Here is a 115343-nt window from a genome sequence, read left to right as displayed (position 1 = left end):
CATGCCGAACGCGGAGTCGCCCACTTCCAGCACCGTCAGCCCGTTGCACTTGCCGATGGCCGCGCCTTCGGTGTCGATCAGGATGATCCCGGCCAGCATGTCGTCCAGCACCCGTTGCGATACACGCCCGGTGCGGGTGGCCTTGGCCTTGAGCGCCCGTTCGATGTGGCCGGAGTCGGTCATTTCGTCACTGGCCAGCTGGCGGATGAAATCGGCCTCGCTGACCAGCTGGAAAAGGTCGCCGATACGCGCCGAAAGGCGCGACTGGTTCTCTGCCAGGCGGGCGCTGTAGGTGGCGAGGCGCGCCACTGCGTCGCTGGTCAGCGGCGCCATGCCCTCTTCGTTGGTACGGGTGCGCAACAGTTGGGCGAACTGCTCCAGGTTCTCGTCGACCATGGGCATGTCCTCGTCGAAGTCCACCAGCACCCGGAACATCTCCTGGAAGTCCGAGTCATGGTCCTGCAACGCGTAGTACAGCTGGCGCGAGCCGATGATGATCAGCTTCACGTTCAGCGGAATCATCTGCGGTGTCAGGCTGACCGAGGCCACGCGGCCCAGTTCGCCAATGGGCGACTCCATTTTCAGCTTGCGCGACTGCAGGGCGCGCTTGAGGGCGTCCCACACGAATGGCTCGCCGAGCATTTTCTCGGCTTCGAGAATCAGGAAGCCGCCATTGGCACGGTGCAATGCGCCCGGGCGCAGTTGGCGGTACGAGGTGTAGAGCGCGCCCTGGTCGGTGCTGTATTCGATGCGGCCGAACAGGTTGTCGTAGGTCGGGTGCGGCTCGAACACCACCGGCGCCCCGCCGTCGGCGTGGTGGCCGACTACCAGGCTTGGGGCGTACTGCTCTTCGAGCAGTTTGCGTGCGACCGCGTCGGTCTTGCTGTCGTCGACCAGTTGCTCAACCACGGTGCGCAGCAGGTTCAGCTGCACCGATTGCAGGTAGGCGCAGACCGCCGCGTTTTCCGCGTACTTTTCCGACAGCGGCGCCAGCAAAGGTTGCAGGGCCAGGGTAATGGTTTCTTCGTTGAGCTGACGCAGCTGGTTGTTCGACTCGCGCTTCCACTGCGGCAGGCTGGCCAGCTCTTCGTTCAGCCGCTCCTCGAGCATGGCGATGTCATCGTGGAACTGCTCGCGCACCTCTTCGGGCAACTGGGCGAACTCGGCCTCATCCAGCGCCTTGCCCTCGGCCATCGGGGTGAAGGCCACGTTGCTGGCATCGCGGTACAAGGCCACGTCCTTCTCCAGCGAAGCGCGCTCGATCACATCCAGGGCGCGGTCGTAACGCTGGTTGAAGGCGCGGTCGATGGCACCCTTCTTCTGCTGGTACGACGGGTGCTCGAACACTGCCGGGAAGGTGGCCAGCAGGTTGTCGATCAGCCCGCTCATGTCGTTGATGAATTCCCCGGCACTGCCGGACGGCAACTCCAGCGCGCGCGGCTCGCGGCTGTCTTCGAAGTGGTTGACATACACCCAGTCCGCCGGGGTGTGCTGGCGCTTGCCTTCGGCCTTCAGGTAGCGCTTGACGAACGAGAAGCGGCCGGTGCCCGGCTCGCCCATCACATACACATTGTAACCAGGGCGGGGCATGGCCACGCCGAACTGCAGGGCCTCGACAGCACGTTCCTGGCCCAGGACTCCACGAAACGGCTCCAGATCGTCGGTATTGGTAAAGGCAAACTGCTCGGGTGAGAAACGCCGGGTCAGGGCTTCAGGCGCGAGACGCAGGCGCGCAGCGACAGGATCGGGCATTGGGTTTCCTTACTTCGGCGGGCAGATACGCAGCATTCTGGCGCTGCCCGCGCGCGCCTTGCAAGGCTCGGCGAGACTTTATGTCGCAGCCGGTGCAAGTCATGTAACAGCAAATTTTTCGCAATCAACAACGCAACCTTTAGATCGTGCCTAAACTCCAAGCTGCGCGGGTGGGTGAAATGCTTTCCCGACCTGGCAACCGAGTTGCCAGAAACCCTGACCCTTGGTTAAGACAAAGAGAACAAATGCTATGAAACGGATTCTTCTGGGTACTCTGTTCACCGTGGTCTCGCTGAACGCCATGGCCGAAGCGCCAGGCGGCCCGAACTGCGGTTGGGGCAACATGCTGTTCGAAGGCCAGCGCGGTACGCCGGCACACTTCCTGGCTTCCACCACCAACGGCACCTCCGGTAACGCCACCTTCGGTATGACCTCCGGCACCAACGGCTGCTCGACCAAGGCTTCGCTGACTTATGGCGGCAAGTCCTGGTTCGCCATGAATGGCATGATGAACGAGCTGTCGGAAGACATGGCCATGGGCCAGGGCGAAGCCTTGACTACCTATGCCGTGGTACTGGGTGTGGCGCCGGAAGACCGCGGCTACTTCGAGTCGGTGGCTCACCAGCATTTCAACCAGATCTTCACCAGCGCCGATGTCACGGCCGAAACCGTGCACAGCAACACCTTGGCTGTCCTGAAAACCGACCCACGTTTGGCCAAATACGCAACAGAGGCCTAAGCGCAGCTGTTCCCGCCCCAGCGCTGGGGCGGGTTTCGCCTTTCTTTCGGCATCGTCAAGAAGTAGTTGCCCGATATGCTCAAACGCCTCGCTTCCCTGGCGCTGATCGCTTGCGCCCCTGTTCATGCTGCACCGGTGCTGGACCAAGGCCGTGTCCAGCAACTGGCCAATACCCCTTACTGGATTGCCCTGGGCCATTATGAAACCGCCAAGCTTGGCGGCTGGCGCAGCTATGTGGACGATGACGCGTTCTTCCTCGCCGAGGATGGCGCGCACCACCCCGACCAGGAGCTGCAAGCCACGGTCCAGGCGCTGTACCAACCGGCCAGCCTGGGCGACAAACACGCCCAGTGCGTGTTCCCGGCGCGCACCCGCTGGCTGCGCGAGCAGCTTGATCTGCAAGACCTGCCGCAGCCGGACTGCCAGGAATTCAAGACCTGGTACCAGTCGATCGATCCGCACAGTGCGGCGCTGATCTTTCCGGCGGCCTACCTGAACAGCCCGTCATCGATGTTCGGCCACACCCTGCTGCGCATCGACCAGTCAAGCACCCGCAGCGACGACACCACGCTGCTCAGCTATGCAATCAACTTTGGCGCGTACATCGAAGGCAGCGACAACAGCATCCTGTATGCCTGGAAAGGCCTGATGGGTGGCTACCCGGGGCTGTTCGCGCTGATGCCCTACCAGGAAAAACTATCCGAATACCGCAGCCTGGAAAACCGCGACCTGTGGGAGTACCAGCTGGACCTTACCCCCGAAGAAACCGGGCGCATGGTCGAACATGTGTGGGAACTGAAGCAGATCCAGTTCGACTACTTCTTCTTCGACGAGAACTGCTCGTATCGTTTGCTGGAGCTGCTGCAGGTGGCCCGCCCCAGCCTGGACCTGACCTCGCAGTTTCCGCTGACTGCCATCCCCACCGACACGGTGAAGGCGGTGAAGCAGTCCGGCCTGGTCGCCAGCGAAACGTATCGCCCGTCACGCGAGCGTGAGCTACTGGCGCGTGCCGAGCCGCTGGACCATGACGAAAAACAGCAGGTACTGGCGGTGAGCGCCGACACCAAGCGCCTGCAAAGCCCTGAGTTCAAGGCCCTGCCCCGCGAGCGCCAAGCCCTGGTACAGGACGCCGCCTACCGCCTGGAGCGCTACCGCGCCAACGGCCAGGAACGCGACCCTGCGCGCGCCGGGCGCAGCTTCGAGTTGCTGCGGGCGATCAACAGCAACCCGCCACCACCGCTGCAGATCGAACGCCCCGGCCTGCCCGAGGATGGCCACGACTCACGCACCTGGCAGCTGGGCGTGGGCACACGTGAGGACCGTGCCTACGCCGAATACGGCCTGCGCATGGCGTACCACGACCTGAATGACAACGCCTATGGCTTCCCGCTGGGTGCGCAGATCGAGATCCTGCAGCTGAAGGTGCGCCAGTACGAAGGCAACGACTGGCAGGTGCAGCGCCTGGACCTGGCCACCATCCGCTCGCTGACACCCCGCAACGAGCTGCTCAAACCCTGGTCATGGCAAGTAGCCGGTGGCCTGGAGCGGGTGCCGGGCAAGCATGATGACGAGGTGCTGGTAAGCCACGTCAACGGTGGGGCTGGCGGTACCTGGCAATTGGCTGACGGGTTGCTGGGCTTTGCCCTGGGTACGGTGCGGGTCGAGCATCACAACGACTTCGCCCAGTTCATCGCCCCGGCGGCGGGCTTCAATGGCGGGCTGTTGTGGCGCAACGGGCTGGGCAACATGACGCTGGAGGCCAAGGGCGATTATTTCACCAATGGCGAGGTGCGGCGCAGTGTGAGCCTGAACCAGCAGTGGGAGATCAGCCAGAACCTGGGGCTGAGGTTGAGCGCTTCGCGGGAATTCAGCCACCTGGCCACGGCGCAGAACGAGGTGATGCTGGAGCTGAAGTGGTATCACTACTGAAAGTTGCCGGTTGCCTGCACGGGCCTCATCGCCGGCAAGCCAGCTCCCACAGGATAACCTGGGCCTGCCGGGCCGGTGCAGTACCTGTGGGAACTGGCCGGCGATAGGGCAGGTACAGGCAACAGTGTGATCCAACCGAGTCTTTGACACTGTTTTGACACCTCCCCGACAACTCGCCACCTAGACTCTCTCTCATCAACTGGAGGGTCTTGTAGTCATGTTGCGGTACTGGTTCGGCGTGTGCATCGCGTTGTTGTTGTCAGGTTGCGAAACCACCCATCAGCAGATGGTCGAGCACGGTTACCCTCCCGCCTATGCCGATGGCTTCCAGGACGGCTGCGGCAGCGGTCGCCAGGCGGCCGGGCTGATGGTGGGCAACTTCCGCAAGGACGTGCCGCGTTACCTGCACGAACGCCAGTACGAAACCGGCTGGGATGACGGCTTCCGCCAGTGCCACGCCATGCAGAACAGCGAAGAGCAGCGCCAGTATCACGAACGCTTCTGGGACCAGCGCGACCGCGAGTGGGAGCAGGAGAAGGACCGTGGCGCCGCCAAGGCCTATCGCCACGACTGAGTCGCAAACGGACATCCGTTGAAACTGCCGGCCTGCGATCATGGTCACCTGCACAAGGAGGCCCGCCATGAGCCGAGCATTCGTCAACGAAGACCAGGCCGCCGCCCAGGCCGACCAACCGGTTGAGCGGCGTGTCAGCGAACAACCCAACTACGTGACCGCCAGCGGCCTGCGCCAGCTGCAGGAACGGGTGGCCGGGCTGAATGCCTTGCGCAGCGAACTGCAGGCGCAGGGCGAGCGTGGCGACAAGCAGCGCCTGGCCGATATCGAGCGCGACCTGCGTTACTTCAATGCGCGGTTGCAGAGCGCCCAGCGAGTGCCGGCTGCGACGTCGGGCAGCAAGGTGCAGATTGGTAGCCGGGTGCGGTTTGTCGATGCCCAGGACCAGGAGCATGTGGTGCAACTGGTGGGCGAGGATGAAGCCGATGCGGGGCGCGGGCTGATCAACTGGGGGTCGCCGCTGGGGCGGGCGTTGCTGGGTGCCGGGCCTGGGGACGAGGTGGTGTGGCGGCGGCCTGTGGGAGAGCAGGTGATAGAAGTGCTTGAGGTTTTGGGTGGAGATTGAGGTCCCAGGGGGCTGCTTTGCAGCCCATCGCGACACAAGGCCGCTCCTACAGCGGACCGCGACAGACTGACTGCTCGCGATCGCTTGTAGGAGCGGCCTTGTGTCGCGAAAGGGCCGCAAAGCGGCCCCAGGAATCGCGAATCAGACCACGCCCTGCGCCAGCATCGCATCGGCCACTTTCACGAAGCCGGCGATGTTCGCGCCTTTCACGTAGTTGATACGGCCATCGGCCTCTTCACCGTAGTGCACGCAGGCATGGTGAATCGACTGCATGATGTTGTGCAGCTTGCTGTCCACTTCACCGGCAGTCCACAGCAGGCGCATGGCGTTCTGGGACATTTCCAGGCCCGACACGGCCACGCCACCGGCGTTGGAAGCCTTGCCCGGCGCATAGAGGATGCCGGCGTCCAGGAAGATATCCACAGCCGCCAGGGTGGTCGGCATGTTGGCACCTTCGGCCACGCAGATGCAGCCATTGCGCAGCAGGGTATGGGCGTCTTCGGCGTCCAGCTCGTTCTGCGTGGCGCACGGCAGGGCGATATCGCAGGGCAGGCTCCACGGCGTCTCGCCTTTGCGGAACTCCAGGCCGAACTGCCCGGCCAGCTCGCTGATACGGCCACGCTTGACGTTTTTCAGGTCCATGACCGCATCCCACTGGGCGTCGGTCAGGCCGGCTTCGGCGTACAGGGTGCCTTCGGAGTCGGACAGCGAAATCACCTTGCCGCCCAGGTCCATGACCTTGCGCGCAGCGTACTGGGCGACATTGCCGGAACCGGAAATCGCCACCCGGCGACCGTCGATGCGCTTGTCCTGGCGCTTGAGCATTTCTTCGGCGAAGTACACGCAACCGTAGCCGGTGGCTTCCGGGCGAATCAGGCTGCCGCCGTAGGTCATGCCCTTGCCGGTCAGCACCGAAGTGAACTGGTTGGCCAGGCGCTTGTACTGGCCGAACATGAAGCCGATTTCGCGGGCACCCACGCCAATGTCACCGGCCGGTACGTCGCAGTCGGCGCCGATGTGGCGGTACAGCTCGCTCATGAACGCCTGGCAGAAGCGCATCACTTCGGCGTCGCTCTTGCCTTTCGGGTCGAAGTCCGAGCCGCCCTTGCCGCCACCCATGGGCAGCGAGGTCAGGGAGTTCTTGAATACCTGCTCGAAGGCCAGGAACTTCAGTACGCTGAGGTTCACCGACGGGTGGAAGCGCAGGCCGCCCTTGTATGGGCCGATGGCGCTGCTCATCTGGATGCGGTAGCCCCGGTTGACCTGCACCTTGCCGTGGTCATCTACCCAGGACACACGGAACAGTACCGCACGCTCGGGCTCGACCATGCGCTCGAGGATGCCCGATTGCAGGTAGTGAGGGTTGGCTTCGAGGAACGGCCACAGGGTGCGCAGCACCTCTTCCACCGCCTGGTGGAATTCGGGTTGGCCTGGGTCACGCTGCTGGAGGCGCGCAAGGAAATTGTCGACAGATTCGATCATGGTAGACATCTCACCGAAGGGTTTGGACTTATTGGTTTTTTCAGGAATGTACCAAGAAGCAATTGCACTGGAATAGGGCGAGATGTCGTTTTTTTGAAATTATTTGGTGCGTTTTATATAAGTGTATACAAAAAGACCCCCTATATAGGCGCAGGCTTGTTTCAGCCAGGCACAAAAATGGGGCCACCGTGGGCCCCATTCCTGTGCACCAGTAAACCGGCTTACTGGGCCAGTTTCTTGTGCCGTACACGGTGCGGCTGGGCAGCAGCATCGCCCAGGCGCTTCTTGCGGTCTGCTTCGTACTCGGTGTAGTTGCCCTCGAAGAACACCACGTTCGAGTCGTCTTCGTAGGCCAGGATGTGGGTAGCCACACGGTCCAGGAACCACCGGTCGTGAGAGATCACGATCGCGGCGCCAGGGAAGTCCAGCAGGGCTTCTTCCAGCGAACGCAGGGTTTCGACGTCGAGGTCGTTGGACGGTTCGTCGAGCAGCAGGACGTTACCGCCCTCCTTCAGGGTCAGCGCCAGGTGCAGGCGGCCACGCTCACCACCGGACAGGTCCTTGACGAACTTCTGCTGGTCGCCACCCTTGAAGTTGAAGCGGCCAACGTACGTACGCGACGGGATCTCGTAGCTGCCGATCTTGATCATGTCGGAACCGTCGGAAACCTGCTGGAACACGGTCTTGCCACCGTCCAGGTCTTCACGGCTCTGGTCGACGCAGGCCAGCTGCACGGTTTCGCCGATCTCGATGCTGCCCGAGTCGGGTTGCTCCTTGCCCATCAGCATGCGGAACAGGGTCGACTTACCGGCACCGTTACCGCCGATAACGCCGACGATCGCGCCTTTAGGCATGGCGAACGACAGGTTGTCGATCAGCACGCGATCGCCATAGCCCTTGGAGACGTTCTTGAACTCGATGACCTTGTCGCCCAGGCGTGGGCCGGCCGGAATGTAGATCTCGTTGGTTTCGCTGCGCTTCTGGAATTCCTGCGACTGCATTTCTTCGAAGCGTTGCAGACGGGCCTTGGATTTGGACTGGCGGGCCTTGGCGCCTTTGCGCACCCATTCCAGTTCTTCCTTCATGGCCTTTTCGTGGGCGCTCTGCTGCTTGGATTCCTGCGCCAGACGGTCCGACTTGGCTTCCAGCCAGCCCGAGTAGTTGCCTTCGTACGGGATACCGGCACCGCGGTCCAGTTCGAGGATCCAGCCGGCGACGTTGTCGAGGAAGTAACGGTCGTGGGTAATGGCTACCACGGTGCCCGGGAAGTCGTGCAGGAAGCGCTCCAGCCAGGCCACCGAGTCGGCGTCCAAGTGGTTGGTCGGTTCGTCGAGCAGCAGCATGTCGGGGGCCGACAGCAGCAGGCGGCACAGGGCCACACGACGCTTCTCGCCACCGGACAGGTGCTCGATTCGCGCATCCCAGGCCGGCAGGCGCAGGGCGTCGGCAGCGACGTCCAGCTGGCGCTCCAGGTTGTGGCCGTCGGCGGCTTGCAGGATGGACTCCAGCTTGGCCTGCTCGGCGGCCAGCTTGTCGAAGTCGGCGTCCGGGTCGGCGTAGGCGGCGTAGACCTCGTCCAGGCGCGCCTGGGCGTCCTTGATCACGCTGACCGCTTCCTCGACCACTTCGCGCACAGTCTTGTTCGGGTCCAGCTGCGGTTCCTGTGGCAGGTAGCCAACGTTGATGTCGGGCATCGGACGGGCTTCGCCGTCGAATTCCTTGTCGACGCCCGCCATGATCCGCAGCAGGGTCGATTTACCGGCGCCGTTCAGGCCGAGCACGCCAATCTTGGCGCCCGCGAAGAACGACAGGGAAATGTTCTTGAGAATTTCCCGCTTCGGCGGCACGACTTTGCTCAGCCGATGCATGGTGTAGACGTATTGAGCCAAAACCAAGCCCTCTAATCAGATAGGTAAAGACATCGACGACCGCCCCGGCGCAGGGGCCAGGGGGATATGTACATGGGATGTCATTGGACAAAGACGACCATTCTACGCCAACGCACGGCGTTGCATAGGAGGTGGCGATGGTGGGCCGGGATCAGTGTGATCCCTGAAAGGAATTTGCTGCCTGTGCCGGCCCTTTCGCGGCTAAAGCCGCTCCCACAGGGCCTGCACAGTGTTCTAAGCCAAAGCTAACCCTGTGGGAGCGGCTTCAGCCGCGAAAGGGCCGGCACAGCAACCGGGATGGCTCAGACGTGACGCTGCCTGGCCTTGCCCCGTGGCAACCGGCAACGGTCGCCCTGCTCGGCCAGGCGCGATGCCCAGGCGGATTTCACGCTGAAGCCGGCGCTGCGCGCAGGTTGCTGCTCGGCCACCTGGGCCGGCCTGGCGGCCGCAGGCGCCGTGCCGACAACCTTGGCAGCCGGCTTGCCAGCAGCCATTGCAACAGCGGGCTCTGCCGCCGCTTGGGCGGTCTTGCGCAGTTCAGCCAGCGAAGGGGTCTTGTTCTTGCCGGCAGCCGCCGACTCGGGCTTGCTCAGCGTGCGCTGGCAGGACTTGCAGGATACGTCCTCGGTCACGGCAGTACTGACAAGGGTCTGACTGCTGCGCCCGCAGGCGGAATCGAGGCCATTGGAGGAAAAGTGAGTAACCAAAAGCGAACATCTCCGGTGCGTGGTCATTGAAGCGGCGGCTATTCTCGCACAGCTTGCAGGGGCTTGCCGAACCACCGGGCAGTCACCATCGGTCAACACGGCTGGCACTTTGCCATAATCCTAGGCATGCTAGCCCGTTTCGGGTGTCCGGCCTTATAGTGCGCCACCACGGTCCGGCAGCCAGACACCGGCACACCCCGTGCATGATCCATCCCTGCCATCGCCAGCCCAATCGCAGGTTCAACGCTTGACCAACCTTACTCATCCGTCGTCACTGCGTTCCGCGCCACAGGCGCCCGCTGCTCCGCTGCGCGGGTCGATCAAGGGTGCCCTGGCGCTGCTGGCCTTGATCCTGCTGGGGTTGCTGCTGTGGCAGCTGTTCGCCCAGTTCAACCACACCCAGGCCGACCTGCGCAAACAGAGCCTGGACGCCAGCGCCGAACTGGCCGATCACCTGAGCCTGAACATGGCGTTCAAGGCGCAACAGGCCGTGAACGTGATGCAGCCCTACGTCGATGCGCCGACGCCTGCTGCCCTGCCCAGCCTGATCCGCACCCTGCGCGAGCGCCTGCCCGCCCTGCAGAGCGTGGCCTGGCTGGACAGCGCCGGGCAGGTGCGCGCCGACAGCCTGGCCGGCAGCCCCGACCGCCAGATGCTTGACGAGTTGCTCGAACTGAAACAGGGCCGTGCGTACTTCTTCACCAATTCGGCGGATAACAGCACCCTTTACCTGCTGCTGCGCCAGTCCGCCGAACAGGGCCGCGGCTACTGGCTGCTGCGCCTGTCCCCCGACTATTACCGCGCCCTCACCGTGCACCTGGATGGCAGTGGCCACCCGCTGTGGCTGCTGGAGAACAGCCGCAGCGGCGAAGTGCTGCAGCGCCATGCGCCGGCCGACACCAGCAACGAACCGCTGCAAAGCGTGATGCTGGCCTTTATCGACAACAGCACCTGGCAGCTGCGTGGCCTGTTCGACGCCACGCTGACCCGGCAGAAGCTGCTGCCGGCATTGATCGGCAAATGTGTCCTGGTGCTGTTTTGCGCCCTGCTGCCGGTGCTGGCCCTGATCAACATGCGCCGCCGCCAGCGGGCCCTGCAGGAGGACCGCCGGCGCTACCAGGAAATTTTCGAAGGTACCGGCGTGGCGTTGTGCGTACTCGACCTGTCCAGCCTGCCCGGCCAGCTCGACCGTTACCACCTGCGCAACCGCGCCGCACTCAAGCACAGCCTGGCCCTGGACCCGAACCTGCGCCGCTCGCTGCTGCTGGAGCTGAAGATCACCGAAGTCAACCAGGTGGCGCGGCAGTTGCTGAATATCCAGTGCCACGAAGGGGCCTGGCAACGGCTGATCGATGGCAGTGGCGATGGCCGCGACAGCGTTGGCATGCAACTGATCGACGCCCTGATCGAACAACGCCCGCTGCTGGAGCTGGAAGTCCGCCTGCCTGCGCCGCTGGGCGGCGAGCTGCACCTGTGGTTGATGGCGCGCCTGCCGGAACAGCGCCGCGATTACCAGGCGGTGATTCTCAGCATCAGCGACATCACCAGCCGCAAACAGGTCGAGCTGTCGCTGCTGGAGCGTGAAAGCTTCTGGTCGGACGTGGTGCGCACCGTGCCCGACCAGCTGTACGTGCAGGACGTCGCCAGCCAGCGGATGATCTTCAGCAACCGCCACCTCGGCCAGACCCTGGGCTACGACCGGACCGAGCTTGCGCAGATGGGCGAGCGCTTCTGGGAGCTGCTGCTGCACCCCGAGGACGCCGCGCACTACCAGGCCCTGCGCCAGCAACAACGCGACAGCGGCCATGACCAGCCGCTGCACTGCCAATTGCGCTTCCGCCACCGCGATGGCGGCTGGCGCTGCTACGACATCCGCGAGCAGGTCCTGACCCGCGACGCCGATGGCCTGGTAACGCGCATCATCGGCGTGGGCAAGGACGTCACGGTGCAGATCGAGGCCAGCCAGTCGCTGCGCGACAGCGAGCAGCGCTACCGCATGCTCGCCGAAAGCATCAGCGACGTGATCTTCTCCACCGACAGCCTGCTCAAGCTCAACTATGTCAGCCCTTCGGTGCAAAACGTGCTCGGCTATCAGGCCGACTGGATCTTTGCCAACGGCTGGCAGTCGATCATTGCCAACCCGGCGCAGCTCACCGGCGTCTACAGCCTGATGGAGCGCGTCAGCACGGCCATGGGCGACCCGGCCCAGCTGGCCCAGCTGCGCAGCCAGCTGCCGACCCAGCTGTTCCTGTTCGACTGCCTGCGTGCCGACGGCCGCAAGATCCCCATCGAGCTGCGCCTGGTGCTGGTATGGGACGATGACCAGCGCTTTGAAGGCGTGCTCGGGGTGGGCCGCGACATCAGCCAGCAACGCCGCGCGGAAAAAGACCTGCGCATGGCCGCAACGGTGTTCGAACACTCCACCTCGGCCATCCTCATCACTGACCCGGCCGGTTATATCGTCCAGGCCAACGAGGCGTTCAGCCGCGTCAGTGGTTATGCGGTCAGCGAGGTGCTCGACCAGCTGCCGGGCATGCTCACCGTCGATCAGCAGCAGGAAGGTCACCTGCGCTATGTGGTCAAGCAACTGCACCAGCGCGGCAGCTGGGAAGGCGAGGTATGGCTCAAGCGCCGCGATGGCGACCACTACCCGGCCTGGGTGGGCATTACTGCGGTACTGGACGACGAAGGCGACCTGGCCAGCTACGTGTGCTTCTTCACCGACATCAGCGAGCGCAAGGCCAGCGAACAGCGCATCCACCGCCTGGCCTACTACGACGCCCTCACCCACCTGCCCAACCGCACCTTGTTCCAGGACCGCCTGTACAACGCCCTGCAGCAAGCCGAGCGGCAGAAGGCCTGGGTGGTGCTGATGTTCCTCGACCTGGACCGTTTCAAGCCGATCAACGACTCCCTGGGCCATGCTGCAGGCGACCGCATGCTCAAGGACATGGCCCTGCGCCTGCTGGCCTGCGTGGACGACGACGACACCGTGGCCCGCATGGGCGGCGACGAGTTCACCCTGCTACTGCAACCGCGCCCCACCCGCGAACTGGCACTGAACCGCGCCATCCACGTGGCCGAGAGCATTCTCGGCAGCCTGGTGCGGCCGTTCGTGCTGGAGAACCGCGAGTTCTTCGTCACCGCCAGTATCGGCATCGCCCTGAGCCCGCAGGATGGCAGCGAGCTGAGCCAGCTGATGAAAAACGCCGACACCGCCATGTACCACGCCAAGGAACGCGGCAAGAACAACTTCCAGTTCTACCAGGCGGAAATGAACGCCAGTGCCCTGGAACGCCTGGAGCTGGAAAGCGACCTGCGCCATGCCATGGAGCAGAACGAGTTCATCCTCTACTACCAGCCGCAGTTCAGCGGCGACGGCAAGCGCCTGACCGGCGCCGAAGCGCTGTTGCGCTGGCGCCACCCGACCCGCGGCCTGGTGCCGCCGGGCGACTTCATCCCGGTGATCGAAGAACTGGGCCTGGTGGTGGACGTAGGCGACTGGGTGCTGCGCGAGGCCAGTCGCCAGCTCAAGGCCTGGCACAAAGCCAAGGTGCGGGTGCCAAAGGTGTCGGTGAACATCTCGGCGCGGCAGTTCTCCGATGGCCAGCTGGGCACGCGTATCGCCAACATCCTCGAGGAAAGCGGCCTGCCGCCGGCCTGCCTGGAACTGGAGCTGACCGAAAGCATCCTGATGCGCGAGGTGAACGAGGCGCTGCAGATTCTGGCCAGCCTGAAAAACCTCGGCCTGAGCATTGCGGTGGACGACTTCGGCACCGGCTACTCGTCGCTCAACTACCTCAAGCAGTTCCCCATCGACGTGCTGAAGATCGACCGCACCTTTGTCGACGGCCTGCCCGAAGGCGAACAGGATGCCCAGATTGCCCGGGCCATCATCGCCATGGCCCACAGCCTCAACCTGGCGGTAATCGCCGAGGGCGTGGAAACCCACGAGCAGCTGGAGTTCTTGCGTGAGCATGGTTGCGACGAGGTGCAGGGCTACCTGTTCGGGCGGCCGATGCCGGCGCATCAGTTCGAGGCGCAGTTCGCCAACGAGACGTTGTTCATGTTCCATTGATGCAGCCTGCACTGGCCTCATCGCCGGCAAGCCAGCTCCCACAGGATTCGCGCTGGCATTGAAGTTGATGCGGTACCTGTGGGAGCTGGCTTGCCGGCGATGGGGCGCAAAGCGCCCCCAAAAAACCGGACTTAAAAGTCAACTCGAATGCCCATCCAGCCCAGACGCGGCGCGGGATGCAACATGAGCCCCATTGGTCCGCGACTTGATGCCACTTCATATGCCAGCCGCGAATCAATCGGTTAGAATGCCCGCCTAACTCACCCCCGATCCTTGAGGACCGCCATGTTCAGCCGTGATTTGACCATTGCCAAGTACGACGCCGAGCTCTTCGAAGCCATGCAGCAAGAAGCTCTGCGCCAGGAAGAGCATATCGAGCTGATCGCTTCGGAAAACTACACCAGCCCGGCAGTCATGGAAGCTCAGGGCTCGGTCCTGACCAACAAGTACGCCGAAGGCTACCCGGGCAAGCGCTACTACGGTGGTTGCGAGTACGTCGACATCGTCGAGCAACTGGCCATCGACCGTGCCAAGGAGCTGTTCGGCGCCGACTACGCCAACGTCCAGCCGCACGCAGGCTCCCAGGCCAACGCTGCCGTCTACCTGGCCCTGCTGTCGGCCGGTGACACCATCCTGGGCATGAGCCTGGCCCACGGTGGCCACCTGACCCACGGTGCTTCCGTAAGCTCCTCGGGCAAGCTGTACAACGCCGTGCAGTACGGCATCGACGGCAACGGCCTGATCGACTACGACGAAGTCGAGCGCCTGGCTGTCGAACACAAGCCGAAGATGATCGTTGCCGGCTTCTCGGCCTACTCGCAGGTGCTGGACTTCGCCCGCTTCCGCGCCATCGCCGACAAGGTTGGTGCCTACCTGTTCGTCGACATGGCTCACGTTGCCGGCCTGGTTGCAGCTGGCGTATACCCGAACCCGGTGCCGTTCGCCGACGTGGTCACCACCACCACCCACAAGACCCTGCGCGGTCCACGTGGCGGCCTGATCCTGGCCCGTGCCAACGCCGACATCGAGAAGAAGCTGAACTCGGCGGTATTCCCGGGCGCCCAGGGCGGCCCGCTGGAGCACGTCATCGCGGCCAAGGCCATCTGCTTCAAGGAAGCCCTGCAGCCTGAGTTCAAGGCTTACCAGCAGCAAGTGGTGAAAAACGCCCAGGCCATGGCCAGCGTGTTCATCGAGCGTGGTTTCGACGTGGTTTCCGGTGGTACTGAAAACCACCTGTTCCTGCTGTCGCTGATCAAGCAGGAAATCTCCGGCAAGGACGCTGACGCCGCGCTGGGCAAAGCCTTCATCACCGTCAACAAGAACTCGGTACCGAACGACCCACGTTCGCCGTTTGTGACCTCGGGCCTGCGTTTCGGCACCCCAGCCGTGACCACCCGTGGTTTCAAGGAAACCGAGTGCAAGGAACTGGCCGGCTGGATCTGCGACATCCTGGCTGACCTGAACAACGACGCGGTGATCGACGCCGTGCGCGAGAAGGTCAAGGCCATCTGCAAGAAGCTGCCGGTTTACGGCAACTGATCGGCGCTCGCCTGATGTGAAAAAGCCCGGCCTAGTGCCGGGCTTTTTCATTGGGCTCAGGTGCAACGACGGCCTTTGTAGGAGCGGCCTTGTGTCGCGAAAGGACCGCAAAGCGGTCCCGGCGATCCCGGCGGCGAAGCTGCAATCAGGGGGCCGCTGCGCGCCCCTTTCGCGACACAAGGCCGCTCCTACAAAATTCGCGACATCCTGCTGGCAGCACGTATTACCCTGTGCCCCTTTCACACTACCGAGCACAGGCCGCACCTTGACCAGAGAGCAACTCGAAACCCGGCAGATCCCCCTCTACTTCGCGGTCGTGCTCGTCGCCATCGCCTTCGGCCTGCTGGCCAGCGACACTGCACGCCATCTTGAGGCCCTGGTCACCCCTGCGATCGCCGTACTGATGTATGCGATGTTCCTGCAAATCCCCTTCCTCGACCTGCGCCAAAACCTGGGCAACCGGCGCTTCATGGCTGCCCTGCTGCTGGTCAACTTCATCCTTGTGCCGCTGTTGGTCTGGGCTATCACCCGCGGGCTGGTCGAGCACCCGGCAATCCTCGTCGGCGCCCTGCTGGTGCTGCTTACGCCATGCATCGACTACGTGGTGGTGTTCACCCACATCGGCAAGGGTGACTCGCGGCTGACCCTGGCTGCCACCCCCGTTCTGCTGTTGGTACAGCTGCTAATGCTGCCGGTCTACCTTGCGTTGATACTCGGTGAAAACAGCAGCGTGAGCATTTCCATCGCACCGTTTGTGGAAGCCTTCGTACTACTGATCGTGCTGCCGATGGCCCTTGCCGTATTCACCAGCGCCGGCGCCCGCCGCTACCGCGCGGTCTCGGCCTGGAACGATGCCTGGGCGTGGCTGCCGGTTCCGGCGATGGCGCTGGTGCTGCTGGTGGTGATCGCTTCGCAGGTTGCCGTGGTACTGCGCGACTTCGAGCGCTTGCTGCCGGTGATTCCGGTGTACATCGGCTTCCTGCTGCTGGCACCTGTGCTGGGCCTCATTTCGGCTCGGCTGCTGCGCCTGCCGGCCACCGAGGCCCGCTCGGTGACCTTCAGTGCCGCCACGCGCAATTCACTGGTGGTGCTGCCGCTGGCGCTGGCGTTGCCAGAGGAGCTGCGCAGTTTGGCGGCGGCGGCCGTGATCACCCAAACGCTGCTGGAGCTGGTGGGCGAGCTGATCTACGTGCGCGCAGTACCACGGCTGGTACGCTGACTCACCTTGCGCCTATCAGCCGGCGCGCCAAGCCTCCCATACCACACGCGTGGCAGCGGCGACGGGTTCGCTGCGCCATGGTGAATCCTTCTTCGCGCCATGGGTAAACACCACCAGAATCCAGGGCGCGCGGCCTTCCGGCCAGATGATCGCCACGTCGTTGGCGACGCCGTAATCACCCGAGCCTGTCTTGTCGCCCACCACCCAGCCCTGCGGCAGGCCCGCACGGATACGGGCATCGCCCGTGGTATTGCCTTTCAACCAGGCCTGCAACTGTTCACGGCCCGCAACGGGCAGCGCGTCGGTCAGCAGCAAGCGCTGCAGGGTCGTACCCATCGCGATGGGTGTCGTGGTGTCACGCAGGTCGCCGGGTATGGCCGTGTTCAGGCCGGGCTCGTTGCGGTCGAGGCGGAAAACCGGGTCGCCCATGCTACGGGCGAAAGCCGTCAGCCCGGCGGGGCCGCCGACCTGCTCAAGCAGCAGGTTGCCTGCGGTGTTGTCGCTGTATTGCACGGTGGCGGCGCACAGTTCGGCAACGGTCATGCCCTTGCCTACGTGCTTCTCGGTGATGGGGGAATACACCACGAGCTGTTCTTTGCCGTACGGGATGCGGCGCTGCAACAGCCCTGGGTCTTTCTGGCTTTGGTGCAGGATTGCGCCTGCCAGTATGGCCTTGAAGGTACTGCAGAAAGCAAAGCGCTGTTCGGCCCGGTAGGCCAGTTGCTTGCCGGTGGCGGTGTCGAGCGCCCACAGGCCGAGAGTGACGCCCTCGGACTGCTCCAGTTGCTGCAACTGTTCAGTGACCGGGTCGGCTGCCCAAGCAGGCAAGGCCATGGCAGCGGCGCAAACAATTGCCCCCTGAAGCAGGTGGCGGCGGTGAATGGGCTGGTTCATGTCAGCTCCCACTGAAAAACGAAGGGGGAGACTAGAAGGTTTCAACCCAGATACAAAGCCACTGAAACACAATTGCCACGATCGAGGGGCTTTGGCCTGATGCCTGTCAGGTGATTCTTACATAGAGCCATTGGGGCTGCCGCGACGGGCCCTCCTTGGCCCGAACTAACGCTTACAACGCCTCCATCTCCGCGATATCCCGCGCCACCTGATCGGCAGAATGGTCGAACATCGCCTGCTCCTGCGCATCCAGCGGCAGCGCTATCACCCGCGCCAGCCCTTCTTCTGTCAGCACACACGGCACGCCCATCGCAATGCCCTTGCGCCCGTACTCACCCTCGAGAATCGCCACCGCGGGCAGAATGCGGTTTCGCCGATTGGCGATGGCATCCACCATCTGCCCAATGGCCACACCCGGCGCATCGCAGGCGCTGCCCATCTTCTTCAGGTTGAGGATCTCGCCGCCACCTTTGCGGGTGCGCTCGACAATCCGCTCGATCTGCTCACTGGACAAGAAGTGGGACAGCGGCACCGAGCCGATCTGGCAGTAGCGCATAAGCGGCACCATGCTGTCGCCATGCCCGCCCAGCACCAGCGCAGTGATATCCCGGGCAGAAAAGCCGGTTTCCTCGGCGATGAAACACTTCATGCGCGCGGTATCGAGCACGCCGGCCTGGCCGAACACCTTGTCGCGGCCCAGCCCGCTGACGCTCCAGGCGCGGTAGGTGAGCACGTCCACCGGGTTGGACACCACCAGCACCGTTGCCGCCGGCGCATGCTGTTTGATATCCGCCATGATGCCATCGAGAATCGGCAGGTTGATGCTGAGCACATCCTGACGCGACTGCCCTGGCTTGCGCGGTACCCCTGCGGTGATCACCACCATTTCAGAGCCCGCCAGCATCTCGGCCTTGGCCCCACCGGATACCCGCGTGTCGGAGCCGGATTCCACTGCAGCCTGCCACACATCCAGCGCCTTGCCCTGCGCGAGCTCGCCCTGCACGTCCATCAACACCAGTTCACGGCACAGCTCTTCGCGGGCGATGACTTGCGCCGCCGCCTCGCCGACCAGGCCGGCACCCACGATTGTTAGCTTGTTCACCTGACACCTCCCAGCGGCGCGCGCCACCAGGAACACGCCTGCGTAGAGAGAAGTATTGCTTGCCGGGGCGAAAAGGCCAGGCGTGCCCACGGGGATCGCATCAGGTGCTTGCCGCCAAAACGCGATCCCTGTAGGAGCTGGCTTGCCTGCGAAGGGCTGCGCAGCAGCCCCAACGGGCTCAAACCAGCCCCTGCCGCCCGGACCGACCTGCGCTCTCACAGCGCAACACAGGGAATACGCCGCCTATTCCGCCGGGTCCTGAGCATGATGCTCCATCACCTTCCCGCACTGCTCACTGGCCAATCGGCTGATGATGCGGATCGCCTGATGGATGCCAGCCGTGTTGCGGAAACTCAGGCGCGGGTTGTGTTCGCATTCCAGCACTTCGTCATGCTGGACCAGGGCTTCGCCTAACAGCTCCAGGGTCCAGGCATAGCTTTGGATGGTGGAAAGGCGTTCGGTGTCAGTCATGGTGTGCCTCCGATCTGTCGGAGACGGAGCGGGATCGGTCGTGAGTGAGCTCAATGAGATTCGGCGAGGCGCGCCGGCGGCGAACGAATGCGTGGATCACGGATGGACTTGAGATAAGCATGCATGAGGCTCCAAGTTTTAGTTGGAGCTGCCACGATCCTTCCTACGGGATTGGGTGGCAGCTGTGTGTGGGGTAGGAATACCGGGAAACTTGGAAACCCGGCCAGGCCGAAGCCTGCCCACACACAGCCGCCATGACACAGCACGGCAGGCACAAAAAAAGCGCCAGCTGAGGTGCAGGGGCGCCTAGTGTGTGCGCCAAGTTTACCAACGGGTTCCTACGCCCGGTCACGGATTTTACGTGACCTGGAAATTTAGCCTCACATCTCGCGGAAGAGCAAGTATGGGATGTGTAGGAATCGTCGCTGAATGCTGCGCGAAAGGGAGTGAACATGCACGATCAGGGCTTGAGGCTACACTTGTTTGCTCAATGTATATAAAAGCTGACTCCACCAGTCAGGCGACTGGAAAGCGGAGCTCAAAATACGCATGCACCAGCCGCCTTAAAGCCGTAGGTCAGAAGGTGAATCCGCCGGACGGAAAATGAAACCCTACGTCACGGCCTGTCGAGCGGCTCCGGAATAAAGCCCTGCTCCCTCAGCGCCTTGATGACCCCGCGCATCAGGTAATTGTTTTAGAAGCCGATGGTGTATTGCCTCGAACCTGGGCTAACCGGCAGAAGCATGCTTTGCCCCACCAGATTTTTGATCTGATAAGTGGGCTGGTTGGCCGTAAGCGTGGGCAGCGCCTGGGCAATGTCACTGGATTTCACGACCTCCATCTTCAACACGCTGCCGAGAATGTGTTCCTCGGTCTGCGTGATCCACTCGCGACTGCGTGCAAAACTCACCGCCGGCAACAGGATGGATTTCGTGAGGTAACCATAGTCAGTGAGCTTGTCCACCTTCTCCAGTTCGTCACGAATACCCTGCAGCACGTAGGTACACCACGCCTCCAACCTTGCTGTAGTACTTGTCTCGGTCGTTGCAGAACGCCGCCGTGGGGTTGAACACCCTGCCACCAGTGTGAAAGTCAGAGGTGCGCAGATCGGAGGCGCAAAAAAGCCCGCACAAGGCGAGCTTTTAAGGGGCAAAATCGCGAGAAATCGCTACTGGCCAATCTGGATGGTGCGGAGACAGGAGTCGTACCAGTACTCAAGCTTCTGAACTCATTGGATATTTTTCGTCAGGCTACAACTCTCTATCTCTAAAACTACCCTCAGCCTATTCCCAGGCTTCCGACCACCGTGAAAAAAGCCATGACAGGATGATGGAAGGCGCTGAAGCATTCTCGCATCATCCGCCAAAGCCAGCTTCAGGCGCTTCTGGCGGATGCCAGCTAATCGACCCAGGCTGTATGAAACCTCAATCTGTTCTTAGAGGGGCGTGTTCCTATAGAAAATCCGAAAACATGGCTATGCAGCCAACCCAGAATTCGCGTAGACGCGTGGAATTTAGGTGTTTTTTTAATCAGTAGGATCGCTTCGGAGGTTTTCACGCACCCTGCCCCCCCTAGCAGCCAGTCGGCGAGCACCCACATCCCATCAGAGCAACGTTGGTGGTGCTCGCTCAATCGCGATGTAGTTGATGGTGTCGGGACGACCGATGAACATTCGGAAGCACTGCAAACCACCATCGACTAATCTACAGCGCAAAGGCATGGTGTACCCCGCCCAACTAGCTGTCGATCCCTATCCAGCTCTCTGTATATAAGTTGGCAAGCCCTTCTTACCCCTTGAAAGGCAAGCCGAAAAATGCGATATGACATTATGCCATTACTGAACAAAGAGGGAAGCAGGATGCCTAGGGACTACACGAAATACGTCGAGGATGTAACGGAGGACATCAAAACCTGTATAGGAGATATGGCGTGCCAGCCTATATTGTTCGTAGGGTCAGGTTTTACGAAGCGCTACCTGAATGGCCCTAACTGGGAGGAACTACTGAAGGAGCTAGCGGCACGCTGCCCAGAGATTGCAAGACAGTTCGCCTACTACAAGCAACGCTACCCCGACTTCGTGGACATTGGCACTGAATTTTCGGAGAGGTACAACGATTGGGCGTGGGGAGCTGGCCAAGACCAGTTTCCACAGGAGCTATATGAAGAAACAAGCTCTCCTCAGGTCTACATTAAGTACACGGTGGCCAAGATCCTCAAAGAGCTTCTGGCAACTGAAAAGACCGGCCTACCGGATGAGATCGAGCTTCTGAAGAAAATTCGACCGCACTCTGTGATTACCACCAACTACGATGAACTGCTGGAGGGCATCTTCCCCGATTATGAAGCTATCGTGGGGCAACGGATCCTTTACGCTAACCATTCGAGTATCGGAGAAATTTTCAAAATTCATGGCTGCGCCTCTCAACCCGAAAGCATCGTGCTAACGCGAACTGACTATGAGGAGTTCGTGAAACGTAAGAAGTATTTGTCCGCCAAGCTTCTCGCTTTTTTCGCTGAACACCCCTTAGTGTTCATTGGTTACAGGGCTGAAGACCCGAACATTAAAGCAATTCTTGCGGATATTGACGAAATTCTGTCGGAGGAAGGTAAACTCATCCCGAACATTTATATTCTGGAGTGGGAAAACCGCGATCTTTCGGAAGAGTACCCTCGTCGTGAGCGCCTTATTCCGGTTTCTGAACATCGTAGTGTGATCATCAAAAGCATCGTCGCCAATGATTTTAGTTGGGTCTATTCAGCTTTCGGAGCAAACGAAGCGCTGAAAAATGTAAACCCCAGATTACTAAGGGCTTTGCTCGCTCGTACCTACCAACTCGTACGGACTGATATTCCCAGAAACCCTATTCAAGTCGATTACAAAGTGTTGGCCAATGTTACGGAAGCCGATGGGGAATTAGCCAAATTATACGGAATCGCCGACGGAGCTGATGGTCTAGCGTTCAACCTTAACTTTCCCTATACGCTTACCACTCTGGGCCAGGCGATGGGATATCAGGCATGGCATGCTTGTGATCGCTTACTGAGGACAATTTCTGAAACCACTGGAATCGATCTCAAGAAATTCGATAACAAGTACCACTGCGCGATCATGAACGGAGCAGAAGTTCAGTCCCACCGTTATTCGGAAGCTTGCAAAGACATCTTGGAAAAAGTGCGATCGGGGGAGGAGTACATTCAAGACGTGGAGAAGGAGGCGGAAGCCAAAGGCCATCGTAATTGAAAATTCTCAACAAGAAAACTTGTATTGGGCAAGTTCTTGCGCTCATTAGGTCAATTGCTAACGAGCTGCGTTGGCAATAAGCAGCCCTCCACGAGTGGTCGCTGTGGGTCGATTGATGCCAGTCGTATCGCTATCGACCCACATCTGCCCCTGGTGTAAGGCAGCAAACGGCCAAGAGTGGATACTCGACATATTCCTTTTTCCCGAATATCGTTAACTAAAAAGCCTATACCAAGCGTCAGTCCCGCGGGTGAGGTAAGTCTGCACAAACACGCCCGCCTCTGGCCTCGTATTCCACTGGTGACGTAAAGGACACCCGACTATGAGGTTTGGCGGCGACCGAGTACACAATGTTGTAGCCCGCCTGTGAAAGGTATAGGAGCTATGGCACCCAGCAGTGGGGGACAAAGATCATCTCCTTGACTCAATCGTACTAGCACAGAGCTGTGTGTCACAACGTGCAGGTCGCATCTGTCTATTCGTAGGTTCGACCATCTTCCAGTATTTATTTGTGACAAACGGACCCAATGCAAAGAAGGCTTGGTCTCCCTGCTCGGTTAGTGCATCCTTCATACTAGAAAGCGCTGATTGCGGCCCCCCCCCCAAACCATCGATAATTCACCTATCTTTGAGGAGTACGCGTTGGACAATTTGCAGGTCCTCTCCGAAGCACAACCCGAAACCAAATGCATGTACTGCTGGACATTGAAACCAGCGAGCGATATCACCTTGGAACATGCTATTCCTCAGAGCTTGGGCGGTGCACAGTCCCCCCAACGCTACAAGGTCCGAGCGGCATGTCGAAGGTGCAACAGCAGTTTGGGGCTGCACGTCGATGCGAGCTTCGAAAAGTCTTGGTTGCCTTCTATCGCCCTAGGTGAGGCCGCTCGACACCTCGCAGAAACAAACGATAAAGTCGTGCCTCCATTGGTGTGCACCGGCCTTATCCATCTCGACATCCCGGGGTTACTCGAAACCGAAGTCTGCGAATGGTGGACTGGATCTCAGGCCGAGCACGTTATCCTGATCCGTCCCATTGATGAAGAACGCTAATGGTACATGGGCGGCAATCCCATCGCTTTAAAGCAGACATCGGCGAATGCGAGAGCCTACTATTTTTTCAATGAAAACGCCGACCCGAATCGTTCATTGTTAGAGTTCAAAGAGTCATTCAAACGCCGGAAGGTGAGAAAAATCTCAGGCACCACTGTAGAGGGGATATCGCTGGCTGATTACGGCTTTTCGGCTCCCGACGAAGCTGACTCTACAGCCATTGAATGGATATGGACAAACGTGTTTTCAGGAGAAAGCAAAAAGGGAGCTATACCGTTTAATTCAGAGTTTGATACCCGTTTTATGTGCAAACTCGCCTTAGCCATCGCGTATTGTGAGTTCGGAGAAAGATATCTCGAAACCGCTCATGCGAAATTGCTGCATACAGGACTGTGGCATCGGGGGGAGGGGGAGGCCCCAGATATTCCTGGGTCACGGCCTTTCAACGCACCAACTGACGAAACTCTCATGAATTTTACCTGTGACCCTGGTGCAGTGTCTTTACTGATCATGCCAGTAGGTGAATATTTGCAATTAACCCTCAACATTCATCAAAAGCACACGTGGACAATCGCAATCGCGTCAAAGTCCGAACTAACTACTGAAGAGTTTGGGCGTTTCACAGATGGCAAGCTACTGATGCTATCCGGTCCAACTCACTCCTCCTATGCAATCGATTTTCCTGATTATCTAGCCCGTCGACTTCATCCTGAAGGGAATAAATAAAAAGCTACAGCCATGTTTTTACATCAACAGATGGTTGGTCCGACGAAAGATCTACGGAAATGAAACCACGCTGCGGGTAAATTTTGCCGAGTACCTGCCAACGCCCGCCCAGCAGATGGAGACGTCTTGGCGAACCCGCAGCCTTGGATTTCTGCGACGGCCAAAGCATTGTCCTCGTTCATCAAACCGACCCGAGCCAAGAAATTTTCGGGTAGATTTTTACTTTACTGAATGGATTGTCTATAGCGAATTTTTTACTGATCTTCCCAGACGCTTGCACTCAAGATGACCACTCATTTGTAAAAGTCTTTCTGGAAAGTTTCAAGATCACAACGTCATCACATCAGCAGTCTACGCACTATATTTTTTTCTGTCTTATTCTCAATAGCGACGAAGTGTTTAAGAACATGCTCGTCCACAGATGCTGTAGTCGGATGATTATATCCTTGGTGTGTCCCAGCAGAGAAGAACGCGGGAGACCCGGGCACACAGTCAACAACAGACTTCGCGCTTGCTAAATCCCCATGATGGGGAACAATTACTGCACTATAGATCTCACTGAGCAGCTCCTGAATCCCCGTATTGGCATCGGTAGCAAACCGATGATAAGCGTAATCACCCGGGGCTAAGGCTAGCTTGCCACCCTTGTAAAACGTAGTAACCAAACATTGACCATTGCTGTCTGAGTGACTCGGATCGCTCCGATAAATGCGAAGAAAAGTGTCTGCGGAAAGTCTTATGAAGGCATCACTTACCTGAACGATTTTTTTCTTTATATTTTTGTCATTAAAAACTGGTGGCCGGCTTCCTGAAGGCACGTAGATATTTTGAATTTTATTTCTCAGCTTAGTATCCCACGCTAAAATCCTCCAATGATCCGAATCAAAGTGCGACATTAGGAGGTTAAGCTCTTTCAGCTTGTCCGTCACAATGTGTAGATCATTACTCAATGTTGGGTATTGAGGCCTAAGGACCGGTTTCCCCGCCCCCATGTCAAGAAGCATTCCCCACGTGCCATCGTGGATTATTGAGCACATTCCCTGACCCACATGAAATGACTCTAGCACGAAGTCACCACCAAAATATTTATCTTCCAACCGCAGATCTAGTAAGGCGCTTTGCGGATTATCCACAATCCATTGTCCAGACGAGATCAGAGATGCCCTCATAGAGCTAAGAGATTGACTTTGCGCCCTGACGTCCAACCCTGGCTCCTCAACGAATCTAAGATCTTTAATTTCAAAATATCTAGGTTGATCCTCCGAGAATGTTGAGTAGAGGTAGTTTCGCGCATAAATAGTTGGTTCAATGCGCAATGCATACCATCGACTTTGTTGATCTGAAACACCTTCGAAAGCATATATAAAATGCCGAGTGTCTCTATTAGGGGATCGGTTGTGAAAAATCTCTGCAAATTTCCAGAGATCGATATCTATAATAAATGTCTGCACACCTTCATCGTGATTAAAATCATTTTTACTCGCGGCCTCGATACCTATGAATCGTACACACAAGCCTCCTTGCAAATAATCTTTGCTTGCACGGAACGTATCGACCTTACAGTAAAAAATATTGTCTTCCGAATACTCTTCCAACGATTCAGACTCCATAGCCGCGATCATAGCTGCTCTGTTCTAAAGTCATAAGAACCATAAGACAGCTTTGTTATTGCGATTTGCCGACACCGCAAACCAAGTTCAGCAAAATCCTAATGGTATCACATAGCCATTGCGGTGCCCCATACTTGAAATCCTTCTCATCAAGGAAGTGTTAGCCTGGCGACTAACGAATGTGAAATGCGGCTTCAGATCGAAAGCGGTCAGTTGCTACTATCAGTCAAATCTTCGCTTGGCACTTGACGCCCGATGGTTTTTTTAAACGACGAACTAGCAGTCGCAGAGTCAGCAGGTAGTAGTACCGAGTAACCATGTCGCGCAGGTACGCCGCATAGTCGCCCAGCACCTTCCGATCAATCAGCTGCGCATCATTGATACCCGGCCCTTGTTCTGAGCGGCACCACTTCACGAATGCCTGTCACCGATCACCGTGCGCCTTCACCGTGCCGTAGTAGCCGCCGCCGAACATGTCTTTTCAACGCCTGCGGCCCTGCATAGCTCAGTTGCCTGCCATAGGCGAAATTGCGGCCATCGCGTCTGCCCACCAAAGCCATGTCGGTCACCTCATCTCTTGCTCTCCAGTCCTCGCCCCACGTCATCCCGCCAAGAATGCTGAGTGTTATCAGGGATCAAGGCCCCTGCGACCTGTAGGGAATGTCCTCTACGCGGGACTGGCGGCTCCTTACAACCGGGAGCAAGGGCATCTCATGATCTGGCCTCCTGAGCACCGTTACCGGTGGGCGGGTGGAGGCTGCATTGGCTGACGAGACCAGTGCCGCGAGATCCTGAGCCAAGTGCAAGCAGCAATGCGATAACCGGGGCACGCCTGACTGTCAGTCAGGTGCAGTCCATTCCTTGGTCTGCGGCACCATCATCTACAGCGCTGTTGCTGGTGACATCGGCGTTTGTCACGCCGATTGTCACGAGGGGGAATGCCGCAAAGCCTTGTGCGATCAGGGCTGCAGCAGTGGTAGAAGTGCCCGTCTCTCTTTCCAGAAGAAAGAGACAGGCACTGGTTGGCGCAATATAAATGCTTGGGCGTTAACACCTTGACCGTGGCAGTGGTACCGCAGTGGATGGCCCAAGCTTCGCTTGTGTTCGCGGGCAAGCCCGCTCCCACAGGGATTGGGCTGGCCATTGGAATTTAACCAAGGCAGCGACTCCCGCAGGCTATGGACGATGCTCATCGCGGGACGCCCTCGATGGATAGGCGAGAAGGAGTATCCAGCGAGGCCGAGCAGAATAATAGCGATGTGCTATTTTTTGATGGTTTTTACCCCAATGCACACTTACAGGAGTTCGTATGTTTACTGATATCAAGCCAGGTCCGAAACCCAAACGCGAGGATGGCAACGACGACCGCAGACGGCATGTGAACCCGCCTAACGATAAGAAGCACCCAACGCTGCCTATCCATAAGCACAAGCCCGGTGATTGAATGCCAGATTGGCGATGGTGCGAAGATCGCAGGGGCCGCTTTGCGGCCCTTTCGCGACGCAAGGCCGCTCCTACTGGGGGTGTCCAGCTTCTTGATGCTTGCTCAGGGCCGGTCGAGAGGTTCTGGGACGAAACCTTGCTCCCTCAGCGCTTTGATAACCCCGCGCATCAGGTAATTGTTTGAGAAGCCGATGGTGTATTGCCTCGAACCTGGGCTAACCGGCAGAAGCATGCCCTGCCCCACCAGATTCTTGATCTGATAAGTGCGCTGGTTGGCCGTAAGCGTGGGCAGCGCCTGGGCAATGTCACTGGATTTCACGACCTTCATCTTCACCACACTGCCGAGAATTTGTTCCTCGGTCTGCGTGATCCACTCGCGACTGCGTGCAAAACTCACCGCCGGCAACAGGATGGATTTCGTGAGGTAACCATAGTCAGTGAGCTTGTCCACCTTCTCCAGTTCGTCACGAATACCCTGCAGCACGTAGGTACACCACGCCTCCAACCCTCCGGTAGTGCCGGTATCGGCAACACTCAGCATGGTGTAGTACTTGTCTCGGTCATTGCAGAACACTGCCGTGGGGTTGAGCACCCTGCCACCGGTGTTCACGTTGAATCCGTACTTCATCAACAGCGCATAGGTAAGCAGCCTGACTACTCGCCCATTGCCGTTGCCGAACGGATGAATCCAACCGAAACGGTGATGCGCCAGGGCAACCTTCATCAGTGCGTATTTAGGAGAGTCGTCGCGGTTGATGAAACTGACCAGCTCCTGCATGTACTGCGGCACTAGCACGCCGTCCGGAGGTAGATGCTCCGCCTGAGCGATCCTGACCGCCCCTTCTCGATAGGCGCCAGGTGTTTTATCGCCTTCGCGCCGCAGCCCAAGCACGGTCATGGCGTGCAGCTCTCGAATCGTATGTTCTGTCAGGTCTGCACCAGGCTTAATCACCTCTTCGATGTAGTCCATTGCCTTCTCGATGTTGGCAATTTCCAGCAGCTGGTCAGTGCTCTCGGCTTTCCCTTCCACCTTGCTGTCGATGTAGTCAGCCAGCGTGGTGTGGTTGCCCTCGATCCGAGCGGACCCCAGGCTCTCCAGAGTGTGAAACAGCACCTTTAGCTGAAAGAACACTTGGGGTGGTGTATCGCCCTCCAGTCTCAACCTACGCAAAAACTCAAGCTCTGCCAGAACGTCCACCAGCGGTGAGTCGAAGGACGGGTTCAGCAGCTGAAGGTCGTGATGAGAAAACGTGGGCATCTGAAAATCATCTCTAAATGGTGAAAAGATTATCTAGAAAAAATTCGGTTTATGCCCAGTAAACGTTGAGAAATACCGAGTAACCAGATAACCATTATCTAGAAACGCACGCAACCTTAAGTGGAAAACCGCGAACCGTTAAGTCAAAGGTGCGCAGATCGGAGGCGCAAAAAAGCCCGCACAAGGCGAGCTTTTAAGGGGCAAAATCGCAAGAAATCGCCACTGGCCAGTCTGGATGGTGCCGGAGACAGGAATCGAACCTGCGACCTTCGCGTTACGAGTGCGCTGCTCTACCGACTGAGCTACACCGGCGTGTAGCGCAACGTACCACTGCTCGCACCCGTTACGCAAACCCCTGTTTCCTCGGGATTATTGCCCTACCCTCAGGCCCCCTTGCACCCGTTCGGTGCCAGGTCTTCCTCGATGTCGGTGGTGCAACTCCAGCCGGCAGGGGTGCGCGTCAGGGTCAGTGCCTTGCCGACCACGGCGGCCGGTGCGTCCACCAGCGTGCAAGCGATGCTGGCAGTGCCGTCCGACGCTTTGCCGCTGGCGGTGATCGCGCAGTGCGCGGTCGCCGGATGGCCGCCGAGCGCGGTCACGCTGGCGACGTCCTTGCCGTCGTTCAAGCGCAAATCCATCGGGGTCTTCAGTGCGCTGATTTCCAGCAAGCCGGCCGCGGCCTTCGAGCGTGACTGGTGGTTGGTGTACATCGGTAAGGCGATGGTCGCCAGAATGCCAATGATCGCGACGACGATCATCAGTTCGATCAGGGTGATACCGCGTTGCCCTTTCATGAACGGTTTCCTTTTTCATACGCATACGTATTGGGGTCAATCGCGCCCCAACCGGCAGCGGCGCAGTAGGCCTGAACAGACACCTTTTGTCACCCCTGCCCGCTTGGGCGTCATCTTCGCTGAACTACTCTAGTGAGCATCACGGACGCGCGCCCTGGCATGGACGCGGCAAGCTGTTTCCAGGCTTGTCGCAGGGGCTATAAAGGGACCTTTGCATGACTTTATCGACACTCCTCTACAGCTGGCACGGCACCGACGCCAATGGCGCGCAGGTCAGTGGCCAGGCGTCCGGGCGCAGCCCGGCTTATGTGCGTGCGGGGCTGATCCGCCAGGGCATTAATGTCGCCAGCCTGCGCCCGGCCGGCGGGTTTGCGTTCAGTTTGCCCAAGCGGCGGGGGAAAGCCGACCCGGCGGGTTTCAGCCGGCAGTTGGCGACATTGCTGAAGGCGGGTGTGCCGTTGTTGCAGGCGTTCGAAGTGATGGGGCGCAGTGGCTGCGATGCAGCACAGGCGGCATTGCTGGGTAGATTGAAACAGGATGTGGCCTCGGGCCTGGGGCTGGCAGATGCGTTGCAGCGCCATCCGGCGTGGTTCGATGCGCTGTATTGCAACCTTGTACGGGTAGGCGAGCAGTCCGGCACGCTGGACCGGCAGCTGGAGCAACTGGCGGGGATGCTTGAACAGCGTGGGGCGCTGCACAAGAAGGTGCGCAAGGCGATGGTCTACCCGCTGCTGCTGTTGCTGACGGGGCTGGGGGTGGCGGCGGTCTTGTTGCTGGAGGTGATCCCGCAGTTTGAAAACATGTTCGCCGGCATGGGCGCGGCTTTGCCGGCATTTACCCAGTGGGTGATCGACTTGTCCACAGGGCTGAGCCGGTCTGCGCCGTTGTTGTTGCTGATGGCTGTGACGGTGGGTGTGACCGTGCGCCAGCTCTACCGGCAGCATGCATCAGCGCGCCTGTGGATATCTCGACGGGTGTTGGCGTTGCCGGTGTTCGGCAAGCTGCTGGGGCAGGCGGCGCTGGCGCGCTTTGCGCGCAGCCTGGCGACGTCTTATGGCGCTGGTGTGCCTTTGCTGGACGCGTTGGGCACGGTGGCCAAGGTGTGCGGCGGCGACTTGCATGAGCAGGCGGTGGTGCGGCTGCGCCAGGGCATGGCCAATGGGCAGGGACTGAACCAGGCGATGGCCGGTGAACCGCTGTTTCCGCCGTTGCTGGTGCAGCTGACGGGCATCGGTGAATCCAGCGGCACGCTGGACCTGATGCTGGAGAAGGCCGCCAGCCATTACGAGGAACAGGTCAGCCAGGCACTGGACCAGTTGACCAGCCTGCTGGAGCCAGCCATCGTGCTGATCCTGGGCGTGCTGGTGGGCGGCCTGGTAGTGGCGATGTACATGCCGATCTTCCAGCTGGGTAGTTTGATCTGAACATGACTTCATGGATTTTTTTGGCTGAGCAGCCGGCGTACTTCCTGACCTTGGCCACGGTGCTGGGGCTGCTGGTGGGCAGTTTTCTCAACGTGTTGGTGTATCGCCTGCCGATCATGCTGGAGCGGCAATGGCAGCGGGAAGCGCAGGAGGTGCTAGGGCTGCCGGTTGCGCAACACGCACGCTTCGACCTGTGCCTGCCCGCGTCGCGCTGCCCGCATTGCGCGCATCAGATTCGCGCGTGGGAGAACATTCCGGTCATCAGCTACCTGGCCTTGCGTGGCCGCTGTTCATCGTGCAAAGCCCGCATCAGCCTGCGCTACCCGTTGGTGGAGGTGGCCAGCGCCCTGCTTTCACTGCTGGTGGCCTGGCGTTTTGGCGCCTCGGCCGAGGCCTTGCTGGCACTGCCGCTGACCTGGTGCCTGCTGGCCTTGAGCCTGGTCGATGCCGAGCATCAGCTGTTGCCGGACGTGCTGGTGTTGCCGATGGTGTGGCTGGGGCTGATCGTGAACGCCTTTGGCATTTATGCACCGCTGACCGATGCGCTGTGGGGCGCGGTGGCCGGCTACCTGAGCCTGTGGACCGTTTACTGGGTGTTCAAGCTGATCACCGGCAAGGAAGGCATGGGCTACGGCGACTTCAAGCTGATGGCGCTGATCGGGGCTTGGGGCGGCTGGCAGGTGTTGCCGTTGACACTGCTGCTGTCGTCAGTGGTCGGGGCGCTGGTTGGCCTGTGCCTGCTGCGTTTGCGCCGGCACCAGATGGGAGCGGCGATGCCGTTCGGGCCTTATCTGGCGATTGCGGGGTGGATTGCTGTGCTCTGGGGTGATGAAATATACGCCTCTTACCTGCAACTGCTTGGATTCTGATGACCACTGCAGCCTTTACCCCCTGGATTCTCGGGCTTACCGGCGGCATCGGCAGCGGCAAAAGCGCTGCTGCCGAGCGCTTCGTCGAGCTTGGCGTGCACCTGGTCGATGCCGACCAGGCCGCGCGCTGGGTGGTCGAACCCGGCCGGCCGGCCCTGGCCAGCATCGTCGAGCGCTTCGGCCCTGGTGTGCTGCAGGCGGACGGCCAGCTTGATCGCGCGGCCCTGCGCCAGCTGATTTTCGCCGACCCGGCGCAGCGCAAATGGCTGGAGCAATTGCTGCACCCGCTGATCGGGCAGGAGATTTTCAGCTACCTGGCCAAGGCCCAGTCGCCTTATGCGGTGTATGTGTCGCCGCTGCTGATCGAGTCGGGGCAATACCAGAAGACCCAGCGGGTGCTGGTGATCGACGCGCCGCAAGAGTTGCAGGTGGCGCGTACACTGGCGCGGGACAACACCAGTGCCGAGCAGGTGCAGGCGATTCTGGGGGCCCAGCTGGCCCGGGAAGAACGCCTGCGCCATGCCGATGATGTGGTGGTCAATGACGGCGACCTGGCCGCGTTGCATCAGCAGATCGACACACTGCATCACTTTTACCTGACTTTACGAGGAGGCCAGCCATGAGCCAGCCATTGACCGTCGACTGCCCGACCTGTGGCGCACCTGTGGAATGGAACGATAACAACACATTCCGGCCGTTTTGCTCGGACCGCTGCAAGCTGATCGACCTGGGGGCCTGGGCGGCGGAAGAGCACAAGATTCCGGGGGCGGAAGAGTCCGAGGATGAGCTGTATTCGGGGGACCTGGAGCCGCGGCACTGATCCGGTAGCAGGTTGGCTGGGCCGGCCTCTTCGCGGCGATCCGATTTACCCGCGAAAGGGGCGGCACAGCCAACACTTATCTATCGCTCATCTTCCTTCCACGGCGCCTGCAAATAACGCGTACGGTTGAAGGTTTCCAGCCACTCCGGGCAAAACACCACCAGCGCGCTGATCACCATGCCGTTGATGAACGCTTCGGGGAACATCATCAGCCACAGGTAGCCGACAAAGTCGCTGAGCCATTCCGGCATGGCGAAACGCCCATCCAGCCACAACACCCCCAGCCCGGCCAGCAGGCAAGCCAGCACCGTCAGCGCAGCGGGGAAAAAGCCTGAACAGAAGATATAGACGAACAGGTTGCGCGGCTGGGCGCGCTCGACCAGCAGGGCACATGCTTCGGTGATCAGTACCGGCAGGCCCACCAGCAACAGCCCGTTCACCCCTAGTGCCGCGAGGTCCTGGCGCCCCAGCGCCAGCAGGCCTAGCTGGGCCATGAACCCACCCAGCACCGCCAGCGGCCAGTCCAGCAGTAGCGTGACTGCTGTCATGCCAATGAAGTGATAGGAAACGCCGGTATCGAAATCGCGCCTGACCAGCCACAGGGCAAACAGGCAGAACACCGTGCCAAACAGCAGATGCTGGCGGCGCCGGTCGGTGAACAATTCCACCCAGCGGGCGCGGCTGGCCGCCCAGACCAGCAAGGGCACGTAGCCAAGCCAGCCAAGGGCAAGGCTGGTGTCGGACAACACCTGTGCGCTGATCACCGGACGCAATGCCCCTTTCAACCCTGTGGATAAAGCTGAGTCTACACCCATTCTCCGTTTCTTCCGGCTGCGGTAGGCTGGCGCATCATTCGATGCAGGGAGCATTGGCAATGCCTGAAGGAATCAACCCTGCGCTGCTGTTGGCCGCAGCGCTCAACGCTTTTATCGGCATTTTGCACCTGGCGATCATCGCCGTGGGGCCACGCTGGTACCGGTTGTTCGGCGCCGGCGAGCACATGGCCGTGGCCGCCGAAAAAGGCCGCTGGTACCCCGCGCTGATCACGGCCGCCATCGCCGCTGTACTGCTGCTCTGGTCGGCGTATGCGTTGTCCGCTGCCGGGGCGATTGCCAGGCTGCCGTTGCTGCTGCCGGCCCTTTGCCTGATTACCCTGGTGTATCTGGCCCGCGGCCTGCTGGGGCCGAAGTTGCTGGCAGGGACTGGCCGCTCACAGCGGTTTATCGTGGTCAGTTCGCTGATCTGCCTGGGCTTTGGCCTGGTGCATCTGTTCGGGCTGGTTCAGCAGTGGTCGGCACTCACCTGAATATTGCGCACAAACAGCATCTTACCGTCATCGATTAGCGACTAAGCTTGTGGGCATGGATGACTCAGACTATTTGCGCCTGCTTACCATCCAGGCGGAACAAGCCAATGCCTTTCTCTCCAACGCCCGCAAGTGGGAGCGGGAGCGTTGGGTGTGCCAGCGCCTGTTGCAAGGGCTGAACATCCCCTACCGCAGCGAGGACTTCACCCCGGCAGGCCAGGAGCCACCCGACGTGCTGTTCCGCGATGCCGCCTTCGAGGTGTTTTTCGTGCTCGACGAGGGCCGCCGGCTGAACGATGAATGGCGCGAAGAGCTGCAGCGCCGGCGCAGCGCGTTCTCGTTGGCGCAACTGGTGCGCCGCGAAGCCCGCCCGCGGCGCATCAGTGCCACCGAACTGCTGGGGCGCCTGGCGCCGACCCTGCGCAAGAAGGCGCACAACTATCGGGAACGCGGGCTGGAGCTGAACGAGCTGGACATCATTGCCTTCTCAAGCCTGAAGCGCGAAGTGCTCGACCTGAACACCCACTTCCCGCCGCCCACCGAATACCTGCGCCAGGGCTGGCGTTCGCTGTCACTGGTCGGGCCAACCTTTGCCCGGGTGCTGTTCGCCCACCCCGATGCCCCGGATTTTCTGCGCGGCAACCTGGGCCGTAGCATCGTGTTCGACGTGGGCATCAGTCTTTGATCCACTGCACCGAATGTTTGCGATGGCGTACACTCGGCGCAAGAGATAGAAAGCATTATCATTTGTTTCAAGCGCTTGCCCGAACGCTGTAGCGTTTGGGCAGTCTCTAACGTCTACCTGACGAGGCCCCACCATGACCAGCCGCCTGAATCCAGAAGATCAGCGTCGCGTCGATGAGTATCTGCGAGCCCCCCAGCACCAAGTCGAGCGCAGGCCCTTCCGGCCGTGGCTGCTCCTTGCGCTGGTGGTGGCCGTGACCATCGGGTTGGGTCTCATCAGCCGCCTGCTCAGTGGACTGGTGCTATGAGCTGCTTCGCGCTCGCCCTCCCCTCGTGCAGTTTGCGGCCGGCCCCTAGGGCCAAGCATTCCGTAAACCTTATGAGATATCCCCATGACTCATCGCATCGTGATTGTCGGCGGCGGCGCCGGCGGCCTGGAACTGGCGACCCGCCTGGGTAAAACCCTGGGCAAGCGCAAGCAGGCCGAAATCACCCTGGTCGACGCCAACCTCACGCACATCTGGAAGCCGCTGCTGCACGAAGTGGCGGCCGGCTCGCTGAACTCCTCGGAAGACGAACTGAACTACGTGGCCCAGGCCAAGTGGAACCACTTCAACTTCCAGCTGGGGCGCATGAGCGGCCTGGACCGTGAAGGCAAGCAGATCCAGCTGGCCGCCACCCTCGATGAGGAAGGCCGCGAGCTGCTGCCTGCGCGCACCCTGGGTTACGACACCCTGGTCATCGCCGTGGGCAGCAACACCAACGACTTCGGCACCTTGGGCGCGGCGCAGCACTGCCTGTTCCTCGACACCCGCAAGCAGGCCGAGCGCTTCCATCAGCAGCTGCTAAATCACTACCTGCGCGCCCACGCCGGCGATGTGGCCAGCGAGCAGATCAGCGTGGCCATCGTTGGCGCCGGCGCCACCGGTGTCGAGCTGGCAGCGGAGCTGCACCATGCGGCCCACGAACTGGCGGCCTATGGCCTGGACCGCATCCAGCCCAAGGACATGCACATCACCATCATCGAAGCGGGCCCGCGTGTGCTGCCCGCGCTGCCAGAGCGCATCAGCGTGCCGGTGCACAAGACCCTGGAAAAACTCGGGGTCAAGGTGCTGACCAACGCTGCGGTCAGCGAAGTGACCGAGGATGGCCTGAAGACCCAAGACGGTCAGCTGATCCAGGCCAGCCTGAAGGTGTGGGCGGCCGGTATCCGGGCGCCGGGCTTTCTCAAGGACATCGATGGCCTGGAAACCAACCGCATCAACCAGCTGGTGGTACGCCCTACCCTGCAGACCACCCGCGATGACAACATCTTCGCTTTCGGTGACTGCGCCGCCTGCCCGCAACCGGGCAGTGATCGTAATGTGCCGCCACGCGCACAGGCAGCGCACCAGCAGGCTTCGATGCTGGCGCAGAGCCTGAAGGCGCGACTGGAGAACAAACCGCTGCCGACTTACGCGTACAAGGACTACGGCTCGCTGGTGTCGCTTTCGCGTTTCTCGGCAGTGGGCAACCTGATGGGTAACCTGATGGGCAGCGTGAAGCTGGAGGGCTGGCTGGCGCGGATGTTCTACGTGTCGCTGTACCGCATGCACCAGATGGCGTTGTACGGGTTCTTCCGCACGGCGTTGATGATGCTGGGCAGCAAGATTGGCCGGGGCACCGAGCCGCGCCTGAAACTGCACTGACAGGTATCGACATGCCCTGTGAAAGCGGGTTTACCCGCGAATACGATGGCAAATCTGCTGACGCATTCGCGGGTGAACCCGCTCCCACAGGTGCTGTGTTGCCATTCGAGACAAGCGAAAGGGCATCTCTTGACGAATGCCCTTTTATCATGCGACCTGATAGGTGCTCTGCACAAACCCGCTCGCATAGCTGGTAGTACGCAGGTGCTGCAACGGCACATCCCGCATCAGTTCGCCAAACAGCGCAATGCCCTGCCCCAGCAGAACGGGGATGCGGGTAATGGTCAGCTCGCTTATCAAGCCCTCGCGCAAAAAGCCCTGAATCAGCTTGCCGCCGTCCACATAGATGCTGGTGGCGCCGCTGGCTTGCAGATGCTCCAGTAATGCCGGGATAGGCCCTGGATGCAGCTCGACCTGGGCCGAGGGAATTGCGGGCAACGCCTGCAACTTGGTGCTGACGACCACCACGCGCGTATCCGGGTATGGCCAGGTATCAAAACTCGAGACCTTGTCGAATGTGCCTCGCCCCATCACCAGCGTATCGATACCGGCCATGAACGCCGCATAGCCATGATCGTCGGTTGACTGGGTAGCACCCAGTAGCCAGTCGATGTTGCCATCTTCCCGGGCGATGAAGCCATCCAGGCTGGTGGCGATGAAGACACTGGCTTTGATAGACATGGGGACGCTCCTTGTGACAAAGCCATAGGCTAACAAGGGCAAAGACGGGCATCTGTAATTTATTGTGCGCAAAGAAAAAGGGCATCTCATACGAGATGCCCTTGTTTCATGGTGGGTCGTGTAGGATTCGAACCTACGACCAATTGGTTAAAAGCCAACTGCTCTACCAACTGAGCTAACGACCCAAAAATGGTCGGGGTGAGGGGATTCGAACTCCTGACATCCTGCTCCCAAAGCAGGCGCGCTACCGGACTGCGCTACACCCCGGGTCTTTCAAAAAAAAGGGCATCTCTTTGAGATGCCCTTTTTAACATGGTGGGTCGTGTAGGATTCGAACCTACGACCAATTGGTTAAAAGCCAACTGCTCTACCAACTGAGCTAACGACCCGGAAAATGGTCGGGGTGAGGGGATTCGAACTCCTGACATCCTGCTCCCAAAGCAGGCGCGCTACCGGACTGCGCTACACCCCGAGATGGCTCCGCGACCTGGACTCGAACCAGGGACCCAATGATTAACAGTCATTTGCTCTACCGACTGAGCTATCGCGGAACTGAACTTCGGTACATCTTTACTGCTTCGAAGTCTGTGTTAGCTTCGAACTCTTCAGCTTCTTAGCTTTCGCTTTGTCGCTGCTGAGGCCGGCTATTCTACATTCTTCGTTTTGCTTGTCAACCCCTTTTTTTCATTCAACTTACTGATTTGTAAGTTGTTTTGCGGTCACCTATGTTGCTGGTGATTCGCTTAGTGGCTGACAACGCGGCGTATATTAGGGGGACCCGTTTTAGGATGCAAGCAGAAATTTCAAAAATTTCAGCGGGTTACCCGGCAAGTCCGCAAAGGCCCGGAATTGCTGGGGCTGTGAGGGCCCTATCGCCGGCAAGCCAGCTGCCACATTGCCCTCCACAGCCTTCGAAAGCGGTGCTGAACCTGTGGGAGCTGGCTTGCCGGCGATAGGGCCAGCACAGAAAAACCGGTAAAAAAAAAGCCCCGCAAACGCGGGGCTCATGATGGAACAACTTATACAAAGACGATTTCGTCGCCTTCCACCTTGGCATCGATCGCCGTACCCGGCACAAACTTGCCTGCCAGGATCAACTGCGCCAGCGGGTTCTCGATCCAGCGCTGAATCGCCCGCTTCAGCGGCCGTGCGCCGTACACCGGGTCGTAACCCACGGCAATCAGCTTGTCCAACGCCTCCGGGGTCAGGCTCAGCGACAGCTCGCGTTCCAGCAAGCGGCTGCGCAGGCGGCCCAGCTGGATTTCGGTAATACCGGCAATCTGCTCGCGACCCAGCGGTTCGAACACCACCACTTCATCGATGCGGTTGATGAACTCTGGCCGGAAGTGCGCGCCCACTGCATCCATTACTGCCGCACGCTGTGCCTCGCGGTCGCCGACCAGCTCCTGGATCTGCGCCGAGCCCAGGTTGGAGGTCATCACGATCACGGTGTTGCGGAAGTCCACCGTGCGCCCGTGGCTGTCGGTCAGGCGGCCGTCTTCCAGCACTTGCAGCAGCACGTTGAACACATCCGGGTGAGCCTTTTCCACCTCGTCCAGCAGCACCACCGAGTAAGGCTTGCGCCGTACCGCTTCGGTCAGGTAACCGCCCTCTTCATACCCTACATACCCTGGTGGGGCGCCGATCAGGCGAGCCACGGAGTGTTTCTCCATGAACTCGGACATGTCGATGCGCACCATGGCCTCTTCGGTGTCGAACAGGAACTCGGCCAGCGCCTTGCACAGCTCGGTCTTGCCCACACCGGTCGGGCCAAGGAACATGAACGAACCACTCGGCCGGTTAGGGTCGGACAGCCCGGCGCGCGAGCGGCGCACGGCGTTGGCCACTGCGGTTACCGCCTCGCCCTGGCCGATCACGCGCTGGTGCAACAGGTCTTCCATCTTCAGCAGCTTCTCGCGCTCGCCTTCGAGCATCTTGGCTACTGGAATGCCGGTCCACTTGGACACCACTTCGGCAATTTCTTCCTCGGTCACCTTGTTGCGCAGCAACTGGTTCTCGGTCTTGCCGTGCTGGTCAACCATCTGCAGGCTGCGCTCCAGGTCCGGGATCACCCCGTACTGCAGCTCGGCCATGCGGCTGAGATCGCCTTTGCGACGAGCGGCTTCCAGCTCCTGGCGGGCTTGCTCGATCTTTTGCTGGATCTGGGCCGAGCCCTGCACTTCGGCCTTCTCGGACGCCCAGATTTCTTCCAGGTCGGAATACTCACGCTCCAAACGCTCGATTTCTTCGGTCAGCTTCTCGAGGCGTTTTTTGGCCGCTTCGTCTTCTTCCTTCTTAAGCGCCTGCGACTCCACCTTCAACTGGATCAGGCGGCGATCAAGGCGGTCGAGCACTTCCGGCTTGGAGTCGATCTCCATGCGGATGCGGCTGGCCGCTTCGTCGATCAGGTCGATCGCCTTGTCCGGCAACTGGCGGTCAGTGATGTAGCGGTGGCTGAGCTTGGCCGCTGCGATGATTGCGCCGTCGGTGATGGCCACCTTGTGGTGCACTTCATAACGCTCTTTAAGGCCGCGCAGGATGGCAATGGTGTCTTCCTCGCTCGGCTCCTCGACCAGCACCTTCTGGAAGCGGCGCTCCAGGGCGGCGTCCTTTTCGATGAACTGGCGATACTCGTTAAGCGTGGTGGCGCCCACACAGTGCAGTTCGCCACGGGCCAGGGCCGGCTTGAGCATGTTGCCGGCGTCCATGGCGCCCTCGCCTTTGCCGGCGCCGACCATGGTGTGCAGCTCGTCGATGAACAGGATGATCTGGCCTTCCTGCTTGGACAGCTCGTTCAGCAGCGATTTAAGGCGCTCTTCGAACTCGCCACGGTACTTGGCACCGGCAATCAGCGCGCCCATGTCCAGCGCCAGCAGGCGCTTGCCCTTGAGGCCGTCGGGCACTTCACCATTGATGATGCGCTGGGCCAGGCCCTCGGCGATGGCAGTCTTGCCCACGCCGGGCTCACCGATCAGCACCGGGTTGTTCTTGGTACGGCGTTGCAGCACCTGCACGGTACGGCGGATTTCGTCGTCACGGCCGATTACCGGGTCCAGCTTGCCTTCTTCGGCACGCTTGGTCAGGTCGACGGTGTACTTGTCCAGCGCCTGGCGCGATTCCTCGGCGTTGGCGTCGTTGACGGCCGCGCCGCCACGCAGGTTGTTGATGGCATTTTCCAGGGCTTTCTTGGTCACGCCCTGGCTCAGCAGAACCTTGCCGAGTTTGCTGTTTTCGTCCATGGCGGCCAGCACCACCAGTTCGCTGGAAATGAACTGGTCACCCTTCTGCTGGGCCAGGCGGTCGGCCTGGTTGAGCAGGCGTGCCAGGTCCTGCGACATGTTCACGTCGCCGGTCGGGTTCTGGATTTTCGGCAGCTGGTCGAGTTCTTTCACCAGCGCCTGGCGCAGGCTGTTGATGTCGAAGCCGACCTGCATCAGCAGCGGCTTGATCGAACCGCCCTGCTGTTCAAGCAGTGCCTGCATCAGGTGCACGGGCTCGATGGCTGGGTGATCCATGCCAACGGCCAGGGACTGGGCATCGGATATGGCTAGTTGAAGCTTGCTGGTCAAACGGTCTATTCGCATGGTGTACCTTCCTTTAAAGGGCAGGTCGGAGCGATGGACAGCGCCTGTTCATGAAGAAACCTGCCTGAGATGACCTTATAGATAAGGCTGATTCTGGAAGATTCAAGCGTAGCGGGGTTGACCGGGGTCAACCTGTTGGATTAGTGCTGGGCCATTCGCGGGTGAACCCGCTCCCACAGGATCATCACTGGCCCCGAGGGCGATGCTGTACCTGTGGGAGCGGGCGTGCCCGCGAAGAGGCCGGTGCAGGCTAGCGCGGTTCCAGCCACACAAGGGAAGCAAACCGCCCACCCTGCGGGGTACGGCGATAGGAAAAGAACCGCTCATCACTGACCGTGCACCAGCCACCACCATAAACAGCCGTCACTCCACGCGCCGCCAGGCGAATACGCGCCAGCTCGTAGATGTCGGCCATCAGCTTGCCCGGCCGCTGTCCGTCGACAAAGGCCCGGGCCGCTTCAGGGTGCACGGCAGTAAAGGCATCCCGCACTTCCAGCCCGACTTCAAATGCCTTGGGGCCAATCGCCGGCCCCAGCCACACCAGCACCTCTTCCGGTGCCAGCGCCAGGCGGTCCAGCGTAGCTTCCAGCACCCCACCAGCCAGCCCGCGCCAGCCCGCATGTGCGGCCGCCACGCGGGTACCGGCCCGGTCGCAGAACAGCACAGGCAGGCAATCGGCAGTCATCACGGTACAGGCAACACCGGGCTGGTCAGTCCAGCTGGCGTCGGCCTCGGCCACCACGGCCGGGTCGGCATCCGCCACCACCAGCCCGTGCACCTGCTTGAGCCAGGCCGGCTGGATGGCGAACTCGTCGCTCAGACGACGGCGGTTCTCGGCAACCGCAGCAGGGTCATCCCCCACATGATCGCCAAGGTTGAACGTTGCGTAAGGCGACTGGCTGATGCCGCCCTGACAGGTGGTGACACAGGCGCGAACCGAGGGCGGGGCTGGCCAGTCGGGCAATAGCAGCGACTGCGCCAGGCCACTCATCCGATAAAGCTCTCGCGGTCTTCGTTCAGCAGCGTCAGCAACCAGAGGAAGTCATCCGGCAGCGGCGACTCCCACTTCATGATCTCGCCGGTGATCGGGTGCGCCAGTGCCAGGAAACGCGCATGCAGCGCCTGACGCGGGAAGGTCTTGACCGCCTCGACCATCGTCGGGCTCGCAGCAGGCGGGATGCGGAAGCGCCCGCCGTAGGTCTGGTCGCCGACCAGCGGGAACCCGACATGCGCCATGTGCACGCGGATCTGGTGGGTACGGCCGGTCTCCAGCTTGACCCGCACATGAGTGTGCGAGCGGAAGCGCTTGAGCACGCGGTAGTGGCTGACCGCCGGCTTGCCGCCATCGGTTACCGCCATGCGCTGGCGCATGCCGCCGTGGCGACCGATCGGGGCGTCGATCTTGCCGCCGGCAGTCACCACGCCAATCACGATGCACTCGTAGATGCGGCTGACCTTGCGGCTTTGCATCTGCTCGACCAGCTTGGTCTGCGCCTGCAGGGTCTTGGCCACAACCATCAGACCGGTGGTGTCCTTGTCCAGGCGGTGGACGATGCCGGCACGCGGCACATTGATGATGTCTGGCACGTGGTGCAGCAGCGCATTGAGCAGGGTACCGCTGGCATGGCCGGCGGCCGGGTGCACAACCAGCCCGGCGGGCTTGTTGATCACCATGATATGGTCGTCTTCGTAGACGATATCCAGCTCGATGTCTTCTGCGATCCACTCGCCCTGGGCCTCTTGCTCGGCCTGCAGGGCAAGTACGGCGCCACCATAGACGGTGTCACGAGGGCGCACGACGGCGCCATCGACCGTCAGGCGGCCCTCTTTGATCCACGTGGTAAGCCGCGAACGCGAGTACTCCGCGAACAATTGGGCGGCGACCTGGTCGAGGCGTTGACCGCCCAGATCGGACGGTACCTCTGCACTAAGTTGAATGATCTCGGACATGCTCGATTCGGCGGGCGCACAGCCTTTGGTTTCGGCTGCGAGCTTGTGGTTAAATACGGCTTCTTTTGTCCCGGGGTTGGCCGGGGCGCTCATCATAACAGGACGGCACCGCCCAAGACAGCGGCCGTCAAAGGGACGCAAGCCGCCATGCGAGTGAAACACCTGCTGCTGATCGCCATCCTCGGGCTTACCGCGGCCTGTTCCTCCAATAAGGAAGTCATCGACGAGAACCTCAGCGAGGCCGAGCTGTACCAGCAGGCCCAGGCTGATCTGGACAACTCCAGCTACACCAGCGCCGTGAACAAGCTCAAGGCCCTGGAGTCGCGCTACCCGTTCGGCCGCTATGCCGACCAGGCGCAGCTCGAGCTGATCTACGCCAACTACAAGAACTCCGAGCCCGAGGCTGCCAAGTCGGCCGCCGAGCGCTTCATCCGCCTGCACCCGCAGCACCCGAACGTCGACTACGCCTACTACCTCAAGGGCCTGACCTCGTTCGACCAGGACCGCGGCCTGCTGGCACGCTTCCTGCCACTGGACATGACCAAGCGTGACCCGGGTGCCGCCCGCGACTCGTACAACGAGTTCGCCCAGCTGACCAGCCGCTTCCCCAACAGCCGCTACGCGCCAGACGCCAAGCAGCGCATGATCTACCTGCGCAACCTGCTGGCTTCCTACGAAATTCACGTGGCCGACTACTACCTGAGCCGCCAGGCTTACGTGGCAGCCGCCAACCGTGGCCGCTACGTGGTAGAGAACTTTCAGGAAACCCCATCGGTCGGCGACGGCCTGGCGGTGATGGTCGAGTCGTACCAGAAGATGCACCTGGACGAACTGGCCGCCACCAGCCTGGAAACCCTCAAGCTCAACTACCCGGACCACCCGAGCCTGGCCGATGGCGAGTTCCAGCCCAAGCAGACCGAGTCTGACGGTCGTGGCTGGTTGTCCAAGGCCACCTTGGGCCTGATCGAGACCGACGCCCCGCTGCCGCCGGGCGAAACCCGCGCCAACCAGGACGTGGTCAAGCAGTTCCAGGATGCCCGCGACGAGATGCCGCAAGAACTGCTGCCCAAAGACGAAGATGGCAACCCGATCGTGCCGGAAGGCCCGAAAGAAGCCGAGAAAGACCGCTCGTGGTTCAGCTACATGACCTTTGGTCTGTTCGACTGACGCACTGCGGTACATGAAAGGGAGGCCTTGGGCCTCCCTTTTTTATTGTCCGCGTCCTAGACTGTCGGCTTCTTCAATCGACAAGCTGGACACCATGGTTCGCCTACTTTTCTGGATCGCCCTGATCGCCGCCGCGTTCTGGCTGTGGCGCAAGTTCAAAGTCAGCCAGCAGTCGCGCCCCGAAGCGAAGCTCGACGCGCCGCTGCAGATGGTGCGCTGTGCCCATTGCGGCGTGCACCTGCCCAATGACCGCGCGCTTCAGCGCGGCGGTGAGTGGTACTGCAGCCCGGCGCACCTGCAGCAAGGCCCTGGCAAGCCGGGCTGAGTCGGCACTGATAAACGGCTGAGTTGTCTACAGGCCCTCAGCCCAACCGACCCGCCGGCGCATACGGCGCCGGGTCGATGATCGGCTCGGCCCCTGTCAGCAGGTCGGTAAACAATTGGCACGATGCCGGCGCCAGCACCAGCCCGTTGCGATAATGCCCGCAGTTCAACCACAGCCCCGCATGCCCAGGCACCGGCCCGATGTAAGGAATCCCCTCCGGCGACCCAGGCCGCAGCCCGGCCCAGTGCGCCACCACCGTGGCCCCTTCTAGCCCAGGCAGCAACTCGGCTGCAGATGCCTTCAGGCTATCCAGGGCATCGTCGGTCGGGGTCTTGTCATACCCGGCATGCTCCAGCGTGCTGCCCACCAGAATGTGCCCGTCACGGCGCGGGATGGCGTAGCGCCCCTTGGCCAGGACCATGCTCGGCAGGAAGTCTTCGGCACACTTGAACAGGATCATCTGGCCCTTCACCGGCTCCACTGGCAGCTCAAGACCAAGCGTGCGCAGCAGGTCACCACTCCAGGCGCCGGCACTGAGCACTACCTCATCCGCCACCAGCACGCCATCGGCAGTCTGCACCCCGGTCACCCGACCATCTTGATGAACGAAACCGGTGACCTGGCAGTGTTCGCGCAAGGTCACGTTCGGCAATGCCAGCAGCGCCGCCTTCAGCGACTTCACCAGGCGCGGGTTGCGCACATTGGCCACGCCAGCCATGTAGATGGCCCGCTTGAACCCCGGCCCCAATACCGGCACCGCGTCATAAGCTGCCGAGATATCCACGGCACTCAGCGGCCGCTGCTCGCGCTCGGCCCAGGCCAGGGCTTCGGCCTCGTCGTCCAGGTCCAGCCAGTACAGGCCGGTAGTGTGCACTTCAGGGTCGAGGCCGGTGCTGGCGAACAAACGTTCGCCCAGCTGTGGATAAAAGTCCTGCGACCAGTGCGCCAGGGCGGTCACCGCCGGGCTGTAGCGCCACGGATACAGCGGCGAGACGATGCCACCGCCGGCCCAGGACGACTCGCGACCGACCTCGCCCTGATCACACACCACCACCTGGCCGACCTTCGCCGCCAGGTTGAATGCCGTCAGCAGACCGATCACCCCGCCGCCGACCACCACTACTTGCTTGCTCATCTGTCGATCCAACACCTGAAGTAAAACCGCGATGCACCGGGCACCATTCAACCTTCAGCTTCCCCAGCAGCGCTCGCTGGCCTCGACGGCACCCGGGTTGCGCTGCACGCCGGCCTGGTCGAGCTGGAAATCACCACAGCGATCCTGCGCCATCAGCCCATGCGGCAGCCGCCGGGCGTGCAGCGTGAAGGTATCGCTGTCGCGCCGGGCCTGCAGGCTGTAGTGGCGGTTACCGTCGGGCAACGCCGGGTTGCCCTCGGCGTATTGGCCGGTGCGCACGCGGTGGCGCTCCAGGCGCAGCGCGGCATCGTGCAACAGGCCAACCACTTCGCTGCGCGCGGCTCGCCGAAGCTGGTCGCTGTAACTGGGGTAGGCAATGGCTGCCAGAATGCCGGTGACGGCCAGCACAATCAACAACTCGATCAGGCTCAAGCCTTGCTGCATGTCAGTCTCCTCTCGCTCTTTGTCGCCAGGTAATGCGCTGGGTCTGGTCGCCGACCACGGCATAGACAGCCTCCAGCACATGCCTTGGCTGAGTGTCGAGGCTCACGGCCGTTACCCGGAACAAGGTGACCTGCTGCCCTGGGGGCATGTGTGCAGCACCGTTGCTGGTACCCAGGTTCTGCAGCTGGAAAAAGCCGGTTGGCGCACGCTGCCATTGCCCGCCCAGATCGTGCGGTCGAGTCGGCGGCAGGCACGCCTTGCAAGAGTCAGGGGGTGCCCGTTGGAGTTCGCCATGCCCAGCTTGCAGGGCCTGCTCGGCCTGCTCCAGCGCCAGCAGGCTGTCGCTCAGGTAACCGGTCATCCGCGTGGCCGTAACTGCGTCGCGCAGGGCTGATGCGGCAAGCAGACCCAGCAACATGCTCAGCACCAAAGCCAGCAACAAGACCACGCCACGCTGCCGGTTCATGGCGTCGATACCGGATTGCGAATCACCACACTGAGCTCGTGGTGTTGCTCCAGGTGCAAAGCCGGCTCGTACAGCGTCAATTGAAGATCGATCCGTGCCCTGCCCGGCAGCCGTACATGCGTCACTTGCAGCGCGCGCACATGGTCGATCAGGGGCTGGGGGCGATCACGGCGGCGCGTGAAGTACAGGGTCTTGCCCTCGAGATGATAACGGTACCGGCTGACCGGGACCGCCAGAAGCCTGTCGATGCCTTGCGCGCGCCCCTGGTACACCTTCGCCTCGTTGGTACAGTTGGTCAGCAAGGTCCAGTCCGGATCGCCAGCGTGGCCCGGCAGCTCGGCAACCACCAGGCTCAGGCTTGACGGGCCGACCTCCAGTGGCCGGGCGAAGACCTGATAATTCGCCGGGTCCGGAAAGTCGCCTGGTTTCAGCCGCAGGCAGCCGAACATCCCCGCCATGCGGATATCCTGCGCCATGCGCAATAGCGCCAGCCGGGCATCCTGCTGCATCCGCACTGCCGTACCTTGCAAGCGCCAGGCCTGGTGAGCGGAGGCAAACAGCTGGCTCGCGGCGGTCAGCAGCGTCAACCCGATGGCCAGCGCCAGCAGCAGTTCAAGCAAGCCGAAACCACCCTCTGCGCGCCTCACGGCAGCCGCCGCTCATGCTCGCTGTACGCCGCCATCGCCGCCTGCCCGTCGCGGCGCGCAGTGTCGGTGGCTTGCAATGCCTGAAGCTGGAGAGCCGCCGCCGCGAACAGCCCCACTGCCAAAACCACCACCGCCAACAGCACCTCCAGTAGCGTCATGCCCCGTTGCCTTGCGTGCATCCCTGCACCTCCTCGGATTTTTCCTGCAATCAACTTGAACCTGAGCGACTAGACCCCCTGCCCAACGATCGTGAAGCTATAGCGAAGCACTTCCACAGGGGAATGCACGGTGAAGCAACGTGGCGTAACACTGATGCAAATGATGACGGCGTTGGCGCTGGCCATCCTGCTGACACAGCTGGGTATGCCGGCCTACGCCAGGTTGAGCGACGACCTGCACAGGGCAGCCGCCGCCCGTGACCTGGCACAGACGCTGCGCAGTGCACGCAGCCATGCGCTGCTGCAAAGCCAGCCTGTGCTGGTGCAGGCGCTGGACGGTAATTGGGGGAATGGCTGGCGGGTAGTGCTGGAGCATAACCAGCAGATGGTGCGCGAGCAGCGGCTAGCGCGGCCCCTCGAAATCACCAGCAATCGTGGCGAGCAATTCAAGTTCAGTGCGCAGGGGGTGCCAATGATGCCGAGCAACAGCTGGCTGGGGGTGACGCTGGAAGTGTGCGAACGCTCATCTGCCAAAAGCCGGCATCAGGTGGTGCTGGGGTCCAGCGGGAGGGTTCGTTTGCTCACGGAAGACCGCGACAACAACTGGTGTAACGGCTAACACGGTCAGTGCAGGGGCGGCCTTGTGTCGCGAAAGGGCCGCCCCTGCAGCGTGAACCGTGGAGCCCGTCAGATCAGCGAGCGAACCCGCAGCTCTTTGGGCATCGAGAAGGTGATGTTCTCTTCACGCCCGTCCAGTTCCTCGGCACCGGTGGCGCCCCAGGCCCTGAGCTGCTCGATCACACCACGCACCAGTACTTCGGGGGCCGAGGCGCCGGCGGTGATGCCGATGCGCAGCTTCTGGTCGAACCAGCCACGTTGCAGGTCCTCGGCACCGTCGATCAGGTAGGCCGGGGTGCCCATGCGCTCGGCCAGCTCGCGCAGGCGGTTGGAGTTGGAGCTGTTGGGGCTGCCGACCACCAGTACCACATCGCACTCGTCCGCCAGTTGCTTCACCGCGTCCTGGCGGTTCTGGGTGGCGTAGCAAATGTCGTCCTTGCGCGGGCCGCCGATGTTCGGGAAGCGCGCACGCAGGGCATCGATGACACGGCTTGTATCGTCCATCGACAACGTGGTCTGGGTGACGAAGGCCAGGTGGTCCGGGTCTCTCACCTGCAGGTTGGCAACGTCCTTCTCGTCCTCGACAAGGTAGATGTCACCGCCATTGCTGGCGTCGTACTGGCCCATGGTGCCTTCGACTTCCGGGTGCCCTTGGTGGCCGATGAGAATGCACTCGCGGCCGTCACGGCTGTACTTGGCCACCTCGATGTGCACCTTGGTGACCAGTGGGCAGGTGGCATCGAACACCTTCAGGCCACGGCCAGCGGCTTCCTGGCGCACGGCCTGGGAAACACCATGGGCACTGAAGATGACGATGACATCATCCGGTACCTGGTCCAGCTCTTCGACAAAGATGGCACCACGGTTGCGCAGGTCTTCCACCACGAACTTGTTGTGCACCACTTCGTGACGCACATAGATCGGCGGGCCGAAGACTTCCAGCGCGCGGTTGACGATCTCGATCGCCCGGTCGACCCCCGCGCAGAAGCCGCGAGGGTTGGCGAGTTTGATTTGCATGCTCGGCTCCAGGCTTACAGGGCCTTCACCTCGAGGATCTCCACCTCGAAGGTCAGGGTCTTGCCAGCCAGTGGGTGATTGAAGTCGATGGTCACTTGGTCATCATCGAATGCTTTGACCACGCCCGGAAGCTCGGCGTTGGCGGCATCGTTGAAGATGATCAGCAGCCCTTCGGACAGCTCCATGCCTTCGAACTGGGACCGCGGCATGGTTTGCATGTTCTGCGGATTGGGCTGGCCGAAGGCATTCTCCGGGGCCACCACTACAGTACGCTTGTCACCAGCCTTGAAGCCGAACAACGCGCTTTCGAAACCAGGCAGCAGGTTGCCGTCACCGACCTTGAAGGTGGCCGGGGCCTTGTCGAACGTGCTGTCGACGGTGTCGCCGTTTTCCAGGTGCAGCGCGAAGTGCAGGGTGACTTCGGTGTTCTGGCCGATACGGGTGTCAGTCATGGACCGGATCCTCGGACTTCTTGCTCTTGAACATATCCAGCGCCAGCATCACCGCACCAACGGTGATGGCACTGTCGGCCACGTTGAAGGCCGGGAAATAATGGCGGTTCTGCCAGTGCACCAGGATGAAATCGACCACATGGCCGAGCACGACCCGGTCATACAGGTTGCCGATCGCACCACCCAGTACCAGCGCCAGCGCCACGGCCAGCCAGGTTTCGTTGCGCCCCAGGCGTTTGAGCCATACCACCAGCACCGCGCTGACCACGACCGCGATCAGCGCAAACAGCCAGCGCTGCCAGCCGGCGCCGTCAGCCAGGAAGCTGAACGCGGCACCGGTGTTGTAGGCCAGGGTCCAGCTGAAGTAGTCAGGGATGACGACAATCTGCTGGTACATGGTCAGGGCGTTGTTGAAGTACAGCTTGGTGGCCTGGTCGAGGACCAGCACCAGCAAGCTCAGCCAAAGCCATGCAAGGCGCCCGAAGCGCCCCTCTGCAGGATTAGGCATAGTGACGCACCTCACCCGAACCGCTCAGGTTGTCGACGCAACGGCTGCAGATTTCCGGGTGCTCCGGGTGGCTGCCGACGTCGGCACGGAAGTGCCAGCAACGGCCGCACTTGGCGTGGCCGGACTTGACCACTTGCAGCTTGAGGCCTTCGACTTCGGTGGCCACGGCTTCGGCCGGTGCCTGCACGAACGGCACCACGCTGGCGGCCGAAGTGATCAGCACGAAGCGCAGCTCGTCGCCCAGCTTGCCCAGGTCGGCGCTCAGGCCTTCGTCGGCGTACAGGGTGACTTCAGCCTGCAGGTTGCCGCCGATGACCTTGGCGGTACGCTGGTTTTCCAGCTCCTTGTTGACCGAAGCTTTCACCGCCATCACGCGGTCCCAGTAGGCGCGGTCCAGCTCGATGCCTTCCGGCAGCTCGCTCAGGCCCTGGTACCAGCCGTTAAGCATGACCGACTCGTTGCGCTCACCCGGCAGGTACTGCCAGATTTCGTCGGCGGTGAACGCCAGGATCGGCGCGATCCAGCGCACCAGCGCCTCGCTGATGTGGTACAGCGCGGTCTGGCACGAACGGCGGGCGACACTGTTGGCGCCGGTGGTGTACTGGCGGTCCTTGATGATGTCGAGGTAGAAGCCGCCCAGCTCCTGCACGCAGAAGTTATGCACCTTGGAGTAGACGTTCCAGAACCGGTACTCGCTGTAGTGCTCTTCCAGCTCGCGCTGCAGCAGCAAGGCGCGGTCCACGGCCCAGCGGTCCAGTGCCAGCATGTCTTGCGGCGCCAGCAGGTCGCGCGCCGGGTCGAAGCCGGACAGGTTGGAAAGCAGGAAGCGCGCGGTGTTGCGGATGCGGCGGTAGGCGTCGGCGCTGCGCTGCAGGATCTGCTCGGAAACCGCCATTTCACCGGAGTAGTCGGTGGCGGAGACCCACAGGCGCAGGATGTCGGCACCCAGGGTGTTGTTGACCTTTTCCGGCTCGATGGTGTTGCCCAGCGACTTGGACATCTTGCGACCGTTCTCGTCCACGGTGAAACCGTGGGTAAGCAGCTCGCGATACGGCGCGTGGTTGTCGATGGCGCAACCGGTCAGCAGGGAAGAATGGAACCAGCCGCGGTGCTGGTCGGAACCTTCCAGGTACAGGTCGGCGCGCGGGCCGGTGGCATGGCCGATATCGTGCGAACCACGCAGCACGTGCCAGTGGGTGGTGCCCGAGTCGAACCACACGTCGAGGGTGTCGCTGATCTTGTCGTACTGGTCCGCTTCAGCGCCCAGCAGCTCGGCGGCGTCCAGCTTGAACCAGGCCTCGATACCTTGCTGCTCGACGCGCTTGGCCACTTCTTCCATCAGCTCGACGGTGCGCGGGTGCAGCTCGCCGGTCTGCTTGTGCAGGAAGAACGGAATCGGCACACCCCAGTTGCGCTGACGCGAGATGCACCAGTCCGGGCGGTTGGCGATCATCGAATGCAGGCGCGCCTGGCCCCAGGCCGGGACGAACCTGGTTTCTTCAATGGCCTTGAGCGCGCGCTCACGCAGCGGCTCACCCGTGCTTGGCTGCTTGTCCATGCCGACGAACCACTGCGCGGTGGCGCGGTAGATCAGCGGGGTCTTGTGGCGCCAGCAGTGCATGTAGCTATGGCTGATGGTTTCGGTGTGCATCAGCGCACCGACTTCGCTCAGCTTCTCGACGATGGCCGGGTTGGCCTTCCAGATGAACTGGCCGCCGAAGAACTCCAGCGATTCGACATACACGCCGTTGCTTTGCACCGGGGTAAGAATGTCGTCGTTGACCATGCCGTAGCGCTTGCAGGTGACGAAGTCGTCTTCACCGTAGGCAGGGGCGGAGTGAACCACGCCGGTACCGGCGCCCAGCTCGACGTAGTCGGCCAGGTACACCGGCGACAGGCGGTCGTAGAACGGATGGCGGAAGTTGATCAGTTCCAGCGCCGAACCCTGAGCGGTGGCGATTACCGAGCCTTCCAGGTTCCAGCGTTCGAGGCAGGCTTCGACCAGCTCTTCGGCCAGCACCAGCAGACGCTCGCCGGTATCGACCAGGGCGTACTTGAATTCCGGATGGATGTTCAGCGCCTGGTTGGCCGGGATGGTCCACGCGGTGGTGGTCCAGATCACGATGGCGGCAGGCTTGGCCAGCGAAGGCAGGCCGAAGGCGGCAGCCAGCTTGGCTTGGTCGGCCACCGGGAAGGCCACGTCGATGGTTTGCGATTTCTTGTCGGCGTACTCGACTTCGGCTTCGGCCAGGGCCGAGCCGCAATCGAAGCACCAGTTCACAGGCTTGAGGCCCTTGAACACGAAGCCTTGCTTGACCATTTCGGCCAGGGCACGGATTTCACCGGCCTCGTTGGCGAAGTTCATGGTCTTGTACGGGTTGTCCCAGTCACCCAGCACGCCCAGGCGGATGAACTCGGTCTTCTGCCCTTCGATCTGCTCGGCGGCGTACTCGCGGCACAGCTCGCGGGTGCGGTCGGCCGACAGGTGCTTGCCGTGGGTGACCTCGACCTTGTGCTCGATCGGCAGGCCGTGGCAGTCCCAGCCCGGCACGTACGGGGCATCGAAGCCGGCCAGGGTCTTGGAGCGGACGATCATGTCCTTGAGAATCTTGTTCAGCGCATGACCGATGTGAATCTTGCCGTTGGCATAGGGCGGGCCGTCGTGCAGCACGAACTTGGGACGATCCTTGCCAATCTCGCGCAGCTTCTGGTACAGGCCAATGCTGTCCCAGCGCTGCAGTATCTGCGGTTCGCGCTGAGGCAGGCCGGCCTTCATGGGGAAGGCGGTGTCCGGAAGGTTAAGCGTGGCTTTGTAGTCGGTCATTTCAGGCTCTTGGTTAGCGGTTGAGCGTGCCAATGTGCACGTGCGGCGGCGATATCCGCATCGATCGCCGACTTCAGCGCCTCCAGGGAGGCGAATCGCTGCTCTTCACGCAGCTTGTGGTGGAACTCCACCGTCAGGCGCCGACCGTAAAGGTCGCCAGCATAGTCCAGCAGATGAATCTCCAGATGCGGGCGCCCGTCACCGGCTACGGTGGGGCGCACGCCAATATTGCCGACACCCGGCCAGGCCTTGCCGTCCATCTCGATGCTGGCCAGGTAGACCCCGGACAGCGGCACGCGGCGGCGCTTGAGCTGGATGTTGGCAGTCGGTGTGCCGAGCTGGCGGGCCAGTTTCTGGCCATGCAGCACGCGGCCGGTGATGCTGTAGGGGCGGCCCAGCAGGTGCTCGGCCAGCTCGAAGTTGCCTTCGGCCAGGGCCTGGCGCACTTCGGTGCTGCTGACCCGCAGGCCATCCTGGATGACCGTGTTGGCCGCCTCGACGGTGAAGCCGTACTGCTTGCCGGCTTCGACCAGGAAGGCGAAATCGCCAGCGCGGTCGCAGCCAAAGCGGAAGTCATCGCCCACTTCAAGGTGGCGCACGCCCAGGCCATCGACCAGGATAGCCTTGACGAAGTCATCGGCGCTGAGGCTGCTCAGGCGCTGGTTGAATGCCAGGCACAGCACCCGGTCGATGCCTTCACCGGCCAGCAGCTCGACCTTGTCGCGCAGGCGAGCCAGGCGCGCAGGGGCAGTCTCGGGGGCGAAGTACTCGCGTGGTTGCGGTTCGAAGATCACCACGCAGGTCGGCAGGCCCAAGGCCTGGCCGCGCTCGCGCAGGCGCGCCAGGATTGCCTGGTGGCCGCGGTGAACCCCGTCGAAGTTGCCAATGGTGGCGACACAGCCCCGGTGCTCGGGGCGCAGGTTGTGAAGACCTCGAACCAGCTGCATAACGCGCTTCTTGCTCATAAAGTGGCCGATTATAACCACACCCGGGCGCCGGTGACAGGCAGCAGCGCCCAAGGGCGGCGTGGAATGCTAAAAACCGACGCCTGACCCGCCCAGCGCCTTAGTGCAAGGCCTTGCGGGCAAAATGCCGGGGCCGGAACCCACAAAGGTACAGGCAACCGAAGTACGTCACCACACCGGCCAGGATCAGTGCGCCCAGGCGCATGAAGCGCTCGAGCATGCTGCCCTGCTCCCAGGCCGGCATATAGTGCATGCCGGCCAGCAATACTGCCGACATCAGCGTCACCGCCAGCACCAGCTTGAACAGGAACATCGCCCAGCCAGGCTGCGGCTCGAACAGCTGCTGGCTGCGCAGCTTCCAGAACAGCAGGCCGGCATTCAGGCAGGCCCCCAGGCTGATGGCCAGGGCCAGGCCGGCATGCGCGAACGGGCCGACCAGGGCCAGGTTGAACAGCTGGGTACAGACCAGGGTGAACACGGCAATCTTCACCGGTGTACGGATATTCTGCTGCGCATAGAAGCCCGGTGCCAGCACCTTGACCAGAATGATTGCCAGCAAACCCACGGAATAGGCAATCAGCGCGCGCTGGGTCATGGCCGCGTCGAAGGCGCTGAACTTGCCGTACTGGAACAGCGCCACGGTCAGCGGCTCGGCCAGGATGCCCAGGGCCAGGGTGCAAGGCAGTACCAGCAGGAAGCACAGCCGCAGGCCCCAGTCGAGGATCCGCGAGTACTCTTCGCGGTCCTTGTTGGCGTAGGTCTTGGCCAGGGTTGGCAGCAGGATGGTACCCAAGGCCACGCCCAGCACGCCTGAAGGAAGCTCCATCAGGCGGTCGGCGTAATACATCCACGACACCGAGCCGGCCACCAGGAAGGAGGCGAAGATGGTGTTGATGATCAGCGATATCTGGCTTACCGATACTCCGAGAATGGCCGGCAGCATCTGCTTGAGCACACGCCAGACGCCGGCATCCTTGAGGTTCAGGCGCGGCAGGACCAGCATGCCGATCTTCTTCAATGCCGGCAGCTGGTACAGCAACTGCGCCAGGCCGCCCGCCAGCACGCCCCAGGCCAGGGCCATGATCGGCGGATTGAAGTACGGTGTCAGCAGCAGGGCAAAGGCGATCATCGCCACGTTCAGCAGGGTCGGGGTGAAGGCCGGTACCGAGAAACGGTTCCAGGTATTGAGGATCGCGCCGGCCAGCGACGACAACGAAATCAGCAATATATAAGGAAATGTCACCCGCAACAGGTCGGTGGTGAGCTCATATTTTTCTGCGCTGTCGACAAAACCTGGGGCGGTTGCCCACACCACCCACGGCGCCGCCAGGATGCCGATGGTGGTCACCAGGGCCAGGACCAGGGTCAGCAGGCCAGTGACATAGGCGATGAAGGTGCGTGTCGCCTCCTCGCCTTGCTGGGTCTTGTACTCGGCCAGAATCGGCACGAACGCCTGCGAGAACGCACCCTCGGCGAATATGCGCCGCAGCAGGTTGGGCAGCTTGAACGCGATGAAGAAGGCGTCGGTGGCAACGCCAGCACCAAAGATGCGCGCCAGGATGGTGTCACGAACGAAGCCTAGCACCCGCGAAATCATGGTGATCGAGCTTACTGCAGCCAGGGATTTGAGCAGGTTCATCGAAAAGATTCACGCCATTGACAGAGGACGCTGCCAGACAGCGTCCGAATGTGCGATACTCCCGCGCCGTTGCAGGGGAGCCAAAAATTCCCGAGTGTACAGGTCGCGCAGCAGAAAGGAATCTTTCCAGGTTGTTGGCGCACCGCTCGGCGGAACCTTGCAGGTGGCCTTGACATCCGGTCGACTCATCGGCATGATTCGCGGCCTATTTTGTTTGCTATTTACCTAAAGTCTTTCGAGGAGCTCGACGGTGGCCAACACACCTTCCGCCAAGAAACGTGCAAAACAGGCTGAGAAGCGTCGCAGCCACAACGCCAGCCTGCGTTCCATGGTCCGCACCTACATCAAGAATGTAGTTAAAGCCATTGACGCAAAAGACGCCGAAAAAGCGCAAGCCGCTTACGTTCTGGCTGTACCTGTAATCGACCGTATGGCCGACAAGGGTATCATCCACAAGAACAAGGCTGCTCGTCACAAAGGCCGTCTGAATGGCCACATCAAGGCGCTGAAAGAAGCTGCAGCTGCCTAAGCGACGCGCTATTCGAAAAACCGACCTTAGGGTCGGTTTTTTGTTGCCTGCAATTCATGGCAATTGTTCACTCCAAACATTTACCTTGAATTGCCAAGGAATCAGCATCAATTGACATACCTGCAGGAGCGGGCTCACCCGCGAACACCGGCAAAGCCGGTGCCATTCACCGCGTCACCGCCCTCGCCGGTGAGCCGCCCCTGCATTTACCTGGCTATCTGGATCTTCGGCGCCCACTGCAGCCATTCATCTTCAGCCTTCTCAAACAGGGCAAACGTCTGCTGAGGCCGTGCCGGGTTGCCCATCTGCTCACCGTCCGGTGTTGCGAAGGCGATACCGCCATCAATCAGGGTTTCCACCGACTCGGTGCGCACCGTAGCCCCCTTGAACAGCCCCCAGTCGAAACCGAAGCCACTGCTGTTCCAGAAGCGGCTGCCGCTGCGCACCAAGGCGGCATAGCGCGGCTCGATGAGAATATGGATCAGCACCCGATCAGCACTCTGGCCCAGCTCGAAACCCGTCACCTTACCCACCGTAACCTCACGATAGGTTACCGGCACACCCGGCTTGATCGAACCACGGCGCGGGGCGCTGAGCGTCAACGGCAGGCCGACCTCCGGCCCTGCCACCTGCGGCGCATCGGCCAAGGCAATGAAGTCGCGCTGCGGGCCACGGTCTTTGGCGGCTGGCTGAACTTCCAGGTACTGCCCGCCCACCAGGGTATCGAGGTTCTCGGTGCGTACCAGACCCAAGGCCGGCTTGACGACCCAGAACTGCGTGCCTGCACGTGCAATGCGGTTCGCCGACTCGGTAATGCGCGCCCGCAGCAGCACAGCCTGCAGGTCATCGGTCAGGTCGACGCTCTCGATACTGCCTACATCCAGGCCGCGGAAGCGGATCGCAGTACCCGGCTTGAGGCCATCGGCACGGTCTACCCGAATGGTGATCAACGTACCCGCACGGTTTACCGCCTCCTGGCTCTCATGCAGGCGGAAACGCGGGATATGGCGTTTAAGTGCTACATCGGGGCGCGGCGTATCGAACGCGATACCACCGGCCATCAGTGTCTGCAGTGATTCACTCTTGATCTTGATGCCCGACAAGCCGCCCGTCAGGGTAATACCGCTGACGTTCCAGAAGCGCGACGAGCCGTTGACCAGCTTCTCGTATTCCTTCTCGATATGCACACCGATCAGGATACGGTTGCTGTTGCGGGCGAACTGATAGCTCTGCACGCTACCTACCTTCACCTGGCGGTACATCACCGGGCTGCCGATCTCGAGCGACCCCAGGGTATCGGCGAATAACACCATGTGCAGGCCAGGCGCCTTGAGGTCGAGCGGCGGCGCCTTGGCGCGCGCCTCGAACTCACGCTCTGGCCGCGCGCCCTTCTCACCTGGACGAATGGCGATGTAGTTACCTTTGACCAGTGCTTCCAGGCCGGTAATACCCGCCAGGGATATGGAGGGTTTCACCACCCAGAACTGCGTGCCCTCGACCAGGTAGTCTTCGGTCAACGGGTCCAGGGTCAGCTCGGCGGATGCGCTGGCCAGGTTGTCTTCCATCTTCAGGGCTTTCAGCGAGCCAACCTGGATGCCCTTGTACATGACCGGCGTACGGCCGGCCTGCAGGCCTTCATAGTCGCTCAGCTTGACCTTGACCCGGATACCGGCCTGGGCTGCATCGAAGTCTTCATACAGGCGGAATGGCAGGCTCGGGTCGGTTGGCGGGCTGTCCTTGCGGTATTCCGGCGTGGCGAAGGCGATACCGCCGGCGACAATGCTCGACAGTGACTCGCTACGCACTTTCACCCCCGACAGCGAAGCATCGATGCTGACGCCGCTGGCATTCCAGAAACGCGTATGTTTACGCACCAGGCTGGCGTATGCCGGCTCGATGAACACCTTGACCTCAACAGTGCTCTGGTCCTCGGACAGCCGATAGCTTTTCACCCGGCCAACCTGGATCTGCTTGTAGAACACCGGGCTATCGCGATTGAGCGAGCCCAGCCTCTCGGCCTTGAGCATCAAATGCAGGCCGGGTTCCGAGTCCGAGAGCGGTGGCGCCACTTTCAACGCGGTAAAGCGCTTGGTGCGCTCGCCCTCCCCCGGGCTGACGGCGATATAGTTGCCCGACACCAGCGTTTCAAGGCCGGAAATACCCGCCAGGGTGACGCTCGGCTTCACCAGCCAGAAGCGGGTGCCTTTAGTGAGATGCGGCTCGGCGGCCTTGTTCATCTCGATGGTGGCGATCACCCCCTGCTTCTCGCCCTGGGCATCGAGCACCAGGCTCTTGACCTTGCCAACCGGCATGCCTTTGTAGATAACCTCGGTCTTGTTGGCGACGATGCCCTCACCCGACTCGAAGCGGACTTCAATTTCCACGCCGGCATCACGGTATGCCTGCCATGCGAGCCAGCCCCCGATCATCAACGCGATCAATGGCAGGATCCAGATAGCCGACCAGTTCGAGGCTGGGCGGGTTTTAGCCGTTGGCAGGTCACTCATGGTCGTCATCCGACTCCGTGTTATCCCAAATCAGTCGGGGATCGAAAGTTAAAGCGGCAAGCATTGTCAGGATCACCACAGTTGCGAAGGCGACAGCGCCCAGGTTGGCTTCGACACTGGCTATCCGGCCGAAATTCACCACCGCCACCAGGATGGCAATGACGAAGATATCCAGCATGGACCAGCGCCCGATGAATTCGATGAAGCGGTACATCAATATGCGCTGCCGCGCCGAAAGCGGCTGACGGCGCTGCACCGAGTACAACAACAGGCCAATCCCCACCAGCTTGAACGTGGGCACCAGGATGCTGGCAATGAACACCACAGCGGCAATGGGCACCATGCCGTGCTTGAGCAGGGTGATGACGCCGGACATGATGGTGTCGGGGCTGCCTTGCCCCAAGGTGCTCACGGTCATGATCGGCAGGACATTGGCCGGGATGTACAGAATCGACGCTGCAATCAGCAACGCCCAGGTACGCACGATGCTGTTCGGCCGGCGCGCATGCACAATCGCACCGCAGCGGGTGCAGGTTTGCGACTTGCTGCCCGGCTCATTTCTGTTCAGTTCGTGACATTCATTGCAGACAAGAATGCCCGCATCAATCGCCCGCATGCAGGTCCTCCCCCGATAGCGCACTCCAGATCTGGTGCGGTGACATCACCACTTCAAGCCAGACCTGGATCAGCAACAGACTGATAAAGCAGAACAACCCCAAACCCACGGTCAATTCGGCCAGGTCCACCAGCTTGACGATGGCCACCAGCACACCCATGAAATAGACCTCGAGCATGCCCCAGTCGCGCAGGTGGTGATAGATGCGGTAGAACAGCAGGCCGAAGTTGCGCCCGATGTTCAGGCGGATACTGAGCAGCACAGCCAGCTGGCAGAGCAGTTTTGCCAGGGGAATGGCCATGCTGCACAAGAACACCACTACCGCCACGCCGCGCATTTCCGAATTGTACAGGCCCACTACGCCGCTCCAGACAGTGTCGTCCGACGTCTGGCCAAGCAGGTGCAACTGCATGATCGGCAGGAAGTTTGCCGGTACGAATAGCAACAGGGCTGTGAGCACCAGGGCCAGGCTGCGATTGACCACATTATGGCGATGGGCATAGAGCTCGTAGCCGCAGCGCGGGCATTGGGCTTTCTCATCATGCTGGAGCACAGGCTTGCGTAGCAGCAGGTCGCATTCGTGGCAGGCGACCAGCTCGTCCAGCGGCAACTGGGCCAGCGTTTGGGGTTCGACAGGGTTGGACATGGAGCCCTTCTGGATAGGTGCGTGAGCCTATTCTAGTGTTCTGGCTCGAATTGTGGGAGCCGACAAATCACAGGCATGCACGATACCTGTGATTTTCGCCCACAAAGACAAAACCCCTACCTGCATGCGCAGATAGGGGTTTTGCGAAATGAATCTTGACGATGACCTACTCTCACATGGGGAGACCCCACACTACCATCGGCGATGCATCGTTTCACTACTGAGTTCGGGATGGGATCAGGTGGTTCCAATGCTCTATGGTCGTCAAGAAATTCTGTAGCCAGAATGTCCAGATGGACAGCCCAGCGAATTCGGATATGTGATAGTTGTGATGCTTTGTGAACAGTGCGAACTTTCGGTTCGTGTCATCTTCACCACCGCAATCTGCATGAGCAAATTGCTTGGGTGTTATATGGTCAAGCCTCACGGGCAATTAGTATTGGTTAGCTCAACGCCTCACAGCGCTTACACACCCAACCTATCAACGTCGTAGTCTTCGACGGCCCTTCAGGGGATTCTGGATCCCAGTGAGATCTCATCTTGAGGCAAGTTTCCCGCTTAGATGCTTTCAGCGGTTATCTCTTCCGAACATAGCTACCCGGCAATGCCACTGGCGTGACAACCGGAACACCAGAGGTTCGTCCACTCCGGTCCTCTCGTACTAGGAGCAGCCCCTCTCAAATCTCAAACGTCCACGGCAGATAGGGACCGAACTGTCTCACGACGTTCTAAACCCAGCTCGCGTACCACTTTAAATGGCGAACAGCCATACCCTTGGGACCGGCTTCAGCCCCAGGATGTGATGAGCCGACATCGAGGTGCCAAACACCGCCGTCGATATGAACTCTTGGGCGGTATCAGCCTGTTATCCCCGGAGTACCTTTTATCCGTTGAGCGATGGCCCTTCCATACAGAACCACCGGATCACTAAGACCTACTTTCGTACCTGCTCGACGTGTGTGTCTCGCAGTCAAGCGCGCTTTTGCCTTTATACTCTACGACCGATTTCCGACCGGTCTGAGCGCACCTTCGTACTCCTCCGTTACTCTTTGGGAGGAGACCGCCCCAGTCAAACTACCCACCATACACTGTCCTCGATCCGGATAACGGACCTGAGTTAGAACCTCAAAGTTGCCAGGGTGGTATTTCAAGGATGGCTCCATGAGAACTGGCGTCCCCACTTCAAAGCCTCCCACCTATCCTACACAAGCAAATTCAAAGTCCAGTGCAAAGCTATAGTAAAGGTTCACGGGGTCTTTCCGTCTAGCCGCGGATACACTGCATCTTCACAGCGATTTCAATTTCACTGAGTCTCGGGTGGAGACAGCGCCGCCATCGTTACGCCATTCGTGCAGGTCGGAACTTACCCGACAAGGAATTTCGCTACCTTAGGACCGTTATAGTTACGGCCGCCGTTTACCGGGGCTTCGATCAAGAGCTTCGCTTGCGCTAACCCCATCAATTAACCTTCCGGCACCGGGCAGGCGTCACACCCTATACGTCCACTTTCGTGTTTGCAGAGTGCTGTGTTTTTAATAAACAGTCGCAGCGGCCTGGTATCTTCGACCGGCATGGGCTTACGGAGCAAGTCCTTGACCCTCGCCGGCGCACCTTCTCCCGAAGTTACGGTGCCATTTTGCCTAGTTCCTTCACCCGAGTTCTCTCAAGCGCCTTGGTATTCTCTACCTAACCACCTGTGTCGGTTTGGGGTACGGTTCCCAGTTATCTGAAGCTTAGGAGCTTTTCTTGGAAGCATGGTATCAACCACTTCGTCGCCTAAAGGCAACTCGTCATCAGCTCTCGGCCTTGAAATCCCGGATTTGCCTAAGATTTCAGCCTACCACCTTAAACCTGGACAACCAACGCCAGGCTGGCCTAACCTTCTCCGTCCCTCCATCGCAATAACTGGAAGTACAGGAATATTAACCTGTTTTCCATCGACTACGCTTTTCAGCCTCGCCTTAGGGACCGACTAACCCTGCGTCGATTAACGTTGCGCAGGAAACCTTGGTCTTTCGGCGTGCGAGTTTTTCACTCGCATTGTCGTTACTCATGTCAGCATTCGCACTTCTGATACCTCCAGCAAGCTTCTCAACTCACCTTCACAGGCTTACAGAACGCTCCTCTACCGCATCATCATAAGATGATACCCGTAGCTTCGGTGCATGGTTTGAGCCCCGTTACATCTTCCGCGCAGGCCGACTCGACTAGTGAGCTATTACGCTTTCTTTAAAGGGTGGCTGCTTCTAAGCCAACCTCCTAGCTGTCTAAGCCTTCCCACATCGTTTCCCACTTAACCATGACTTTGGGACCTTAGCTGACGGTCTGGGTTGTTTCCCTTTTCACGACGGACGTTAGCACCCGCCGTGTGTCTCCCATGCTCGGCACTTGTAGGTATTCGGAGTTTGCATCGGTTTGGTAAGTCGGGATGACCCCCTAGCCGAAACAGTGCTCTACCCCCTACAGTGATACATGAGGCGCTACCTAAATAGCTTTCGAGGAGAACCAGCTATCTCCGAGCTTGATTAGCCTTTCACTCCGATCCACAGGTCATCCGCTAACTTTTCAACGGTAGTCGGTTCGGTCCTCCAGTCAGTGTTACCTAACCTTCAACCTGCCCATGGATAGATCGCCCGGTTTCGGGTCTATACCCAGCGACTAAACGCCCTATTAAGACTCGCTTTCGCTACGCCTCCCCTATTCGGTTAAGCTCGCCACTGAATATAAGTCGCTGACCCATTATACAAAAGGTACGCAGTCACCTAACAAGTAGGCTCCCACTGCTTGTACGCATACGGTTTCAGGATCTATTTCACTCCCCTCTCCGGGGTTCTTTTCGCCTTTCCCTCACGGTACTGGTTCACTATCGGTCAGTCAGTAGTATTTAGCCTTGGAGGATGGTCCCCCCATATTCAGACAAAGTTTCTCGTGCTCCGTCCTACTCGATTTCATTGATAAGAGATTTTCGTGTACGGGGCTATCACCCACTATGGCCGCACTTTCCAGAGCGTTCCACTAATCTCAAACCAACTTAAGGGCTGGTCCCCGTTCGCTCGCCACTACTAAGGGAATCTCGGTTGATTTCTATTCCTCAGGGTACTTAGATGTTTCAGTTCCCCTGGTTCGCCTCTTGCACCTATGTATTCAGTACAAGATACTCAGCTTATGCTGAGTGGGTTCCCCCATTCAGAGATCTCTGGATCACAGTCTGTTTGCCGACTCCCCAAAGCTTATCGCAGGCTACCACGTCTTTCATCGCCTCTGACTGCCAAGGCATCCACCGTATGCGCTTCTTCACTTGACCATATAACCCCAAGCAATCTGGTTATACTGTGAAGACGACATTCGCCGAAAATTCGCACGTCGCTCTTTCGAGCAGAACTCACAAATTTTACCTTAGCCTGATCCACCAGCAGTGAAACTGGTGTTCAGTCTATTTCTATCACATATCCGAATTTTTAAAGAACGATCTGACAAAAGTCAGAAATCAGCATTCAGTCACGAATGTTCATTTCTGAGTTCTGATCAGGAACAACGAGAGACCGGCAAGGGCCTCGATCGCCTTCGACAATGAATCAAGCAATTCGTGTGGGTGCTCATCAGCAGGCTGATGTCGTCGATTAAGGAGGTGATCCAGCCGCAGGTTCCCCTACGGCTACCTTGTTACGACTTCACCCCAGTCATGAATCACACCGTGGTAACCGTCCTCCCGAAGGTTAGACTAGCTACTTCTGGTGCAACCCACTCCCATGGTGTGACGGGCGGTGTGTACAAGGCCCGGGAACGTATTCACCGCGACATTCTGATTCGCGATTACTAGCGATTCCGACTTCACGCAGTCGAGTTGCAGACTGCGATCCGGACTACGATCGGTTTTGTGAGATTAGCTCCACCTCGCGGCTTGGCAACCCTCTGTACCGACCATTGTAGCACGTGTGTAGCCCAGGCCGTAAGGGCCATGATGACTTGACGTCATCCCCACCTTCCTCCGGTTTGTCACCGGCAGTCTCCTTAGAGTGCCCACCATAACGTGCTGGTAACTAAGGACAAGGGTTGCGCTCGTTACGGGACTTAACCCAACATCTCACGACACGAGCTGACGACAGCCATGCAGCACCTGTGTCAGAGTTCCCGAAGGCACCAATCCATCTCTGGAAAGTTCTCTGCATGTCAAGGCCTGGTAAGGTTCTTCGCGTTGCTTCGAATTAAACCACATGCTCCACCGCTTGTGCGGGCCCCCGTCAATTCATTTGAGTTTTAACCTTGCGGCCGTACTCCCCAGGCGGTCAACTTAATGCGTTAGCTGCGCCACTAAAATCTCAAGGATTCCAACGGCTAGTTGACATCGTTTACGGCGTGGACTACCAGGGTATCTAATCCTGTTTGCTCCCCACGCTTTCGCACCTCAGTGTCAGTATCAGTCCAGGTGGTCGCCTTCGCCACTGGTGTTCCTTCCTATATCTACGCATTTCACCGCTACACAGGAAATTCCACCACCCTCTACCGTACTCTAGCTTGCCAGTTTTGGATGCAGTTCCCAGGTTGAGCCCGGGGCTTTCACATCCAACTTAACAAACCACCTACGCGCGCTTTACGCCCAGTAATTCCGATTAACGCTTGCACCCTCTGTATTACCGCGGCTGCTGGCACAGAGTTAGCCGGTGCTTATTCTGTCGGTAACGTCAAAACAGCAAGGTATTCGCTTACTGCCCTTCCTCCCAACTTAAAGTGCTTTACAATCCGAAGACCTTCTTCACACACGCGGCATGGCTGGATCAGGCTTTCGCCCATTGTCCAATATTCCCCACTGCTGCCTCCCGTAGGAGTCTGGACCGTGTCTCAGTTCCAGTGTGACTGATCATCCTCTCAGACCAGTTACGGATCGTCGCCTTGGTGAGCCATTACCCCACCAACTAGCTAATCCGACCTAGGCTCATCTGATAGCGCAAGGCCCGAAGGTCCCCTGCTTTCTCCCGTAGGACGTATGCGGTATTAGCGTTCCTTTCGAAACGTTGTCCCCCACTACCAGGCAGATTCCTAGGCATTACTCACCCGTCCGCCGCTGAATCCAGGAGCAAGCTCCCGTCATCCGCTCGACTTGCATGTGTTAGGCCTGCCGCCAGCGTTCAATCTGAGCCATGATCAAACTCTTCAGTTCAATACTGCTTGGGTTTTTAAGAAACCCTAAACTTGGCTCAGCAATCTCAAATGACTATGTGATTTCTCGCATGGCCACTTGTGATGCTGATAATCTTTCTGACTATCAGTCCGTACTCACAAGCACCCACACGAATTGCTTGATTCAATTTGTTAAAGAGCGTTTGGTTAAGAGCTTTTCGTCTCAACCGAGGCGCGCATTCTACGCTTTCCTCAGAGCCTGTCAAGCGTTTATTTTGAAGTTTTTTCCGAGAAACTCGTTTAGCTTCAAACACTTGGCTCGCTGCGATCTCTCGTAGCGGGAGGCGAATAATACAGCGTTTAAATCCGCTGTCAACTGCCTTTATCACCGCTGCCGATCTTTCGATCGAAGCCCTTACAGCATCTTCTGAACTACCTAACTCGTTGAATATCAAGGAGTTTGTCGTTCCGTTGTCGCTGGAAGTGGGGCGCATTATAAGGGGATTCGAGAGGGCGTCAACCTTTAATTTCAAGAAAGTGAAATATAGGGGCAAAGACCGTATCAAGGCCGACAAAGTGCCTGCCACAACCCTTTCGGCGCCTGCGAGATCGAGCGCCGCCCTGACGACCATCAGCACAGCACAGCAATACCAGACCCAAAATCCAAAACCCCAAAACCCCAAAACAAAGCGAGGAGGCCTATCGGCCTCCCCGCTTCAGTTACCCGCCTTAAAGGCTAGGAAACGCAAACTGCGACGCCTCATGACTAGCCCGCTGCGGCCAACGCTGGGTAATAGCCTTGCGACGGGTATAGAACCGCACCCCATCCGGCCCATAAGCATGCAGGTCACCAAACAACGAACGCTTCCACCCACCAAAGCTGTGATAAGCCACCGGCACCGGAAGCGGTACGTTGACACCCACCATGCCCACTTCAATCTCGTCACAGAACAGACGCGCGGCCTCACCGTCACGGGTGAAGATGCATGTGCCGTTGCCATACTCGTGATCATTGATCAACTGCATGGCCTGCTCCAGGCTGTTCACCCGCACCACGCACAGCACCGGGCCGAAGATCTCTTCTTTATAGATGCGCATCTCCGGGGTCACCTTGTCGAACAGGGTGCCACCAACAAAATAGCCATCTTCATTACCGGTCACACGGAAGCCACGGCCGTCCACCACCAGCTTCGCGCCAGCAGCAACACCGTCATCGATGTAACCGACGACCTTGTCCCGGGCAGCAGCGGTGACCAGCGGGCCCATGTCCAGACCGCACGAGGTACCGGCACCAATCTTCAGTGCCTTGATCTGCGGCTCCAGCTTGGCAATCAGGGCATCGGCCACCTGGTCGCCCACACACACCGCCACCGAAATGGCCATGCAACGCTCGCCGCACGAACCATAGGCTGCGCCCATCAGTGCGCTGACGGCGTTGTCCAGGTCGGCATCCGGCATCAGCACCGCATGGTTCTTGGCACCACCCAGCGCCTGCACGCGCTTGCCGCGCTTGGTGCCTTCAGCATAGATGTATTCGGCAATCGGGGTCGATCCGACGAAACTCAGCGCTTTCACCTCTGGCGCTTCGATCAGCGCATCCACGGCTTCCTTATCGCCGTGCACCACGTTGAGAATGCCCTTCGGCAAACCGGCTTCCAGCAGCAGCTGGGCAATGAACAGCGTCGAGCTCGGATCACGCTCTGAAGGCTTGAGGATAAAAGCGTTACCGCAAGCGATGGCCAGTGGGTACATCCACAGCGGCACCATGGCCGGGAAGTTGAACGGGGTGATGCCGGCAACCACGCCCAGCGGCTGGAAGTCGGACCAGGCGTCGATGTTCGGGCCGACGTTGCGGCTGTACTCGCCTTTCAGTACTTCAGGCGCGGCACAGGCAAACTCTACGTTCTCGATGCCACGCTTCAGTTCACCTGCGGCGTCTTCCAAAGTCTTGCCGTGCTCTTCGCTGATCATCTGCGAGATACGTGCTTCGTTCTGCTCCAACAGTTGCTTGAAGCGGAACATCACCTGGGCGCGCTTGGCCGGCGGGGTATTGCGCCAGGCCGGGAAGGCGGCCTTGGCCGAGTCGATCGCTTCCTGCACGGTCGCGCGGCTGGCCAGCTCGACCTTGCGAACGGCCTGGCCAGTGGACGGGTTGAAGACATCGGCGGTGCGCTCACCCTTGGTAACCAGCTCGCCATGGATCAGGTGCTGAACAATGCTCATGCAAAACTCCAGATAAAGAAGGTAAATGCAGGCGCGGAATACGTGCGCGCGCCTGGCATCAAAATCGGATAGATCAGTCGATCAGGTTCAGGTTTTCGCCAACGGCGTCGAACAGGCGATCCAGTTGCTGCGGCGTGGTGTTGAACGTCGGGCCGAACTGCAGGGTGTCGCCACCGAAGCGCACATAGAAGCCTGCCTTCCACAATTTCATCGCCACTTCGTACGGGCGGACAATGGCATCACCGTCACGGGCGGCGATCTGAATGGCGCCGGCCAAGCCGTAGTTACGGATATCAACAACGTTCTTGGTGCCCTTCACGCCGTGCAGCAGCTTCTCGAAGTGCGGCGCCAGCTCGGCGGCGGACTGCACCAGGTTTTCCTTCTGCAGCAGGTCCAGCGCAGCGATGCCGGCGGCGCAGGCTACCGGGTGTGCCGAATAGGTGTATCCATGCGGGAATTCTACGGCGTATTCCGGCGTCGGCTGGTTCATGAAGGTCTGGTAGATCTCGCTGCTGGCAATCACCGCGCCCATGGGGATGGCACCGTTGGTTACCTGCTTGGCAATGCACATCAGGTCCGGGGTCACGCCGAAGGCTTCGGCGCCGGTCATCGCACCCATGCGGCCGAAGCCGGTGATCACTTCGTCGAAGATCAGCAGGATGTTGTGCTGGGTGCATATTTCACGCAGGCGCTTCAGGTAACCCTTCGGCGGCGGCAGTACACCGGCCGAGCCGGCCAGCGGCTCAACGATCACCGCCGCGATGTTGGAGGCATCGTGCAGCTCGATCAGCTTGAGCATTTCGTCCGCCAGGGCAATACCGCCCTCTTCCGGCATGCCCTTGGAGAAGGCGTTCACCGGCAGTACGGTGTGAGGCAGGTGATCGACATCGAGCAACTGGCCAAACATCTTGCGGTTACCGTTGACGCCACCCAGGCTGGTACCGGCAATGTTCACGCCATGGTAGCCACGGGCACGGCCGATAATCTTGGTCTTGCTCGCCTGGCCTTTGAGGCGCCAGTAGGCGCGCACCATCTTCAGCGCAGTGTCGGCGCACTCGGAACCGGAGTTGGTATAGAAGACGTGGTTCAGATCGCCCGGCACCAGGTCGGCAATCTTTTCCGCCAGCTGGAACGACAGCGGATGGCCGAACTGGAACGCTGGGGAGTAGTCCAGCGTGCTCAGCTGGCGAGTAACCGCTTCGGTGATTTCCTTGCGGGTATGCCCGGCGCCGCAGGTCCACAAGCCAGACAAGGCATCGAAAATCTTGCGCCCCTGGTCATCGACCAGGTAATTGCCTTCGGCCGCCACGATCAGGCGTGGATCACGGTGGAAGTTGCGGTTGGCGGTGTAGGGCATCCAGTGCGCATCCAGCTTGAGCTGGCTGGCGATACCGACGGTTGCGGTTTCGGGCATGTTCATCGGCGGTTCCTCGAAAGACGATTAGGCAACGATGTATGTTGTTGCAGCTAAATTGGCACGACGATAAAGTCGGGAAAAGCCTACATTTCTAATCTTCAGACAGGTCGTGACTAAACTAATGAGCCGACGCCCCGATCCACTCGCCCAAGTCAGCGATTTCGACATCCGCCTGCTGAAGATTTACCGCAGCGTAGTGGAGTGCGGCGGTTTCTCGGCAGCCGAGAACGTACTGGGCATCGGCCGTTCGGCCATCAGCCAGCAGATGAATGACCTTGAGCAACGCCTCGGCCTGCGCCTGTGTCAACGCGGCCGGGCCGGCTTCTCGCTGACCGAGGAGGGCCGCGAGGTCTACCATTCGGCCCTGCAACTGCTCAGTGCCCTGGAAAGCTTCCGCACCGAGGTCAACGGCCTGCATCAGCATTTGCGTGGTGAGTTGAACATTGGCCTGACCGACAACCTGGTTACCCTGCCGCACATGCGCATCACCCATGCCCTGGCCGAGCTGAAGGACCGCGGCCCCGATGTGCGCATCCAGATCCGCATGATTGCCCCGAGCCAGGTCGAACACGGCGTGCTCGACGGCAGCCTGCATGTCGGGGTCGTACCCCAGACCAGCCCGCTGTCGGGGCTTGAGTACCAACCGTTGTATAGCGAACGCTCGCTGCTGTACTGCGCCGTCGGCCACCCGCTGTTCTATGCCGAAGACCAGCAGATCGACGACGAGCGCCTCAACAGCCAGGAAGCCATCACGCCCACCTTTCGCCTGCCGGCCGACATCCAGGCGCATTATCAGGCGCTGAACTGCACGGCCAGCGCGTCGGACCGCGAGGGTATGGCGTTTCTCATCCTCACCGGGCGCTACATCGGCTACCTGCCAGACCACTACGCCTCGTTCTGGGTGCAGCAAGGGCGCTTGCGTGCCCTGAAACCCCAGCAACGCTTCTATGACCTGAGCCTCAGCTGGGTCACCCGCAAGGGCCGACGGCCGAACCTGGTGCTGGAAAGCTTCCTCGAAAGCCTGGCTGCGACACGCTGATGCCAGTACCTGCCGCAAATGCTTGTCAGTTCGTCACAGGCAGGTAATCTTGTCCGACTGCCGCAGCCACTGACCCGTACGGAATCGTCCATGACCCTAGAAGTCCCTGCGCATCGCCTCTCCGCCTCGGGCAAGCCCGCCGGCCGCATCCGCCAGAAGAACGAACAGGCGATCATCCAGGCCGCCGAAGACGAATTTGCCCGCCATGGCTTCAAGGGCACCAGCATGAACACCATCGCCCTCAAGGCGGGGTTGCCCAAGGCCAACCTGCACTACTACTTCACCAACAAGCTGGGCCTTTATATCGCGGTGCTCAGCAACATCATCGAATTGTGGGACAGCACCTTCAACGCCCTGAGCGTGGAGGACGACCCGGGTGAAGCCCTGAGCCAGTACATCCGCACCAAGATGGAGTTTTCGCGGCGCAACCCGCAAGCCTCGCGGATTTTCGCCATGGAAGTGATCAGCGGCGGCACCTGCCTGACCGAATATTTCAGTGCTGACTACCGCGAATGGTTCCGCGGCCGGGCTGCGGTGTTCCAGGCCTGGATGGAAGCGGGCAAGATGGACCCGGTCGACCCGGTACATCTTATCTTCCTGCTGTGGGGCAGCACCCAGCATTATGCCGACTTCGCCACCCAGATCTGCCAGGTTACCGGCCGCAGCCGCCTGACCAAACAGGACATGGAAGACGCGAGCAACAATCTTATCCACATTATCCTGAAGGGCTGCGGCATCAAGCCGGCTGCCTGACCATCATTTATGCCCTCTACCCTGCTCGACCTCTGCGAATACCGCGAGGAAATCCGTAAAAGCCGCTTCATCACCCTCGCCGGGCCGATCAGCAGCGCCGCCGAGGCGATGAGTTTCATCGAACGTCACAGCGACCTGGCAGCCACTCACAATTGCTGGGCCTGGAAACTCGGCGCGCAGTACCGCAGCAGCGATGATGGTGAGCCCGGCGGCACCGCAGGTCGGCCGATCCTGGCGGCCATCGAAGCACAGGACTGCGATCAGGTAGTGGTGCTGGTGATTCGCTGGTACGGCGGTATCCAGCTGGGCACCGGCGGCCTGGCCAGGGCCTATGGCGGCGGCGCCAACAAATGCCTGCAGCAGGCGCCCAAGCGGCTGCTGGTGCAACGCAGCGAGTTTGCCTGCAGCTGCAGTTTCAGCGAGCTGGCACTGGTGAAGTTGCGCCTGGCAGAGGTTGACGGCCTGGTACTGGATGAGCAGTTCACGGCCAATGGCGTGGACATGCTCATCGCCGTAGGCGAAGCCCACCTTGCGCCGCTGCAACAGCAACTGGCTGACCTCAGCCGCGGGCGCATCTTGCTCGAAGCGCGCTGAATATTGCCCACAGCAGCTGTGGGCCTGCCTGTGGATAAGCTTGGGGCACTCTGCTGTACGCTTACGTCCACAAGGCCTGCAAGGCTTTGATCATATTTTGATCACTTTTTGATGACAGCCGCAAACTGCTGAATAGTTTCAAGTTATCCCCAATTCAATCGCGCTTGTAGCGACGCAGGCGTTTTCTGTCTTGCACACAATAACTGTGGACCAGCCTGTGGATAACCCGTGCGCCAACAGGCCAACCGCCCGGCAATACAAGGCTTGCCGGGGCTGAACATTTTTTAACCATTTATCCCTGAGACAGGCTCCGCCCTGCACTATCCTCACTACCCCCTTCTGCAAAACACCAAGGAGCGCTCACATGGCTGACGAAAAAAACGCACTGATCATCGGTGCCTCCCGCGGGCTGGGCCTGGGCCTGGTGCAACGCCTGCAAGAAGACGGCTGGAACATCACCGCCACCGTACGCAACCCGCTGCAGCCCGGTGCCCTGAAGGATGTGCCCGACGTGCATATCGAACAGCTGGAAATGAACGATACAGCCCAGCTTGATGCCCTGCAGCAACGCCTGAAAGGCCAGGTGTTCGACCTGGTGTTCGTCAACGCTGGCGTCATGGGCCCCCTGCCGCAAGACCTCGAGCGCGTTCAGAACAGCGACATCAGCGACCTGTTCATGACCAACGCCGTGGCGCCGATCCGCGTGGCCCGCCGCTTTGTCGGCCAGGTACGCAAAGACAGCGGGGTGCTGGCCTTCATGAGCTCGATCCTGGGTAGCGTGACCATCCCCGACGGCGGCGAAATCTGCCTGTACAAGGCCAGCAAGGCGGCACTGAACTCGATGATCAACAGCTTCGTCGTCGAACAGCAGCGGCCCGACCTGTGCGTCCTGGCCATGCACCCGGGTTGGGTAAAGACCGCCATGGGCGGCGAAAACGCCGAGATCGACGTACCGACCAGTACCCGCGGCATGCTCGAACAGATCAAGGCGCAAAGTGGTAACGGCGGGTTGCGCTTCATCAACTACAAAGGCGAACCCTTGATCTGGTAATGCCTGGTGATTCATCCGGTCGCAGCCTGGTCGGGCGCATTGCCCGGCCAGCCCCTGTAGAATGGCGGCAACAGTACCTGATCGAGATGACCCACTATGTATGACTGGTTGAACGCCCTGCCCAAGGCCGAACTGCACTTGCACCTGGAAGGCTCCCTGGAGCCCGAGCTGCTGTTCGCCCTGGCCGAGCGCAACAAGATCGCCCTGCCCTGGGACGATGTGGAGACCTTGCGGGGCGCTTATGCCTTCAACAACCTGCAGGAATTCCTCGACCTGTATTACCAGGGCGCCGACGTGCTGCGCACCGAGCAGGACTTCTACGACCTGACCTGGGCCTACCTGCAACGCTGCAAGGCCCAGAACGTGATCCACACCGAGCCGTTCTTCGACCCGCAAACCCACACCGACCGCGGCATCCCCTTCGAGGTGGTGCTCAACGGCATCAACCAGGCGCTAAAGGATGGCCGCCAGCAACTGGGCATCAGCAGTGGCCTGATCCTCAGCTTCCTGCGCCACCTCAGCGAAGATGAAGCGCACAAGACCCTCGACCAGGCCCTGCCGTTCCGCGATGCGTTCATCGCCGTTGGCCTGGACAGCTCGGAAATGGGCCACCCGCCAAGCAAGTTCCAGCGCGTATTCGACCGCGCCCGCAGCGAGGGCTTCGTCGCCGTTGCGCATGCTGGCGAAGAAGGCCCGCCCGAATACATCTGGGAGGCCCTGGACCTGCTGAAGATCAAGCGTATCGACCACGGCGTGCGCGCTATCGAGGACGAGCGCCTGATGCAGCGCATCATCGACGAGCAGATCCCGCTCACGGTCTGCCCGCTGTCCAACATCAAGCTCTGCGTGTTCGACCACATGAGCCAGCACAACATCCTCGACATGCTCGAACGCGGCGTGAAGGTGACGGTCAACTCGGACGACCCGGCCTATTTCGGCGGCTACGTCACGGAAAACTTCCACGCCCTGCACACCCACCTGGGCATGACCGAAGACCAGGCGCGCCGCCTGGCCCAGAACAGCCTGGACGCCAGACTGGTCTGATTCGAAACGGCGACGTTGCGGTCAACCGAGCTGCAGCGTCGTCACGCGGGCTATGCAGTTGATCTGCTGGATACCCACCGCCGTGATATGCAATGCCCGCGTGTCCTCGGCCTCACGCATCCAGCCAGACTGCAGGAACAACCTGAACAGAGCCTGGCCCAGCACCCCGCCCAGATGCGGCCCCTGGTCGTTCCACTCGGTGCAGCGGCAAATCACGCAACCACGTTGCTGATGCGGCGCCAAGGCGTCGATGTACACCCCCACCTGAGCAAGCTGCGCCCGCCCCTCGTCACTTACCATCAACTGACGACCGCTGCCTTCCAGCCAACCGGCCACCACCAGGCGATGGTACAACTCACCCGCCAGCTCTCCGCCCAGGTGATCACCACAACGGCGTGCCCGGCGCATCGACATGGGCAACGGTGATACCGGCGCTTTGGGCCGTTCCCCCCTGGCGCTTTCAAGCTGCACGCTGGCCAGGGCCTCTACTGCCGCCCCGACCTGCGGGGTTGCCAGGCGGAAGTAGCGCTTGCGGCCCCTTGCTTCATGCCTGAGCAGACCCGCCGACGACAGCAACGATAGATGAGCGCAGGCCGACGACGAAGTCAGGCCGGTCATTACTGCAAGCTCATTGGCCAGCCGTGGCGTGCCATCGATCAGTGCCCACAACATGGCACTGCGCTTGGGGTCGGCCATCAGGCTGGCGATCTGGCTGATACTGCTGGCTGCGTTCATGTCCCTGTAACTCCCTGCAAGTTCACTGAGTGGATGCGATGGCCAACCCCTGGCAGGGAAGCACCTCTCGCTGGCACTGGCCTGGTTCGCCAGTATAAGCCGCAGCAAACAGCATTCCGGCAGACCGGTTCGGGAACAGACTCGCCGAAAAGCCACTGGGTATGCCTACCCATTGCATTCCGGACAGCGCATTGCAGGACCTTGCCAAAACCGCGTGAACAGGCAGCCCTGCGGGCCAGCGCAGAGGGACAGGGACGTGCTGAGGAGAAAACACCGAACGCAACTTCGGAAGCGGCCGACAAGCAACTTCCGCAAATAGCGCAATATAAAGCGAAAGGTTCCAGCTACTCGCAGGCAGAGAGGGGCAAGCAGCAAACGCGGCGCAAAAAAGGCTTCCGGCGACCGTCAGTCAGGACACTGATGAAGGTCATGGCAGGCAGGGGGCACAGCGCTACACTTGATCCGCTCCCCCCTTCAGGAGGTATGCCACGATGAAAATTGTCGTCAGCACCTCGAGCCGCAACCCCGCCTGCCCTTGGCAGGTGCAGCTCGATCAACACGTGGTGAGTTTCCGTAGCGAGGCCGAAGCGCGTGCTTTCGTGGCCACGCTGGAAACCCGCTTGCAGGCACCTCACCCGCTCATGCGGGACGCCTGGCCTGCAAACGCCGGGTCAGCAGCGCGACACTGACCGCCAGTGCCCCGCACAAGCTGATCACCAGCGCCATCGGCACCGCACTGCCATCATGCAGCAGCCCGACCAGCGCCGCCGCACCCGCGGCCACGCTGAACTGCAGGCAGCCCATCAGTGCCGAGGCGCTGCCAGCCCGCGCGCCCTGCCCGCTCATGGCGCAGGCTGAAGCATTGGGGATGATGCAGCCCAGGCTGGCGATGCAGAGGAACAGCGGCACCAGCAGTGGCCATAGCTGTGCCGGTTGCAGTGCTGCCACGCCCAGCAGCGCCAGGCCCGCAGCCAGGTACATCCACACTGCGCGCGCCAGCAGGAACGCCGGCCCACGTTTGGCCAGCATGCGCGCGTTCACCTGCGCCACCAGGATAAAACCGGCGGCATTGGTGCCGAACAGCCAGCCGTAGTGCTCGGCTGGCACGTCGTAAAGCTTGATGAACACGAAAGGCGAGCCGGCGATATAGGCGAACATACCGGCAATGGCGATACCGCCGGTCAAGGCATGCCCGAGGAAAACCCGGTCGGCGAGCAGACGCAGGTACTGGCTCAAGGCACCCGACAGTGGCTGACGCGGCATGTCCGCAGGCAGGCTTTCTGGCAGACCCAGGCTGACCGCCAGCAGGCAGCCGGCACTGAACAGGCTCAAGGCCAGGAAGATCGACTGCCAGCCGGCCAGGTTCACAAGAACCCCACCCAGCATCGGCGCCAGGATCGGCGCCAGGCCCATGACCAGCATCAGTTGCGAAAAGACCTTGGCCGAAGCCACAGGGTCGCACTTGTCGCTGACGATGGCCCGCGACAGCACCATGCCGGCGCAACCGCCCAGCGCCTGGACGAACCGCGCCAGCACCAGGGTGTCGAGGTTGGGGGCGTAGGCGCACGCCAGTGAAGCCAGGGTGAACAAGGTCACGCCGAACATCAGCGGCTTGCGCCGACCAAAACGGTCCGCCACCGGGCCGTAGGCCAACTGCCCGATGGACAAGCCGAGGAAATAGGCGGCCAAGGTGGCCTGAACGTGTTTTTCGTCGGTGGCGAACGCCTGCGCCATGGCCGGGAAGGCAGGCAGGTAGAAGTCGATCGCCAAGGGCCCGAACGCACTGAGTGCGCCCAGGATGAGCACCATTCGCAGGTTCATCAGGAATCCATAGCAGGCTAAGCAAGTGGCTGATTCTACCTGCTGTGGACCCCATCAGTCTGAAAACATTTGCAACAAACCCGAGGGCGGCTGCGCCCCGCTCCCTCAGGCAATGGTTCAGGCCACTTCGGCCTGATAGCCCTCATCACGAATGGCCACAAGAATTTGCTCCTGTGCCAACTCACTCTGTACCCGCACCTGCCTGGCCGCCAGGTCGACCTCGACCTCGGCCGCACCATCCTGCGCCTGCACCGCTCGGGTCACGGCCTTCACGCAATGGCCACAGGTCATGCCTTGTACATTGAACACTTGCATGGGGTTACCTCCTTGATGGTTTCCGGCAGTCTCAAGCTTGCCATCGGGGCAAGGTCAAGGCCTGCCATGCGACACCTGGGGTGGAAATCCGCGCCCGCGTCGGCCAAGCTGCGCCTTTGGATGTCATGCAATCAGGAGATTTTTCATGTTCAGGGCAGCATTGGGCGTTGTCGGGCTGTTGAGCGCGCTGGCTGCGGTGCCACCGGCTAGCGCCGAAGGCAACTCGGACTACAGCGTGCTGATCATTTCCCGCGAGCGCCTGGAAGTGGCCAGCAGTTGTGAAATCGGCGTGTACCTCAACGACCAGCTCTCCGGCCGGGTGTTCCAGGAGCAGTCCACCTCGTTCAACCTGCCACCGGGCCCAGTGGATGTGCGCCTGCGCCTGCTGCCAGGGCAGATGCCGGGATGCAAAGCGGGTATCGAGGACCAGCGCAGCACGCACTTGAACCTGCAGGCGGGCCAGATCAACAAATACCGCATCGCAATGGGGCACTATGGCCTGGAGTTGAAGCGAGCCAGCCTGGGCTATTGACCTTACCTGCGTGGCAAGGTTGATGCTGATGCTGAAGCCCTGTCCAAGGAGGAGAGCCATGCCCGCATCCACCACATACGACCTGCCGATCTCCGGCATGACCTGCGCCAGCTGTGCTGGCCGGGTCGAGCGCGCCCTGCGCAAGGTCACCGGCGCTGAACAGGTCAGCGTCAACCTCACCACCGAAAAGGCCCGTGTCCAGGCCCCGGCCAACAGCTTGGCGGCCCTGGTCGACGCTGTGCGCGAAGCCGGCTATGGCGTGCCTGTCCGCACCGTCGAACTGCAGATTGGCGGCATGACCTGCGCCAGTTGCGTGGCCCGTGTCGAGCGCGCGCTCGCCAAGTTGCCAGGGGTCGAGCAGGTCAGCGTCAACCTGGCCAGCGAACGCGCACACCTCGAAGTGCTCGCGGCCGTCGACGACAACCTGCTGATCGAAACTGTGCACAAGGCCGGCTACAGCGCCAGCCTGCCGCAAGCGGCCAAGGACGATCAACAGGCTGCCCAACGCCGCCTGCGCAATGAGCGCCTGGCAGTCGGCGCGGCTTTGCTGCTGGCCATGCCACTGGTATTGCCAATGCTGGTGCAGCCGTTCGGCCTGCACTGGATGTTGCCAGCGTGGGCGCAGTTCCTGCTGGCCACGCCGGTGCAGTTCATTCTGGGGGCGCGCTTCTACGTGGCCGCCTGGAAGGCAGTACGCGCAGGTGCCGGTAACATGGACCTGCTGGTAGCCCTGGGCACCAGCGCCGGCTACGGCCTGAGCCTGTACCAGTGGGCACAAGCCCCTGCCGGCATGACACCGCACCTGTACTTCGAAGCCTCGGCCGTGGTGATTGCCCTGGTGTTGCTCGGCAAGTACCTGGAAAGCCGCGCCAAGCGCCAGACCGCCAGTGCCATCCGTGCCCTTGAAGCATTGCGCCCGGAGCGCGCACTGCGCGTAGTCGATGGCCAGGAAGAAGACGTAGCCATCACCCAGCTGCGCCTCGGCGACCTGGTGCTGGTCAAGCCCGGCGAGCGCTTTCCGGTCGATGGTGTGGTCGAAGACGGCAGTAGCCATGCCGACGAAGCCCTGATCAGCGGCGAGAGCCTGCCAGTGCCCAAGCAACCTGGCGATAATGTCACCGGCGGCGCCATCAATGGCGAAGGCCGGCTGTTGGTACGCACCCAGGCGCTTGGTACCGAGACCGTACTGGCCCGCATCATTCGCCTGGTAGAAGACGCCCAGGCCGCCAAAGCCCCGATCCAGAAGCTGGTCGACCGGGTCAGCCAGGTGTTCGTCCCGGCCGTGCTGGTGCTGGCGCTGATCACCCTGGTCGGCTGGTGGCTGGCGGGCGCACCGCTGGCAACCGCGCTGATCAACGCCGTCGCCGTGCTGGTCATCGCCTGCCCCTGTGCACTCGGCCTGGCCACGCCCGCGGCGATCATGGCCGGCACCGGCGTTGCCGCCCGCCATGGCATCCTGATCAAGGACGCCGAAGCCCTGGAGCGTGCCCATGCGGTCAACCGTGTGGTCTTCGACAAGACCGGCACCCTCACCTCCGGCAGCCCCCGGGTGGTCCACAGCCAGGCGCAAGATGGCAGCGGCGCCGACCTGCACCGCCTGGCCGGCGCCCTGCAGCGCGGCAGCGAACACCCGCTGGCCAAAGCGGTGCTGGACGCCTGTGCCGAACAAGGGCTCGACGTGCCGACTGTCGCCGACAGCCAGTCGCTGACCGGGCGCGGCATAGCCGGGCGTGTCGAAGGCCGCGAGCTGGCGTTGGGTAACCGCCGCCTGCTCGATGAAAGCGGGCTGCTGCCCGGCGACCTGGCCGCCAAGGCCCAGGCCTGGGAAGCCGAGGGGCGCACCCTGTCATGGCTGGTCGAACGCGGCACGCAACCCCGCGTGCTGGGCCTGTTCGCCTTTGGTGACAGCCTCAAGCCCGGCGCCGCGCAGGCCATCGACACCTTGCACGCACAACACATCAGCAGCCACCTGCTGACCGGGGACAACCGCGGCAGCGCCAAAGTGGTGGCCGACGCCCTGGGCATCGACGATGTGTATGCTGAGGTGCTGCCGGCCGACAAGGCCGCGACGGTGGCTGCGCTGAAGCAGGATGGCGTGGTTGCCATGGTCGGCGACGGCATCAATGATGCCCCGGCCCTGGCCGCCGCCGACATTGGCATCGCCATGGGTGGCGGCACCGACGTGGCAATGCAGGCAGCCGGCATCACACTGATGCGTGGCGACCCGCGCCTGGTGCCCGCCGCCCTGGAAATCAGCCGCAAGACCTACGCAAAGATCCGCCAGAACCTGTTCTGGGCGTTCATCTATAACCTGATCGGCATTCCGCTGGCTGCGCTGGGTTATCTCAACCCGGTGCTGGCCGGCGCCGCCATGGCCCTGTCCAGCGTCAGCGTGGTCAGCAACGCGCTGTGGCTGAAGGCCTGGAAACCCGGCACCACCCACCAGGAGGACGCCCCATGAACATCGGCCAGGCCGCCCGCCGCAGCGGGCTCAGCACCAAGATGATCCGTTATTACGAAGCCATCGGCCTGCTCAAGCCCGCCGCGCGCAGTGACAGCGGCTACCGCCTGTACCAGGCGCAAGACCTGCATAGCCTGGCCTTCATCAAGCGCTCGCGCGACCTGGGGTTTTCCCTGGAAGAGGTCGGCAAGCTGCTGACCCTGTGGCAGGACCGCCAACGCGCCAGCGCCGATGTGAAGGCGCTGGCCATGCAGCACATCGGTGAGCTGAACCGCCGCATCGAGGAACTGGTGAGTCTTCGCGATACCCTTGGCGAACTGGTTTCGCACTGTCAGGGGGACGACCGCCCGGACTGCCCGATCCTCAAGGACCTGGCCAATGGCGCTGCGGGAACCTGCTGTCACTGAACCGTCACAGCCGTTTGGTATGCCATAAGCGTCCAAACACGACCGAATAGTCACCAACCACGACTTTATCCAATAAATACAGGCGTTCTGGCTTCATAAAACCCGGATGTGGCCGATGCAGTTGCTACCTGCCTCATGTGTCGAAAACAAAAATCCCGGGAGCGTCGATGAGCATCAAACAGAAACTGACCTGGGCATTCGCGGTCATCGCCGGCTTGCCCATCGTCCTCGTGGCCACCCTTGTGGTCCTCAACCTGCGTGGCGAAGCCCGCGATGGATTCCTCGACGGCAGCAGCCGGGAAATCCGCCAGGTCAGCAACGCGATGAACATCTTCTTCCAGGGCATCAACCAGAACGTCGAGTACCTCGCTGCGCAGCCCATGGTCGCCGCCACCGGCAGCAACCTGAACAAGTTCACCAGTGCCAACCCGTCCTACGAGCTGGGCGAGCAGGACAAGCAGCTGCTGGAGTTCTTCACCCGCCTGGCAGACTCACACCCCAACTATGCCTATGTTTCCTACGGGGTCAGTGACGGCGGCTACGTCGGCTGGCCGGCCGGGCAGAAGTTCGTCAACTACGACCCGCGCCCCCGTCCGTGGTACCAGCTGGCCATGGCCAACCCGGGCAAGACCGTACGCACCGGCGCCTACTACTGGGCTGCCGACGACGCCGTGCTGGTCAGCACCGTGCGCGCCGTGGCCAACCAGCTGGGCAACCCCGGCGGCGTGGTCAACATCGACGTGTCGCTCAAAGGCCTGACCGAAATCGTCAAGCAGATCAAACTGGGTGACAGCGGCTACCTGATGCTGGTTGAAAGCAACGGCAACGTGATGGTCGACCCGCGTGACGCCGCCCACAACTTCAAGCAGCTGGCCAGCTTTGGCGACGGTTACGCCGAGCTTGCCAAGGCCGGCAAAGGCCTGGTCGAAGTCGAGCTCAACGGCGTGCGCTACATGGCCAACGTGTATCCCGACGAGCAACTGGGCTGGACCTTCATCGGCCTGATCCAGCAAAGCGAAGTGATGCAGACCACTACCCGGCTGACCTGGCTGATCGGCGTCATCGCCGTGGTGCTGGCGGCGCTGTTCGCCGTGGTCGGCGCGGCCTTCGCCAAGCTCATCGTGCGCCCGATCAACAGCGTCACCAACGGCCTGGAGGACATTGCCCAAGGCGAGGGTGACCTGACCCGCAACCTGGAAATCCGCGGCCGTGACGAAACCGCGCAACTGGCCAGCTGGTTCAACCAGTTCCTCGGCGCCATTCGCAGCCTGATCCAGCACATTGGTGCTGCCGCCGGCAAGATTCTCAGCACCTCCACACGCTCGACCCGCGTCTCCAGCGACATGGCCGAAGCGGCCGGCCGCCAGCGCGAAGCCGTGGACATGGTTTCCACCGCTTTCCACGAAATGGTCGCTACCGCCAACGAAGTGGCGCGGTCCTGCAGCCAGGCGGCGCAGTCGGCCGACAGCGGCCAGCAACAGGCGCGGGAAGGCCAGCAGCAGATCGATGCCGCCGTACATAGCGTCGACCGCCTGAGCCAGGAAATCGAGCAGTCGGCGCAGTCGATCCAGCAGCTGGAGCGCGACAGCAACGCCATTCAGTCGATCCTTGGCACCATTCGCTCGATTGCCGAGCAGACCAACCTGCTGGCCCTCAATGCCGCCATCGAGGCGGCACGTGCCGGTGAGCAGGGCCGTGGCTTTGCTGTAGTGGCGGACGAGGTACGGGCGCTGGCCAAGCGCACCGCCGACTCGACTGCCGAAATCGACGGCCTGCTGGGCAACCTGGCCAGCCGCACTGCCGAAGTGGCCGAGCAGATGCATGCCAGCCTGGAGGTATCGCAGCAGTCGGTCAGCCGTATCGGCCTGGCCCGCGACAGCTTTGGGCAGATCCGCGAGTCGGTGGATGTGATTCGCGACATGAATACGCAGATCGCCACGGCGGCCGAGGAGCAGCACCAGGTGGCCGAGGACATCAATCGGCATATCAGCCAGATTCACGGAGATGCGCAGCTGGTGGCCGAACTGGCCCAGGCGGCACGGGTGGACTCGGAGAGCCTGGCCGGGTTGTCCAATGAGCTGGATACGCTGGTGCGCAGGTTCCGTACCTGATGTGCAGCCAGTGCCGGTGAAGGGGCCGGCACTGGCGACCGATCGTTAAAGCTTCAACTCCCCTGGCGTTGCCCCGAACAACTGCTTGAACGCGGCAATGTAGGCCGAGGTGGAATCATACCCACAGCCCAGCGCCGCCTCGGTCACATTCTCCCCCGCCTCCAGCAACGCCAGCGATGACAGCAGGCGCATGCGCTGGCGCCAGTTGCGAAAGCTCAAGCCGGTCTCGCGCTGGAACAGCCGCATCAGTGTCTTCTCCGAACACCCCAGCTGCCGGGCCCACTGCTGCAAGGTTTGCGGCTGGTCCGGCGCCGCGATCAGGCCGTTGCACAGCGCCAGCAGCCCGGGGTGACGTGGCAACGGCAGCGAAAAACCTACTTCCGGCAAGCTGCGCAACTGGTCAAGCAGCACCGCTACCAGGCGTGCTTCGACGCTGTCGCCCTCCGGGTAATCCGCCGGGAACAGGCAGAACTGCTTGATCAGCTCGCGCGCCAGCGGGGTCACCTCCAGCACGCGGCATTGCTGCGCTGCCCATGGGCAGGCATCACGACGCACGTACAGGCTGCGCATCTCGGCGCGCATCGAAGTCACCACCTCGTGCTCGGCATCGGCAGGAATCCACACACCCCATTGCGGCGGGGCGAAGTAGCTGCCCTCATGGGTGTACACTCCCAGCACCCCGCTGATGGCGTAGGAAAACTGCACCCAGTCGTGCTGGTGCCGGGTCGTCCAGGAACCGGCGCCGAGGCTCTCCGAACGGGCATAGAGGGGCCTGGGCAGATGATCCAGCGCCGGAAGGGCGCGGGGTTGTCCGATGATCGGCATGGCGGTTTCTTGTAGTTCTGAGCAGACAAGCCTAACAGTTTACCGCCTGCTTCGCGGGTGAACCCGCTCCCACAGGGTTTCGCATAGTCCTGTGGGAGCGGGTTCACCCGCGAAGAAGTCGACGCGGTAGCCCGAAGAATCACCGCTCCATGATGACAGTCACGCCCTGCCCACCCGCCGCGCAGATCGAGATCAGCCCCCGCCCCTTTCCTGCGGTCGCCAGCAGCTTGGCCAGGTTGGCCAATATCCGGCCGCCAGTCGCCGCAAACGGGTGGCCGGCCGCCAGCGAACTGCCCTTGACGTTGAGCTTGCTGCGGTCGATTGACCCAAGCGGCGCATCCAGCCCCAGCCGCTCACGGCAGAAATCGGCATCCTCCCAGGCCTTGAGTGTGCACAGCACCTGGGCCGCAAAGGCTTCATGGATTTCGTAGTAGTCAAAGTCCTGCAGCGTCAGGCCGTTGCGCGCCAGCAAACGCGGCACCGCATAAGCCGGGGCCATCAACAGCCCTTCGCGGCCGGTGACAAAGTCCACCGCTGCTGTCTCGCCATCGACCAGGTAAGCCAGCACCGGCAGGCCCTGCTGCGCAGCCCATTCCTCGGTGCCCAGCAGCACCAGCGAGGCACCATCGGTAAGCGGCGTGGAGTTGCCCGCCGTCAGCGTGCCCTGGCCACTGCGATCGAAGGCTGGCTTGAGCCCGGCCAGCTGCTCCAGGGTCAGGTCCGGGCGCAGGTTGTTGTCCCGCGCAAGCGAAAGAAACGGCGTCAGCAAATCATCCTGCCATCCCCCGGCATAGGCGGCGGCAAGCTTCTGGTGGCTGAGCAGCGCCAGTTCGTCCTGTTCGGCACGGCCGATACGCCAGGCCTGGGCCATGCGCTCGCAATGCTCGCCCATCGACAACCCCGTGCGCGGTTCGCCGTTGCGCGGCAACTCGGGCTTCAGGTGGTGAGGGCGCAGCTTGAGAAAGGGCTGCAGCCGCTCGCCCAGGCTTTTGCCACGGCTGGCCTGCAACAGGATATGGCGCAGGCCTTCGCTGACGGCAATCGGTACATCCGAGGTGGTGTCCACACCGCCGGCAATGCCGCAGTCGATCTGGCCCAGGGCAATCTTGTTGGCCACCAGCAGCGCCGCCTCAAGCCCGGTGCCACAAGCTTGCTGGATGTCATACGCCGGCGTCTGGGGCGACAACCGTGATCCCAGCACGCATTCGCGGGTCAGGTTCATGTCGCGCGAATGCTTCAGCACGGCGCCAGCCACCACCTCCCCCATTCGCAGCCCATGCAGGCGATAGCGTTCGATCAAGCCTTCCAGGGCGACGGTCAGCATCGCCTGGTTACTGGCCGTTGCGTAGGCGCCATTGGAGCGGGCAAAGGGTATTCGGTTGCCGCCCAGGATCGCTACCCGGCGAGATGAACGCATGCGTTGGTTCCTCCAGAAACAATTTGACCCGTTACAGCCTAGGTGTTTTTGCCACGATTCGAACGTGTCGACACAAACTTGGTCCACACTTTCAAGCCTGCCTTGCGGAGACCACTCAATGAGCGATCGTTATCTCGACTTTGCCAACTCCAACCTCGGGCGCCGGCTGGTGGATGCCTTGGGCCTGCCTGCACCCGCACCGCTGGAGCGCTGGCAGTCAGGTCGCCTGCGCCCGGTGGAAGGCGCCCTGGTGTTGGGTGGCGGACCACTGGCGGGCAAAGTGCAAGCCATCGCAGCGCGCCTGACCGACGAGCTTTACAGCTTCAATGCCGACAACCTGCAGGCCGAGGCCTGGGTCGCCGGCCTGGGGCCGAAGATCAAGGCCGTGGTATTCGATGCCAGTCATCTGTCCGACAGCGATGCGCTCAAGCAGTTGCGCGAGTTTTTCCAGCCACTGCTGCGCAGCCTCGCCCCCTGTGCCCATGTGGTGGTGCTGGGGCGGGCCCCGGAAAGCCTCGACAACCCGTTGGCCAGCGTCGCCCAGCGTGCCCTCGAAGGCTTCAGCCGCTCGCTGGCCAAGGAGCTGCGCAATGGCGCGACTGCACAGTTGCTGTATGTCAGCCCCGGCGCGGAAGACCAGCTGGAAGGTGCGCTGCGGTTCTTCCTGTCACCGAAAAGCGCCTTTGTTTCTGGCCAGGTGTTACGCCTGGAGGCCTGCGCCAGCCAGGTCGAAGACTGGACCCGGCCACTGGCGGGCCGTCGCGCCCTGGTCACAGGCGCTGCACGCGGTATCGGTGCAGCCATCGCCGAGACCCTGGCCCGGGACGGCGCCGACGTGCTGCTGATCGATGTCCCGCAAGCCAGCCAGGACCTCGACGCCCTCGCTGCACGCCTGGGCGGCAAAGCGCTGGCGCTGGATATCTGCGCCAGCGACGCGGCAACACAGCTGCTCGCAGCCTTGCCAGAGGGCATCGACATCGTGGTGCATAACGCCGGCATTACCCGCGACAAGACCTTGACCAACATGACCCCCGAATACTGGGACGCGGTGCTGGCGGTCAACCTCAAGGCGCCGCAGGTACTGACCCAGGCGCTGCATGACAACGGCGCCTTGGGGGAAGATGCCCGCATCACCCTGCTGGCCTCGGTGAGCGGCATCGCCGGCAACCGCGGGCAGGCCAACTATGCCGCCAGCAAGGCCGGCCTGATTGGCCTGGCCCAGGCCTGGGCGCCCAGGCTTGCCGAACGGGGTGGCAGCATCAATGCCGTGGCGCCCGGCTTCATCGAATCGCACATGACGGCGGCAATGCCCATGGGCCTGCGCGAAGCCGGCAGGCGCTTGAGTACCCTGGGCCAGGGTGGCCGCCCGCAGGACGTCGCCGAAGCCATCGCCTGGCTCAGCCAGCCAGGCTCCGGGGCGGTCAATGGCCAGGTGCTGCGCGTATGTGGCCAGGCACTGATGGGGGCGTGAGCATGGACCGACAATGGCACGACCTGCACAGCCCCGCTTCGCGCGCCAGCCTGTACCTGCGTGCAGCGAGCAAGCGCAAGATCAGCGGCGAGCAACTTCCGCAGGATGGCCTGCGTTGCTTCATCCGGGTTCAGCCGGACAACCTCGGCGCCTATCGGCGGCTCTGCCACTTCCCCGACAACGGGCGGCTGCCGGGTACTTATCCACACATCATGGCCTTCACCCTGCAGCTGCAGTTGATGACTGGCCAAGGCTTCCCTTTCCCGCTGCTGGGTCTGGTGCACCTGCACAACCGCATCGAAGTGCTCCGCCCGCTTGGCGGTGTCGAGGGGCTGCGCTTTGCGGTGTACGCAAATAATCTACAGCCCCATGCCAAGGGCGGCACCTTCGACCTGGTCACCGAGGCTGAAGACAGCATCGGCCTGCTGTGGCGCGAGACCAGCCGCATGCTGGTGCGCGGGCTGAAGCTCGAAGGGGCAACAGCAGAGCCTGCCGAGGGTGAGCCAGCATCACTGCCCGAGGCCACCCGCTGGTACGCCGACAGTGACATCGGTCGGCGCTATGCCAAGGTCTGCGGGGACTACAACCCTATCCACCTCAGCGCCGCCAGTGCGCGGCTGTTCGGCTTCCCTACGGCCATCGCCCATGGCATGTGGAGCAAGGCCATGGCCCTGGCAGCGTTGAACGGGCATCTGCCGCACAGTGGCTATGCCTTCGAAGTGGATTTCCGCAAGCCGGTGCGACTGCCGTCAGAGGTAGTGCTCAGCGCCACCGAGGCGGGGCCTTCGGGTCAGTTACGGCTGGATGGGCATGGCGGCGTGCTGCATATGGTCGGGCGCTGGGATCGGCTTTAGGCGCTTGCTTTGCATCGGGCCTGGGCAGAAGCTATGCAGCATTAGGAGACCCCGATGAACCTGCAAGAACTCACCCAACGCCTGCACCAGATCCGCGACACCAACGACTGGAGAGGTTTCCACAGCCCGAAGAACCTGGCCATGGCCGCCAGCGTCGAAATGGCCGAGCTGGTGGAAATCTTCCAGTGGCTGAGCGAGGACCAGTCGCGCCAGCTGCCAGCCGACCAGCTTGCCCACGCCGGCCAGGAAGTCGGCGATATAGTGCTCTACCTGTTGCTGCTGTGCAGCGAACTGGGCCTGGACATGGACCAGGTGGTGCGGGCCAAGCTGGCCGATAGCGAAAGGCGCTTCGCCCGATGAACGACCGTCACTTCGATGAACTGGCCACCCGCTTCGCCGAGAAGATCTACGGCGGTGCCAAGGGCGCCATCCGCCTGGCCGTGCTGCAGGCCGACCTGGCCGAGGCCCTGCCCGACCGCCCACTGCGCATCCTCGATATCGGCGCCGGGCTGGGCCATATGGCCCTGTGGCTGGCCCAGCGCGGCCATCAGCTGACCTTGGCCGAACCTGCCGCGCCGATGCTCGACGGCGCGCGGGCGCGCTTTGCCGAAGCCGGCCAACCGGCCACCTTCATTCAGGCCCCCTGGCAGGACCTGCTCGGCCTGCTCACCGAGCCCTACGACCTGGTGCTGTGCCACGCCGTGCTCGAATGGCTGGCCGAACCCGAAAGCATCCTGCCTGTGCTGCACAAGCTCACGGCCGCCAACGGCTGGTTGTCACTGGCATTCTACAACCGCGACGCACTGGTCTACCGCAACCTGCTCAAAGGCCACTTCCGTAAGTTGCGCAGCAACCGGCTGGAAGGTGAAAAGCAGAGCCTGACCCCACAGAAACCGCTTGATCCACGTGAACTCAAGGCGCAACTTGATCCTATGTGGCAGGTCGAAAGCGAGAGCGGCGTACGCGTGTTCCACGACTACATGCCCAAGGAATTCCAGGGCAAGGCCGAACTACTCGACCTGCTGGAAATGGAACTCGCCTATCGTCGCCACCCCAGCTTCGCCGGCCTTGGCCGCTACCTGCACTGGGTCTGCCGCCCGCGTTGACCCGCCCGCCGGGAGGAATTAATGCCGTACCGTCTTTTGTGCCTGGCCCTGCTGCCGCTTGCCCTGGCTGGCTGCCAGGGCAGCAACCCGTATGTGGCCAGCAGCCGCCCGCTGCCCCCGGCCCCGGCCCAGGCGGCCAGCACCTTCGATGCCAGTGCCTACCCGGCGCCCTCTCGTGATTACGGTCAGTACCGCAGCTGGAGCTGGCGCAGTGGCCAGCTACCCAGCGGCTCGGCTAATGCCGACCCGGCACAGCTGGCCGATGCCGTAAGCGGCGCGCTCGACCAGCATGGCCTGCGCCCCGCCCGGGGGGGTGCCGGCGATTTGCTGGTCAGCGCCGACATTCGCCTGGAAAAGCGCTTGCGCCAGGTGCGTGACTACGACTCATACGACCCCTACTACGGCCCATCCCCGTATGGCGGTGTCGGTTACGGCGGCTATCGGCATGGCTACGGGGGTTACGCCAGCGTGCCCATCGTGCGCACCTACGAGGTGGAGGTGATGGTGGTGCGCATCGACCTGTTCGACGCCCGCAACGGCCAGCCGGTCTGGAGCGCCAGCGCCGAAAGCGGCAGCGACAAGGACTCGCCGCGCGACCGCGAAAGTGCCCTGCGCGATTCTGTGCACAAGGCGCTCAGCGGCTATCCTCCCAGTTAACGCTTAACGGAGAACCATCATGTTGCGCCGTCTCGTTCTACTGTCATTCGCGTTGTTGCTGGCTGCCTGCTCAAGCAACAACGTTCAGCAGGATTTCGATGCCAGCCGCGATTTCGCCGCCTACCGCAGCTGGGCGTGGCAGGAGCCGGGCCTGCAGTATCGCCCTGACGACCCGCGGATCAAGAGCGACCTGACCGAGCAGCGCATCCGCCAGGCCGTTGCAGACCAGCTCGACCAGCGTGGCCTGCGCCCGGTGCAGGGCGGCGGGCGGCCTGACCTGATGGTGCGCTCTTACCTGATCGTCGAACAGCGCCAGCAGCAGATCACCACCAACTACGGCGGTGGCTGGGGTGGTTACTGGGGCGGCTATTGGGGCGGTCCGATGTATAACGAGACGCGCAGTGTCGATTACAAGGTCGCCACCATCCAGATCGATATGTTCGATGGCCGCGACGGCAAGCTGGTGTGGCGCGGCAGTGCCGAGCAGATCATGAACAATTATCCGCCCAGCCCGGAGGAACGCAACAGCGCCATCCAGAGCACCGTGGCCAAGGTGCTGGGCAACTACCCACCAGGGAGCAAGAAATAGCCCTGTAATTCGCTCCTGGCTGATTCGTAGCCCCTGTGGGGGGCGGGTTCAGGCATGTGACAACTACGACAAAATTCATTCCAGGCACGCCTTTTAGCCTTTCCAGCCCACTCGCCTGCCGGTTCCCGTCTATCTTCACTTAAGGAAACCTGACTGACCGGGTAGAAGTGTTCAACATTGGGAAAGGCGAACTGCCCATGCAAAGCATCGTTCTCCTGCTGTGGCTTGCCTTGTGCTCCGAACAGGATGTGCGTCAACGCCAGATCTCCAACCTCCTGACCGTGGGTGTGGCCACCTGCGCCCTGGTCTGGCTGTTTGCCACTGGCCGCACCTGGATCGGCGCCGATGCCAGTGATGCCGGGTGGGCGCTGGCCATCGTCATGCTGCTGACGTTGCCTGGCTACATGCTGGGCCGCTTCGGCGCCGACGACGTCAAGCTGATGGGCGCCCTGGCCCTGGCCACCAGCCCGCAATATGTGCTGGGTACGTTCATCGGGGCCGGGGTCAGCGTGCTGCTGTGGCTGCTCACCCGACGGCGCCTGTGGACCCTGCTCAACCCCAAGGTGAAGAAGCGTTTGCAGGCGCTGACCGAGGAGATGGGGGACAAGCAGGCGTTCGTGCCTTATGTGCTCGCGGGCTTTCTTCTGACAGCCGTATGGATCCAATGAGCTTCACTGCGGTCCGATCTGTTGTACATACCTTGTACATAATCGCTCAGAGCGACTACTTTTATACTGCCAGAGCGTCTGGCCCGGGAGCAGGGCCGTATACGAACAGGGAGTTGATCGTGTCCAGACCAGTGAGTGAAGTGAAGGTGTTGGTCGTTGATGACCAGCCGGTCATTGTCGAACAACTGTGTGAATTCCTCGAAACCAAGGGCTACGCGACCGTATCGGCCCATTCTACTGACGAAGCCATCGACCGTTATGTGGCAGACCCGACCATTGGCCTGGTCATCTGCGATCTGCACATGCCGGATCGGGACGGGATAGACCTGGTACGCGCGCTCAAGCAAGTCGACGGCAGCCAGCGCATGTTCGAGGCCATCATGCTTACCGGACGTGCCGAGAAGCAGGATGTGATCCGCGCGCTACGCGAAGGGTTTGCCGATTATTACCAGAAACCGATGGACCTTGATGAGTTGCTGGAGGGTGTGCGCCGGCAGGAAGAAGCGTTGCTGAAGCGTCAGCGCAACTTCCGCGACCTGGGCGGGTTGAACCAGCGCCTGCAAGACCTGGCCGACTCTGTGGACGAGCTGTATCAGGACCTGGAAAGAGCCCGTGGCCAAGGTGTTCACCGACGTGCCAGTGATGTCGAAGAGCCTGAAAGCGAGCTGCCTGCGGCGTTCGAGAAGCTGTCGCCGCGGCAATTGGAGGTCGCACGCCTGGTCAGCAAGGGCAAGACCAATTACCAGATCGCCTGTGAGCTGGGCATTACCGAAAACACGGTGAAACTGTATGTGTCGCAGGTGTTGCGCCTGACCCACATGCATAACCGTACCCAGCTGGCACTGGCGCTGACGCCGAGTTCATCGCCGGTGCATCAGCGGTTCACCACCCATTGATGTTTGGCAAGTTGCGTTCGCGCTGACAGGTGTTTGCCCTGATGCGGTCCCTGTTGGGGGCTGGCCTGCCGCCGATGGCAGCCCCCCCTACAGCTGAACCCCAACGCTCAAGCTCACCCGTGGCCCGCGGTCCAGGCTATCCAGCGCCACATCCGCCAGAGGCTTCGCCACCTCCAGCGTCACATTGAAAAAGCGCCTGTCACCCACCCGCACCCCAAGCCCCACCGAAGCCAGATGGGCATCCTGCACCACCCCCCGGTTATGCCAGGCCTGCGCCGCATCTACCAGGACATAGGGCTGCACCAGCGCCAGCCAGCTACTGCGCAGGCTGTAGTTCAACTCGTAAGCCACCCCCCACCCCTTGTCCCCGTCTGCCTGGTCACGTGGATAACCGCGCCCGAAACTCTGCCCGCCAAACCCCGCACGCTCGCTGTCGGGCAGCCGGTCATCACTCCAGTACAACGCCCCGGACACCACCCCCTGCCAATTATCGAACAGAAGGTCGCTCTGCAACCCCGAAAGCCGCAGCCGCAAAAAATCCAGATCGTAATCGGCATCGCTGCGCCCGCCCAGGTAATCCAGGCCCTGATACACACCAGCACTGACGATACGCAAACGCCCCCCTTGCGCCTCGCGCCAGTCGCCTTCGAACGACAGTGCACGTACATAGGTGTCGTACTTCCCTGATGATGGCGGACCTTCCCCCTGGTCCTCAACATGCTCGCTGACCGAATACAAATGCCCCTGCAGCGCCATCCACTCCCCTGGCCTGACAATTACCGGCTGGCGCAAGCCAATCTCGAAACGCTCGCTGTCGCGCTTGCGCAAGATGTCCAGGCCATCGTCCAGGCGAATACGCGTGCCAGGCTCGCTGCGGTAGCGTGAAGCCGACAGCAGCAGCTGGCTGCCGGCGGCGTCCAGGTACTGGCTGTAGTCCAGGCGCTGGTAATGGACATGGTCATCTCCAGCGGGCAGCAGCAGGCTGGCGGTAAGTTGTTCGGCAAAGCGGGTCTGGGCATTGCTGGTGGCTGTGAACAGCGCCTGCGCAGCTTCACGGTTTGACTGCGCGAAGGTAACACCAGCGCCAAACGGCTTGCGCCGCGCGTGCACAGTCAGCCGGGCAGCACCATCAACGGCCTGTGCCACGGCCAGTTCGGCATCTATCGCCACACCGGGAATGCGCTGGGCCAGCCCCACATAGCGCTCCAGCGTTTCCTGGGTCAACGGGCGCTCTGCCTCAAGCTGCACCAGCAGTTGCTGCAGATAGTCGCTGGCCGGGCCAATATCGCCGTCCACGCGGTAGTCCCGGATATAACCTTCTACCAGCACCACATTGATGCGCCCGTCGGCCACATCCTGTGGCGGCAGGTAGGCATAAGAAAGCGGATAGCCCGCCTGCCGATAGCGCTGGGTCAGGCGCCGGGTGTATTGCTGCAGTTCGCCAAGGGTGATCTCGCGCCCGATCAGCGGCTGATAGTGCTCGCGCAGGTCGCTCAAGGAGAACACCGTGCCGCCCTCGAAGCGCACCTTGTGCAGCACCAGCCGCGTCTCTACAGGTGCCCAGGCATGGCGATGGTCGTCGGCCATGGCTAGCCGCGGGCTCGAGCTGACAGGGCGATAGGCATCCGTGGGCAGGTTGGTACTGGGCAGGCGACGTTCGTATTCATGGCTGTCGAAGAACACCGGCAACGGCCCGGCCTGGGCCGCAAGCGCCCAGGGCAGCAACAGCAGGGGCACGGCCAGTGGACGCATAGGGCGCTCCATGTTCCCTTGAATTGCGGGCGCCAGCCGCTCACGCCCGTCACCTGCTAGCGTAGGTGCTGGCCCGGCTGCCGTCGAACGCCTGATCGCTGAGCCGGAACACCACCCGCGCTGTATCTCCGCCTTCAGGTTTCGTCATGGCGTGCAGAAACACAGGTTTACACGGGACGCATTGGCTTGTCTCTCACACCACCCCTTATGTGAAGTATCACCCTCTGACGGCCATCTGCCGAGAATGCATGCATGAACAGTCGTTCGTCTATCACGGAGAAATGAACAACTCCGCCCGATAATTGTGTGTCGACGATTGCCTGTGTCACTTTCAACGCGACAGCATCACCCAAGCGCCCCAAGTTGAAGCGATCTGCTTTCGCCATTACCTTGGCTTGGGCTGTTATATGAATACTGTCTTGAAGGCCGTCTTCTTTAATCCAGGCCTTCAGGTACTCAGTAAACTTGGTATCTTGGCCATGCAGGGTCTCAGGATGCAGCGCTGGCGAGGACTGGGCATTTCTCAAAGGGGTACTGCCGACAGACGGCCGGGATAGCCGCGGCAAAGAGTTGGAGCGCTTGACCCTTCCTCGATTCCTTCCTGAAATATCAAGGTAGTTGACAGGATCACCGGCACAGTAGGCGTATGCATTCACTCCCCCCTCGGCAAACGGGCTTTGCTGATCAGGTGAGGAGAAGCGGAAAATACCGGGATGGTAGAGGCGATGCCCATTACCCAGGAGGTAACCATTAAGCGGTCGGTGATGCAGTTGGCCGACAAATCTGACTTCCTCTTGGACGCTACCCCCAGCGCTTTCATGACCATATGGTGTATAGACCAAAGACACTGCGATGCTGTGCGGGTTGCCAACAGGTATGGCGCTTTCAGCGTCAGATTCCGCTGACTTCATAGCATTCATAGACTAGATAGCCATCAGGAGAGTTTCACGCCTGACATTAATGTTTACAGAGGCCGTGAACAACTGTCAGAAATACTGGCTGTCGGGCGCTCGCCAGTAATACACGGCATCACTCGCTGACCTGCAACATCACCCGCGCCGTCTCGCCGCTTTCATCCAGTGCACTAAGCTCGGCCTGCCCGACCTGCGGCAAGCGCAGCAGCAAGCTGTCTTGCCCCTGGGTTTCCCCCAATGGCTGGCCATTGAGGAACCACCAGCGCCGCCCGCCACCGCCCAGGGCCGACACATGCAACTGCAGCGGCTCGCTGCTGGTGACCGGGCGACGCAAGTTGTCGCCCGGGCGCACGCCGACGATTGACAGCGGTGGCGCGCTGGCCGTTACTTGCGTTGGGCAGGCCGGGTCGATGGCCGGCAGCCGTGCCGCGCGCCGCTCGACCCGGGGCAGCCAAGGCTCAAGCGGCGCCGGCCAAAGGGCGATATCGCGGGCCTTGGCACCCGGGCAACTGCCATCCACGCGCAGCCCCTGATCGTTGACCCACACACTTTCGCGCAAACCCAGCCCCAAGGGCTGGTCGGCGGCCTGCAGGGTCGGCGGTGTGGTGCCGTCCAGGGTCCAGGCAAAGCGCTGACGTCGGCAGTTGGGGTCCTTCCTGCTCATCGGCTGGCCCAAAGGCCAACAGATCGCCGCCACCCCGACATTTGCCGGCACCCGTTCGACCGGCACACTGATGCCACGCTGGCTGTCACGGTTGCTCAGCAGGTCGTGCACCTGCAGCATCAGCGGCGCCGCCGAAGCCAGGCCGAACTGGCCGGGCACCGGCGTGCCGTCGGGGCGGCCGATCCATACGCCGATCAGGTAGCGCGGGCCAACGCCAATCGACCAGGCATCGCGAAAGCCGTAACTGGTGCCGGTCTTCCAGGCCAGTTGCGGGCGCTGCACCAACTCGGCATGCGGGTCACGGTCCGGGCGGGCCTGGCCACTGAGGATGCGCCGGATGATCCACGCCGCCCCTGGCGACAGCAGGCGGCGTTCGACCAGCGGGTCCTGCGGTTGCAGGCGCACCCGGGCACTGTTGCCACCCCGTGCCAGCGCCGCATACCCGCCAACCAGTTCCTCCAGCCGGCTACCGGCGCCGCCAAGGATCAGCGACAGGTTGGGCTCGGCCAACGGCGGGAGTATCAGCGGCATGCCCGCCATGCGCAGTTGCGCGGCAAAGCGTTTGGGGCCGTAAGCTTCCAGCAATTGCACCGCCGGCAGGTTGAGCGACAGCGCCAAGGCCGAACTGGCCGAAACCGGCCCGCTGAAACCCATCGAGAAATTGCCGGGGCGGTAGTCGCCGTAGCGCCGTGGCACATCCTGCAACAGCGATTCGGAATGGATCAGGCCATCATCCAGCGCCATGCCGTAGAGGAAGGGCTTGAGGGTCGAGCCGGGCGAGCGCAATGAGCGCACCATGTCCACATGCCCGAAGCGGCGTTCGTCAGCCAGGTCTATAGAGCCGAGATAGGCACGCACCGCCATGGTCTGCGCCTCGACCACCACAATGGCTGCGGACGTGCGCTCTGGCAGACGTGCGCGCCAACCCAGCAGCAAGTCTTCAAGGCGTCGCTGCAGCGCGGCATCGAGCGTGGTGCGGATCAGCGGCGGGCTGTCGGCGCTGTTCAGGCGCCGGGCCAGCAACGGCGCCAGGGCCGGTTCCTGGCGGGGCGCCAGCACCAGAGGTTCCTCGGCGGCCTCGCGGATTTGCTGTTCAGGCCACACCTGGTATTCGGCCAGGCGCAGCAGCACCTTGTCCCGGGCGCGCTGGGCGCGCTCGGGGTGACGGTCGGGGCGCAGCCGGCTGGGCGCCTGGGGCAGTACCGCCAGCAGCGCCGCTTCGGCGGGGCTGAGGTGCATGGGCGACTTGCCCAAGTATGCCCAGCTGGCCGCCGCAACGCCCTGCAAGGTACCGCCGAAGGGCGCACGGTTCAGGTATATCTGCAGGATGTCACGTTTGGACAAATGCCATTCCAGCTGCGCCGTACGCCACAGCTGCCGCAGTTTCCCGGCCAGGGTACGGTCATGCGGGTCGAGCAGGCGCGCCACCTGCATCGACAGCGTGCTGCCGCCCGACACCACACGCCCGCCCCGCAGGTTCAGCCAGGCAGCGCGTGCCAGCGCGAACGGGTTGACCCCCGGATGGCTGTAGAACCAGCGGTCCTCGTAGGTCAGCAAGGCCTGCAGGTACAACGGCGAAACCTGGTCAGGGCTCACCGGGTAGCGCCAGACACCCTCGGCATCGGCAAAGCGCCACAGTGGCGTACCGTCCTCGGCCAGAACCACCCGGGCCAGGTCGTCGCCCGGCAGTGGCAGCGGCCAGATACGGTCGGCCAGCCAGACCAGGCCGAACAGCACCAGCATGCCGATCGCCATGGCGCGCAACAGCTTGCCCGCACGGGTGCGTGGCCGCGCTAAGCTTGGCATCGGGAACCGACCTGGCCAGCGAATGGCCAAAGGCTTGGGAACGGCAGACTCGCCGATTCGTTCATCAGGAAGCAACTATGCATGTAGAAGGTTTTTTCGAGTGGCTGGGCCAGGCACTGGGGTCGTTGATCCGCATCATCGTCGACGCTTTGAGCGGGCTGTTCAACCTGCTGGCCAATGCCGGTGGCAATTTCATCGACGGCCTGGCGCGCACCTTGGGCATGGACACCTCGCTGGTCAGCATCCTGGCCCTGATCATCGGCCTGATGCTGCTGTACTCGGCCATCCGCGCGTTCATGCGCGCCTCGATCATCCTTGGGATCATCTGGCTGGTGCTGGGACTGTGGGTGATGAGCTGGGTGATTCACTGAAGGCCGAAGCGACATCTTTTGTATGAGCAGCCTTGTGCTGCGAAGAGGCCGGTACTGCTAGCTCCCTTTTCATGGGGCTTACCGGCCTCTTCGCAGCACGAGGCTGCTCATGTGCAGCTTTCGCCTTAGCGGGCCTTGACGGTCATCTCCCCTTGCCCATCCCCCACCGCCTGCAGGTTCGGCCGGTACATCGACTCGACCTGCGGCGGCGGCACGCGGTACGTGCCCGGGGTCACCGCCCGCGCCAGGTACAGCAGGTGGGTGGTGCCGTAGCCGTCGAGTTTCAGCGCGGCGACGTAACGGTCATCACGGTATTCCTGGTGCACCACGCTGGCGTTCTGCATCGACTCGCGCCATTCCTTCACCGCGCTGCTGGCGTTATCCAGGCTGGCGGCACTTTGTGCCAGGTTCTGGTTTTCCAGCTCCAGGCCTGCCGGCAGCAGGTCCACCACCAGCGCATCCGGCACACGCTCTTCGGCCTTGAGTGCCAGGTGCACCAGTACCAGGTCGCCACTGCGCAGGTTGTGCAGGTCCAGCGGTTGGCCATTCATGCCCAGGTACTCACGACGGATCTGCAGCCCGTTGCCGCCGGCTGCAGGCGCCTGGCGTGGGTAACCGGACAAGGTCAGTTGCTGGTACAACGTTTCGCTGCCCTGGTTCTGCACACTTAGCGGCGAGGCCAGCAAAGGGCCTTCCAGCTTCATGCCAGCCTCGGCATTGTTGAACTCGCGCACCTCGCCAGCGCTGTCCAGGCGGGCCTGCCACTTGCCTTCGGGCTTGCCCAGCAGGCCGCGCCCGGCAAGGAACAGGGCGTTGCGCTCCTGGGTCGACAGCCAGCGGTTGGCCGCCAGTTCATCCGACAAGGCGAACAGGCGCTGATCGACCTGGCTGCTGGCCAGGTTGCTCTCCTGCAGCAGCGCCAGAATCAGCGCCTGGTCGCGCAGCGCACTGCCGTAGTCGGCCATCCAGCCTTTGCCGCGGCTGATACCCAAGCCAGCCTGCAACGCCTGTTCGGCACGCGGCTTGTCACCCATCTTGTCCAGCGCCACCGCCAGCTGCACCAGCGGCAGGCCAGAGCGGGCGTCGGCGCGGCGCTCGAACAGGCCACGCAGGGCGCCCAGCGGCGCCTGCTGGCTGCGCGACAGCACCAGCGCCGCATAGGCCTGCACGGCAAAGCGGGTATGGTCGGCGTTTTCGCTGTAGTCAACTTCGATCAGGTTACGCTCCTGCAGGTAGCGCAGCAGGCGCTCGCTGGCCTTCTTCAGCGCTTCGGCCGGCACGCCATAACCCTGCTCACGGGCACGCAGGAGGAAATCGGTGACGTAGGCGGTCAGCCAGTACTCTTCTTCGCTGTCCGAGCTCCACAGGCCAAAGCTGCCGTTGTAGCGCTGCATGCCCAGCAGGTGCTCGATGCCCATTTCGATCTTGCGTTTGCGCACATCCGCCGGTTCGCCCTTGATGCCCAGGCGCTTGAGGCTGTCGGCATCGGCATACAACGACGGGTAAAGGCCGCTGGTGGTCTGTTCCAGGCAACCGTAGGGGTAGGCTTCGAGGGCGCGGATCTGCTCGGCCAGGTTCAGCGGCGGCCGGCTCGACAAGGCCAGGCTGGCTTCCAGGCCGGCGGGTTCGAAGGCGGCCAGGTCGGCTTCGGGCAATGTCCACGGCTGGTCCTTCAAGGCCACGCGGTAGTGCTTGAGCATCGCCGGGTAGGCCGGGCGCACGCCCAACGTCCACTCGCGTTCGAACGCGGTGGCCGGTTCGTTCGGTAATTGCAGGCCAGTGACGCGCACGTGCACCTTGCCCTGCCCCAGCCCACCCTGGGCCTGTACCGGGATCATCAGCGTCGAGCGCTGGCCCTCGGCCAGGGCAACGTTTTGCACAGCATTGGTGGCCAGGCTCAGCTGCCCTTCAGTGCTGATGTCCACATTCAACTGCTGGGCGCGGCCCGACAGGTTGGCCAGGTCCAGCGCCAGGCTGGTACGGTCACCACCGGCCAGGAAGCGCGGGGCCGACAGCTCGGCAATCAGTGGCGCGGCAACCACCGTCTTGCCTTCGGCCATGCCGAAATGCTCCTCGGTCCAGGCCTGGGCCATCAGCCGCAGCTCGCCATTGAAGTCAGGAATATCGACCGTGGCCTGGCCCTCGCCATTGTCGTCCAGGGTAACGGGCAGGCTCTGCTGGGCAACGATGGTCACCGTGGTGTTGGGGCGCTTGCCGCCCTTGGCCATGGCCGCATCACCGCCAAATGCCAGGCTGGCCAGGCGGCCCTGGCCGGCTTCGATCAGCTGGCCATAAATGTCCAGCTGGTCGGCGCCGTAGGCTTTGCGCCCGAACAGGCTGGCGAACGGGTCGGGGGTCTTGAAGTCGGTGATGTTGAGAATGCCCACGTCCACTGCCGACAACAGCACGTGTACTTGCTTTGGCACGCTGCCATCGGCGTTGGCGGCCTTGAACTTCACGGTCAGCGGCTGTTTGGGGCGCATTTTTTCCGGCGCCTGCAGGCTCAGCGCCAACTTGCGTTCAGCCCTGTCCAGCGGCAGGTGCAACACGCCGACGGCGCGTTTGGGCGTGGCGTTGGCCTTGCGCTCGCCGGGGCGAATCACCAAGGCGCTGATGTACAGGTCATGGCGGGCCCAGGCCTTGTCCAACGGCACGTCGAAGGCCTTGCCTTCGGCGGGCACGTCGATCTCCTGCCACCACAGCGGGCCATCACTGGATTCGATCATCAGGTAACCGGTACCGGCAGCAGGTGGCGTAACGGTAACCTTGGCCGTGGCGCCGTCAGCGTAGGACGGCTTGTCCAGCGCCAGCTTGACCTGGTCCGGGCGCACCGCGCCGCCTTCGGCGTTGTCCTGGGCACGGTAACCGGCCCAGAAGCGCTCGCTGGAAACCAGGCCCGTCTGCGGGTCTTCCACCTCGACCCGGTAAGGCCCCCACTCCACCTGGAAGCTGAGCTTGGCTGTGGAGCCGGCCTTGACGCTGATGGTCTCCTCGCTCTGGGTGAGGAATTTCTCGTTGTAGGCGTAGCTCCAGCCATCGCTCTGCGAGTAGTTCCAGTAGTAGTCGCGGCGTTCGCGAATCAGCCTTACCTTGAGGTCGTTGGCCGCCAGCTTGTTGCCGTCGGGGTCGGCCACCAGGAACTCGAATTCAACCGGCCCGTCACTGTCGGTTTCCTCGCCATCGAACAGCCCGCGCAGGCCTGGCAGGCGTTCACCGGGCCAGATCGGCTGTTCCAGCCGCCGGGTGATCGGTCGGCCACCAGACTCCTGCAGGCTGGCCTGTACGGTCAGCTGCAGTGGCGAGCGGGCTTCGGCCCAGCGGCTTTCAATATCCAGTACAGCCTTGCCAGCTTGGTCGAGGGTCACTTCGTCCAGCTCCAGGTCCTGGTTCAACTCGGTTTCGCTCACCGAGCCGAACTGGTAGCCAGGCAACGCCGGCACCGCCTCGCGCAGCGGGCGCACATAGGCCTGGCCACTCAGGCGATTGCCAGCGGCCGGGGCGCCATAGAGGTAGCGGCCATTGACCTGGATGCGGGCATTCTCGTCAGGCGAAAGCGGTGTGCTGCTGCCCTTCAGCTCCAGCGCCAGGCGCTCGGGCAGGAAGTCTTCGACCAGGAACTCGTACACCTGCTTGCGCCCGCCGCCCAGGTCGAGCAGCAGTTGCCAGCGACCGGTCGGCGCCTCGCTGGCCAGTTGCAACTGGTACTGGTACAGGCCACTGGCATCAGCTTCCCAGACGAACTTGCGGCTGACCTGCTCATCCGGTCGGCGCACTTCGACGCTTACCGGTTGGGCCTTGACCGGCTTGCCGTCCTGGTCGCGCAGCAGGCCGTTGAGCAGCACTGTCTCACCCGGGCGATACAAGTCGCGCGGGCCGAAAATGAACAACTGCAGCGGGTTGGCCAGCGGGCCGGTGATGTCGAACTCGGCCAGGTCCAGTGCGGCGGTATTCAAGCGCAGCAGCGTGGTGTTGACGCCTTGGGTGGCGATCAGGGTGTCGGCCTTCGGCGTGATCGGCAGTTGCGCATGGCCCTTGCCGTCGGTAGTGGCCTGGGCCAGCAACTTGCCTTTCTCGTCATGGATTTCCAGGTTGACCCCGTTCATCGCCTTGCCGCCTTCCAGGGCTTGAGCGAATACGTCGAGGCGGTCGCGGTAGCGATGCGCCGAAACCCCGATGTCGCTGAGGGTGAACAAGGTTGCCGGCTGCGAGTAGTCGTAGGTGCCCGAGGCGCGCATTACCGCCAGGTACACGCCCGCTTCCTGCAGCGGCTTGATGCCGGCAATCGGCAGCAGCACCGTCTCGCGGGTGTTCCGCGCGGGGTTGAGGTCGAAGCGGCCGCTGTAGACCAGCTCGGCCATGTCCAGGGTTTCCTTGGACTGGTAGTAGTACAGGCTGCTGTTGCGCCCCCAGCTGGCCAGGAAGCTCGAGAGCATGGCCGGCTTGACGCGGAAGAACTCGACATCGACCTTGTCGACGTTGAGGGCAATGACCGGTAACCCCTCAGCCAGGCGCGTGGGCAGCAGCGAGCCGCGGCTGGCAAAGCCGATGGTCGGCTGCATGTCGCGGGTTTCCAGGCGGGTGATCGATTCGCTGTCCAGCTGCTTGCCGTTGACTGCCAGCAGGCCTTTGTCGACGGTCAGTACCAGCTTGCGCTGCGGCTCCAGGTGGCGCAGGCGCAGTTCCATCTGGTTGTCGGAGAGTTCCCAGGCGCCGTCGAGCTTGCCTTTGACGGTGTCGACCAGGTGCACCTTGCTGGCCAGGTCCTGTTCGGCATCCAGCGGCGCAGAGAAACTGATCGACAGCGTGGCTGCGCCGTCGAGCTGCACTTCCGACACATCCAGCACGCTGAGCTCGCGGCCTTCGTAGCGCTTGGCGAGTACGGCCGGGTCTTCGCGCCTGGCTGCCGGGGCCTCGGCCGGCGTGGTGGCCAGCGGTTTTTCGGCCGGCACCGGTTTGTCCGGCGTCGAAGAGTCACAGGCACCGAGCAAAGCCAGCGCGCAGGCCAGCAACAATCCTTTGTTGAACATGGAGTATGAACTCTTGGGCAGCGTGTACGTGAGGGGGGCAACTATAGCTCGCTGAGACCATGTTCGCGCGAATTGGTTGCCTGGCCGTTACACTGTGGCCATTCCGAAAAGCGGGGGCGCGAGCCTGCTCCTGATCGATCAAGGACTCCAATGCTGCAACTGACCACCGACTGGCGCCACCGCCCCACCCACCACAAGGTCTGGGCGCTGGCCGCACCGATGATCCTGTCCAACATCTCCGTGCCTTTGGTCGCCCTGGTCGACAGCACCGTCATCGGCCACCTCCCCCACGCCCACCAGCTGGGGGCGGTGGCCGTGGGCGCGACGATGTTCACCTTCATGGTCGGCCTGATGGGCTTCCTGCGCATGGGCTCCACCGGCTTCGCCGCCCAGGCCGCCGGCCGTGGGGACGGCGCGGCGCTGCGCCAGGTGCTGGTGCAAGGGCTGCTGCTGGCGTTCGGCTTCGCCATGCTGATCGGCCTGCTGGCGCTGCCCTTCAGCCAGCTGGCACTGCACGCCATGCAACCCAGTGCGGCCCTGCAGCAAGCTACCGAAGACTTCTTCCACACCCGCCTGCTCGGCCTGCCTGCGGCACTGGCCAGCTACGCGCTGGTCGGCTGGTTCCTGGGCACGCAGAACGCCAGGGCGCCGCTGGCCATCCTGCTGACCACCAACCTGCTGAACATCGCCTTGAACCTGTGGTTCGTGCTTGGCCTGGATTGGGGCGTGCTGGGTTCGGCACGGGCGTCGGTGATTGCCGAGTGGAGCGGCGCCCTGCTTGGCCTGGCCCTGACCCGCCCGGCCCTGCGCGCCTACCCGGGGCATATCGTGTGGACGGCGCTGAAGCGCTGGCAGGCCTGGCGCCCGCTGCTGGCGGTAAACCGCGACATCTTTCTGCGCAGCCTGGCGCTGCAGTTGGTGTTCCTGCTGATCACGGTGCAAGGCGCGCGCCTGGGTGAGGCCACCGTGGCGGCCAATGCCCTGCTGCTCAACGGCCTGTTGCTGACGGCCTATGCCCTTGACGGGCTGGCCCACGCGGTGGAGGCCCTGTGCGGCCACGCCATCGGCGCTCGTCACCGCGACACCTTGCGCCGCTCGCTGGTAGTGGCCTGCGGCTGGTCGCTGATCACCAGCCTGGGCTTCGCCGGGTTGTTCCTGCTGGGTGGGCACCTGTTCATCGACCTGCAGACCGACATCGAGAGCGTGAGGGCCGCAGCCTATCCGTACCTGCCGTACCTGGCGCTGCTGCCGTTGATCGCGGTGTGGAGTTACCTGCTGGACGGGCTGTTCATCGGCGCGACCCGGGCGCGGGAGATGCGCAACGCGATGCTGGTGTCGTTGGTGATTGCGCTGCCGGTTGCGCTGGCCATGAGCGGAATGGGCAACCATGGGTTGTGGTTGGCGTTTCTGGTGTTCATGGCGCTGCGCGCAGGGACGCTGGGGTGGGTGGGGTGGCGGTTGCAGCAGAGCGATCGTTGGCTGGGATGATTGGCCACAGGAGATCGTTATCCTTTGTAGGAGCGGCCTTGTGTCGCGAAATGAGGGCGAAGCCCTCACCTGCGGCTTCACAGCCACACACAATCCCAATGCGGATAATCGCCGGCACGTCGCACCAGGCCAGCCCTTATGGGATTGGCAATAATATAACGGGCAGTCGCTCTGATATCGTCTTCCTTGCGCAACGCCCGGTCATGAAAACCAGGTTGCCAGATGTGCTTTCGTTCGACGCCTTGCCGGTAAAGCGCGCAACTGCTACGCGACTTGAAGGCACACATGAGTTTGCTCAAGCTGGTCGGCCCAAGCTCGATAAGCCAATGCAAATGGTCCGGCATCAGGACCCACGCCAGAGAGCGGCAACTTCCATCTTGATCACTCGCGCGCAGTTGCTGGATTGCCGACCGCGCGAAGATCAGGTTTGCGAACAGAGGTAGTCTATGGCGCGTGATGGTGGTCAGCAGGTAGAGCCGACCAGGCTCTGAATAGCGCCCTTGGCGCAAGCGGTGATTACCTTGACGATCCATGTCGAACTCCTTTGAAGATTGCATTCGAAGGATAGGTGTGGGGATGTCGGAAAGTGCCGAGGGATCATTACCGCGTATGACGCGGTGAGGGCTGCGCCCTCATTTCGCGACACAAGGCCGCTCCTACAAAAAATCGCGATGCCATGGGACGGTATCGCGGCCCCTGCTGGAGCGGCCCCCAGGGCCTCAGGACGACAGGTACGAAGACCGGGTCAATCCCAACCGCAGCGCATCCAGGTACTGGGTCCGCTCACGCGCAGTGATCTTGGCGCTGGCCACCTTGTCGCGGTAGTGGGTCATCAACTCCTCCGGCGACAGGTGCACATAACGCAGCATGTCTTCGATGGTGTCGTGGGTCTCGATGCCGGCGTGGTACACGCTGCCGTCGGCGTTCTGGTAGATGTTCACCGAGTCGGTGTCACCGAACAGGTTGTGCATGTCACCGAGGATTTCCTGGTAGGCACCGACCAGGAACACACCCAGCAGGTAGTCCTCGCCATCCTTCAGCGCATGCACCGGCATGCTGGTCTCGATGCTCTGCTCGTCGACGTACTGGTTGATCTTGCCGTCGGAGTCGCAGGTCAGGTCCTGCAGCACGGCACGGCGCAGCGGCTCTTCGTCCAGGCGGTGCAGCGGGATGATTGGCAGCACCTGGCCGATGGCCCAGGTGTCCGGCAGGCTCTGGAACACCGAGAAGTTGCAGATGTACTTGTCGGCCAGCTTGTCGTTGAGCTCGTCCAGTACCTGACGGTGCGAGCGCTGGCGGGCCTTCAGCGAGTTGTGCAGGCGGCGGCACACGGCAAAGTAGCACTGCTCGGCCAAGGCTTTCTCGGCCAGGGTGATCTTGCCATCGGCATACTGCGCAGCCACGTCACCCATGTAGTGAGTGGCACGCCAGTAGGTCTCGGTGACCATCTCGATGTCGGTCGGGCCCAGCAGGTCAGCCAGCCACTGCACGGTCTGCGGCAGGGCTTCCTTGTTGTCGATGGTCGGCACGTCGTCGTTGTGTTTCTCGACGTCGGTCACCTGGATCACCAGCATGGCATGGTGCGCGGTCAGCGAGCGGCCGCTTTCGGAGAAGATGTGCGGGTGCGGCAGGCCCTGCGCATCGCAGAATTCCTTGAGCATGCCCACCACCACACCGGCGTAGTCGTCCATGTCATAGTTGATCGAACTGGCATTGCGCGAGTGGGTGCCGTCGTAGTCCACGCCCAGGCCACCGCCCACGTCGATATGGTCGACCGGCAGGCCCAGCGCACGCAGTTCGCCATAGTAGCGGATGGCTTCCTTGAAGCCGTGCTGGTAGTCGGCCAGGTTGGCGATCTGCGAACCCATGTGGAAGTGCAGCAGGCGGATGCCCTGGTCCAGGCCGGCATCGCGGAAGCGCTGTACCACCGAGATCAGCTGGGCGGCGGACAAACCGAACTTGGACTTCTCGCCACCGGTGTCGGCCCACTTGCTCGACGCCAGCGACGACAGGCGCACGCGCAAGCCAACCTGTGGCTTGACCTTGAGCTCGGCGGCTTCTTCGATCACCAGGGCCACTTCCGACTCTTTCTCGATGACGATGAACACGTTATGGCCAAGCTTCTGCCCCATCAGCGCCAAGCGGATGAACTCGCGGTCCTTGTAGCCGTTGCAGACGATGGTACCGCCCTTCGGCGCCAGTGCCAGCACGGCCAGCAGCTCGGGCTTGGAGCCGGCTTCGAGGCCGATCGACACGTTTTGCGTGGCGATGATGTTTTCCACCACCGCTTCCTGCTGGTTGACCTTGATCGGGTACAGCGCGGTGTACTGGCTTTGGTATTCCAGGCGCGCGATGTTGGCGTCGAACGCGCCGGTCAGCTGGCGCACACGGTCCTGCAGAATGTCGGGGAAGCGCACCAGCAAGGGCAGCGACAGGCCGCTCTGGCGCAGCTCGTCGACCTGCTCGTACAGGTCGATCGGCGCGCTGTCCGGGCCGTTGGGGCGCACTTCGACGCGCCCGGCTTCATTGATGGCGAAATAACCAGCGCCCCAATGGCGGATGCCGTAAACACTGCGGCTGTCGGCCACGGTCCATTGGCTACCATCGTCTTTGCGTGTGCGTCGTACGGACATTCAAGTCCCCTATAGATAAGTCGAAGACACTGCCGCGCAAGGAGGCGGACGCAGTGTAAAAGGCAAAAATGACGATTCGTCCGTGCCCAGCGATAGACCCTGGTCACGGCAACGAGTTTAGAAAGCACTGGGCAAAAAATCGCGCGGGTTGCTCAGCCGCCGGACTTTTTCGCCTTGAAGCCCTGTTTGATCAGCTCGCCGATCAGCAGCTCGACATGGTCACCCTGGATCTCGATGACGCCATCCTTCAGCGCACCACCGGTACCGCAGCGGCGCTTGAGGGTGGTGGCCAGCTCCTTGAGCTGGTCGAGCGGCAGCGGCACACCGCTGACGGTGGTCACGGTCTTGCCGCCACGGCCTTTGCTTTCGCGGCGCACACGGGCAATGCCATCGCCTTCGGGGATGATCTGCTGCTTGCAGGTACAGGCATCCACCGGCTGGCCACAGTCGGGGCAGTGCCGACCGCTGTCGGTGGAGTAAACGAGACCGCCTAGGGCGGCGAAGGAAGAAGCTTTCTTGGCCACTTTTGTTCCTCTGTGCTGAGGACAAAAACTGGTCGTGCCTTGGGGTTGAGGCCGACCGCGAAGCCCCACTCTGGCAGGGGCGGCGCTACTGCCGCAAGACCTGCGGCAGCCCGTAAAGGGCGCGCAGTGTAACGATAAATGCGGCGGTTGCTAAGTACAGGATTGCGGCATTTTGCGAATGTTTTGCGACTATTCGCGGGCACGCCCGCTCCCACAGGGACTGCGCCGCCCCTGAGAGCTGCACAAATCCTGTGGGAGCGGGTTTACCCGCGAAAGGGCCGGCAACTATTCCAGGCTAGCTTTATAGCGCTGCAACGCCGCCAACGAGTCCGGGCAATAGGGTCTTGTCAGGCTTTCCTCTTCAGCCAGCGCAAGACTGACAAAGCGCGCTTCGATCACCTCTTCCGGCTGCAACCGCAGCGGCGCATCCGACACCGCCGAATACACCGCGCACCACAACCGGTTATCCGGTTGGTCAAAGTAGAACCGCTCATGAAAGCGCAGCGGCGCATCTTCAATGCCCAGCTCCTCGGCCAGCTCTCGGGCCGCCGAGTCGGCATAGCCTTCCCCGGCCGCAACCATGCCGCCGGCAGCCACATCCCAATACCCCGGGTACAGCGCCTTGCTCAGCGTCCGTCGATGTACGCACAACTCACCGGCGCTGTTGAACAGCAGGATGAAGGTGCAACGGCCGATCAGGCCGCGCTCGCGCAGTTCAGCCCGGGGCAAGGCGCCCAGCACCTGGTCGGCTTCGTCCACCCAGGTGACCAGTTCGCGGTCGGAAGCCGCCCGATGGGCGGCCTCGGTTGGGCTGATGGCCATGATCAACCCTGCGACAGCAGTTGACGCAGGTCGATGACTGCCGCGTTGGCCCGGGAAATGTAGTTGGCCATGACCAGCGAGTGGTTGGCCCACATGCCGAAGCCACTGCCGTTGAGCACCATCGGGCTCCACAGCGGCTCTTGCGAGGCTTCCAGCTCACGGATGATCTGGCGCACGCTGACCGTGGCGTTCTTCTTCGCCAGCACGTCGGCAAAGTCCACCTCGATGGCGCGCAGCAGGTGCGACAGCGCCCAGGCCTGGCCACGGGCTTCGTAGAACACGTTGTCGATCTGCAGCCATGGTGTTTCCACCAGCTCTTCGTCCACCTGCGGCGCCTGGCCGGCAACCACCGATTCGGTCTTCAGCGTGGTGTTCAGCTTGACCCGGCCAACGCTGGCCGACAGCCGCTGCGACAGCGAGCCCAGGCGCGTAGCCACGTCACCCAGCCAGTTGTTCAGGTTGTCGGCACGGGTGTAGAAGATGGCGCCCTTGTCACCGGCGGCCAGACGGGTCTGGTAACGGTTCAGCGACTTGATGCCTTCTTCGAACTCGGATTCGCTCGACGGCAGGATCCAGCTCTTGTTGTCGAAGTTGAAGCGCGGCTCGGCCTTGGCCAGGTCGGCGTCTTCGGTGGACTGCGACTGCGAGCGGGCGAAGTCCTTGCGCAGGGCGCGGGACAGGTCGCGCACCTGGACCAGCACGCCGTATTCCCAGCTCGGCATGTTGTCCATCCACAGCCCTGGCGGGAAGCGGTCGTTGGAAATGTAACCGCCGGGCTTGTTCAACAAAGTGCCGGCCACGGTCTTCAGGGTTTCGATGGTGGTATAGCCCACTACCATCTGCTGACCGTTGTGCTCGGCCGCGGCCTGGGCGTTCTGCTGCACCGGGAACAGGTTCGGTTCCTCGCTCCAGTACCAGCCCAGGCCGATGCACACCAGCAGGTACAACCCGATCAGGGTACCCAGGGCACGGCTCCAAAGGCCGCCAACGTAGCTACGGGCGGCGGCGCCGCGGCCGTCGACACGCTCACGGGGCTCGGCTTTGGCCTCGCGGTTTTTCCAGTCCAGCATGGCTTTGTCCTTAAATTAATCACGACGGTTCAGGGGCTTGGACCACAGGCCTACGCAAGGGTGCCACGGCAAGCCCGCATGGCAGCACTATAAAGCAGACACCGCCTTGCGCATAAGCGACCATTCGGTCAGCAACTGATTATTGGTTCTTGTGGCTTTGTTGATGCAGGGCACTCACTCGGCAGGAAAGAGCTGCTAGCATAGAGCCATCATTGCCTCTGCACCTCCAACCTACAAGTAGCCAGGACATGAGCCAAGCAGTCGAGCCGAGCCCGCAGTGCCCCGCCCAACAGCTGATGCGTAGCGGCCTGCGCAAGGACGACCCGCTTGACCAGGTGCTGCTGCCGGCCCTGCGCAAACCGGTGTACATCCTGCTGCAGGACCATGAGCGTGCCCAGCGCCTGGCCCAGCAACTGGAGTTCTTTGGCCTGGTGGTGCAAGCGTTGCCCAGCGCGGCGGCATTGCTTGCCTCGATCGGTGAATACCCGCCTGCGGCGATCATCATGGATGTCGACTTCACCGGCCGCGGCCAGGGCCTGCTGCTGGCCGCCAAGGTTCAGCAGGGCCTGGCGCAGCCTGTTCCGCTGCTGTTCTTCAGCCATCAGGAAACCGATACCCCGACTCGCCTGGCGGCTGTGCGCGCCGGCGGCCAGGACTTCCTCACGGGTACCCTGGAGGCTTCCAGCCTGCTGGAAAAGGTCGAACTGCTGACCAATGCCGCCCCTCATGACCCGCTGCGCGTGCTGATCATCGATGACTCCCGCACCCAGGCCCTGCACACCGAGCGTGTGCTGGCCAGCGCCGGCATGCTCACCCGCAGCCTGACCGACCCGATCGGCACCATGGCAGAGCTTGCCGACTTCCAGCCTGACCTGATCATCCTCGATCTGTACATGCCCGCGTGTACCGGCCCTGAACTGGCCAAGGTCATCCGCCATAGCGATCGTTATGTGAGCGTGCCGATCATCTACCTGTCGGCCGAGGACGATCTGGACAAGCAGCTGGATGCCATGAGCGAAGGTGGCGATGACTTCCTGACCAAGCCGTTTCGCTCACGCCACCTGATCACCACGGTGCGCAACCGCGCCGCACGTGCCCGGCACCTGAAGGCGCGCATGGTGCGCGACAGCCTGACCGGGCTGTACAACCACACGCACATCCTGCAGTTGCTCGAAGACTGCAGCTTCCGCGCCCGCCGCGAGCAGCAGCCGTTGAGCTTTGCCATGCTCGACATCGACCACTTCAAGAAGATCAACGACCGCCACGGGCACCCCATGGGCGATCGGGTGATCAAGAGCCTGGCACTGTTCCTCAAGCAGCGCTTGCGCAAGAGCGATTTCATTGGCCGTTACGGGGGTGAGGAATTCGCCATCGTCATGCCCAACACCGCGCTGGAGGCGGCGCACAAGGTGCTGGACGATATTCGCCGGCGCTTTGCCGAAATTCTGTACCCCGCGCAGCCGCAGGATTTGCAGTGCACCTTCAGTGCCGGGGTGGTGCAGCTGGATGACGGGCTGGATGCGCTGACCATGGCCAGTGCGGCGGATGAGGCGCTGTACCGGGCCAAGCATGCCGGGCGTAATTGTGTGGTGCGTGTGGAGCCCTGATGCGGCTTTACCTGTACTGGCCTCTTCGCGGGTGAACCCGCTCCCACAGGTTCTCCACCAAGGTTTAAGGCTGTGCAATCTCTGTGGGAGCGGGTTCACCCGCGAAGAGGCCGGCACAGGCAACACAGATACCGGCACTGTGCCACTTTTTTCTGACACCAACCCTTCGTCGTCATCACCTGGTCACAAAATCGCAATAGCTTCAGGCGCCTACCCCACTCCCCTCCGCAGGAAGTTCGCGGCTATGCGCCTGAAGTGGCTGACCAATTTCAACACCCTGTTGCTGGTGACCGTGTGTATCGCCCTGGGCGCTACCTTGTGGTGGTCGCAGCGTGCCCTGGAGCGCCCTTACCAGATGATGGAACGCTATCTGGGCCTTTCCCAGCAGTTCCAGAACCAGGCGGCAGGCAATATCCGGGCGTACCTGGGCAGCGGCGATGCGTTGCGCCATGCGGCGGCCATGGACGCCAACCAGCAGCTACAGGCCGCCCTGGCCGACTGGCCCGACGCGCTCGGCGACCAACTGCGCCCCAGCCTGAACAGCCTGCAGGCCTTCACCGCCAATGAACTGCTGGCCGCCGGCAAGCTGGCCGGCGACCCTCAAGCCCTGCTGCTGCAGGCCGAACGGGAACTGGGCGCCAACTTCGAGCAACTGGCCGGCTATGCCCGCGACAGCGGCAGCGCCGACGCCCACCGCTACCTGCTGCCGCTGCTCGACGCCACGGTACACCTGGGCCGCTTGTCGCTGGCCCGGGACAAGCTGGTCAGCAGCGGCCGAGCGGAGCTGGCTGACGAAGTGCAGCGCGAACTGCAACTGATCCGCGCCCAGGCCCAGGCCATCGATGGCCTGCCATTGCTGGGCGTGACCCGCGCCGCCGAGTCGGGTGCCGACGACTTCGCCGCCATGATGGGCCTGGAATCCCAGGCCAGCGCCCGGCAGGAAGACATTGCCGTAGGCCTCAAGCGTGAACTGCAAAGCCTGCTCAGCCGCTACCCGGCCGAACTGCAACGCACCCGCGAACAGATCGAGCGTCGCGCCACCCTCGCCGCCAGCACTGGCCAGCGCCTGGACGCGGTGCAGCAGGCGATTGCGCGGCTGGAACCCGAAGTACGCGGCCAGCACGCAAGGATTGCCGCCGAGGTGCGCATCATCCAGGGCCTGATGATCGGCCTGATCCTGCTGATTGCCCTGCTGATCGACACCTTGCAACGCCGCCTGGCGCGCACCTTGACCGGCCTGGCCCCAGCCCTGTCGCGCTGGGCCGAAGGCGACTTCGCCCAGGCCATCGCCCTGGGCAAGACCAATCGCGAACTGCACGACATTCAGGACTCGCTCAACCGCCTGCGCCAGTACCTGGTGGAGCTGGTCGGCACCATCCGCCACAACGCCGAGCAGGTGGCGGGCAGCAGCCACGCTCTGGCCGGCATGAGCGCCGCCCTGCACGATGGCGCCGAACGCCAGGCCGGCGATACCGGGCAGATCCGCGATGCCCTGGGCGAGCTGGAAGCGACCATCCAGCAAGTGGCCGGCGATGCCAGCGCCGCCGCCGACGCCAGCCGTGATGCCGGGCGCGCGGTGGAACAGGGCCAGGCGGTGATTGGCCAGAGCCTGACCGGTTTGCGTGAACTGGTTGACGAGGTACAGGGCAACGCCCGCATGATCGAGCAATTGGCAGAAGAGTCGGCGACCATCGGCGGGGTGCTCACGGTGATCCGCTCGATTGCCGAACAGACCAACCTGCTGGCCCTGAACGCCGCGATCGAGGCAGCCCGGGCGGGAGAGATGGGCCGGGGGTTCGCCGTGGTCGCCGATGAGGTGCGTTCACTGGCGCAGCGCACTACCGGGGCCACCGGTGAGATCCAGGCACTGATCGACCGCCTGCAGCAGGCAGCCAGGAGCTCGGTGGCGGGGATGCGCGCGCAGCTGGAGCATGCCGAGGCCACGGCCGACCAGGCCCAGGCGGCGGATGGGGCGCTGGAGGCGATCGTCTGCGCCATCCGCACCATTGCCGACACGGCGGTGCGGATTGCCGATGTCACCGCGCAGCAGACGGGCGCGGTGAGCGAGATTCGTGACCACAGCGAGCGGATTCATGAGCTGGGTGAGGATAATTTGCAGCGTATTGGCGAAGGGCGTGAGCAAGGGGAACAATTGCTGAGCCTGGGAGGCGAATTAAACCGGGCGGTGCGGGCGTTCAGGGTCTGAGCCGGCCTGCACGATACCTGTGGGAGCTGGCTTGCCGGCGATGAGGCCAAAACAGGCAACACAAGACAGTTGCTCCCACAAAGCCAACCCACAACAGTTCCGTTATCATGGCCTGCACGTTCCACCTCGCGAGTCCGCCATGCGCCGCCTGTTTTTCCTGCTGTTCCTGCTGCTGGCCAGCCCTGCCTTCGCCACGGGCCTGCTCGACAACCGTCCCAGCGCCACCCTCGGCGCCGCCTCGCTGGCCAACAACGCCGACTTCCTGCCGGTCCACGAGGCCTTCAAGCTCAGCCTGGTCCAGGCCGATGCGCAAAGCATAAAGCTGCGCTTCGTCGCCACCGAGGGCTACTACCTCTACCGCCACCGCTTCCAGTTCCACACGGAACCGGCCGACATCGCCTTGGGCGCGCCGAACATCCCCAAGGGCGAAGCCAAGCACGATGAGTTCTTCGGCGACGTCGAGGTGTACCACGGCGTGCTCGACATCGAGCTGCCACGCACCGATCCGCGTGCCTTCACCCTGCTGGTGGGCTACCAGGGCTGCGCCGACAAGGGCCTGTGCTACCCGCCGGAAACCGCCCGCCTGAGCATCGATGGCCCAGGTGGCGCAGCCGCACCCGCCAGCGCCGAACACGGCTGGAGCTGGAAATCGCTGCTGCTGTTCTTTCTCGCCGGGGTCGGCCTGACCTTCACCCCCTGCGTGCTGCCGATGCTGCCGATCCTGTCCGGTGTGGTGCTGCGCGGCCAGGTCGGCGGCCTGCGCGGCCTGGCGCTGTCGCTGGCGTACGTGCTGCCGATGGCGGCCAGCTTCGCGGCACTGGGTGCGTTGATGGGCCTGTTCGGTGCCGGCCTGAACCTGCAGGCACGCCTGCAGTCGGCCTGGGTGCTGGGGCCTTTCGCACTGTTCTTCGTGGTGTTCGCCCTGGCCATGTTCGGCCTGTTCGAGCTGAAACTGCCGCAGGCCCTGAGCACTCGCCTGGACAGCGTCGCCAGCCGCACCAAAGGCGGTTCGCTGCTGGGCGCGGCGGTGCTGGGCGTGTTGTCCAGCCTGCTGGTTTCGCCTTGTGTGTCGGCACCACTGGCCGGGGCGCTGCTGTACATCAGTGCCAGCGGCGATGCTGTCGGGGGAGCCCTGAAACTGTTCGCCCTGGGCCTGGGCATGGGTGCACCATTGCTGCTGATCGCCACCGGCGGCGCTGCCTGGCTGCCGAAAAGCGGGCCGTGGTTGAACACGGTTAAAAACGCGATTGGCGTACTGCTGCTGGGGCTGGCGATCGGCCTGCTCAGCCGTGTGCTACCGGGCCCGGTGACCTTGCTGCTGGTGGGCTTCCTGGCCGCCGGCGTGGCGCTGTTCCTCGGCGCCCTGGAGTTTGTGGTCAAAGCGCCACGCCAGCGCCTGGCGCAGCTGCTCGGCCTGGGCTTGCTGGTGTACGCACTGGCCTGCTGGTACGGGGCCCTGAGTGGCCAGGGCGATCCACTGCGCCCACTGCCGGCCGCAGCGCCGAGCGCCACCAGCAGCACAGTGGCACAAGCGGATGCCTGGCAGACCATCACCACCCCCGCCGCCCTGGATGCGGCCCTGGCCGAGGCCAAGGCGGCCGGCCAACCGGTCTTGCTGGACTGGTACGCCGACTGGTGCATCAGCTGCAAGGTGATCGAACACGAAGTGCTCAACGCACCCCAGGTGCACGCACAGCTGGCCGGCCTCAAGCTGCTGCGTTTCGACATCACCGAGAGCAATGCACAGCAGCGCAAGCTGCTTGATCGCTACCAGCTGTTCGGCCCGCCGGCGTTGCTGTTCTTTGCTGCGAACGGCAGCGAAATAACCGCTGATCGGGTCGTTGGCGAGATAAACGCCGGTGAATTCGCGCAAATCCTGGCACGCGTACGGGGCAAACTCGGGCTATAACTTCCCGCGAGCCGTGAAAAATCCTCGATACAGTGACCAGATTTAATTATTTGGTCACATACTTCGCGCGAATCTCGGACATCGTGCTGGCTATTGCCGGGAACTGGACACTTGCCGTCGCTTTACGGCACACTCGCCGCGCTGTGTCGAATTGCCCTACAAATCCAAGGAATCCGCAGATGGCAACGCTACTGGTGCTCCACGGCCCCAACCTCAACCTGCTCGGTACTCGCGAGCCAGGCCATTACGGCGCCGTGACCCTGGCCCAGATCAACCAGGACCTGGAGCAACGTGCCCGCGCAGCAGGCCACCATCTGCAGTACCTGCAGAGCAATGCCGAATACGAACTGATCGACCGTATTCACGCCGCACGCAACGAGGGTGTGGACTTCATCCTGATCAATCCGGCTGCTTTCACCCACACAAGCGTCGCATTACGTGACGCATTGCTTGCGGTGAGCATCCCATTCATCGAAGTGCACCTGTCAAACGTGCACAAACGCGAACCGTTCCGTCATCACTCCTACTTTTCCGATGTTGCCGTAGGGGTGATCTGCGGCCTGGGCGCCAGCGGTTATCGCCTGGCCCTGGAATCCGCACTGGAACAACTGGCTGCCAACGCACAGCCCAAATGATGAAAACCCTGGCCTCAGTGGGCCAGGGTTCGAGAGAAACGTTCTAGATACGTTTTTTGTATTTCGCCCCCTGACCGAACCTTTGGGAGTTGATGATTAATGGATATCCGTAAAGTCAAGAAACTGATCGAGCTGCTGGAAGAGTCTGGCATCGACGAACTGGAGATCAAGGAAGGCGAAGAGTCGGTCCGTATCAGCCGTCACAGCAAGACCCCAGCTGCCCAGCAGTTCTACGCACCTGCGCCGATGGCTGCCGCGCCTGTAGCCGCCCCGGTTGCTGCCGCCGCCGCGCCAGCCGCCGAAGCCGCTGCTGCCCCGGCCCTGAAAGGCACCGTGGTGCGCTCGCCGATGGTCGGTACCTTCTACCGCAAGCCATCGCCGACCTCGCCAAACTTCGCTGAAGTTGGCCAGTCGGTGAAAAAAGGCGACACCCTGTGCATCGTCGAAGCCATGAAGATGATGAACCACATCGAATCCGATATCGGCGGTGTGATCGACGCCATCCTGGTAGAAGACGGCCAGCCGGTTGAGTTCGACCAGCCGCTGTTCACCATCGTTTGAATCGCGGAGAGCCAACGATGTCTGCGAAGCTCGAAAAAGTCCTGATCGCCAACCGCGGGGAAATTGCCCTGCGGATCCTGCGTGCCTGCAAAGAGCTGGGCATCAAGACCGTCGCCGTGCATTCCACGGCTGACCGCGAACTGATGCACCTGGGCCTGGCAGACGAGTCGGTCTGCATCGGCCCCGCGCCATCCAAGAACTCCTACCTGCACATCCCGGCGATCATCGCTGCCGCCGAAGTTACCGGCGCCACCGCGATCCACCCGGGCTACGGCTTCCTGGCAGAAAACGCCGACTTTGCCGAGCAGGTCGAGAAATCCGGTTTTGCCTTCATCGGCCCTAAAGCCGACACCATTCGCCTGATGGGCGACAAGGTTTCGGCCAAGGCTGCGATGATCAAGTCGGGCGTACCGACCGTGCCGGGTTGCGAAGGCCCGCTGCCGGAAGACGAAGAAGTCGCCCTGGCCATTGCCCGTGACGTCGGCTACCCGGTGATCATCAAGGCCGCCGGTGGCGGTGGTGGTCGCGGCATGCGCGTGGTGCACAAGGAAGAGGACCTGATCGCCTCGGCCAAGCTCACCCGTACCGAAGCCGGTGCTGCCTTCGGCAACCCGATGGTGTACCTGGAGAAGTTCCTGACCAACCCACGTCACGTGGAAGTGCAGGTGCTGTCCGATGGCCAGGGCAACGCCATTCACCTGGGCGACCGTGACTGCTCGCTGCAGCGCCGTCACCAGAAGGTGCTGGAAGAAGCGCCGGCCCCGGGCATCGACGAGAAGGCCCGTCAGGAAGTCTTCAAGCGTTGCGTCGATGCGTGCATCGAGATCGGCTACCGCGGTGCAGGCACCTTCGAGTTCCTGTACGAAAACGGCAGCTTCTACTTCATCGAGATGAACACCCGCGTTCAGGTTGAGCATCCGGTGTCGGAAATGGTCACTGGCATCGACATCGTCAAGGAGATGCTCAGCATCGCCGCTGGCAACAAGCTGTCGTACCGCCAGGAAGACGTGGTTATCCGCGGCCACTCGCTGGAGTGCCGGATCAACGCCGAAGACCCGAAGAAGTTCATCCCGAGCCCAGGCAAGGTGAAGCACTTCCACGCCCCGGGCGGCAACGGCGTACGTGTCGATTCGCACCTGTACAGCGGTTATTCGGTTCCGCCGAACTACGACTCGCTGATCGGCAAGCTGATCACCTACGGCAAGGACCGCGACGAAGCCATGGCGCGCATGCGCAATGCCCTGGACGAGATCGTCGTCGACGGCATCAAGACCAACATCCCGCTGCACCGCGACCTGGTGCGTGATGAAGGTTTCTGCAAAGGCGGCATCAACATTCACTACCTCGAGCACAAACTGGCTAACCAGGAGTGATCGAGTAGTGTGATGTACCCAAAGCCCCGGCCCAGTGCCGGGGCTTTTTATTGCCTGTCAACACCTCATCGCCGGCAAGCCAGGCTCCCACAGGTCCTGCATACGGCCCGAAGCCTGTGCGGTCGAGGTGGGAGCTGGCTTGCCGGCGATGGGCTGCAAAGCAGCCCCAATGACCCTAAACCTTCATCCGCGGCATCTCGATGCGGTGCTCGTGCACCCGTCGATACAGCGTCGCCCGTGATATCCCCAACGCCCGCGCGGCATCGGCCGGCTTCCAGCGATGGCGGATCAGCGCATCCAGCAGCAACTGACGTGCCGGGCAGGACACTCCGCTTTCAGCCGCCGCTACCGCCTCGCCGCGCACCTCGGTCGGTAAATCCTGCAACCGCACCAGCCCGCCTTCGCTCACCGCACAGGCATAGCGCAACACCTGGCGCAACTGGCGCAAGTTCCCTGGCCAGCGGTAGACCAGCAGCGCTTGCAGCGCATCGTCCGCCAACACCACTTCGACCGCGCAGGCCTCGGCTTCCTCGGCCAGCATCTGCTGAATCAAGCCCAGGCGATCATCGCGCTCACGCAGCGGCGGCAGCTCGAAACGGGCATTGGCCAGGCGGAAGTACAAGTCCTCGCGGAAGTGCCCGCCTGCCACCCTCGCCGCGAGGTCGCGGTGGGTGGCGCAGATCACCTGAATATCCACCCGCTCGCGCTGAGCTGCGCCCAAAGGCGCCACTTCGCCCTCGGCCAGCACCCGCAGCAGGCGGGTTTGCAGGTTCAGCGGCATATCCCCGATTTCATCGAGGAACAGCGTGCCGCCGTCGGCCTGCTGCAACAGGCCCTGCATGCCTTTGCTGGAGGCGCCGGTAAAGGCCCCGGCCACGTAGCCGAACAGCTCGCTCTCGATCAGGCTTTCAGGGATTGCCGCACAGTTCAGCGTAACGAAGGGCCCCGCGCGGCGCTTGCTCTGCTGGTGCAACTGGCGGGCGAATACTTCCTTGCCGGCCCCCGTCTCGCCTTGTACCAGCACCGCCAGGTTGCAGTCCTTGACCCTCGTCGCCAGCCGCAGGTGGTGCTCGATACGGGCGTCCTGGGCCTGGCGTAACGGCTGCGCGCGCTGGCGTAGCTGCGGTGCACTGACCCGGCCAT

94 protein-coding genes, 6 tRNA genes, 3 rRNA genes and 3 pseudogenes (2 of these 106 running past the window's edge) are annotated in these 115343 nt (G+C 61.9%); 49 read left to right on the top strand and 57 right to left on the bottom strand.

Annotated features, from left to right (window positions below; all coding sequences use genetic code 11):
- A protein-coding gene (locus AC5O5I_RS03285; RefSeq protein ID WP_494512073.1) for a Lon protease family protein crosses the window boundary here: on the bottom strand, window positions 1–1752 show its 5' portion. It extends 687 nt beyond the left edge of the window; the window shows 1752 of its 2439 coding nt (coding positions 1–1752); its start codon is at window positions 1750–1752; its stop codon lies beyond the left edge, outside the window.
- Window positions 1753–2002: 250 nt separating this feature from the next.
- On the opposite strand from AC5O5I_RS03285, the gene AC5O5I_RS03280 reads away from it, so the two are divergent.
- From AC5O5I_RS03280 to AC5O5I_RS03265, 4 genes are all read left to right on the top strand, one after another.
- Window positions 2003–2491 (top strand): DUF3015 domain-containing protein, encoded by a 489-nt coding sequence (locus tag AC5O5I_RS03280; RefSeq protein ID WP_172233007.1) that lies wholly within the window; start codon window positions 2003–2005, stop codon window positions 2489–2491.
- 75 nt (window positions 2492–2566) lie between these two features.
- Window positions 2567–4420: an Lnb N-terminal periplasmic domain-containing protein gene (locus AC5O5I_RS03275; RefSeq protein WP_494512072.1), complete on the top strand. Its 1854-nt coding sequence runs from the start codon at window positions 2567–2569 to the stop codon at window positions 4418–4420.
- Between the two features lie 217 nt (window positions 4421–4637).
- Window positions 4638–4994, top strand: a complete 357-nt coding sequence (locus tag AC5O5I_RS03270) for a hypothetical protein (RefSeq protein ID WP_172288131.1) — start codon at window positions 4638–4640, stop codon at window positions 4992–4994.
- 67 nt (window positions 4995–5061) lie between these two features.
- Window positions 5062–5559 carry a GreA/GreB family elongation factor gene (locus AC5O5I_RS03265; RefSeq protein ID WP_172232170.1) on the top strand — a complete coding sequence of 166 codons (498 nt, stop codon included), beginning with the start codon at window positions 5062–5064 and terminating at the stop codon, window positions 5557–5559.
- A gap of 141 nt (window positions 5560–5700) precedes the next feature.
- Here the strand turns inward: AC5O5I_RS03265 and gdhA are convergent, their stop codons facing one another.
- The 3 genes from gdhA to AC5O5I_RS03250 all read right to left on the bottom strand — a co-directional run bounded on the left by gdhA (window position 5701) and on the right by AC5O5I_RS03250 (window position 9637).
- Window positions 5701–7041: an NADP-specific glutamate dehydrogenase gene (gdhA, locus tag AC5O5I_RS03260; RefSeq protein WP_172232167.1), complete on the bottom strand. Its 1341-nt coding sequence runs from the start codon at window positions 7039–7041 to the stop codon at window positions 5701–5703.
- 221 nt (window positions 7042–7262) lie between these two features.
- The gene (gene ettA / locus AC5O5I_RS03255) at window positions 7263–8930 is read right to left on the bottom strand and encodes an energy-dependent translational throttle protein EttA (RefSeq protein ID WP_494512071.1); all 1668 of its coding nucleotides are present in this window, start codon (window positions 8928–8930) and stop codon (window positions 7263–7265) included.
- Window positions 8931–9232: 302 nt separating this feature from the next.
- Window positions 9233–9637, bottom strand: a complete 405-nt coding sequence (locus AC5O5I_RS03250; protein ID WP_172288137.1) for a hypothetical protein — start codon at window positions 9635–9637, stop codon at window positions 9233–9235.
- A 247-nt stretch (window positions 9638–9884) separates the two neighbouring features.
- On the opposite strand from AC5O5I_RS03250, the gene AC5O5I_RS03245 reads away from it, so the two are divergent.
- The 3 genes from AC5O5I_RS03245 to AC5O5I_RS03235 all read left to right on the top strand — a co-directional run bounded on the left by AC5O5I_RS03245 (window position 9885) and on the right by AC5O5I_RS03235 (window position 16473).
- Entirely contained in the window at window positions 9885–13715 is a 3831-nt protein-coding gene (locus AC5O5I_RS03245; RefSeq protein ID WP_494512070.1) for a sensor domain-containing protein, read from the top strand.
- Between the two features lie 285 nt (window positions 13716–14000).
- A complete protein-coding gene (gene glyA / locus AC5O5I_RS03240) occupies window positions 14001–15254 on the top strand; it encodes a serine hydroxymethyltransferase (protein ID WP_172229231.1) in 1254 nt (417 codons plus the stop codon).
- A 265-nt stretch (window positions 15255–15519) separates the two neighbouring features.
- On the top strand, window positions 15520–16473 hold the full coding sequence (locus tag AC5O5I_RS03235; RefSeq protein ID WP_494512069.1) for an arsenic resistance protein: 954 nt from the start codon (window positions 15520–15522) through the stop codon (window positions 16471–16473).
- Between the two features lie 15 nt (window positions 16474–16488).
- Here the strand turns inward: AC5O5I_RS03235 and bla are convergent, their stop codons facing one another.
- The 4 genes and pseudogenes from bla to AC5O5I_RS03215 form a co-directional block, all read right to left on the bottom strand.
- Window positions 16489–17367 (bottom strand): class A beta-lactamase, encoded by an 879-nt coding sequence (gene bla / locus AC5O5I_RS03230; RefSeq protein ID WP_172231964.1) that lies wholly within the window; start codon window positions 17365–17367, stop codon window positions 16489–16491.
- A 172-nt stretch (window positions 17368–17539) separates the two neighbouring features.
- On the bottom strand, window positions 17540–18469 hold the full coding sequence (locus AC5O5I_RS03225; RefSeq protein WP_494512068.1) for a malate dehydrogenase: 930 nt from the start codon (window positions 18467–18469) through the stop codon (window positions 17540–17542).
- Between the two features lie 243 nt (window positions 18470–18712).
- Entirely contained in the window at window positions 18713–18940 is a 228-nt protein-coding gene (locus tag AC5O5I_RS03220; protein WP_172231970.1) for a hypothetical protein, read from the bottom strand.
- 616 nt (window positions 18941–19556) lie between these two features.
- Window positions 19557–20025 (bottom strand): annotated as a pseudogene (locus AC5O5I_RS03215) (Fic family protein); the annotation flags it as partial.
- Window positions 20026–20753: 728 nt separating this feature from the next.
- Between AC5O5I_RS03215 and AC5O5I_RS03210 the strand changes: the two are divergent.
- The 3 genes from AC5O5I_RS03210 to AC5O5I_RS03200 all read left to right on the top strand — a co-directional run bounded on the left by AC5O5I_RS03210 (window position 20754) and on the right by AC5O5I_RS03200 (window position 23960).
- Window positions 20754–22181, top strand: coding sequence for an SIR2 family protein (locus tag AC5O5I_RS03210; RefSeq protein WP_494512067.1), 1428 nt, complete (start codon window positions 20754–20756; stop codon window positions 22179–22181).
- Window positions 22182–22823: 642 nt separating this feature from the next.
- Entirely contained in the window at window positions 22824–23234 is a 411-nt protein-coding gene (locus AC5O5I_RS03205) for an HNH endonuclease (RefSeq protein ID WP_494512066.1), read from the top strand.
- Window positions 23235–23240: 6 nt separating this feature from the next.
- Complete coding sequence (locus tag AC5O5I_RS03200) at window positions 23241–23960, top strand: hypothetical protein (RefSeq protein ID WP_494512065.1); 720 nt, start codon at window positions 23241–23243, stop codon at window positions 23958–23960.
- Window positions 23961–24298: 338 nt separating this feature from the next.
- Here the strand turns inward: AC5O5I_RS03200 and AC5O5I_RS03195 are convergent, their stop codons facing one another.
- From AC5O5I_RS03195 to AC5O5I_RS03175, 5 genes and pseudogenes are all read right to left on the bottom strand, one after another.
- Window positions 24299–25570, bottom strand: a complete 1272-nt coding sequence (locus AC5O5I_RS03195) for a ComEC/Rec2 family competence protein (protein ID WP_494512064.1) — start codon at window positions 25568–25570, stop codon at window positions 24299–24301.
- 313 nt (window positions 25571–25883) lie between these two features.
- Window positions 25884–26130, bottom strand: a pseudogene (locus AC5O5I_RS03190) (integrase domain-containing protein); the annotation flags it as partial.
- 986 nt (window positions 26131–27116) lie between these two features.
- On the bottom strand, window positions 27117–28271 hold the full coding sequence (locus tag AC5O5I_RS03185) for a Fic family protein (RefSeq protein WP_494512063.1): 1155 nt from the start codon (window positions 28269–28271) through the stop codon (window positions 27117–27119).
- A 236-nt stretch (window positions 28272–28507) separates the two neighbouring features.
- Window positions 28508–28583, bottom strand: a tRNA-Thr gene (locus AC5O5I_RS03180).
- A 71-nt stretch (window positions 28584–28654) separates the two neighbouring features.
- On the bottom strand, window positions 28655–29065 hold the full coding sequence (locus AC5O5I_RS03175) for a pilin (protein WP_172287827.1): 411 nt from the start codon (window positions 29063–29065) through the stop codon (window positions 28655–28657).
- A gap of 215 nt (window positions 29066–29280) precedes the next feature.
- Between AC5O5I_RS03175 and AC5O5I_RS03170 the strand changes: the two genes are divergently transcribed.
- The 4 genes from AC5O5I_RS03170 to yacG are packed head-to-tail and all read left to right on the top strand — an operon-like array spanning window position 29281 to window position 32178.
- Window positions 29281–30489, top strand: a complete 1209-nt coding sequence (locus tag AC5O5I_RS03170) for a type II secretion system F family protein (RefSeq protein WP_494512062.1) — start codon at window positions 29281–29283, stop codon at window positions 30487–30489.
- A 2-nt stretch (window positions 30490–30491) separates the two neighbouring features.
- Window positions 30492–31358, top strand: a complete 867-nt coding sequence (locus AC5O5I_RS03165; protein ID WP_494512061.1) for a prepilin peptidase — start codon at window positions 30492–30494, stop codon at window positions 31356–31358.
- Window positions 31358–31981 carry a dephospho-CoA kinase gene (coaE, locus tag AC5O5I_RS03160; protein ID WP_172232106.1) on the top strand — a complete coding sequence of 208 codons (624 nt, stop codon included), beginning with the start codon at window positions 31358–31360 and terminating at the stop codon, window positions 31979–31981. Before AC5O5I_RS03165 ends, coaE begins: the two co-directional genes overlap by 1 nt.
- Window positions 31978–32178, top strand: coding sequence for a DNA gyrase inhibitor YacG (gene yacG / locus AC5O5I_RS03155; RefSeq protein ID WP_172228568.1), 201 nt, complete (start codon window positions 31978–31980; stop codon window positions 32176–32178). The genes coaE and yacG overlap by 4 nt, the downstream gene beginning before the upstream one ends.
- A gap of 80 nt (window positions 32179–32258) precedes the next feature.
- On the opposite strand, the gene AC5O5I_RS03150 is transcribed toward yacG, so the two are convergent.
- Window positions 32259–32993, bottom strand: a complete 735-nt coding sequence (locus AC5O5I_RS03150) for an energy-coupling factor ABC transporter permease (RefSeq protein WP_172228570.1) — start codon at window positions 32991–32993, stop codon at window positions 32259–32261.
- Between the two features lie 59 nt (window positions 32994–33052).
- On the opposite strand from AC5O5I_RS03150, the gene AC5O5I_RS03145 reads away from it, so the two are divergent.
- The 4 genes from AC5O5I_RS03145 (at window position 33053) to AC5O5I_RS03130 (ending at window position 35856) form a co-directional block, all read left to right on the top strand.
- Window positions 33053–33484, top strand: a complete 432-nt coding sequence (locus AC5O5I_RS03145) for a hypothetical protein (RefSeq protein ID WP_494512060.1) — start codon at window positions 33053–33055, stop codon at window positions 33482–33484.
- A 55-nt stretch (window positions 33485–33539) separates the two neighbouring features.
- A complete protein-coding gene (locus AC5O5I_RS03140) occupies window positions 33540–34169 on the top strand; it encodes a DUF1780 domain-containing protein (RefSeq protein ID WP_003247546.1) in 630 nt (209 codons plus the stop codon).
- A gap of 133 nt (window positions 34170–34302) precedes the next feature.
- Window positions 34303–34476 carry a DUF3094 domain-containing protein gene (locus tag AC5O5I_RS03135; protein WP_144170447.1) on the top strand — a complete coding sequence of 58 codons (174 nt, stop codon included), beginning with the start codon at window positions 34303–34305 and terminating at the stop codon, window positions 34474–34476.
- A gap of 84 nt (window positions 34477–34560) precedes the next feature.
- The gene (locus tag AC5O5I_RS03130; protein WP_494512059.1) at window positions 34561–35856 is read left to right on the top strand and encodes an NAD(P)/FAD-dependent oxidoreductase; all 1296 of its coding nucleotides are present in this window, start codon (window positions 34561–34563) and stop codon (window positions 35854–35856) included.
- A 147-nt stretch (window positions 35857–36003) separates the two neighbouring features.
- Here the strand turns inward: AC5O5I_RS03130 and AC5O5I_RS03125 are convergent, their stop codons facing one another.
- The 9 genes from AC5O5I_RS03125 to rluD all read right to left on the bottom strand — a co-directional run bounded on the left by AC5O5I_RS03125 (window position 36004) and on the right by rluD (window position 42071).
- A complete protein-coding gene (locus AC5O5I_RS03125) occupies window positions 36004–36537 on the bottom strand; it encodes a dihydrofolate reductase family protein (protein ID WP_494512058.1) in 534 nt (177 codons plus the stop codon).
- Between the two features lie 109 nt (window positions 36538–36646).
- Window positions 36647–36722: transfer RNA gene (locus AC5O5I_RS03120), tRNA-Lys, on the bottom strand.
- Between the two features lie 5 nt (window positions 36723–36727).
- Window positions 36728–36804, bottom strand: a tRNA-Pro gene (locus AC5O5I_RS03115).
- A 46-nt stretch (window positions 36805–36850) separates the two neighbouring features.
- A tRNA-Lys gene (locus tag AC5O5I_RS03110) sits at window positions 36851–36926 on the bottom strand.
- 6 nt (window positions 36927–36932) lie between these two features.
- Window positions 36933–37009, bottom strand: a tRNA-Pro gene (locus AC5O5I_RS03105).
- 3 nt (window positions 37010–37012) lie between these two features.
- Window positions 37013–37088: transfer RNA gene (locus AC5O5I_RS03100), tRNA-Asn, on the bottom strand.
- Between the two features lie 468 nt (window positions 37089–37556).
- Entirely contained in the window at window positions 37557–40121 is a 2565-nt protein-coding gene (gene clpB, locus AC5O5I_RS03095) for an ATP-dependent chaperone ClpB (RefSeq protein ID WP_172228576.1), read from the bottom strand.
- A 250-nt stretch (window positions 40122–40371) separates the two neighbouring features.
- Complete coding sequence (pgeF, locus tag AC5O5I_RS03090; protein WP_494512057.1) at window positions 40372–41112, bottom strand: peptidoglycan editing factor PgeF; 741 nt, start codon at window positions 41110–41112, stop codon at window positions 40372–40374.
- Window positions 41109–42071 (bottom strand): 23S rRNA pseudouridine(1911/1915/1917) synthase RluD, encoded by a 963-nt coding sequence (gene rluD / locus AC5O5I_RS03085; RefSeq protein ID WP_172228580.1) that lies wholly within the window; start codon window positions 42069–42071, stop codon window positions 41109–41111. The genes pgeF and rluD overlap by 4 nt, the downstream gene beginning before the upstream one ends.
- 147 nt (window positions 42072–42218) lie before the next feature.
- Between rluD and AC5O5I_RS03080 the strand changes: the two genes are divergently transcribed.
- Both AC5O5I_RS03080 and AC5O5I_RS03075 read left to right on the top strand, forming a co-directional pair.
- Window positions 42219–43238, top strand: a complete 1020-nt coding sequence (locus AC5O5I_RS03080) for an outer membrane protein assembly factor BamD (RefSeq protein ID WP_172287423.1) — start codon at window positions 42219–42221, stop codon at window positions 43236–43238.
- A gap of 94 nt (window positions 43239–43332) precedes the next feature.
- Window positions 43333–43563, top strand: a complete 231-nt coding sequence (locus AC5O5I_RS03075; protein WP_494512056.1) for a PP0621 family protein — start codon at window positions 43333–43335, stop codon at window positions 43561–43563.
- A gap of 37 nt (window positions 43564–43600) precedes the next feature.
- Here AC5O5I_RS03075 and thiO read toward each other — a convergent pair whose 3' ends face one another.
- Genes thiO through pilV form a run of 5 tightly spaced genes read right to left on the bottom strand, consistent with a single transcriptional unit; the run spans window position 43601 to window position 46434 of the window.
- Window positions 43601–44698, bottom strand: a complete 1098-nt coding sequence (gene thiO, locus AC5O5I_RS03070; RefSeq protein ID WP_172231248.1) for a glycine oxidase ThiO — start codon at window positions 44696–44698, stop codon at window positions 43601–43603.
- Between the two features lie 54 nt (window positions 44699–44752).
- The gene (locus AC5O5I_RS03065) at window positions 44753–45142 is read right to left on the bottom strand and encodes a type IV pilin protein (RefSeq protein ID WP_172231251.1); all 390 of its coding nucleotides are present in this window, start codon (window positions 45140–45142) and stop codon (window positions 44753–44755) included.
- A gap of 1 nt (window position 45143) precedes the next feature.
- On the bottom strand, window positions 45144–45608 hold the full coding sequence (locus AC5O5I_RS03060) for a hypothetical protein (protein ID WP_172231254.1): 465 nt from the start codon (window positions 45606–45608) through the stop codon (window positions 45144–45146).
- Window positions 45605–46255, bottom strand: a complete 651-nt coding sequence (locus AC5O5I_RS03055) for a PilW family protein (protein WP_494512055.1) — start codon at window positions 46253–46255, stop codon at window positions 45605–45607. The genes AC5O5I_RS03060 and AC5O5I_RS03055 overlap by 4 nt, the downstream gene beginning before the upstream one ends.
- Window positions 46252–46434, bottom strand: a complete 183-nt coding sequence (pilV, locus tag AC5O5I_RS03050; protein ID WP_172288895.1) for a type IV pilus modification protein PilV — start codon at window positions 46432–46434, stop codon at window positions 46252–46254. Before pilV ends, AC5O5I_RS03055 begins: the two co-directional genes overlap by 4 nt.
- A 109-nt stretch (window positions 46435–46543) precedes the next feature.
- Between pilV and AC5O5I_RS03045 the strand changes: the two genes are divergently transcribed.
- Window positions 46544–47032, top strand: coding sequence for a GspH/FimT family pseudopilin (locus AC5O5I_RS03045; RefSeq protein ID WP_494512054.1), 489 nt, complete (start codon window positions 46544–46546; stop codon window positions 47030–47032).
- Between the two features lie 68 nt (window positions 47033–47100).
- Here the strand turns inward: AC5O5I_RS03045 and ispH are convergent, their stop codons facing one another.
- The 6 genes from ispH to murJ form a co-directional block, all read right to left on the bottom strand.
- The gene (gene ispH / locus AC5O5I_RS03040; RefSeq protein ID WP_172287240.1) at window positions 47101–48048 is read right to left on the bottom strand and encodes a 4-hydroxy-3-methylbut-2-enyl diphosphate reductase; all 948 of its coding nucleotides are present in this window, start codon (window positions 48046–48048) and stop codon (window positions 47101–47103) included.
- 14 nt (window positions 48049–48062) lie between these two features.
- Window positions 48063–48500, bottom strand: coding sequence for an FKBP-type peptidyl-prolyl cis-trans isomerase (fkpB, locus tag AC5O5I_RS03035; protein WP_172287241.1), 438 nt, complete (start codon window positions 48498–48500; stop codon window positions 48063–48065).
- Window positions 48493–49008 carry a signal peptidase II gene (gene lspA, locus AC5O5I_RS03030; RefSeq protein ID WP_172233412.1) on the bottom strand — a complete coding sequence of 172 codons (516 nt, stop codon included), beginning with the start codon at window positions 49006–49008 and terminating at the stop codon, window positions 48493–48495. The genes fkpB and lspA overlap by 8 nt, the downstream gene beginning before the upstream one ends.
- Window positions 49001–51832, bottom strand: a complete 2832-nt coding sequence (gene ileS, locus AC5O5I_RS03025) for an isoleucine--tRNA ligase (RefSeq protein ID WP_494512053.1) — start codon at window positions 51830–51832, stop codon at window positions 49001–49003. The genes lspA and ileS overlap by 8 nt, the downstream gene beginning before the upstream one ends.
- A complete protein-coding gene (gene ribF / locus AC5O5I_RS03020; protein WP_494512052.1) occupies window positions 51829–52779 on the bottom strand; it encodes a bifunctional riboflavin kinase/FAD synthetase in 951 nt (316 codons plus the stop codon). Before ribF ends, ileS begins: the two co-directional genes overlap by 4 nt.
- A 118-nt stretch (window positions 52780–52897) precedes the next feature.
- Window positions 52898–54436, bottom strand: coding sequence for a murein biosynthesis integral membrane protein MurJ (gene murJ / locus AC5O5I_RS03015; protein ID WP_172229945.1), 1539 nt, complete (start codon window positions 54434–54436; stop codon window positions 52898–52900).
- A 250-nt stretch (window positions 54437–54686) separates the two neighbouring features.
- On the opposite strand from murJ, the gene rpsT reads away from it, so the two are divergent.
- Window positions 54687–54965: a 30S ribosomal protein S20 gene (gene rpsT / locus AC5O5I_RS03010; protein WP_003247625.1), complete on the top strand. Its 279-nt coding sequence runs from the start codon at window positions 54687–54689 to the stop codon at window positions 54963–54965.
- A 206-nt stretch (window positions 54966–55171) separates the two neighbouring features.
- Here the strand turns inward: rpsT and AC5O5I_RS03005 are convergent, their stop codons facing one another.
- From AC5O5I_RS03005 to aptA, 8 genes are all read right to left on the bottom strand, one after another.
- The gene (locus AC5O5I_RS03005; protein WP_172287244.1) at window positions 55172–57472 is read right to left on the bottom strand and encodes a PqiB family protein; all 2301 of its coding nucleotides are present in this window, start codon (window positions 57470–57472) and stop codon (window positions 55172–55174) included.
- Window positions 57465–58088: a paraquat-inducible protein A gene (locus tag AC5O5I_RS03000; protein WP_172287246.1), complete on the bottom strand. Its 624-nt coding sequence runs from the start codon at window positions 58086–58088 to the stop codon at window positions 57465–57467. The genes AC5O5I_RS03005 and AC5O5I_RS03000 overlap by 8 nt, the downstream gene beginning before the upstream one ends.
- Window positions 58075–58734, bottom strand: a complete 660-nt coding sequence (locus AC5O5I_RS02995; RefSeq protein ID WP_172229936.1) for a paraquat-inducible protein A — start codon at window positions 58732–58734, stop codon at window positions 58075–58077. The genes AC5O5I_RS03000 and AC5O5I_RS02995 overlap by 14 nt, the downstream gene beginning before the upstream one ends.
- Window positions 58735–58887: 153 nt before the next feature.
- Window positions 58888–59003 (bottom strand): 5S ribosomal RNA (rrf, locus tag AC5O5I_RS02990).
- Between the two features lie 143 nt (window positions 59004–59146).
- A 23S ribosomal RNA gene (locus AC5O5I_RS02985) occupies window positions 59147–62038 on the bottom strand.
- A 317-nt stretch (window positions 62039–62355) separates the two neighbouring features.
- A 16S ribosomal RNA gene (locus tag AC5O5I_RS02980) occupies window positions 62356–63892 on the bottom strand.
- The 16S, 23S and 5S rRNA genes sit together here, the layout of an rRNA operon.
- A 689-nt stretch (window positions 63893–64581) precedes the next feature.
- Window positions 64582–66075, bottom strand: coding sequence for a CoA-acylating methylmalonate-semialdehyde dehydrogenase (locus AC5O5I_RS02975; RefSeq protein ID WP_172232977.1), 1494 nt, complete (start codon window positions 66073–66075; stop codon window positions 64582–64584).
- A 73-nt stretch (window positions 66076–66148) separates the two neighbouring features.
- Window positions 66149–67495 (bottom strand): omega-aminotransferase AptA, encoded by a 1347-nt coding sequence (aptA, locus tag AC5O5I_RS02970; RefSeq protein WP_494512051.1) that lies wholly within the window; start codon window positions 67493–67495, stop codon window positions 66149–66151.
- Window positions 67496–67613: 118 nt separating this feature from the next.
- Between aptA and AC5O5I_RS02965 the strand changes: the two genes are divergently transcribed.
- The 5 genes from AC5O5I_RS02965 to AC5O5I_RS02945 all read left to right on the top strand — a co-directional run bounded on the left by AC5O5I_RS02965 (window position 67614) and on the right by AC5O5I_RS02945 (window position 71973).
- Window positions 67614–68531, top strand: coding sequence for a LysR family transcriptional regulator (locus tag AC5O5I_RS02965; protein ID WP_172230663.1), 918 nt, complete (start codon window positions 67614–67616; stop codon window positions 68529–68531).
- Window positions 68532–68621: 90 nt separating this feature from the next.
- The gene (locus tag AC5O5I_RS02960) at window positions 68622–69284 is read left to right on the top strand and encodes a TetR/AcrR family transcriptional regulator (RefSeq protein WP_172230660.1); all 663 of its coding nucleotides are present in this window, start codon (window positions 68622–68624) and stop codon (window positions 69282–69284) included.
- A 9-nt stretch (window positions 69285–69293) separates the two neighbouring features.
- Window positions 69294–69878 (top strand): IMPACT family protein, encoded by a 585-nt coding sequence (locus AC5O5I_RS02955; RefSeq protein WP_172230657.1) that lies wholly within the window; start codon window positions 69294–69296, stop codon window positions 69876–69878.
- 364 nt (window positions 69879–70242) lie between these two features.
- Window positions 70243–70929: an SDR family oxidoreductase gene (locus AC5O5I_RS02950; protein WP_172230654.1), complete on the top strand. Its 687-nt coding sequence runs from the start codon at window positions 70243–70245 to the stop codon at window positions 70927–70929.
- Window positions 70930–71025: 96 nt separating this feature from the next.
- Window positions 71026–71973 (top strand): adenosine deaminase, encoded by a 948-nt coding sequence (locus AC5O5I_RS02945; RefSeq protein WP_494512050.1) that lies wholly within the window; start codon window positions 71026–71028, stop codon window positions 71971–71973.
- Between the two features lie 21 nt (window positions 71974–71994).
- Here AC5O5I_RS02945 and AC5O5I_RS02940 read toward each other — a convergent pair whose 3' ends face one another.
- Window positions 71995–72708 (bottom strand): ArsR/SmtB family transcription factor, encoded by a 714-nt coding sequence (locus tag AC5O5I_RS02940; RefSeq protein ID WP_172285722.1) that lies wholly within the window; start codon window positions 72706–72708, stop codon window positions 71995–71997.
- A gap of 491 nt (window positions 72709–73199) precedes the next feature.
- On the opposite strand from AC5O5I_RS02940, the gene AC5O5I_RS02935 reads away from it, so the two are divergent.
- Complete coding sequence (locus AC5O5I_RS02935) at window positions 73200–73397, top strand: hypothetical protein (protein ID WP_256676265.1); 198 nt, start codon at window positions 73200–73202, stop codon at window positions 73395–73397.
- Here the strand turns inward: AC5O5I_RS02935 and AC5O5I_RS02930 are convergent.
- The gene (locus tag AC5O5I_RS02930; protein WP_172227952.1) at window positions 73348–74529 is read right to left on the bottom strand and encodes a multidrug effflux MFS transporter; all 1182 of its coding nucleotides are present in this window, start codon (window positions 74527–74529) and stop codon (window positions 73348–73350) included. The two genes, AC5O5I_RS02935 and AC5O5I_RS02930, sit on opposite strands and share 50 nt — an antisense overlap.
- A 117-nt stretch (window positions 74530–74646) precedes the next feature.
- Complete coding sequence (locus AC5O5I_RS02925) at window positions 74647–74844, bottom strand: heavy-metal-associated domain-containing protein (RefSeq protein ID WP_172227950.1); 198 nt, start codon at window positions 74842–74844, stop codon at window positions 74647–74649.
- 145 nt (window positions 74845–74989) lie between these two features.
- Between AC5O5I_RS02925 and AC5O5I_RS02920 the strand changes: the two genes are divergently transcribed.
- The 5 genes and pseudogenes from AC5O5I_RS02920 (at window position 74990) to AC5O5I_RS02900 (ending at window position 80355) form a co-directional block, all read left to right on the top strand.
- Window positions 74990–75376 carry a hypothetical protein gene (locus AC5O5I_RS02920; protein ID WP_494512049.1) on the top strand — a complete coding sequence of 129 codons (387 nt, stop codon included), beginning with the start codon at window positions 74990–74992 and terminating at the stop codon, window positions 75374–75376.
- 58 nt (window positions 75377–75434) lie between these two features.
- The gene (locus AC5O5I_RS02915) at window positions 75435–77837 is read left to right on the top strand and encodes a heavy metal translocating P-type ATPase (protein ID WP_172285721.1); all 2403 of its coding nucleotides are present in this window, start codon (window positions 75435–75437) and stop codon (window positions 77835–77837) included.
- Window positions 77834–78244, top strand: coding sequence for a Cu(I)-responsive transcriptional regulator (cueR, locus tag AC5O5I_RS02910; RefSeq protein ID WP_172227944.1), 411 nt, complete (start codon window positions 77834–77836; stop codon window positions 78242–78244). The genes AC5O5I_RS02915 and cueR overlap by 4 nt, the downstream gene beginning before the upstream one ends.
- Window positions 78245–78411: 167 nt before the next feature.
- Window positions 78412–79497 (top strand): annotated as a pseudogene (locus AC5O5I_RS02905) (cache domain-containing sensor histidine kinase); the annotation flags it as partial.
- 90 nt (window positions 79498–79587) lie between these two features.
- Window positions 79588–80355 carry a methyl-accepting chemotaxis protein gene (locus AC5O5I_RS02900; protein ID WP_372242445.1) on the top strand — a complete coding sequence of 256 codons (768 nt, stop codon included), beginning with the start codon at window positions 79588–79590 and terminating at the stop codon, window positions 80353–80355.
- 45 nt (window positions 80356–80400) lie between these two features.
- Here the strand turns inward: AC5O5I_RS02900 and AC5O5I_RS02895 are convergent, their stop codons facing one another.
- Window positions 80401–81180 (bottom strand): AraC family transcriptional regulator, encoded by a 780-nt coding sequence (locus AC5O5I_RS02895; protein WP_172285720.1) that lies wholly within the window; start codon window positions 81178–81180, stop codon window positions 80401–80403.
- A 139-nt stretch (window positions 81181–81319) separates the two neighbouring features.
- Window positions 81320–82597, bottom strand: coding sequence for an acetyl-CoA C-acetyltransferase (locus AC5O5I_RS02890; RefSeq protein WP_494512048.1), 1278 nt, complete (start codon window positions 82595–82597; stop codon window positions 81320–81322).
- 118 nt (window positions 82598–82715) lie between these two features.
- Between AC5O5I_RS02890 and AC5O5I_RS02885 the strand changes: the two genes are divergently transcribed.
- From AC5O5I_RS02885 to AC5O5I_RS02850, 8 genes are all read left to right on the top strand, one after another.
- Window positions 82716–84068 (top strand): 3-oxoacyl-ACP reductase, encoded by a 1353-nt coding sequence (locus AC5O5I_RS02885; protein WP_494512047.1) that lies wholly within the window; start codon window positions 82716–82718, stop codon window positions 84066–84068.
- 2 nt (window positions 84069–84070) lie between these two features.
- The gene (locus AC5O5I_RS02880) at window positions 84071–84922 is read left to right on the top strand and encodes a MaoC family dehydratase (RefSeq protein WP_172233572.1); all 852 of its coding nucleotides are present in this window, start codon (window positions 84071–84073) and stop codon (window positions 84920–84922) included.
- A 54-nt stretch (window positions 84923–84976) separates the two neighbouring features.
- Window positions 84977–85282 (top strand): MazG-like family protein, encoded by a 306-nt coding sequence (locus AC5O5I_RS02875; protein WP_172230121.1) that lies wholly within the window; start codon window positions 84977–84979, stop codon window positions 85280–85282.
- Window positions 85279–86028: a methyltransferase domain-containing protein gene (locus AC5O5I_RS02870; protein ID WP_494512046.1), complete on the top strand. Its 750-nt coding sequence runs from the start codon at window positions 85279–85281 to the stop codon at window positions 86026–86028. Before AC5O5I_RS02875 ends, AC5O5I_RS02870 begins: the two co-directional genes overlap by 4 nt.
- A 21-nt stretch (window positions 86029–86049) precedes the next feature.
- Complete coding sequence (locus AC5O5I_RS02865; RefSeq protein WP_172230127.1) at window positions 86050–86685, top strand: DUF4136 domain-containing protein; 636 nt, start codon at window positions 86050–86052, stop codon at window positions 86683–86685.
- Between the two features lie 19 nt (window positions 86686–86704).
- Window positions 86705–87274 (top strand): DUF4136 domain-containing protein, encoded by a 570-nt coding sequence (locus tag AC5O5I_RS02860; protein WP_172230130.1) that lies wholly within the window; start codon window positions 86705–86707, stop codon window positions 87272–87274.
- 197 nt (window positions 87275–87471) lie between these two features.
- Window positions 87472–87942 carry a prepilin peptidase gene (locus AC5O5I_RS02855; protein WP_172285717.1) on the top strand — a complete coding sequence of 157 codons (471 nt, stop codon included), beginning with the start codon at window positions 87472–87474 and terminating at the stop codon, window positions 87940–87942.
- A 119-nt stretch (window positions 87943–88061) separates the two neighbouring features.
- Window positions 88062–88838, top strand: a complete 777-nt coding sequence (locus AC5O5I_RS02850; protein ID WP_494512045.1) for a helix-turn-helix domain-containing protein — start codon at window positions 88062–88064, stop codon at window positions 88836–88838.
- A gap of 87 nt (window positions 88839–88925) precedes the next feature.
- On the opposite strand, the gene AC5O5I_RS02845 is transcribed toward AC5O5I_RS02850, so the two are convergent.
- The 3 genes from AC5O5I_RS02845 to pbpC form a co-directional block, all read right to left on the bottom strand.
- Window positions 88926–90590, bottom strand: a complete 1665-nt coding sequence (locus AC5O5I_RS02845) for a ShlB/FhaC/HecB family hemolysin secretion/activation protein (protein WP_494512044.1) — start codon at window positions 90588–90590, stop codon at window positions 88926–88928.
- Window positions 90591–90757: 167 nt separating this feature from the next.
- The gene (locus tag AC5O5I_RS02840) at window positions 90758–91510 is read right to left on the bottom strand and encodes an RHS repeat-associated core domain-containing protein (protein ID WP_494512043.1); all 753 of its coding nucleotides are present in this window, start codon (window positions 91508–91510) and stop codon (window positions 90758–90760) included.
- A gap of 109 nt (window positions 91511–91619) precedes the next feature.
- Window positions 91620–93974, bottom strand: coding sequence for a peptidoglycan glycosyltransferase PbpC (gene pbpC, locus AC5O5I_RS02835; RefSeq protein ID WP_494512042.1), 2355 nt, complete (start codon window positions 93972–93974; stop codon window positions 91620–91622).
- Between the two features lie 77 nt (window positions 93975–94051).
- Here pbpC and AC5O5I_RS02830 point away from each other — a divergent pair, with 77 nt between their 5' ends.
- Window positions 94052–94345, top strand: coding sequence for a hypothetical protein (locus tag AC5O5I_RS02830; RefSeq protein ID WP_172228263.1), 294 nt, complete (start codon window positions 94052–94054; stop codon window positions 94343–94345).
- Window positions 94346–94470: 125 nt separating this feature from the next.
- On the opposite strand, the gene AC5O5I_RS02825 is transcribed toward AC5O5I_RS02830, so the two are convergent.
- The gene (locus AC5O5I_RS02825) at window positions 94471–99372 is read right to left on the bottom strand and encodes an alpha-2-macroglobulin family protein (protein ID WP_494512041.1); all 4902 of its coding nucleotides are present in this window, start codon (window positions 99370–99372) and stop codon (window positions 94471–94473) included.
- Between the two features lie 150 nt (window positions 99373–99522).
- Here AC5O5I_RS02825 and AC5O5I_RS02820 point away from each other — a divergent pair, with 150 nt between their 5' ends.
- Window positions 99523–100860 carry an MATE family efflux transporter gene (locus tag AC5O5I_RS02820; protein ID WP_494512040.1) on the top strand — a complete coding sequence of 446 codons (1338 nt, stop codon included), beginning with the start codon at window positions 99523–99525 and terminating at the stop codon, window positions 100858–100860.
- A 77-nt stretch (window positions 100861–100937) separates the two neighbouring features.
- On the opposite strand, the gene AC5O5I_RS02815 is transcribed toward AC5O5I_RS02820, so the two are convergent.
- The 5 genes from AC5O5I_RS02815 to AC5O5I_RS02795 form a co-directional block, all read right to left on the bottom strand.
- Window positions 100938–101393 carry an REP-associated tyrosine transposase gene (locus AC5O5I_RS02815; protein WP_494512039.1) on the bottom strand — a complete coding sequence of 152 codons (456 nt, stop codon included), beginning with the start codon at window positions 101391–101393 and terminating at the stop codon, window positions 100938–100940.
- Window positions 101394–101579: 186 nt separating this feature from the next.
- Window positions 101580–103493, bottom strand: coding sequence for an arginine decarboxylase (gene speA, locus AC5O5I_RS02810; RefSeq protein ID WP_494512038.1), 1914 nt, complete (start codon window positions 103491–103493; stop codon window positions 101580–101582).
- 152 nt (window positions 103494–103645) lie between these two features.
- Window positions 103646–104017 (bottom strand): translation initiation factor Sui1, encoded by a 372-nt coding sequence (locus AC5O5I_RS02805; RefSeq protein WP_172232563.1) that lies wholly within the window; start codon window positions 104015–104017, stop codon window positions 103646–103648.
- Window positions 104018–104302: 285 nt separating this feature from the next.
- Window positions 104303–104839 carry an NUDIX hydrolase gene (locus AC5O5I_RS02800; RefSeq protein WP_172232566.1) on the bottom strand — a complete coding sequence of 179 codons (537 nt, stop codon included), beginning with the start codon at window positions 104837–104839 and terminating at the stop codon, window positions 104303–104305.
- A gap of 2 nt (window positions 104840–104841) precedes the next feature.
- Entirely contained in the window at window positions 104842–105909 is a 1068-nt protein-coding gene (locus AC5O5I_RS02795) for a DUF2333 family protein (protein ID WP_172286320.1), read from the bottom strand.
- 248 nt (window positions 105910–106157) lie between these two features.
- Between AC5O5I_RS02795 and AC5O5I_RS02790 the strand changes: the two genes are divergently transcribed.
- From AC5O5I_RS02790 to accC, 6 genes are all read left to right on the top strand, one after another.
- A complete protein-coding gene (locus AC5O5I_RS02790; protein ID WP_494512037.1) occupies window positions 106158–107516 on the top strand; it encodes a GGDEF domain-containing protein in 1359 nt (452 codons plus the stop codon).
- Entirely contained in the window at window positions 107455–109722 is a 2268-nt protein-coding gene (locus AC5O5I_RS02785) for a methyl-accepting chemotaxis protein (RefSeq protein ID WP_494512036.1), read from the top strand. The genes AC5O5I_RS02790 and AC5O5I_RS02785 overlap by 62 nt, the downstream gene beginning before the upstream one ends.
- A 139-nt stretch (window positions 109723–109861) precedes the next feature.
- Window positions 109862–111631, top strand: a complete 1770-nt coding sequence (locus AC5O5I_RS02780; protein WP_494512035.1) for a protein-disulfide reductase DsbD — start codon at window positions 109862–109864, stop codon at window positions 111629–111631.
- 179 nt (window positions 111632–111810) lie between these two features.
- A complete protein-coding gene (aroQ, locus tag AC5O5I_RS02775; RefSeq protein WP_003255330.1) occupies window positions 111811–112266 on the top strand; it encodes a type II 3-dehydroquinate dehydratase in 456 nt (151 codons plus the stop codon).
- A 99-nt stretch (window positions 112267–112365) separates the two neighbouring features.
- Complete coding sequence (gene accB / locus AC5O5I_RS02770) at window positions 112366–112827, top strand: acetyl-CoA carboxylase biotin carboxyl carrier protein (protein ID WP_172220493.1); 462 nt, start codon at window positions 112366–112368, stop codon at window positions 112825–112827.
- Between the two features lie 17 nt (window positions 112828–112844).
- Window positions 112845–114200 carry an acetyl-CoA carboxylase biotin carboxylase subunit gene (accC, locus tag AC5O5I_RS02765; RefSeq protein ID WP_172220496.1) on the top strand — a complete coding sequence of 452 codons (1356 nt, stop codon included), beginning with the start codon at window positions 112845–112847 and terminating at the stop codon, window positions 114198–114200.
- Window positions 114201–114375: 175 nt separating this feature from the next.
- On the opposite strand, the gene AC5O5I_RS02760 is transcribed toward accC, so the two are convergent.
- Window positions 114376–115343, bottom strand: partial view of a sigma-54-dependent Fis family transcriptional regulator gene (locus AC5O5I_RS02760; protein ID WP_494512034.1) — the 3' portion only. Its footprint extends 886 nt past the window's final position; only the last 968 of its 1854 coding nucleotides appear in the window; its start codon lies beyond the right edge, outside the window — the gene reads right to left on this strand; it ends in the stop codon at window positions 114376–114378.

Source organism: Pseudomonas sp. 9_2_1, assembly GCF_059295275.1.
This window is presented reverse-complemented; position numbering and strand designations above follow the sequence as displayed.

Coding starts and splice junctions, on each gene's coding strand:
- AC5O5I_RS03280 (WP_172233007.1), top strand. CDS start 2,003: ATGAAACGGATTCTTCTGGGTACTCTGTTCACCGTGGTCTCGCTGAAC.
- AC5O5I_RS03275 (WP_494512072.1), top strand. CDS start 2,567: ATGCTCAAACGCCTCGCTTCCCTGGCGCTGATCGCTTGCGCCCCTGTT.
- AC5O5I_RS03270 (WP_172288131.1), top strand. CDS start 4,638: ATGTTGCGGTACTGGTTCGGCGTGTGCATCGCGTTGTTGTTGTCAGGT.
- AC5O5I_RS03265 (WP_172232170.1), top strand. CDS start 5,062: ATGAGCCGAGCATTCGTCAACGAAGACCAGGCCGCCGCCCAGGCCGAC.
- gdhA (WP_172232167.1), bottom strand. CDS start 7,041: ATGATCGAATCTGTCGACAATTTCCTTGCGCGCCTCCAGCAGCGTGAC.
- glyA (WP_172229231.1), top strand. CDS start 14,001: ATGTTCAGCCGTGATTTGACCATTGCCAAGTACGACGCCGAGCTCTTC.
- bla (WP_172231964.1), bottom strand. CDS start 17,367: ATGAACCAGCCCATTCACCGCCGCCACCTGCTTCAGGGGGCAATTGTT.
- AC5O5I_RS03220 (WP_172231970.1), bottom strand. CDS start 18,940: ATGACTGACACCGAACGCCTTTCCACCATCCAAAGCTATGCCTGGACC.
- AC5O5I_RS03210 (WP_494512067.1), top strand. CDS start 20,754: ATGCGATATGACATTATGCCATTACTGAACAAAGAGGGAAGCAGGATG.
- AC5O5I_RS03200 (WP_494512065.1), top strand. CDS start 23,241: ATGGGCGGCAATCCCATCGCTTTAAAGCAGACATCGGCGAATGCGAGA.
- AC5O5I_RS03195 (WP_494512064.1), bottom strand. CDS start 25,570: ATGGAGTCTGAATCGTTGGAAGAGTATTCGGAAGACAATATTTTTTAC.
- AC5O5I_RS03185 (WP_494512063.1), bottom strand. CDS start 28,271: ATGCCCACGTTTTCTCATCACGACCTTCAGCTGCTGAACCCGTCCTTC.
- AC5O5I_RS03175 (WP_172287827.1), bottom strand. CDS start 29,065: ATGAAAGGGCAACGCGGTATCACCCTGATCGAACTGATGATCGTCGTC.
- AC5O5I_RS03170 (WP_494512062.1), top strand. CDS start 29,281: ATGACTTTATCGACACTCCTCTACAGCTGGCACGGCACCGACGCCAAT.
- AC5O5I_RS03165 (WP_494512061.1), top strand. CDS start 30,492: ATGACTTCATGGATTTTTTTGGCTGAGCAGCCGGCGTACTTCCTGACC.
- coaE (WP_172232106.1), top strand. CDS start 31,358: ATGACCACTGCAGCCTTTACCCCCTGGATTCTCGGGCTTACCGGCGGC.
- yacG (WP_172228568.1), top strand. CDS start 31,978: ATGAGCCAGCCATTGACCGTCGACTGCCCGACCTGTGGCGCACCTGTG.
- AC5O5I_RS03150 (WP_172228570.1), bottom strand. CDS start 32,993: ATGGGTGTAGACTCAGCTTTATCCACAGGGTTGAAAGGGGCATTGCGT.
- AC5O5I_RS03145 (WP_494512060.1), top strand. CDS start 33,053: ATGCCTGAAGGAATCAACCCTGCGCTGCTGTTGGCCGCAGCGCTCAAC.
- AC5O5I_RS03140 (WP_003247546.1), top strand. CDS start 33,540: ATGGATGACTCAGACTATTTGCGCCTGCTTACCATCCAGGCGGAACAA.
- AC5O5I_RS03135 (WP_144170447.1), top strand. CDS start 34,303: ATGACCAGCCGCCTGAATCCAGAAGATCAGCGTCGCGTCGATGAGTAT.
- AC5O5I_RS03130 (WP_494512059.1), top strand. CDS start 34,561: ATGACTCATCGCATCGTGATTGTCGGCGGCGGCGCCGGCGGCCTGGAA.
- AC5O5I_RS03125 (WP_494512058.1), bottom strand. CDS start 36,537: ATGTCTATCAAAGCCAGTGTCTTCATCGCCACCAGCCTGGATGGCTTC.
- clpB (WP_172228576.1), bottom strand. CDS start 40,121: ATGCGAATAGACCGTTTGACCAGCAAGCTTCAACTAGCCATATCCGAT.
- pgeF (WP_494512057.1), bottom strand. CDS start 41,112: ATGAGTGGCCTGGCGCAGTCGCTGCTATTGCCCGACTGGCCAGCCCCG.
- rluD (WP_172228580.1), bottom strand. CDS start 42,071: ATGTCCGAGATCATTCAACTTAGTGCAGAGGTACCGTCCGATCTGGGC.
- AC5O5I_RS03080 (WP_172287423.1), top strand. CDS start 42,219: ATGCGAGTGAAACACCTGCTGCTGATCGCCATCCTCGGGCTTACCGCG.
- AC5O5I_RS03075 (WP_494512056.1), top strand. CDS start 43,333: ATGGTTCGCCTACTTTTCTGGATCGCCCTGATCGCCGCCGCGTTCTGG.
- thiO (WP_172231248.1), bottom strand. CDS start 44,698: ATGAGCAAGCAAGTAGTGGTGGTCGGCGGCGGGGTGATCGGTCTGCTG.
- AC5O5I_RS03065 (WP_172231251.1), bottom strand. CDS start 45,142: ATGCAGCAAGGCTTGAGCCTGATCGAGTTGTTGATTGTGCTGGCCGTC.
- AC5O5I_RS03060 (WP_172231254.1), bottom strand. CDS start 45,608: ATGAACCGGCAGCGTGGCGTGGTCTTGTTGCTGGCTTTGGTGCTGAGC.
- pilV (WP_172288895.1), bottom strand. CDS start 46,434: ATGCACGCAAGGCAACGGGGCATGACGCTACTGGAGGTGCTGTTGGCG.
- ispH (WP_172287240.1), bottom strand. CDS start 48,048: ATGCAAATCAAACTCGCCAACCCTCGCGGCTTCTGCGCGGGGGTCGAC.
- fkpB (WP_172287241.1), bottom strand. CDS start 48,500: ATGACTGACACCCGTATCGGCCAGAACACCGAAGTCACCCTGCACTTC.
- lspA (WP_172233412.1), bottom strand. CDS start 49,008: ATGCCTAATCCTGCAGAGGGGCGCTTCGGGCGCCTTGCATGGCTTTGG.
- ileS (WP_494512053.1), bottom strand. CDS start 51,832: ATGACCGACTACAAAGCCACGCTTAACCTTCCGGACACCGCCTTCCCC.
- ribF (WP_494512052.1), bottom strand. CDS start 52,779: ATGCAGCTGGTTCGAGGTCTTCACAACCTGCGCCCCGAGCACCGGGGC.
- murJ (WP_172229945.1), bottom strand. CDS start 54,436: ATGAACCTGCTCAAATCCCTGGCTGCAGTAAGCTCGATCACCATGATT.
- AC5O5I_RS03005 (WP_172287244.1), bottom strand. CDS start 57,472: ATGAGTGACCTGCCAACGGCTAAAACCCGCCCAGCCTCGAACTGGTCG.
- AC5O5I_RS03000 (WP_172287246.1), bottom strand. CDS start 58,088: ATGCGGGCGATTGATGCGGGCATTCTTGTCTGCAATGAATGTCACGAA.
- AC5O5I_RS02995 (WP_172229936.1), bottom strand. CDS start 58,734: ATGTCCAACCCTGTCGAACCCCAAACGCTGGCCCAGTTGCCGCTGGAC.
- AC5O5I_RS02975 (WP_172232977.1), bottom strand. CDS start 66,075: ATGAGCATTGTTCAGCACCTGATCCATGGCGAGCTGGTTACCAAGGGT.
- aptA (WP_494512051.1), bottom strand. CDS start 67,495: ATGAACATGCCCGAAACCGCAACCGTCGGTATCGCCAGCCAGCTCAAG.
- AC5O5I_RS02965 (WP_172230663.1), top strand. CDS start 67,614: ATGAGCCGACGCCCCGATCCACTCGCCCAAGTCAGCGATTTCGACATC.
- AC5O5I_RS02960 (WP_172230660.1), top strand. CDS start 68,622: ATGACCCTAGAAGTCCCTGCGCATCGCCTCTCCGCCTCGGGCAAGCCC.
- AC5O5I_RS02955 (WP_172230657.1), top strand. CDS start 69,294: ATGCCCTCTACCCTGCTCGACCTCTGCGAATACCGCGAGGAAATCCGT.
- AC5O5I_RS02950 (WP_172230654.1), top strand. CDS start 70,243: ATGGCTGACGAAAAAAACGCACTGATCATCGGTGCCTCCCGCGGGCTG.
- AC5O5I_RS02945 (WP_494512050.1), top strand. CDS start 71,026: ATGTATGACTGGTTGAACGCCCTGCCCAAGGCCGAACTGCACTTGCAC.
- AC5O5I_RS02940 (WP_172285722.1), bottom strand. CDS start 72,708: ATGAACGCAGCCAGCAGTATCAGCCAGATCGCCAGCCTGATGGCCGAC.
- AC5O5I_RS02935 (WP_256676265.1), top strand. CDS start 73,200: ATGAAAATTGTCGTCAGCACCTCGAGCCGCAACCCCGCCTGCCCTTGG.
- AC5O5I_RS02930 (WP_172227952.1), bottom strand. CDS start 74,529: ATGAACCTGCGAATGGTGCTCATCCTGGGCGCACTCAGTGCGTTCGGG.
- AC5O5I_RS02925 (WP_172227950.1), bottom strand. CDS start 74,844: ATGCAAGTGTTCAATGTACAAGGCATGACCTGTGGCCATTGCGTGAAG.
- AC5O5I_RS02920 (WP_494512049.1), top strand. CDS start 74,990: ATGTTCAGGGCAGCATTGGGCGTTGTCGGGCTGTTGAGCGCGCTGGCT.
- AC5O5I_RS02915 (WP_172285721.1), top strand. CDS start 75,435: ATGCCCGCATCCACCACATACGACCTGCCGATCTCCGGCATGACCTGC.
- cueR (WP_172227944.1), top strand. CDS start 77,834: ATGAACATCGGCCAGGCCGCCCGCCGCAGCGGGCTCAGCACCAAGATG.
- AC5O5I_RS02900 (WP_372242445.1), top strand. CDS start 79,588: ATGGCCGAAGCGGCCGGCCGCCAGCGCGAAGCCGTGGACATGGTTTCC.
- AC5O5I_RS02895 (WP_172285720.1), bottom strand. CDS start 81,180: ATGCCGATCATCGGACAACCCCGCGCCCTTCCGGCGCTGGATCATCTG.
- AC5O5I_RS02890 (WP_494512048.1), bottom strand. CDS start 82,597: ATGCGTTCATCTCGCCGGGTAGCGATCCTGGGCGGCAACCGAATACCC.
- AC5O5I_RS02885 (WP_494512047.1), top strand. CDS start 82,716: ATGAGCGATCGTTATCTCGACTTTGCCAACTCCAACCTCGGGCGCCGG.
- AC5O5I_RS02880 (WP_172233572.1), top strand. CDS start 84,071: ATGGACCGACAATGGCACGACCTGCACAGCCCCGCTTCGCGCGCCAGC.
- AC5O5I_RS02875 (WP_172230121.1), top strand. CDS start 84,977: ATGAACCTGCAAGAACTCACCCAACGCCTGCACCAGATCCGCGACACC.
- AC5O5I_RS02870 (WP_494512046.1), top strand. CDS start 85,279: ATGAACGACCGTCACTTCGATGAACTGGCCACCCGCTTCGCCGAGAAG.
- AC5O5I_RS02865 (WP_172230127.1), top strand. CDS start 86,050: ATGCCGTACCGTCTTTTGTGCCTGGCCCTGCTGCCGCTTGCCCTGGCT.
- AC5O5I_RS02860 (WP_172230130.1), top strand. CDS start 86,705: ATGTTGCGCCGTCTCGTTCTACTGTCATTCGCGTTGTTGCTGGCTGCC.
- AC5O5I_RS02855 (WP_172285717.1), top strand. CDS start 87,472: ATGCAAAGCATCGTTCTCCTGCTGTGGCTTGCCTTGTGCTCCGAACAG.
- AC5O5I_RS02845 (WP_494512044.1), bottom strand. CDS start 90,590: ATGCGTCCACTGGCCGTGCCCCTGCTGTTGCTGCCCTGGGCGCTTGCG.
- AC5O5I_RS02840 (WP_494512043.1), bottom strand. CDS start 91,510: ATGAATGCTATGAAGTCAGCGGAATCTGACGCTGAAAGCGCCATACCT.
- pbpC (WP_494512042.1), bottom strand. CDS start 93,974: ATGCCAAGCTTAGCGCGGCCACGCACCCGTGCGGGCAAGCTGTTGCGC.
- AC5O5I_RS02830 (WP_172228263.1), top strand. CDS start 94,052: ATGCATGTAGAAGGTTTTTTCGAGTGGCTGGGCCAGGCACTGGGGTCG.
- AC5O5I_RS02825 (WP_494512041.1), bottom strand. CDS start 99,372: ATGTTCAACAAAGGATTGTTGCTGGCCTGCGCGCTGGCTTTGCTCGGT.
- AC5O5I_RS02820 (WP_494512040.1), top strand. CDS start 99,523: ATGCTGCAACTGACCACCGACTGGCGCCACCGCCCCACCCACCACAAG.
- AC5O5I_RS02815 (WP_494512039.1), bottom strand. CDS start 101,393: ATGGATCGTCAAGGTAATCACCGCTTGCGCCAAGGGCGCTATTCAGAG.
- speA (WP_494512038.1), bottom strand. CDS start 103,493: ATGTCCGTACGACGCACACGCAAAGACGATGGTAGCCAATGGACCGTG.
- AC5O5I_RS02800 (WP_172232566.1), bottom strand. CDS start 104,839: ATGGCCATCAGCCCAACCGAGGCCGCCCATCGGGCGGCTTCCGACCGC.
- AC5O5I_RS02795 (WP_172286320.1), bottom strand. CDS start 105,909: ATGCTGGACTGGAAAAACCGCGAGGCCAAAGCCGAGCCCCGTGAGCGT.
- AC5O5I_RS02790 (WP_494512037.1), top strand. CDS start 106,158: ATGAGCCAAGCAGTCGAGCCGAGCCCGCAGTGCCCCGCCCAACAGCTG.
- AC5O5I_RS02785 (WP_494512036.1), top strand. CDS start 107,455: ATGAGGCGCTGTACCGGGCCAAGCATGCCGGGCGTAATTGTGTGGTGC.
- AC5O5I_RS02780 (WP_494512035.1), top strand. CDS start 109,862: ATGCGCCGCCTGTTTTTCCTGCTGTTCCTGCTGCTGGCCAGCCCTGCC.
- aroQ (WP_003255330.1), top strand. CDS start 111,811: ATGGCAACGCTACTGGTGCTCCACGGCCCCAACCTCAACCTGCTCGGT.
- accB (WP_172220493.1), top strand. CDS start 112,366: ATGGATATCCGTAAAGTCAAGAAACTGATCGAGCTGCTGGAAGAGTCT.
- accC (WP_172220496.1), top strand. CDS start 112,845: ATGTCTGCGAAGCTCGAAAAAGTCCTGATCGCCAACCGCGGGGAAATT.